Annotated in this window: 89 protein-coding genes (2 of these 89 only partly in view); 45 read left to right on the top strand and 44 right to left on the bottom strand. The window is 61.2% G+C overall.

Going from position 1 to position 115,343, the window contains the following annotated elements:
* Positions 1-3,263, bottom strand: partial view of a glutamate synthase large subunit gene (gene gltB, locus IC234_RS18850; protein ID WP_190927704.1) — the 5' portion only. Its footprint begins 1,258 nt before the window's first position; only the first 3,263 of its 4,521 coding nucleotides appear in the window; it begins with the start codon at positions 3,261-3,263; its stop codon lies off the left edge, out of view.
* A 271-nt stretch (positions 3,264-3,534) separates the two neighbouring features.
* Between gltB and IC234_RS18845 the strand changes: the two genes are divergently transcribed.
* The 6 genes from IC234_RS18845 to ureG all read left to right on the top strand — a co-directional run bounded on the left by IC234_RS18845 (position 3,535) and on the right by ureG (position 9,549).
* Entirely contained in the window at positions 3,535-4,065 is a 531-nt protein-coding gene (locus tag IC234_RS18845) for an urease accessory protein (protein ID WP_190927702.1), read from the top strand.
* A 138-nt stretch (positions 4,066-4,203) separates the two neighbouring features.
* Entirely contained in the window at positions 4,204-4,941 is a 738-nt protein-coding gene (locus IC234_RS18840) for an urease subunit beta (protein ID WP_190927700.1), read from the top strand.
* Positions 4,942-4,955: 14 nt separating this feature from the next.
* Positions 4,956-5,873: a hypothetical protein gene (locus IC234_RS18835; protein WP_190927698.1), complete on the top strand. Its 918-nt coding sequence runs from the start codon at positions 4,956-4,958 to the stop codon at positions 5,871-5,873.
* A gap of 23 nt (positions 5,874-5,896) precedes the next feature.
* The gene (gene ureC / locus IC234_RS18830; protein ID WP_190927696.1) at positions 5,897-7,615 is read left to right on the top strand and encodes an urease subunit alpha; all 1,719 of its coding nucleotides are present in this window, start codon (positions 5,897-5,899) and stop codon (positions 7,613-7,615) included.
* Positions 7,616-7,691: 76 nt separating this feature from the next.
* The gene (locus IC234_RS18825) at positions 7,692-8,384 is read left to right on the top strand and encodes an urease accessory protein UreF (protein WP_190927693.1); all 693 of its coding nucleotides are present in this window, start codon (positions 7,692-7,694) and stop codon (positions 8,382-8,384) included.
* Between the two features lie 412 nt (positions 8,385-8,796).
* The gene (gene ureG / locus IC234_RS18820; protein WP_190927691.1) at positions 8,797-9,549 is read left to right on the top strand and encodes an urease accessory protein UreG; all 753 of its coding nucleotides are present in this window, start codon (positions 8,797-8,799) and stop codon (positions 9,547-9,549) included.
* On the opposite strand, the gene IC234_RS18815 is transcribed toward ureG, so the two are convergent.
* The gene (locus IC234_RS18815; RefSeq protein ID WP_190927689.1) at positions 9,546-10,415 is read right to left on the bottom strand and encodes an urease accessory protein UreD; all 870 of its coding nucleotides are present in this window, start codon (positions 10,413-10,415) and stop codon (positions 9,546-9,548) included. The genes ureG and IC234_RS18815 overlap by 4 nt on opposite strands.
* 224 nt (positions 10,416-10,639) lie before the next feature.
* On the opposite strand from IC234_RS18815, the gene IC234_RS18810 reads away from it, so the two are divergent.
* The gene (locus IC234_RS18810) at positions 10,640-11,386 is read left to right on the top strand and encodes a J domain-containing protein (protein WP_190927687.1); all 747 of its coding nucleotides are present in this window, start codon (positions 10,640-10,642) and stop codon (positions 11,384-11,386) included.
* Between the two features lie 111 nt (positions 11,387-11,497).
* A complete protein-coding gene (locus tag IC234_RS18805; RefSeq protein WP_190927684.1) occupies positions 11,498-11,998 on the top strand; it encodes an ankyrin repeat domain-containing protein in 501 nt (166 codons plus the stop codon).
* Here the strand turns inward: IC234_RS18805 and IC234_RS18800 are convergent.
* Positions 11,995-12,534, bottom strand: a complete 540-nt coding sequence (locus tag IC234_RS18800) for a hypothetical protein (RefSeq protein WP_190927682.1) — start codon at positions 12,532-12,534, stop codon at positions 11,995-11,997. The two genes, IC234_RS18805 and IC234_RS18800, sit on opposite strands and share 4 nt — an antisense overlap.
* Before the next feature lie 568 nt (positions 12,535-13,102).
* On the opposite strand from IC234_RS18800, the gene IC234_RS18795 reads away from it, so the two are divergent.
* A complete protein-coding gene (locus IC234_RS18795) occupies positions 13,103-13,819 on the top strand; it encodes a TonB family protein (protein WP_190927680.1) in 717 nt (238 codons plus the stop codon).
* Between the two features lie 98 nt (positions 13,820-13,917).
* Here the strand turns inward: IC234_RS18795 and IC234_RS18790 are convergent, their stop codons facing one another.
* The 6 genes from IC234_RS18790 to IC234_RS18765 all read right to left on the bottom strand — a co-directional run bounded on the left by IC234_RS18790 (position 13,918) and on the right by IC234_RS18765 (position 23,366).
* The gene (locus tag IC234_RS18790; RefSeq protein ID WP_190927676.1) at positions 13,918-14,280 is read right to left on the bottom strand and encodes a DUF1304 domain-containing protein; all 363 of its coding nucleotides are present in this window, start codon (positions 14,278-14,280) and stop codon (positions 13,918-13,920) included.
* Between the two features lie 80 nt (positions 14,281-14,360).
* On the bottom strand, positions 14,361-16,025 hold the full coding sequence (locus IC234_RS18785; protein ID WP_190927673.1) for a T9SS type A sorting domain-containing protein: 1,665 nt from the start codon (positions 16,023-16,025) through the stop codon (positions 14,361-14,363).
* Between the two features lie 557 nt (positions 16,026-16,582).
* Entirely contained in the window at positions 16,583-17,275 is a 693-nt protein-coding gene (locus IC234_RS22080; protein WP_190927671.1) for a hypothetical protein, read from the bottom strand.
* Positions 17,276-17,582: 307 nt separating this feature from the next.
* Positions 17,583-19,172, bottom strand: coding sequence for an ORC-CDC6 family AAA ATPase (locus tag IC234_RS18775; RefSeq protein WP_190927668.1), 1,590 nt, complete (start codon positions 19,170-19,172; stop codon positions 17,583-17,585).
* A 36-nt stretch (positions 19,173-19,208) separates the two neighbouring features.
* Positions 19,209-21,362, bottom strand: coding sequence for a methylmalonyl-CoA mutase (gene scpA, locus IC234_RS18770; RefSeq protein ID WP_190927666.1), 2,154 nt, complete (start codon positions 21,360-21,362; stop codon positions 19,209-19,211).
* Between the two features lie 222 nt (positions 21,363-21,584).
* Entirely contained in the window at positions 21,585-23,366 is a 1,782-nt protein-coding gene (locus tag IC234_RS18765; RefSeq protein ID WP_190927664.1) for a methylmalonyl-CoA mutase family protein, read from the bottom strand.
* A gap of 196 nt (positions 23,367-23,562) precedes the next feature.
* On the opposite strand from IC234_RS18765, the gene IC234_RS18760 reads away from it, so the two are divergent.
* From IC234_RS18760 to dnaA, 4 genes are all read left to right on the top strand, one after another.
* Positions 23,563-24,840 (top strand): outer membrane beta-barrel protein, encoded by a 1,278-nt coding sequence (locus IC234_RS18760; RefSeq protein WP_190927663.1) that lies wholly within the window; start codon positions 23,563-23,565, stop codon positions 24,838-24,840.
* Between the two features lie 170 nt (positions 24,841-25,010).
* Positions 25,011-25,775: a 5'-nucleotidase C-terminal domain-containing protein gene (locus IC234_RS18755; RefSeq protein WP_190927661.1), complete on the top strand. Its 765-nt coding sequence runs from the start codon at positions 25,011-25,013 to the stop codon at positions 25,773-25,775.
* A gap of 97 nt (positions 25,776-25,872) precedes the next feature.
* Entirely contained in the window at positions 25,873-26,811 is a 939-nt protein-coding gene (locus IC234_RS18750; RefSeq protein ID WP_190927659.1) for a bifunctional metallophosphatase/5'-nucleotidase, read from the top strand.
* A gap of 152 nt (positions 26,812-26,963) precedes the next feature.
* Entirely contained in the window at positions 26,964-28,526 is a 1,563-nt protein-coding gene (gene dnaA / locus IC234_RS18745) for a chromosomal replication initiator protein DnaA (protein WP_190927657.1), read from the top strand.
* Between the two features lie 86 nt (positions 28,527-28,612).
* Here the strand turns inward: dnaA and IC234_RS18740 are convergent, their stop codons facing one another.
* Both IC234_RS18740 and IC234_RS18735 read right to left on the bottom strand, forming a co-directional pair.
* Positions 28,613-29,107, bottom strand: coding sequence for a hypothetical protein (locus tag IC234_RS18740; protein WP_190927655.1), 495 nt, complete (start codon positions 29,105-29,107; stop codon positions 28,613-28,615).
* A gap of 186 nt (positions 29,108-29,293) precedes the next feature.
* Entirely contained in the window at positions 29,294-29,728 is a 435-nt protein-coding gene (locus tag IC234_RS18735) for an OsmC family peroxiredoxin (protein WP_190927653.1), read from the bottom strand.
* 135 nt (positions 29,729-29,863) lie between these two features.
* Here IC234_RS18735 and IC234_RS18730 point away from each other — a divergent pair, with 135 nt between their 5' ends.
* Genes IC234_RS18730 through IC234_RS18720 form a run of 3 tightly spaced genes read left to right on the top strand, consistent with a single transcriptional unit; the run spans position 29,864 to position 32,408 of the window.
* On the top strand, positions 29,864-31,357 hold the full coding sequence (locus IC234_RS18730; protein WP_190927651.1) for a GH3 family domain-containing protein: 1,494 nt from the start codon (positions 29,864-29,866) through the stop codon (positions 31,355-31,357).
* Between the two features lie 9 nt (positions 31,358-31,366).
* Positions 31,367-31,963, top strand: a complete 597-nt coding sequence (locus IC234_RS18725) for a hypothetical protein (protein WP_190927648.1) — start codon at positions 31,367-31,369, stop codon at positions 31,961-31,963.
* Positions 31,964-31,967: 4 nt separating this feature from the next.
* A complete protein-coding gene (locus tag IC234_RS18720; RefSeq protein WP_190927646.1) occupies positions 31,968-32,408 on the top strand; it encodes a 3-oxoacyl-ACP synthase in 441 nt (146 codons plus the stop codon).
* A gap of 8 nt (positions 32,409-32,416) precedes the next feature.
* Here the strand turns inward: IC234_RS18720 and IC234_RS18715 are convergent, their stop codons facing one another.
* Positions 32,417-34,540 carry an OmpA family protein gene (locus IC234_RS18715; protein WP_223827777.1) on the bottom strand — a complete coding sequence of 708 codons (2,124 nt, stop codon included), beginning with the start codon at positions 34,538-34,540 and terminating at the stop codon, positions 32,417-32,419.
* A 321-nt stretch (positions 34,541-34,861) separates the two neighbouring features.
* Here IC234_RS18715 and lon point away from each other — a divergent pair, with 321 nt between their 5' ends.
* From lon to hslU, 3 genes are all read left to right on the top strand, one after another.
* Positions 34,862-37,282 (top strand): endopeptidase La, encoded by a 2,421-nt coding sequence (gene lon / locus IC234_RS18710; RefSeq protein ID WP_223827799.1) that lies wholly within the window; start codon positions 34,862-34,864, stop codon positions 37,280-37,282.
* A gap of 95 nt (positions 37,283-37,377) precedes the next feature.
* On the top strand, positions 37,378-38,439 hold the full coding sequence (porQ, locus tag IC234_RS18705; RefSeq protein WP_190927644.1) for a type IX secretion system protein PorQ: 1,062 nt from the start codon (positions 37,378-37,380) through the stop codon (positions 38,437-38,439).
* 156 nt (positions 38,440-38,595) lie between these two features.
* A complete protein-coding gene (gene hslU / locus IC234_RS18700) occupies positions 38,596-39,999 on the top strand; it encodes an ATP-dependent protease ATPase subunit HslU (protein WP_190927642.1) in 1,404 nt (467 codons plus the stop codon).
* Positions 40,000-40,075: 76 nt separating this feature from the next.
* Here hslU and IC234_RS18695 read toward each other — a convergent pair whose 3' ends face one another.
* The 8 genes from IC234_RS18695 to prfB form a co-directional block, all read right to left on the bottom strand.
* A complete protein-coding gene (locus tag IC234_RS18695) occupies positions 40,076-41,515 on the bottom strand; it encodes a RagB/SusD family nutrient uptake outer membrane protein (protein ID WP_190927640.1) in 1,440 nt (479 codons plus the stop codon).
* Positions 41,516-41,538: 23 nt separating this feature from the next.
* The gene (locus IC234_RS18690; protein ID WP_190927638.1) at positions 41,539-44,706 is read right to left on the bottom strand and encodes a SusC/RagA family TonB-linked outer membrane protein; all 3,168 of its coding nucleotides are present in this window, start codon (positions 44,704-44,706) and stop codon (positions 41,539-41,541) included.
* A gap of 357 nt (positions 44,707-45,063) precedes the next feature.
* Positions 45,064-45,735 carry a hypothetical protein gene (locus IC234_RS18685; protein WP_190927636.1) on the bottom strand — a complete coding sequence of 224 codons (672 nt, stop codon included), beginning with the start codon at positions 45,733-45,735 and terminating at the stop codon, positions 45,064-45,066.
* Between the two features lie 32 nt (positions 45,736-45,767).
* Complete coding sequence (locus tag IC234_RS18680) at positions 45,768-47,543, bottom strand: SusD/RagB family nutrient-binding outer membrane lipoprotein (protein WP_190927634.1); 1,776 nt, start codon at positions 47,541-47,543, stop codon at positions 45,768-45,770.
* Between the two features lie 21 nt (positions 47,544-47,564).
* Positions 47,565-50,834 carry a SusC/RagA family TonB-linked outer membrane protein gene (locus IC234_RS18675; RefSeq protein ID WP_190927631.1) on the bottom strand — a complete coding sequence of 1,090 codons (3,270 nt, stop codon included), beginning with the start codon at positions 50,832-50,834 and terminating at the stop codon, positions 47,565-47,567.
* A 247-nt stretch (positions 50,835-51,081) separates the two neighbouring features.
* Positions 51,082-52,518 carry a SusD/RagB family nutrient-binding outer membrane lipoprotein gene (locus tag IC234_RS18670; protein WP_190927629.1) on the bottom strand — a complete coding sequence of 479 codons (1,437 nt, stop codon included), beginning with the start codon at positions 52,516-52,518 and terminating at the stop codon, positions 51,082-51,084.
* 13 nt (positions 52,519-52,531) lie between these two features.
* A complete protein-coding gene (locus tag IC234_RS18665) occupies positions 52,532-55,771 on the bottom strand; it encodes a SusC/RagA family TonB-linked outer membrane protein (RefSeq protein WP_190927628.1) in 3,240 nt (1,079 codons plus the stop codon).
* A gap of 392 nt (positions 55,772-56,163) precedes the next feature.
* Positions 56,164-57,241 (bottom strand): peptide chain release factor 2 gene (prfB, locus tag IC234_RS18660; protein ID WP_190927626.1). Its coding sequence is split into 2 segments (ribosomal slippage): positions 56,164-57,180 and positions 57,182-57,241, totalling 1,077 coding nucleotides; the frame shifts between segments, so codons are not numbered across the junction.
* A 240-nt stretch (positions 57,242-57,481) separates the two neighbouring features.
* Here prfB and IC234_RS18655 point away from each other — a divergent pair.
* The 3 genes from IC234_RS18655 to IC234_RS18645 are packed head-to-tail and all read left to right on the top strand — an operon-like array spanning position 57,482 to position 59,937.
* Entirely contained in the window at positions 57,482-57,856 is a 375-nt protein-coding gene (locus IC234_RS18655) for a CZB domain-containing protein (RefSeq protein ID WP_190927624.1), read from the top strand.
* A 22-nt stretch (positions 57,857-57,878) separates the two neighbouring features.
* Entirely contained in the window at positions 57,879-59,435 is a 1,557-nt protein-coding gene (locus IC234_RS18650; RefSeq protein WP_190927622.1) for a sensor histidine kinase, read from the top strand.
* A 58-nt stretch (positions 59,436-59,493) separates the two neighbouring features.
* A complete protein-coding gene (locus IC234_RS18645; protein ID WP_190927620.1) occupies positions 59,494-59,937 on the top strand; it encodes a response regulator in 444 nt (147 codons plus the stop codon).
* Between the two features lie 26 nt (positions 59,938-59,963).
* Here the strand turns inward: IC234_RS18645 and IC234_RS18640 are convergent, their stop codons facing one another.
* Complete coding sequence (locus tag IC234_RS18640) at positions 59,964-60,539, bottom strand: ribonuclease HII (protein WP_190927618.1); 576 nt, start codon at positions 60,537-60,539, stop codon at positions 59,964-59,966.
* A 91-nt stretch (positions 60,540-60,630) separates the two neighbouring features.
* Positions 60,631-60,879: a hypothetical protein gene (locus IC234_RS18635; protein WP_190927616.1), complete on the bottom strand. Its 249-nt coding sequence runs from the start codon at positions 60,877-60,879 to the stop codon at positions 60,631-60,633.
* Between the two features lie 429 nt (positions 60,880-61,308).
* Here IC234_RS18635 and IC234_RS18630 point away from each other — a divergent pair, with 429 nt between their 5' ends.
* The 9 genes from IC234_RS18630 to IC234_RS18590 all read left to right on the top strand — a co-directional run bounded on the left by IC234_RS18630 (position 61,309) and on the right by IC234_RS18590 (position 70,564).
* On the top strand, positions 61,309-61,890 hold the full coding sequence (locus IC234_RS18630) for an NUDIX domain-containing protein (protein WP_190927614.1): 582 nt from the start codon (positions 61,309-61,311) through the stop codon (positions 61,888-61,890).
* A gap of 58 nt (positions 61,891-61,948) precedes the next feature.
* Complete coding sequence (locus IC234_RS18625) at positions 61,949-62,773, top strand: lysophospholipid acyltransferase family protein (RefSeq protein WP_190927613.1); 825 nt, start codon at positions 61,949-61,951, stop codon at positions 62,771-62,773.
* Positions 62,774-62,793: 20 nt separating this feature from the next.
* On the top strand, positions 62,794-63,081 hold the full coding sequence (gene gatC, locus IC234_RS18620) for an Asp-tRNA(Asn)/Glu-tRNA(Gln) amidotransferase subunit GatC (protein ID WP_190927611.1): 288 nt from the start codon (positions 62,794-62,796) through the stop codon (positions 63,079-63,081).
* Positions 63,082-65,844 (top strand): hypothetical protein, encoded by a 2,763-nt coding sequence (locus IC234_RS18615; RefSeq protein WP_190927609.1) that lies wholly within the window; start codon positions 63,082-63,084, stop codon positions 65,842-65,844.
* A 12-nt stretch (positions 65,845-65,856) separates the two neighbouring features.
* Positions 65,857-66,573 (top strand): ABC transporter ATP-binding protein, encoded by a 717-nt coding sequence (locus IC234_RS18610; RefSeq protein ID WP_190927607.1) that lies wholly within the window; start codon positions 65,857-65,859, stop codon positions 66,571-66,573.
* Positions 66,574-66,687: 114 nt separating this feature from the next.
* Positions 66,688-67,236 (top strand): cob(I)yrinic acid a,c-diamide adenosyltransferase, encoded by a 549-nt coding sequence (locus tag IC234_RS18605; RefSeq protein ID WP_190927604.1) that lies wholly within the window; start codon positions 66,688-66,690, stop codon positions 67,234-67,236.
* Between the two features lie 122 nt (positions 67,237-67,358).
* Positions 67,359-68,423, top strand: coding sequence for a branched-chain amino acid aminotransferase (locus IC234_RS18600; RefSeq protein WP_190927602.1), 1,065 nt, complete (start codon positions 67,359-67,361; stop codon positions 68,421-68,423).
* Positions 68,424-68,636: 213 nt separating this feature from the next.
* Entirely contained in the window at positions 68,637-69,740 is a 1,104-nt protein-coding gene (gcvT, locus tag IC234_RS18595; RefSeq protein WP_190927600.1) for a glycine cleavage system aminomethyltransferase GcvT, read from the top strand.
* A 101-nt stretch (positions 69,741-69,841) separates the two neighbouring features.
* Positions 69,842-70,564, top strand: coding sequence for a 2-phosphosulfolactate phosphatase (locus IC234_RS18590; RefSeq protein WP_190927598.1), 723 nt, complete (start codon positions 69,842-69,844; stop codon positions 70,562-70,564).
* 67 nt (positions 70,565-70,631) lie between these two features.
* Here the strand turns inward: IC234_RS18590 and IC234_RS18585 are convergent, their stop codons facing one another.
* From IC234_RS18585 to IC234_RS18560, 6 genes are all read right to left on the bottom strand, one after another.
* The gene (locus IC234_RS18585) at positions 70,632-70,958 is read right to left on the bottom strand and encodes a nucleotide pyrophosphohydrolase (RefSeq protein WP_190927596.1); all 327 of its coding nucleotides are present in this window, start codon (positions 70,956-70,958) and stop codon (positions 70,632-70,634) included.
* Between the two features lie 33 nt (positions 70,959-70,991).
* Positions 70,992-71,438 (bottom strand): D-aminoacyl-tRNA deacylase, encoded by a 447-nt coding sequence (dtd, locus tag IC234_RS18580; protein WP_190927594.1) that lies wholly within the window; start codon positions 71,436-71,438, stop codon positions 70,992-70,994.
* 64 nt (positions 71,439-71,502) lie between these two features.
* Entirely contained in the window at positions 71,503-72,180 is a 678-nt protein-coding gene (locus IC234_RS18575; RefSeq protein WP_190927591.1) for a response regulator transcription factor, read from the bottom strand.
* Positions 72,177-73,169: an efflux RND transporter periplasmic adaptor subunit gene (locus IC234_RS18570; RefSeq protein ID WP_190927589.1), complete on the bottom strand. Its 993-nt coding sequence runs from the start codon at positions 73,167-73,169 to the stop codon at positions 72,177-72,179. The genes IC234_RS18575 and IC234_RS18570 overlap by 4 nt, the downstream gene beginning before the upstream one ends.
* A 96-nt stretch (positions 73,170-73,265) precedes the next feature.
* Positions 73,266-74,633, bottom strand: a complete 1,368-nt coding sequence (locus IC234_RS18565) for a HAMP domain-containing sensor histidine kinase (RefSeq protein WP_190927587.1) — start codon at positions 74,631-74,633, stop codon at positions 73,266-73,268.
* Between the two features lie 43 nt (positions 74,634-74,676).
* Complete coding sequence (locus IC234_RS18560) at positions 74,677-75,351, bottom strand: response regulator transcription factor (RefSeq protein ID WP_190927585.1); 675 nt, start codon at positions 75,349-75,351, stop codon at positions 74,677-74,679.
* Positions 75,352-75,426: 75 nt separating this feature from the next.
* Here IC234_RS18560 and IC234_RS18555 point away from each other — a divergent pair, with 75 nt between their 5' ends.
* Positions 75,427-76,947 (top strand): hypothetical protein, encoded by a 1,521-nt coding sequence (locus IC234_RS18555; RefSeq protein WP_190927583.1) that lies wholly within the window; start codon positions 75,427-75,429, stop codon positions 76,945-76,947.
* Positions 76,948-77,044: 97 nt separating this feature from the next.
* Here IC234_RS18555 and IC234_RS18550 read toward each other — a convergent pair whose 3' ends face one another.
* The 4 genes from IC234_RS18550 to IC234_RS18535 form a co-directional block, all read right to left on the bottom strand.
* Entirely contained in the window at positions 77,045-78,478 is a 1,434-nt protein-coding gene (locus IC234_RS18550; RefSeq protein ID WP_190927581.1) for a hypothetical protein, read from the bottom strand.
* Between the two features lie 37 nt (positions 78,479-78,515).
* Positions 78,516-79,739 carry an OmpP1/FadL family transporter gene (locus tag IC234_RS18545; protein WP_190927579.1) on the bottom strand — a complete coding sequence of 408 codons (1,224 nt, stop codon included), beginning with the start codon at positions 79,737-79,739 and terminating at the stop codon, positions 78,516-78,518.
* A 177-nt stretch (positions 79,740-79,916) separates the two neighbouring features.
* On the bottom strand, positions 79,917-80,927 hold the full coding sequence (gene mltG, locus IC234_RS18540; RefSeq protein ID WP_190927576.1) for an endolytic transglycosylase MltG: 1,011 nt from the start codon (positions 80,925-80,927) through the stop codon (positions 79,917-79,919).
* Positions 80,928-80,953: 26 nt separating this feature from the next.
* Positions 80,954-82,459 (bottom strand): helix-turn-helix domain-containing protein, encoded by a 1,506-nt coding sequence (locus tag IC234_RS18535; RefSeq protein ID WP_190927574.1) that lies wholly within the window; start codon positions 82,457-82,459, stop codon positions 80,954-80,956.
* Positions 82,460-82,727: 268 nt separating this feature from the next.
* On the opposite strand from IC234_RS18535, the gene aceB reads away from it, so the two are divergent.
* Together aceB and aceA are read left to right on the top strand one after the other, a co-directional pair.
* A complete protein-coding gene (gene aceB / locus IC234_RS18530; protein WP_190927571.1) occupies positions 82,728-84,353 on the top strand; it encodes a malate synthase A in 1,626 nt (541 codons plus the stop codon).
* Positions 84,354-84,559: 206 nt separating this feature from the next.
* Positions 84,560-85,843: an isocitrate lyase gene (gene aceA / locus IC234_RS18525; RefSeq protein WP_190927568.1), complete on the top strand. Its 1,284-nt coding sequence runs from the start codon at positions 84,560-84,562 to the stop codon at positions 85,841-85,843.
* A gap of 68 nt (positions 85,844-85,911) precedes the next feature.
* On the opposite strand, the gene IC234_RS18520 is transcribed toward aceA, so the two are convergent.
* Positions 85,912-87,081 carry a ribonuclease D gene (locus IC234_RS18520; protein ID WP_190927565.1) on the bottom strand — a complete coding sequence of 390 codons (1,170 nt, stop codon included), beginning with the start codon at positions 87,079-87,081 and terminating at the stop codon, positions 85,912-85,914.
* A gap of 303 nt (positions 87,082-87,384) precedes the next feature.
* Between IC234_RS18520 and IC234_RS18515 the strand changes: the two genes are divergently transcribed.
* A complete protein-coding gene (locus tag IC234_RS18515; protein ID WP_223827776.1) occupies positions 87,385-90,426 on the top strand; it encodes a SusC/RagA family TonB-linked outer membrane protein in 3,042 nt (1,013 codons plus the stop codon).
* A 44-nt stretch (positions 90,427-90,470) separates the two neighbouring features.
* Positions 90,471-91,841: a RagB/SusD family nutrient uptake outer membrane protein gene (locus IC234_RS18510; protein ID WP_190927558.1), complete on the top strand. Its 1,371-nt coding sequence runs from the start codon at positions 90,471-90,473 to the stop codon at positions 91,839-91,841.
* A gap of 81 nt (positions 91,842-91,922) precedes the next feature.
* Here IC234_RS18510 and IC234_RS18505 read toward each other — a convergent pair whose 3' ends face one another.
* Positions 91,923-92,834: a prohibitin family protein gene (locus IC234_RS18505; RefSeq protein WP_190927556.1), complete on the bottom strand. Its 912-nt coding sequence runs from the start codon at positions 92,832-92,834 to the stop codon at positions 91,923-91,925.
* 83 nt (positions 92,835-92,917) lie between these two features.
* Positions 92,918-93,397 (bottom strand): hypothetical protein, encoded by a 480-nt coding sequence (locus IC234_RS18500; RefSeq protein WP_190927553.1) that lies wholly within the window; start codon positions 93,395-93,397, stop codon positions 92,918-92,920.
* 141 nt (positions 93,398-93,538) lie between these two features.
* Between IC234_RS18500 and IC234_RS18495 the strand changes: the two genes are divergently transcribed.
* On the top strand, positions 93,539-93,772 hold the full coding sequence (locus tag IC234_RS18495) for a hypothetical protein (RefSeq protein WP_190927549.1): 234 nt from the start codon (positions 93,539-93,541) through the stop codon (positions 93,770-93,772).
* Between the two features lie 87 nt (positions 93,773-93,859).
* On the opposite strand, the gene IC234_RS18490 is transcribed toward IC234_RS18495, so the two are convergent.
* The 3 genes from IC234_RS18490 to IC234_RS18480 form a co-directional block, all read right to left on the bottom strand.
* Positions 93,860-94,180, bottom strand: a complete 321-nt coding sequence (locus tag IC234_RS18490; RefSeq protein WP_190927545.1) for a hypothetical protein — start codon at positions 94,178-94,180, stop codon at positions 93,860-93,862.
* A gap of 115 nt (positions 94,181-94,295) precedes the next feature.
* The gene (locus IC234_RS18485; protein WP_190927543.1) at positions 94,296-95,537 is read right to left on the bottom strand and encodes an S-adenosylmethionine:tRNA ribosyltransferase-isomerase; all 1,242 of its coding nucleotides are present in this window, start codon (positions 95,535-95,537) and stop codon (positions 94,296-94,298) included.
* 116 nt (positions 95,538-95,653) lie between these two features.
* Complete coding sequence (locus IC234_RS18480; protein WP_190927541.1) at positions 95,654-96,457, bottom strand: class I SAM-dependent methyltransferase; 804 nt, start codon at positions 96,455-96,457, stop codon at positions 95,654-95,656.
* Between the two features lie 217 nt (positions 96,458-96,674).
* Here IC234_RS18480 and IC234_RS18475 point away from each other — a divergent pair, with 217 nt between their 5' ends.
* Positions 96,675-97,298 (top strand): hypothetical protein, encoded by a 624-nt coding sequence (locus IC234_RS18475; RefSeq protein ID WP_190927539.1) that lies wholly within the window; start codon positions 96,675-96,677, stop codon positions 97,296-97,298.
* Between the two features lie 66 nt (positions 97,299-97,364).
* On the opposite strand, the gene priA is transcribed toward IC234_RS18475, so the two are convergent.
* The 6 genes from priA to rpsF all read right to left on the bottom strand — a co-directional run bounded on the left by priA (position 97,365) and on the right by rpsF (position 105,998).
* Complete coding sequence (gene priA, locus IC234_RS18470; RefSeq protein ID WP_190927537.1) at positions 97,365-99,908, bottom strand: replication restart helicase PriA; 2,544 nt, start codon at positions 99,906-99,908, stop codon at positions 97,365-97,367.
* Positions 99,909-99,974: 66 nt separating this feature from the next.
* Positions 99,975-102,068 carry a thioredoxin domain-containing protein gene (locus IC234_RS18465; RefSeq protein WP_190927535.1) on the bottom strand — a complete coding sequence of 698 codons (2,094 nt, stop codon included), beginning with the start codon at positions 102,066-102,068 and terminating at the stop codon, positions 99,975-99,977.
* 72 nt (positions 102,069-102,140) lie between these two features.
* The gene (locus tag IC234_RS18460) at positions 102,141-104,663 is read right to left on the bottom strand and encodes a GSCFA domain-containing protein (RefSeq protein WP_190927533.1); all 2,523 of its coding nucleotides are present in this window, start codon (positions 104,661-104,663) and stop codon (positions 102,141-102,143) included.
* A gap of 100 nt (positions 104,664-104,763) precedes the next feature.
* Complete coding sequence (rplI, locus tag IC234_RS18455) at positions 104,764-105,207, bottom strand: 50S ribosomal protein L9 (RefSeq protein WP_190927531.1); 444 nt, start codon at positions 105,205-105,207, stop codon at positions 104,764-104,766.
* Between the two features lie 125 nt (positions 105,208-105,332).
* Positions 105,333-105,608 (bottom strand): 30S ribosomal protein S18, encoded by a 276-nt coding sequence (rpsR, locus tag IC234_RS18450; protein WP_190927529.1) that lies wholly within the window; start codon positions 105,606-105,608, stop codon positions 105,333-105,335.
* Between the two features lie 12 nt (positions 105,609-105,620).
* On the bottom strand, positions 105,621-105,998 hold the full coding sequence (rpsF, locus tag IC234_RS18445; protein WP_190927527.1) for a 30S ribosomal protein S6: 378 nt from the start codon (positions 105,996-105,998) through the stop codon (positions 105,621-105,623).
* Between the two features lie 494 nt (positions 105,999-106,492).
* On the opposite strand from rpsF, the gene IC234_RS18440 reads away from it, so the two are divergent.
* From IC234_RS18440 to IC234_RS18410, 7 genes are all read left to right on the top strand, one after another.
* The gene (locus IC234_RS18440) at positions 106,493-107,845 is read left to right on the top strand and encodes a cytochrome c3 family protein (protein WP_190927525.1); all 1,353 of its coding nucleotides are present in this window, start codon (positions 106,493-106,495) and stop codon (positions 107,843-107,845) included.
* A 99-nt stretch (positions 107,846-107,944) separates the two neighbouring features.
* Complete coding sequence (locus IC234_RS18435) at positions 107,945-110,983, top strand: TAT-variant-translocated molybdopterin oxidoreductase (protein WP_190927523.1); 3,039 nt, start codon at positions 107,945-107,947, stop codon at positions 110,981-110,983.
* A gap of 12 nt (positions 110,984-110,995) precedes the next feature.
* Entirely contained in the window at positions 110,996-112,453 is a 1,458-nt protein-coding gene (gene nrfD / locus IC234_RS18430) for an NrfD/PsrC family molybdoenzyme membrane anchor subunit (RefSeq protein WP_223827775.1), read from the top strand.
* Complete coding sequence (locus tag IC234_RS18425) at positions 112,446-112,973, top strand: DUF3341 domain-containing protein (RefSeq protein WP_190927520.1); 528 nt, start codon at positions 112,446-112,448, stop codon at positions 112,971-112,973. The genes nrfD and IC234_RS18425 overlap by 8 nt, the downstream gene beginning before the upstream one ends.
* Positions 112,973-113,737 carry a c-type cytochrome gene (locus IC234_RS18420; protein ID WP_190927518.1) on the top strand — a complete coding sequence of 255 codons (765 nt, stop codon included), beginning with the start codon at positions 112,973-112,975 and terminating at the stop codon, positions 113,735-113,737. Before IC234_RS18425 ends, IC234_RS18420 begins: the two co-directional genes overlap by 1 nt.
* A 2-nt stretch (positions 113,738-113,739) precedes the next feature.
* A complete protein-coding gene (locus IC234_RS18415) occupies positions 113,740-115,074 on the top strand; it encodes a quinol:cytochrome C oxidoreductase (protein ID WP_223827774.1) in 1,335 nt (444 codons plus the stop codon).
* 100 nt (positions 115,075-115,174) lie between these two features.
* A protein-coding gene (locus IC234_RS18410) for a cytochrome c oxidase subunit II (RefSeq protein WP_190927516.1) crosses the window boundary here: on the top strand, positions 115,175-115,343 show its start. 905 nt of this gene lie beyond the right edge of the window; the window shows 169 of its 1,074 coding nt (coding positions 1-169); its start codon is at positions 115,175-115,177; its stop codon lies beyond the right edge, outside the window.

Genomic DNA, 115,343 nt, shown 5'->3' with positions numbered 1-115,343 from the left:
CGCACCAGGGTTTGGTGGGCTTCGGCCAGGCCGAGCTCCCAGGGCAGGCCAGCGTGTTTGATGGAGCTGATGGGCGACGCGCCCGTACCGCCGTCGTAGCCGGCTATGAGAATCACGTCGGCGTGGGCCTTGGCGACGCCGGCCGCGATGGTGCCCACGCCCGCCTTGCTCACCAGCTTCACGTTGATGCGGGCGGCGCGGTTGGCGTTTTTCAGGTCGAAGATGAGTTGGGCCAGGTCTTCGATGGAGTAGATGTCGTGGTGGGGCGGGGGCGAAATCAGGCCCACGCCGGGCGTGGCGTGGCGCACCTTGGCAATCCACTCGTCCACCTTGTGGCCGGGGAGCTGGCCGCCCTCGCCGGGCTTGGCGCCCTGGGCCATCTTGATTTGCAACTCGTCGGCGTTGGTGAGGTAGTGGGCCGTGACGCCGAAGCGCGCCGAGGCCACCTGCTTGATGGCCGAGCGCATGGAGTCGCCGTTGGGCATCTGTTCGTAGCGCAGCGGGTCCTCGCCGCCCTCGCCGGTGTTGCTCTTGCCGCCGATGCGGTTCATGGCAATGGCCAGCGTGCTGTGCGCCTCGTGCGAAATCGAACCAAACGACATGGCCCCGGTCGCAAACCGTCGCATGATGCCCTCGGCTGGCTCTACTTCCTCCAGCGCAATCGGGTCGCGGTGGTGGGCAAACTCCAGCAGGCCGCGCAGCGTGAACATGCGCTCCGGCTGTTCGTTAATCAGCTTCGCATACCGCTGGTAGGTGGCGTAATTGTTGGTGCGCGTCGCCAGTTGCAGCAGGTGCACGGTTTCGGGGTTGAACATGTGCGCCTCGCCGCGCCGCCGCCAGTGGTAGAGGCCGCCGTCGGGCAGCAAAGTCTGCTCCTCGGGCGTGGTGCTTTTGAAGCCCTGGAAGTGCTTGTACAGCGTTTCGCGGGCTATTTCATCCAGCCCCAGCCCACCAATGCGCGTGACCGCCCCGCAGAAATGAGCGTCCACCACGGCTTGGTTCAGCCCCAGAATCTCGAACACCTGCGCGCCGTGGTAGCTCTGCAAAGTCGAAATTCCCATCTTCGAGAAAATCTTCAGCAGGCCGTCGCACACGGCTTTGATGTAGTTGTAATTCAGCTGCTCATGGTCGAGCGTGGTATTGAACTGGTCCGCCTCGTGCATGGTCCGGATGGTGGCCAGCGCCAGGTAGGGGTTGATGGCGGTGGCCCCGAACGACAGCAAACAGGCGAAATGGTGCACTTCCCACACGTCGCCGGCCTCCACTACCAGGCCCACCGTGCCCCGGCAGCCAAGCTTAATGAGGTGGTGATGCACGGCCGAAACAGCCAGCAGCGACGGGATGGGCGCGTGCAGCGAATCCACGCCGCGGTCCGACAAAATCAGGACTTCGTAGCCGTCATTCACCGCATCTTCGGCGTAGCGGCAGAGGCGGGCGAGGCCGCGTTCGAGCGCGCCGGGCTGCTCGTCGGCCTTGAAGTAGGTCAGCAAGGTCTTGGCGTTGAACAAGCCCGTATCAATGCTGCGCAGCTTCTCCAGCTCCAGATTGCTCAAGATGGGCTGGCGCAGGGCTACACAGTGGCAGTGGTGCTTGTCCTCGTCCAGAATGTTGCCGTTGTTGCCCAGGAAAGTGGCTAGGCTCATCACCAGCCGCTCCCGGATGGGGTCGATGGGCGGGTTCGTGACCTGCGCGAAAAACTGCTTGAAGTAGCTGCTCAGGTGTTGCGGCTGGTCGGAAAGCACCGCCAGCGGCACGTCCACGCCCATCGAGCCGATGGGCTCCTTGCCCTCCAAGGCCATGGGCGTGATGAGTACGTCGATGTCCTCGCGGGTGTAGCCGAACACCTGGTGGTACTTAAAAACAGAGTCTGCCGCCAGCTCCGTGAACACCTGGCGCGGCTCGGGCAATTCCTCCAGCCGAATCTGGTACTCGTTCAGCCACGCGCCGTAGGGCTGGCGGCCGGCGGCCTGGGCCTTCAATTCTTCATCGGTGATGATGCGGCCGGCTACGGTGTCGACCAACAGCATTTTGCCGGGCTGGAGGCGGCCTTTCTGCACCACGGTGGCGGGGTCGATGCCGAGCACGCCAGCTTCGGAGGCCACCAGCACGCGGCCGTCGGTGGTTTCGAGGTAGCGCAGGGGGCGCAGGCCATTGCGGTCGAGCATTGCTCCAATCAGCTTGCCATCAGTAAAAAGCAGGGCCGCCGGGCCGTCCCAGGGCTCCATAAACGTGGCGTGGAACTCGTAGAAGGCCTTTTTGAGCGGGTCCATCTGGGTGTTGCCATCCCAGGCTTCAGGCACCAGCATCATCATCACGTGCGGCAGCGGGCGGCCCGAGTGCAGCAGGATTTCCACCACGTTATCGAGGCAGGCCGAATCCGACTGCCCGGCATCGACTACCGGCAGCAGCATGTCCATTTCCTCGGCCGAGAAGTAGGGCGACACGTAGCTGCGCAAGCCCGCATAAAACCAGTTCAGATTGCCCCGCAGCGTGTTAATCTCCCCATTATGCGCCAGAAACCGGAACGGCTGGGCCAGCTTCCAGCTGGGAAACGTGTTGGTCGAAAACCGCGAATGCACCAGCCCGAACGCCGACGTCACCCGCTCGTCGCTGAGGTCGGGGAAGTAACCGCGCACCTGGTAGGTGGTGAGCTGGCCTTTGTACACGATGGTTTTGCACGAGAGCGAGGCGAAGTAGAACACGTCCATCGCGGCCGTCACCGTTTCGCGCACCGTCTTGAAAATCAGGCGGCGCAGCACGTACAGCTTGCGCTCGAAATCATCCGGATTTGTAATGCCCGCTGGCCGCCCAAAAAACACCTGTTCCATCACCGGCTCGGCCGCCAGCGCCGTGGTACCGATGCCGGTCGGGTTCACCGGCACGGGCCGGTAGCCCAGCATCGGGAACCCCAGCCGCGCGGCGGCCCCGTTGATGACCTCGCGGCAGGCTTCGCGCAGCTTTTCGTCCTTGGGCAAATAGGCAAAGCCCACGCCATAGCTACCCGGCTCGGGCAGGCGGATATTCAGGGCCACGCACTCTTCCAGCAGGAACCAGTGCGGAATCTGAATGAGCAGGCCGGCCCCGTCGCCGGAGTCGGAATCGCAGCCGCAGGCGCCGCGGTGCTCCATGTTTTCCAGCATGGTCAGCGCGTCGGTGATGGTCTGATGGGTCTTGCGGCCGTTGAGGTAGGTGATGAAACCGGTCCCGCAGGCATCGTGCTCAAATTCGGGGCGGTACAGGCCCTGGGCGGCGTTGGGATTCATACAGAAACAGGCACAAAATGAAGACTTTACCCGCGCCAGCAACTGGCGCGGAAAAGTAAGTTACAGCCCAAGTCGCAGGAATTTTAGTACCAACTGAAAAATTCGGATTACATTTTCATGAAATTACCTTTTGACCCCAGATGAAAAGGCCTCAAACGTTTGGGGATATTTTTTCTGACAGAATGACTATCAAATGCAAGGCCTGCTGCCCATTTTATTCGCTTCCATAGCCGGAATGGGTCATGCATTTGAACCCGACCACTTGTTGGCCGTGGGCAACCTCATTTCCCGCCGTGATACCCTGACCGAAGCCCTGCGCGACGGCATCTACTGGGGCCTGGGCCACACCACTACGCTGGTCGTGGCAGGCGCTATCATTCTGCTGGGCCGCGTCACCTTCCTCACCTCCGGGTATTTCGAGGCGGCTGTGGGCCTGATGCTCATCGTGATGGGCATTAGCCGGTTGCTTGACCAAAGCAAGCCCCCCGCCAAGGTGCGCCCTGGCGTGGCCCCCTCCCGCGCCGCCTACGCTGTGGGCCTGCTCCACGGCCTGGCCGGCAGCGGCGCTCTGGTGCTGCTGGTGATGAGCGAAATCCGCGACCCGTGGCTGAGCGTGGGCTACTTCGCGGTGTTCGGCACGGGCTCCATTCTGGGCATGTTCATCGTGGCCGGGCTGTGTAGCGTGCCGTTCACCAAGCGCATGAAAATCAGCCGGACGCTGAAAACGGCCACGGTTACGCTTTCTTCGCTGGTCTGTATTCTGTATGGTGGCTGGATGATTTACGGGAATGTGCGATGGTGACATTCAGAACGATTGTAGAGACGCGACACTTCGCGTCTCCCCGTTGAACGACCGGAACCACGCCGCCAGCCCAGCCATAACAACATCAGCAACGACGAGACGCGAAGTGTCGCGTCTCTACAATCGTCCGATGAATCCATGCACCTCTCCCCCAAAGACCTCGACAAGCTCGTTCTCCACCAGGCCGGTTTCGTGGCGCAGAAGCGCTACGCCCGTGGCCTGCTCCTGAACTACCCCGAAGCCCTGGCCCTCATCGCCACGCAGCTGCTGGAGTTCATCCGCGACGGCGAGCGGGTGGCCGTGCTCATGGACAAGGGCAAGCAGCTGCTGGGCCTGGCCGACGTGCTGCCCGGCGTGGCCGACATGCTCCACGAAGTCCAAATCGAAGGCACCTTCCCCGACGGCACTAAGCTCGTGACCGTGCACCACCCCATCTGCCGCGAAACCGGCGATGCCGCCCTGGCCCTCTACGGCTCCGGCCTCCGCAAATCCCCGGCCCCCGGCACCGCGCCCGCCCACGCCGGCCACCCCCAGCCCGGCGAATACCAGCTGCACCCGGCCGAAATCATCCTCAACGAAAGCCGCGCCACGGTGGACGTGGACGTCGTGAACATGGGCGACCGGCCCGTGCAGGTCGGCTCGCACTATCCCTTCTTCGAAACCAACGCGGCGCTGCACTTCGACCGCGCCGCCGCCTACGGTTTCCGCCTCAACATCCCGGCCGGCACGGCGGTGCGCTTCGAGCCCGGCGAGCGCAAGCGCGTGCGCCTGGTGGCCCTGGCCGGCGAGCGCACCGTGTACGGCGGCAATGGGCTGATTGATGGGAAGCTGGATGAAGCTGGAAAGAAGCAGCAGGCGCTGGAGAAACTGAAGTAACCCAAAGCTGATTTATGAAATACTTTTTTCTCGTCTTTACCCTGCTATACAGCACAATCGCCTTGTGTCAAGTGCAGATAACAGGGACAATTATGGATAAAGAAACAGGAAAGTCTATGCCTGGATTATATCTATATGTACATAAAGATTACGACAAATGGATTGACATAAATCAAACTGATGCCCAAGGCAATTTTGTAGGAATAATAAAAGCTGATGAGCTAAGTAGTAAGTCTAAATATCAAATTTTCATAAATGAAAAAGGCTATGAGCAGATTAATTATGAAGTAGATATTAATAATCATGAGCCCGTTACAATTCAATTAATTCGCCGAAAACCCGGGCCCCTAATTTGGGACTGTGGCACTCCAAGCTTTGGGTTCTATGCTCCTCAAGTATCCAATAGCCTCTCTGATTTACCTGATTTTATTCAAAAAAAGCTGGCCGCCTATCTAATTGATAGACTAGGAAGTGACTATTATTCACGCACGCAATTCTCTGGAGGGCGCGTTGTTGATATCAATAGATTGCATAATGTTGAGCCCAATTCGCTGAATTATCAATGGACCGTTCACAACTACTATTTATGCTTTGCTATTGCCGATACCCTTGGTGGTTCGATGGCAATGGATAGCACCGGAAGAGTAACGGTAGAGCTAGGATTTCCAGCAATAGGCCATGATGCGTCTAAAGCAAAAGTCATTACTAAGAACGAAGCAATAAAAATTGCCAAGCGCAACAAGAGTTACAAAAGAAGAAAAACGACTATTGCCTTTGGGTATGACAATAAGAATGATTGTTTCCAATGGACGTTCAGAAATTGTACATACAAAGGCGTCAATGTCGGCTGTAACATCCTGCATATCGCAGCGCATACAGGCCAAGTACTTAGAACATCCAGAACAGCGGGGAAACGCTCGTTTTATCGTTGATAGCAATACTTAAAGCCGTTTTCATGTCCCTCCCCATCTCCCGTCGCGCGTATGCCGACATGTACGGCCCCACCACCGGCGACCGGGTGCGCCTCGGCGATACCGGCCTGCTGATTGAAGTTGAACGCGACTACTGCGTGTACGGCGAGGAATGCAAATTCGGCGGCGGTAAGGTGCTGCGCGACGGCATGGGCCAGGCCGCCGGCATCGGGCCGGCCGATGCGCTGGATTTGGTTGTCACCAACGCGCTGGTGGTCGATTATACCGGCATTTTCAAGGCCGACATCGGCATCAAGGGCGGGCGCATCGTGGGCATCGGCAAGGCCGGCAACCCGCACCTCATGCCCGGCGTCACGCCCGGCATGGTGGTGGGCGTCACCACCGAAGTCATTGCCGGCGAAGGCCAGCTGCTCACCGCCGGCGGCATCGACTGCCACATCCATTTCATCAGCCCCCAGCAGATTCCCGAGGCGCTGGCTTCGGGCGTGACCACCATGATTGGGGGCGGCACCGGGCCGGCGGCCGGCACCAACGCCACCACCTGCACGCCCGGCGCGTTCTACCTCGAAACCATGCTGAAGGCCACCGAGGCCTACCCGCTCAACTTCGGCTTCCTGGGCAAGGGCAATGCCTCCAAGCCCGAGGGGCTGCGCGAGCAAGCCGAGGCCGGGGCGCTGGGCTTCAAGCTGCACGAGGACTGGGGCACCACGCCGGCGGCCATCGACATGTGCCTGACCATTGCCGAGGAATACGATGTGCAGGTCTGCATCCACACCGATACGCTGAACGAGAGCGGCTTCGTAGAAACCAGCACGGCCGCGTTCAAGGGCCGCACCATCCATTCCTACCACACCGAAGGCGCGGGCGGCGGCCACGCGCCCGACATCATCAAAATCTGCGGCGAGCCCAACGTCATCCCGTCGAGCACCAACCCCACGCGGCCCTTCACGGTGAACACCATCGACGAGCACCTCGACATGCTCATGGTCTGCCACCACCTCGACCGCAACATCCCCGAAGACGTGGCCTTCGCCGAAAGCCGCATCCGGGGCGAAACCATCGCCGCCGAAGACATCCTGCACGATATGGGCGCGCTCAGCATCATCAGCTCCGATTCGCAGGCCATGGGCCGGGTGGGCGAGGTCATCACCCGGACCTGGCAAACGGCCCACAAAATGAAGCAACAGCGCGGCCCCCTGCCCGAAGACGCCGCCAGCGGCCAGGCCGACAATTTCCGCGTGCGCCGCTACGTGGCCAAGTACACCATCAACCCGGCCCGCGCCCACGGCATCGCGCACGAAGTCGGCTCCGTCGAAATCGGCAAGCTGGCCGATTTGGTGCTCTGGAAACCCGCCTTTTTCGGCGCCCGCCCCGAGATGATTCTCAAAGGCGGCATCATCGCCCAATCCCAGATGGGCGACGCCAACGCCTCCATTCCCACGCCGCAGCCCTCGTTCTCGCGCCCCATGTTCGGCGCGCTGGGCGGGGCCATCGGCAAGAGCTCGATGGTGTTCGTGTCGGGTGCTTCTGTTGAAAGAGTGCGGGCGGATTATGGCCTGACGAAGCAGGTAGTGGCCGTAAAAAACTGCCGGAATATTGGCAAGAAGGACATGGCCTTAAACGACTATTTGCCCAATATTTCCGTCGACCCCGAGACGTACCGCGTGATGGTGGACGGCGTGCACCTGACCTGCGAGCCGGCCGAGGTGCTGCCGCTGGCGCAGCTGTATAATTTGTTTTAAAGAGGTGTAGAGACGCATAATTGCGTCTCGTCGTCCGCGCCGTTCGCACATCCTCGTTCAACGACGAGACGCAATTATGCGTCTCTACATCGCCCGCATGCAATTCGCCCGCCTCCTGCACCTCGTCGATTCGGCCATTCCCACCGGCTCATTCGCCTATTCTTATGGCTTGGAAAGCAGCATCACCTTCGGGCTGGTAAATACGCCGTTTGCCCTGCGGAATTACCTGTATTCCTACTTGCAGCAAGCCGGCAGCGCCGAATTGCCCTTCATCCATTCCACCTTCCATCTCACCGAAAAAATCTTCGAATTTCAAACCATCGCCGAAGAATACGACGCGCAATTGCTCGTCCCCAGCCTCTACAAAGCCAGCGCCGTGCAGGGCCGCAACTGGCTGAAACTGCTAGCCACCTTCTACCCGGAAGCGGCTTTGGAAACCATTACCCAATGGTTCAACAAGCAAAATATTCCGCCGCATTTCACACTGGTGTTCACGCTGGCACTACAGCGGGTGGGCTTCGAGTTAAAAGAATTACAGGCCATGTACCTGCACATGCTGCTGCGCGACCAGCTCAGCGCCGCCATTCGCCTTGGGTTTCTGGGGCCGTTGGAGGGCCACCAGCTGCAGCACGATTATTATGCGGTGTTCGAGCATGTGCTGATGGCGCAGGCGGGGAGGGGGTATGGCGAGGCCACCCGCTCGGCGTTTCTGCTCGATGCGGCGCAGGTGCTGCATCATGATATTTATTCCAAACTGTTTCAGAACTAATAAATTTCCCATGCCCCAGCCTAATAAATACGACCGAATAGCAGCGTCAATACTCACGACAAATCTGGTTATGCTGAGTGCCTTCAATTATTTTACAGCTACCGGCGTATTCGGGGTTCAGAATAAGTATTTTGGCTTTGGTTCATTATTATTCATTGGAGTTTGCTTGCTTTTGCACTACTACTTTATAAGCAAGGGGTATCAATGGGCAAGGATTTTATACATCGTGATGTACGCTTTATCAATACTCTTTCTAATTTTAGATTACAGAAAAATCATGGCTAAACAGTTCGGTAGTTTCTACCAATCAGTTGCTTATCTATCACAATGGATATTGAGTATTGCGCCAACGTATTTCGTGCTAATGAGCATGAAAACTTATCATCAGTCCAAGCGCCTTAAATCCTAGCAAATGGCTTTTGTCGAAAAACTCGCCCTGCTCCTCCACGGCCACCAGCACGAAGCATACGAGTCGCCCGGCGACTTCAACGAGCGCGAAACGCGGCGGCTGCCCAGCTACCGCAACTTCCGCAAGCGCGCCTTCACCGTGGGCATCGGCGGGCCGGTGGGCACTGGCAAGACGGCACTGCTGAAGGCGCTGTGCGAGCGGCTGCGCCACGAGTTCGAGCTGGGCGTAGTCACCAACGATATTTTCACCCGCGAAGACGCCGAGTTCCTCATCCGCCACAGCGCTTTGGATGAAAACCGCATCGTGGGCGTGGAAACCGGCGGCTGCCCGCACGCCGCCATCCGGGAGGACATTTCCCTGAACATGGACGCCCTCGAAGGCCTCATGCAGCGCTTCGATTATGGCTTGGATTACCTGTTTGTCGAAAGTGGCGGCGACAACCTTGCCGCCCACTTCAGCCGCGAGCTGGTCGACTATTCCATCTACGTCATCGACGTGTCGGGCGGCGACAAAATTCCGCGCAAGGGCGGCCCCGGCATCACGCAGTCCGATTTGCTCATCATCAACAAAATCGACCTCAAAGATTTAATAAAAGCTGATTTGGGCGTGATGGAGCGGGACTCGAAGAAGATGCGCGGCGAAGGGCCGTTCCTGTTTGCCCGCGCCATCGATGGGCACGGGCTGGATGAGATTATCAACCACATCAAAGCCGCAAAAGCCCGCGCGCTGGCTGCCGTGCGCGAGGACCGGCGCTAGTATTTCCGCGCCAGCGGGTTGTATCCCAGCAGCTCCTCGTCGGCCAGCGCCGCTAGAATCTGCTCGCACAGCGGCTGCAGGGCCATGCGGCTGTGTGCGGCGGCCCGTAGCACCCACACATTTTCCCGCGCCCGGGCCACCGAAATCATGCAATCTTGGCTGCTGATGTTGAAATGCGGCCCCGTGCTGCCCGGCATTTTTTGCCGCGCCAGCATTTCGCCCAGTTTCTGAAATCGGGCATCGTCGGGACTGCCCACCAGAAACACCGAAAAGAAGGTCTGATACCCGGCGAAATTGGCCGGCGAGGTGGCAATGTTTTCCCTCGGGGTGAACGCAAACCGGTCTAAGACCACCAGCCGACCGGCTACCCGGATGCGCAGTTCCGAGTGCAGCGACGTAAACGCAAACCGTTCGCCCTGGTCCATGCGGCCCGAGTGGAACCAGTCGACGAGCAGCAGGAGGGAGGTGGGCTGCAGGTGCCACTCCTGCCGCTGGCGGTAGCGGCTTTCGGCTTGCAGCACCACCGGGTCGGGGAAAATGACGGCCAGCGCGTTTTCGCCCAACTCGCCCACGGTGTGCTGCTCGGCCACCGCTCCGTCGATAGAGCGGAAAACCCGGGTGCTGGCCTGCGTGCTGAGAACCAGCCGCGCCCCGGCTCGGACCGAAATGCGCAGCCGGATAACATCGCCCGCCACCAGGCCGCCGCCGTAGCTGCTCAGCACCACGTGGCCGGCACCGCCCGGCGCGGTGGGCTGTAGCAGTTTCAGGGGTTGGATGTTTTTGCAAGTCACCAGCCGCGACTTGCCACGTACTGCGGCCACTTCCAGCGTGCTCCATTCAGGGGCCGGCGCGAGAGCCAGAGCCACGGCCGGAGCAGCGGGTTGAGGAAGCAGGGGAGCGGAGCGGGGCATTGGCACGGCCCGCTAAGTACGGACCGGATGCCGGCTTGCCAAGCCGGCGCCAATCGAAAATGTTGGCATGTTGGGGCCGCCGGCGGCAAGCCCCGGGGGCTGCCCACAATACCCGCCCCGGGGCTCGCGTTTCAAAACGCCGCGGCACCTGTATTTTAGGGACTTTCCGTGCGAAGCTCATGCAGAACTATTACCGCGTATTGGGCGTGGGCCTCACGGCTACGGCCCAGGAAATTGAGAAAGCCTACCTGCGCCAGCGCACCCGCCTCAAGCGCCTGGCTGCCGCCGACCGCGCCATGAAAGCCCGTCTGGCCGAAGTCGAAACCGGCTACGACATCCTCGGCAATTCCCGCCGCCGCGTGGCCTACGACCTGCTGCTGGCCCAGGAGCCGCCCGTGCCGGCCTCAGCCGCCCAGCGCGCCGACGAGCGCATGGCCGGCTGGGCCGTGTGGGCCCGCCGCTTCAATGCCGCCGTGCTGGGCTGCTGCCTGCTGCTGGGCCTCGACTGGGCCCTGCCCTTGCGCCACTACCGGCACGAAACCGTGCGGAGCCGCTTCCCCGTGTCGGTGTCGGCCTCGCTCTCCAGCCCTCAGCTGGCCTACCGGGTGCACACCGAGCACACCACGTTTCGGCTCCCCAGCGCCATTGGCTACCGGGTGCGCGAGGACCAACGCATCGACGTGTGGCAAACGCCGCTCCTGGGCGTGGTGAGCAAGGTGAGCGCCCCCGACTCGCCCGACGGGCCAGCTCCCTTTCAGCCCTACGGCGGTACCATCTACGGCACGTTCTTCCTGCTGCCGCTGCTGCTGGCCGCCGTGGCGGGCGTGGGCGTGTGGCCCGGTCACTTGGCCGAAACTTACGTGAACACGGCAGCCGTGGGCGGGTTGTTAGCCATCCTCACCCTGGTAGTCCTGCTGTGGTTTTGAGGCAGGATGCGGAAAATGCCCAGTGCATGGCAACCCGGCGAAACTCCTCAGGCGGCCAGCCGTTACCGCATACCACGTTCTTTTGCGCCCTCATTGTTTCCTGCCCTCTCCATGGATTTTACTTCCTCCCGCCCCGAAGATTTGCTGTTTGATGCCGCGCGCCGCGGCGACGTGGCGACCCTGCACGAGCTGCTGGCCACGGGCCTCGACGTGAACCTGGCCAACAGCAAAGGCTTCACGGCCCTCATCCTGGCGGCATACGACGACCACTACGATGCCACCAAATTCCTGCTCAACGCCGGCGCCGACCCCAACCGGCAAGACGTGACCGGCAATACGGCCCTGATGGGCGTCAGCTTCAAGGGCTACGCCGACGTGGCCCGCCTGCTCATCGAGCGCGGTGCCAACCTCGACCTGCAAAACGGCAACGGCGGCACGGCCCTCATGTTTGCCACCCTGTTTGGCCGCAACGAGCTGGTGCGCCTTCTGGTGGCCGCTGGCGCCAACAAAGACATCAAAGACGTGCGCGGCCTCACCGCCCTGGCCCTGGCCGGGCAGCAGGGCAACGAAGAAGCCTGGGCTGCGCTGGGCGGCGCCCCGGCCGAGGCCTAGCCTTTGCGGCCCACGCACTGCCCCCGCACCGCCTCCAGCCGCTTCACTAGGGCGGCCACTTCTTGCTCGCTGCCGGTGTGGAGCGCAAGCGTGATGGTGGCGGCAATGCCCGACGGCGCCTTGCCGTCGGCGCCGTCGCGGCGCTTCACCACAAGGTCGTAGTAGCGGCGGCCGCCTTCGTCCTCCTTCGCCGCATAGGTCACAGTGCCCACTTCGGCCCACTCCTGGGCCAGGGTGAGCTCCATTTCCACGTTTTCGTTGCTTTTGAAGCCCCAACTGCTGCCGTTTTTGCTGTTGCTCACGGCAATGTTGGTGGTGCTGGCGTGGTCGGGCGTGCGGTACTTCCGAATGGTTTGGCGGAAGCCACAGCCGGCCAGCGACACCCGCACTTTGGTGTGCTCGTCCGGGCTGGTGGGGTCTGCCAGCAGTTGGTTGAGCCGGGCGGTGAGGGCCTTCACCTCGGCCGCGGGAGCCTGAGCACGGGCTGCGCTGCCCACAAGGAGCGCGCCCGCCAGAAAGAGCATCGATTTGAGCATGTGCAGAAAGGTGAAGCGTGCAAGAAAGGGCGGTAGCTCCGGCCCCACACGGGTAGGGCCGGTACCACAGCGCGAGATGCGCGCCCGGGGGAACCGGTTGCCCAGTGCTACAAAAAAGTGGTGCACCATCCGTTGGCTTTTCCACGACATCAGGCCACCAATTGTAGGAGGCCTGACCCTGTAGCATCATAAGGGGCGATTGGTATAGTTATATTGTAACTGTGATTGATTTTATCGGTGGCAAATATTTTTATTCTTAGAATGTCAGCCTGCGAATTGCTAAAGTATAATTGCGTTATTTGTAGCCTAATACATTGTAAATAAAACCAGTAAAGCCACTGCTGTTGAATTGCGCTGCTTAAAATGCTAAGTTGTTTTTTTAGAGCATATTAAAGCGGCTTGCAGAAAGTGGCTGAGCTTTTTAGATGGCCGACGCTTGGTATACGGCTATTTGATTTATAATTTCGGAAGGGCCGTCAAGTAGTGGCCCGGCCGGAGTGTTAGCAACAAACGATTGTTGCCAGACACCATGTTTTCTCTTCCTTTTAAACCCAAATCCCACCCTGCTATGATGTTCATTACTACCTTATTTATGTTTGGCCAGGTGCTCATGGCCCGCCCGCAGCTTGCCTTGGCTCACTCTGCCGAAACTTCGGCTCACGTCTCGACGCCTGCTGCCACCATCAGTGGCCACGTGGTGACGGACGCGGAAACGCCCCTGCCGGGCGTGGTGGTAACGGTGCAGGGCACCCCCCACGTCACCAGTACCAATGCCACCGGCGATTTTCTGCTGCCGCTGACCGATACCAAATCCGTGCTGGTGTTCAAGTGCCAGGGCTACCGCGACCAGACCGTGGCGGTGTCGGCCACCCAGCCGCTCACGGTAAAAATGTACGCCCTCAGCCGTGCGGCTACGCCCGGTAGCTCCGCTGCTTCGGGGGCAGAGACGGGCGGCAAATCCGAGGTGCTCACCTATTCGGAGGTGCCGCCCACGTTTCCGGGCGGCGACGCGGCCTACCGCAAGTTTGTGAGCCAAAACGCGCATTACCCCGAAACCGCCTTGGCCAAAGGCCTGTCGGGCACGGTGTTCGTCAGCTTTGTGGTAGACGAGGAAGGGCGCATCACCGACGCGCAAGTGGTGCGCGGCTGCGGCAACGGTTTCGACGAGGAAGCCCTGCGCGTCATCCGCCTCATGCCCTGGTGGAACCCCGGCCGCGTAGCCGGCGACGCCGTGCGAGTATCCAAAACCATGGCTGTGCCATTTGTATTCCGGGAGCGGCCCTAGTTTGGTGCTTCTAATTGGGATAGAAAAGTCCAACGGGGCCGGCGCAAGCTGGCTCCGTTGCGTTGGGCGGTGGTAAAGCTGGGCCTGCGGGAAATTCCTCAGGCCAGCCACACCGCGCCCAGGGCCAGCAGGGCCGGCACCGTTTGCACCCACAGGATGCGCCGGCCGGCCGTGGCCGCGCCATACAGCCCCGCCACCGCCACGCAGCCCAGAAAAAAGCTGGCTACGTAGCGGTGCCAGGCCGGGTCCGCTATTAGCAGGGCCCACACCAGGCCGGCGGCCAGGAAGCCGTTGTAGAGCCCCTGGTTGGCGGCCAGCACTTTGGTGGGCGCGAATAGCTCGGGCCGCAGGGAGCGGAAGGTTTTGTGGCCCCGGGTGGTCCAGGCAAACATTTCCAGCCACAGGATATAGAAGTGGATGGCGGCCACCACGCCGATGAGAAGTTGGCTGAGCAGGGGCATGGCAACGGGCGCGAAGGAAGGATAAGCAGCGGAAGACCCGCAGCAACTTACTCAACTTTCAGCCGCTGCCCGAGCCCGTGCTAGTGCTGCACCTGCACGGAGTAGGCGGGGCCGGGGCCGTGGGGGCCCAGCAGGCGCAGCGTGTAGAGGCCGGCGGGCAGGGCGGAGGTATCGAAGCGAACCTCGGCCGCGGCGGCGGGCAGGGGCTGGGTGGCCACAGCCCGGCCCTGCAGGTTGTAGAGCGTGGCCTGGCTGGCCCCCGCCGCGCCGCGGTGCCGCAGCGTGAACTGGTGTTGGGCCGGGTTGGGGAACAGGTCGGCACGGGCGTTGTCGTCGTCGTCATCATCCCCGCCGCAGCCGTGGCCGCCGGGGCGGCTGCCGTAGCGGGCCAGGTAGCTTTCGGTGAACGGGGAGGTGAGGCCAATGCCCCCGAAGAGGCAGCTGCCCGTGAAAACCCCCGTGGTGTAAACGTTCGCGCGCGCATCGAGGGCCAGGCCCGCGCCCGAGCTGGTGCCCGGTCCGCCCACCAACACCTGCTGCTGCATCCGGCCGCTGGGGCTGAGGCGGGCCAGGAAAGATTGATTGGTGCCCTGGGAGGTGAAGTTCATCATGCCCGAAGCGTAGCAGCTGCGGGTGCGGGCGTCTACGGCCAGCGCGCTCACCACGTCGTAATTGACGCCGCCGATGGCCACGGCCCAGTCCAGGGAGCCGTCGGGGTCGTAGCGGGCCACAAAGCCGTCGTCGCTGCCCGCACTGGTGAGCATGCGGGGGCCGAACGTGGCCGTGCCCGCGAAGCGGCCGCCCAGGTACACGTCGCCCTGGGCATCGGTGGCCAGGGCGTGGCCATCGCCCGTGCCGGGCGTGGTCTGGGCCCAGTCCAGGTGCCCGGTGCCGGCATCGAACCGGGCCAGGTAGAGGGTGCCGGTCAGGTTTGACAAGGCGATGCCATCCAGTTCCCACCCCCCCACGCCGGTGCCGCTGATGTAGCAATGGCCGGCGTTGTCGAGGGCCACGCCGCCAGCGGCGCTTTCGCTGATGCCGGGCGTTTGAATAGGGGAGGCCTGTAGCACGCGCGCCCACCGCAGCTGCCCCTGCCGGTTGTAGCTGGCCAGAAAGCCCTGGTTGCGGCGGGCGCCGAAGGCGAGCGTGCCAAACGTGACATTCGGCCCGTTTACCCGGCCGCTGATGTAGCTGTTGCCCTGCTGGTCCACGGCTACGTCGGCCCCGTAGCTGTTGCCGTACGTGCCGCTGCTGCCGCCGTCGGCCTGCCGCACCCAGCTCACCCGGCCGTGGGGGTCGCATTTCACCAGCAAAATGTTGTAGCCGCCCACCTCGAAGGGCAGCGGGAGGCGGCCGGTGGTTTGCTGGCCGCCGTTGTAGGTGAGCGTGCCGAAAAAGGCCCCGGTCAGGAACGTGTTGCCGGCCGCATCGGCCGCTATGGCGTAGGGAATGACGTCGGTGGCCCCCTCCAGCTTGGTGACGCGCAGCACCTGCCCGGCGGGGCTGAGCTTGGCCACGAACAGGCACATGCCCGGCCGGGCGCTGGCGATGGTGGTGGTGCCCACCTGCGTCGAGCCCGTGAAGCGGCCCGTGATGTAGGCGTTGCCGGCCGCGTCGGTGGCCACGTCCATCACCGCGTTGATGTCGGTGGCGGGCTGCACAAACGTCCAGGTAGAGGGCTGGGCAAGGGCCCGCAGGCTGCCCACTAGCAGGAGCACGAGAAGGCCTGGTAAGAGCTTTTTCATAACCGTAAGGGATAAAATGAAACAATACTGCCGCAGCCCCGGAACCGCCGGCCCACCACCCCAACCAACCTCATGCACGACCGCCACCTTCCAACCTCAACCCTGCCAGCTTGGCCGGGCGCCGCGCTCCGAAGCGTAGCACCAAGGTAATGGTTAATGATATAAAATAAGTATAGTTACTATTGAATTTTTGCTAAGCCCGAGCGTTTCGGGTGCCACCGCGCGGCAGCAGAAGCGCTTCGCAGCCAAAAAAAATGACCCCGGCCAGCGGGGGCGGGCCGGGGCCGAAGCGCCGGAGGCCGGCCCACCCCCTATGCCGGCCCCGCGGTTTCGACGCGCGCCGGCGCGGGGCGTTGTGTTGCCCCCGCACGTACCGGCTGGCCCCTGCATCGGTGCCCCCGACGGGGTAGCGCCCGGCCGCCATCGGCCGCGCGCCACCCGGGGCAGTGGCCAGGCAACCCAGGCCTCGCTCGAAGTGCACCAGGCAATTCATCGCCCTAATAAAAAAGCGGCCCGGAGGTGTCTCCGGGCCGCTTTCTCTTGGGAGGCAGCGGGGGCTATGCGCCGGCGGGCTTTGGCGCGGCGGCGTCGCCGCCTAGACGGAACAGGTTCAGGGTGGCCTTGTCTTCGGCAAATAGCAGCTTGGCGGCGGCGCTGGCTTCCTGGCCGTAGCCGTAGGCGTGGTTTTGCACGGTCACGTAGTGGTCGCGGCCTTCGGTGTTGGTGCCTTTTCTCATTTCCTGGTCGGTGTTGGCGGCGGTCAGCTCTTCGGCCAGGGTGCCCAGCGCGGCCAACTGGGCGGCGGTGTAGCCTTTGGCAGCCAGGGCGGCGTGGTCGCGGGTGGCGGCGGCGAAGGCGGTTTGCAGCAGGGTGCGCATCTTGTCGTGGCTATCGCGGGCGGCATCGTAGGTGTTGCGGCCGTAGGCGGCCATGCGGCCCGCGTTGTGGGGGAAGGCGCGGCCCACGTAGTAAAACAGGGTTTGGGCGGCGCGCTGGGCGCGCACCATCACGTCTTCTACTTCGGCGGTGTCTTCCTTCAGCTCGCCGGCGCGCACGGTGTGGTCGGGGGTGGTGTCGGCCAGGTCGAGGGCGGCCAGCCATTCGGTGCCAAAATCCGCGTCAAAGTCGGGGTTGAACGCCTGGAACTTGGCTTGGTGGGTGAGGTAGTGGCCGTGCATGGTGCGCATGTTCTGGCGCATGGCCGCATCGGGTTGGGAGTAGTGTCTAACTACATCGGTAGGGGTAGGCATGTGGTTGGAAATGAAAGGTGAATGATGGTCGCCAAGGTAGGAATTTAGTTGACAATTCCCGCCGCTTGGTTAGCCGTTCACGGGCCTTAGTTGGGTCTTCCCGCCGGCGGGAATCGTCAACTAGCACTCGACCCCACCCAACTAAGGGCCGGGAGCCGCCAACTAAGCAGCGGCAGCGGCTAGCGAAGCGGCGGGAACCGCCGGCTAATGCCCGGGATGCCGTGGCTACCGGGCGGGGCACGAAAAAGGCCCGCCGCACGAAAAAGGCCCGCCGGGAGGGGCGGGCCTTGTGAAGTGCTTATTCTTGTTAGGAATGAGTGTGCTTCTTTTCCTTCTCGTAAGCAGTAAGGTTCAAAATTGCCCTCCTGATAGAACGGTAATCGTCTGGTGGAACATCAATAAAGCCAACACTTCCTTCGTCGTCTTCTGAAGGAAGTAGTCCTTGAGGCGCTCGGGTTGTATTAATCAAATCAACATAACAACCATAGTCTAACTTATAGACATCAAATCTAGAACCTGGTTGGTCATGAGCAGACACATTTCTTTTAAGAATGTGTATGATGCGAGCATCAAACAGGTAATCTATTAAGTCATGTCGTGTGTTTGTACCTAACAGAAAAGCTCGGGCTTTTCGCTCTTTTATAACTTCATTGATTACCCAGTGAAGTAAGTCGTGTGCATCATCGTTAGACCGCACTAAGCTTTCCTTGTCTTGCTGATACCACTTAAGTGCTGCTTGTCTTACATGATTCATTGAAATCAAGTCGTTTAATGCTCTTTGAGCAGCCAAGCCAATGATATTGATAGCATCTCTAGGTACACCTTCTGCTGACCTAATGAATTCATCAAATACGTTGGATTGAGTAAACGCCTGCTGAATAAATTCATCAGAGCTTTTTGGTCCAGTAGATTTATCAAGGTCTTCTATTTCAAGATAATGCTTGTAGAACAATTCTTTAAAGAATGTTCTTGCAGCCTGAGTGTTATTCTCAAAAACCATGAAATCATCTAGGTTGAGGTCTGCTGAAATATCAGCTCCCAATTCAAACCCTAAATAATCATTATGATGTAGTCTAGCAATAAAATGTGACCGTTGCTCAATGGCAGCAATTTTTACAACAAACCCAGCTAGGGGAAATATAGACCTTCTTAGTAAATCCGCTAAAAAAGGCTGTAATTCGATGGGTACACTGCTCCATTCGTCTAGTAATAACCAAATTCTCTTTTTCCCAAGAATGCCGATAAGTTCTCGAAGAGCATTGCTTATGCGTCCAAAATGTACTCGATGCTGTGTTACACCGCTTTCAGATATTTTTCTTTCCTGCTTGTCACTGCTGGACGCACCCTTTTTTCCTTCTAAGGCAAATTCTAATTTGCCATCTTTAACACCTAATGTAGCACCAGCAGAATTTGTGCGTTCTCTGGAATTTGAAGTATTTGTTTCAATAGTTGTGTTCCCAACCACTGCAACCTCGGTTATGGCAGAAGATAGTTCATCAACTAATGTTAATGCAATTGCAGGGTCGTAACTGCGTAAATTATTGCTAAAATAATCTCGTAAACTATTATGAAATGATATTAAAACATCTTGCAAGAGGCGAGTGGCCCTCTCATGGGTAGGTATACTCGCATCGGAATAAATACCCCCTGAGGAACCAATGGTTCTCATGTCTATATATACGGGTATATCTCCTTTTGTTTCTTTAATGTCGGAAAGGTAAAGGAGAGCATGGGTTTTTCCTGTGCCACGTCTTCCATAAATCACTTGGTGATTAGGATTGGATAATAATGTGAAGAGGGGCCCAACATCAACGAAAGTAGCAACAAGCTGAGCACGTTCACTAGTTTCTGCTCGCTTATTAAGCCTCATAAACGCGGTATTCAGCAAGGTGGCCATGATTTGGGTTTTAACAGGTGGTATTTATATACAATATTAAAGCTTCCCCAGAATCTCCAGCGCCGCGGTGGCGATGACCGTGCCGGGGCCGTACACGCCGGCCACGCCCGCGTCGTAGAGGAACTGGTAGTCCTGGGCGGGGATGACGCCGCCGGCAATCACCAGGATGTCTTCGCGGCCGAGCTGCTTGAGCTCCGTGAGCAGCTGGGGCAGCAGGGTTTTGTGGCCGGCGGCGAGGCTGCTCACGCCCACCACGTGCACGTCGTTGTCGGCGGCCTGGCGGGCCACTTCGGCGGGCGTCTGGAAGAGGGGGGCGAGGTCGACGTCGAAGCCCACGTCGGCGAAGCTGGTGGCAATGATTTTGGCGCCGCGGTCGTGGCCGTCCTGGCCCATTTTGGCCACCAGCATGCGGGGGCGGCGGCCTTCGCGGGCCGCAAATTCCTCGGCGGCGGCGCGGGCTTGTTCAAACGCTTCGTTGTGGTGCATTTCCTGGGAGTAGACGCCGGCCACGGTGCGCGTGGTGGCCTGGTGGCGGCCGTACTGGGCTTCGAGGGCGTCGGAGATTTCGCCCAGCGTGGCGCGGGCGCGGGCGGCCGTCACGGCCAAGGCCAGAAGGTTGTGGGCGTCTTTGTCGGCATCGGCGGCAAGGTCGTTGAGGCGCACGCCGGCGGCTTCGGTGAGGGCAGCCAGGGCCACTTTCACGGCCACGGGGTCGCGGTCGGCGCGCACTTGCTTGAGGCGGGCAATCTGGCTGGTGCGCACGGCGTCGTTGTCGATGTCGAGCACTTCGACCTCCGTTTTTTCGGTGGTCTGGTACTTGTTCACGCCCACGATGATTTCCTTGCCCGAGTCGATGCGGGCCTGCTTGCGGGCGGCGGCTTCCTCGATGCGCAGCTTGGGCAGGCCGGTTTCGATGGCTTTGGCCATGCCGCCCAGCGCCTCCACTTCCTGAATGAGGGCCCAGGCCTTGTCGGCCAGCTCATGGGTGAGGGTTTCGACGTAGTACGAGCCGCCCCAGGGGTCTACTACTTTGGTGATGTCGGTTTCGTGCTGCAGGTAGAGCTGGGTGTTGCGCGCGATGCGGGCCGAAAAGTCGGTGGGCAGCGCAATGGCTTCGTCCAGCGCGTTGGTGTGCAGGCTTTGGGTGCCGCCCAGGGCGGCGGCCAGCGCCTCGATGGTGGTGCGGGCCACGTTGTTGTACGGGTCCTGCTCGGTGAGGGAGTAGCCCGAGGTCTGGCAATGGGTACGCAGGGCCAGGCTCTTGGGGTTGGTGGGGTTGAACTGCTGGATGAGCTTGGCCCACAACAGGCGGCCGGCCCGCAGCTTGGCAATCTCCATGAAGTGGTTCATGCCAATGGCCCAGAAAAAGCTCAGGCGTGGGGCAAACTCGTCAATCTTCATGCCCGCGGCTAGGCCGGCGCGCACGTACTCCAGGCCGTCGGCCAGGGTGTAGGCCAGTTCCAGGTCGGCGGTGGCGCCGGCCTCCTGCATGTGGTAGCCCGAGATGCTGATGGAGTTGAACTTGGGCATCTTGGCCGCCGTGTAGCTGAAGATGTCGGCGATGATGCGCATGCTCGGGGCGGGCGGGTAGATGTAGGTGTTGCGCACCATGAACTCCTTCAGAATGTCGTTCTGAATGGTGCCCGACAGCTTTTCCGGGCTCACGCCCTGCTCTTCGGCCGCCACGATGTAGAAGGCCAGCACCGGTAGCACGGCCCCGTTCATGGTCATGCTCACCGACATCTGGTCGAGCGGAATCTGGTCGAAGAGGATTTTCATGTCTTCCACCGAGTCGATGGCCACGCCGGCCTTGCCCACGTCGCCCTGCACGCGGGGGTGGTCGGAGTCGTAGCCGCGGTGGGTGGCCAGGTCGAAGGCCACGCTCAGCCCTTTCTGCCCGCCGGCCAGGTTGCGGCGGTAAAACGCGTTCGATTCCTCGGCCGTCGAAAAGCCGGCGTACTGCCGGATGGTCCACGGGTTCTGCACGTACATGCTGGCGTAGGGCCCACGCAGGTAAGGCGCCTGCCCCGCGCCAAAGCCTAGGTGGTCGAGGCGGGCCACGTCAGCCGCCGTGTAGAAAGGCTTGATGGCGATGCCCTCGGGCGTGAGGGCGGCCGCCGTTTCAGGAGCCACGGGCGCAGCCGGGGCAACAGCGGCGTTGTAAGGAATCGAGGAAAAGTCGGGTTTCATGGCAAGGAATAACAAAGGCATCTGTCATTGCGAGGCGCAGCCGAAGCAATCCGTCCTCTCAACGCGCAAAGCCCTGAGATGTGAGGAGCGTTTTCTTTCAAGCAGAAACGCTACTAAGGTTTAGAGAAAGGTCAGCTTATGAAAAGCTTGTCACAGTACTTAGGTTGGTCGCTGCGAGCAGGACGGATTGCCGCGCTGCGCTCGCAATGACAGACGGCGCGCCTACCGCCCCTGCAAACGGGCCAGCACTTCCTCGGTGGTGTAGCCCTGCACCTTCATTTCCTTGAAGCCGAACACGCGCACGGCCTCGTGCAGGGTGGCCATGTCGGAGCTGAGCAGGGCCGGCGGAATGAAGTGCTGCTTTTCGGTCGGAATCTGGTAGATGAAGCGGGCAAACTTCTGGAACTGCTCCGGCGTGGCGTACATCAGCGTGGCCTCTTCGGGCGAGGAGTAGAGCACCGACAGCGTGCCCGGCGGGTGCGAGGCCGCAATTTCGGGCCGCTCGTGGGGCTGCAGCATGTTCACGAACTGCTCCAGAATAATCTGGTTGGTGTTGGTGCCCAGCAGCACCACGGCGGCGCGCTTGCTTTTTTTCTCGCGGCGCTCAAAGTGCAGGGCCGTGGCCAGGCGCAGCACCTCGGTGGGATAGGCGGCGCGCGTCACGTCGAACTCGGCCGAGCGCAGCAGCTTCTTGGGGTGGAAGCTGAACTGCTCCCGCGGGTTCTGGAAGCGGTTGGTGCCCACTATCACCTGCTGGCCGCTGGCAATGCGCCGGAACGTCTCAGTGGCCACGGCCTTGATTTCGTCCAGCACCTGGCCGCGCGCCACCGGCAGCCCGCCCGCGGCCTCCACGCGCTGAAACAGCGTCCAGGCTTCCTGGGCCAGTTGGTCGGTCAGGGTTTCGAGGAAGTAGGAGCCCGCCGCCGGGTCCTGCACCTGGCCCAGGCCGGCTTCTTCGCGCAGCAGCACCGAGAGGTTGCGGGCCAGGCGGGCCGAAAACTCGTTGGCTTCGGCAAACACGCAGTCGAACGCCGCCACGCTCAGCGAGTCGGCGCCGCCCAGCACGGCGCTCATGGCCTCGGTGGTGTGGCGCAGCAGGTTGGTGTGCGGGTCCAGAGTGGTTTGGGCCCACGACGAGGTGAGGGCGTGCACGCGCAAGTTCGCGTTCAGGCTGGCCGGCAGCCCGAAGCCGTGCAGCAGCGTGGCCCACAGCCGGCGCAGGGCCCGCAGCTTGGCCATTTCGGGAAAATAGCTGGGCGCCACGGCCATGTGCACGTGCAGCGTCGCCGCCACCTGGGCCGCGCTGATGTCGTCGGTGGGCAGCTCGGCCAGCAGGGCCGCGGCCGTGTTCAGGCTGAAGGCAATCTGCTGGGTGGCGGTGGCGCCGCGGTTGCCAAAAAAAGCGCCGTTCACGGCCAGGGCCCGGAAGTCGGGCATGGCCGTGGTCAGGCTCACGCAGCGGCGCAGGGCGGCGCGGTAGTCGGCCAGCTCAGCGCCCTCGGGCACCGGGCCGGGGGCAAAGCGCAGAAAGCCGCGCAGGGCCGTGCCGGGCGCGGCTTCCACCAGCTGGCTGAGCAGGGCGTCGGGGGCGGCCGTCACGGTATAGCCCACAAACGTGGTGGCCAGCGGCAGCATCTCGGCCAGGTAATGCACGGCAAATGACCCGGCATCGGCCAGGATGAAGTGCACGCCGTCGGCGCCGCGGCCCAAGGCCTGGACGGCCTGGTCGATTTGCGCGCGGCCTTCGCCGGCCGGCACATTCAGGGCGGGCACGTTCAGCCAGGGCACCACCGGGTGGGGCAGGGGCGCCGGAGGGCCGCCCAGGGCCGCCAGGGCCTCGCGGTGGTAAAAGGGCTCCACGCTGAAGCCGTCGGGCAGGGGCCAGCGCAACGTGGCGGGGTCCTGGCCTTTGAGGTCGCGGGCCAGACGGGCCTGCCATTCGGCGGTGGTAACGGCCGGAAACTCGGCAAAGGAAACGGGCACAGCGGCCGGGGTATCGGACATAAGAGAAAAACCGTGTGGGAATTGGCCGAAGGATGATTGCTGCAACTACGCGCCGGCCCCAAAACAGGCCGAAAGATACCGCCCCGGCCGCGTTGGCACATGGGGGCGGGCCGGCCTTGCAAAGGCGCATTGCAACGTAGCTTTGATGCCCATTGCCTGGTTTCATTTCATTTCCTTTTTAATTATCTTCTTTTTAATGCTCTTTCGCTACTCGAAATCATTCTTCCTCGCCCTGTCGCTGCTGGCTACGGCCGGTGCCGTGCAGGCCCAGCAAAACTTCCGGCCGGGCTACGTCGTGAAGACGGAGGGCGATACGCTGCGGGGCCAAGTGCAGGTGCGCGGCGCCCACCGGAGCGAGGCCCTGTGCCGTTTTCGTCCCAATTCAGAAGCGGGCACCGTCGATTACAAGCCGGCCGCGTTGCGGGGCTACGGCTTGGCCAACGGCCAGCGGTACGAAACCCGCCTGGTTCCGACTACCGATTCCCTGGGAAGACCCGCGCAGCGGCAGCTGTTTTTAGAACCTTTGGTGAGCGGACGCGCCAGCCTCTACACCCGGCGCGATGCATTCGATGAGGTGCATTACTACCTCTACCTAGCGCAGGCCGGGGCTGGCCCCGTGCAGGAACTCGAAAACCGCGTTGTTCGCCGCATCTATACAGCAAATGAAGCCCCCGAAGTGATTCCGGTTTATCGGAAAACGTTATCGGAAGCCTTCCGCGACTGCTTCGCCGTTCAGCCGTCGCTGCCCAAACTGGAATACACGGCGAGCAGCTTGGCCGCCGTGGTGCGGCGGTACAATGCGTGCTCCGAGCCGGAAGCCGTTTTCAAGTCCAAAGACACGGGTGGTCCCAAACGTCAAGGGGCAACCGTTGCCTTCGGGGTGGCGGGCGGAGTGGCCCGGACCAGCATGAAGTTTCAGGGAGAAATCAGCCTTCGGAATGGCACTTTCACCAGCGTTTCGCCCCTGTTCGGGGTTTACTTTACCTCCACCTTCCCGGAGCTGAATCGCAACCTGGAGCTGCGCGTCGATGCACTCTACCAAAAGCTGGATTATAACGATTCGTACGTGGCAAGAGGCTTTTCGAGCGTGGACCTGCGCGAGCAGGCTTCGCTGCAGTTCCAGCGCCTGGCGGTGCCCCTGCAGCTGCGCTACTACTTTCGCACCAATACGCTTCGTCCTTACGTTTATGCGGGCGTCAACGGCAACTACTTGCTGAGTTACGCCACCCAACTCCGGTCCGAGTACACGGCGGGCGGGGTTCCCGTGGTCACCAACAAAGAGGCCGTCAACCCCGCCATTGTTTCGAAAACCGACTTCGGGGTGCTGGGCGGCGCGGGGCTTTCGCTTGGCGTGGGAAAACGCGCTATTGGCCTGGAGCTGCGCGCAGAGCGCAACGGCGGCTTCGTGAGCAGCCCCACCATCAGCGCGCCCATTATTCAATACGGGGGGGGGGTCAGCTTCCAACTCTTTTGATTGGCACGCCGCCAACTGGTCATTACCCGGCGCCGGGCTTGGGCAAATGCGCAGGCATTGACGCTTTGGTGTTGCACCTTTGTGGTTTCGGCTGGCATGCCCCTAGCCAAACAGGTCGCACAGGCCTTAGCGCCGGCCGGGAGCTGCTTTCCTTTACTTGCTACTGCTGTATGTTGCTTCGCCGTTTAGTTGTTCCGCTAGTGCCGGCCCTGGCCCTGGTTCTGGCCGCCGGTTGCCAGCGCGCGCCCTACGCTCCCACGGCTCGTTTTGCACCCGTCACGAGCCAGCCCGTGGGCAAAACCCAGGCCGAAGACCCCGCCGCTGCGGCCCTCATCGCGCCCTACCACGACAAGGTGACGGCCCAAATGACCGAAGTGCTGGGCACGGCCCCGCAGCCGCTCACCAAAGGCCCCGGCGAAAACCCGCTGTCCAACTTCGTGGCCGACCTGCAGCGCGAGCGCGCCAGCCGGGAGCTCAAGCAGCCCATTCCGCTGGGCGTGATGACCAACGGCGGCCTGCGCGCCGGCTTTGCCGCCGGCTCCGTCACGCTGGGCTCGGTGTTCGAGCTGATGCCGTTTGAGAACGAGCTGGTGGTGCTCGACGCGCCCGGCCCGGTGGTGCAGCAGCTGTTCGACTACGCCGCCCACATCAAGATGGCCGTTTCCGGCGCCACCTACACCGTCACCTTCGACGGCTTGCCCAAGGACATCCGCATCGGCGGCCAGCCCTTCGACGTGAACGACAACCGCACCTGGCCTATTGCCATTTCCGACTACCTGGCCACCGGCGGCGACAACATGGTGTTTTTCAAAACGCTCGTGCCGCGCCACACCAACGTGCTGCTCCGCACCGCCATTGCCGACCACATCCGCGACCTGACCAAGGCCGGCCAGCCCGTGACGGCCAAGGTAGAAGGCCGGGTAAAGGCCAATTAATCAGTTAGCAGTTATCAGTTAGCAGTGAACAGTTCGCAGTTCGCCTCTGGCTGAAAAGACCACAACAACTGCGAACTGTTCACTGCTAACTGTTTTTATGAAGCGCCGCGAATTTCTCCGCAATTCCCTCCTTGGCACCGCCGGCCTGTCCGTGCTGAGCAGCGTGGCCAATGCCGCCGAAGCTGCCACCGCTGCCAAAGCTCCGGTGAAGCTTACCATTCTGCACACCAACGACATGCACTCGCGCATCGAGCCTTTCCCCGACAACGGCGGGCAGTGGGCCGGGCTCGGCGGCATGGCGCGGCGTGCGGCGCTCATCAAAGACATTCGGGCCAAAGAAGCCAATGTGCTGCTCTTGGACTCGGGCGACATCTTCCAGGGCACGCCGTACTTCAACTTCTTCGGCGGTGAGTTGGAATACAAGCTCATGAGCCAGATGCAGTACGACGCCAGCACACTCGGCAACCACGACTTCGACAACGGCCTCGACGGCCTGCAGCGCCAACTGCCCAACGCCACCTTCCCCTTCCTCATCGCCAACTACGACTTCGCCAAAACGCCGCTGGCCGGTCGCTTTGCACCTTATAAGGTGTTCGAGAAGCAGGGCGTGCGCATCGGCGTGTTCGGGCTGGGCATCGAGCTGGCCGGCTTGGTGGCCGACAAGAACTTCGGCCAGACCGTGTACCTCGACCCCGTGGCCAAGGCCCGGGAAATGGTGACGCAATTGCGCGGCCCCGAAAAGTGCGACCTTGTCATCTGCCTCTCGCACCTCGGCTACAAGTACGAAAGCGCCAAGCTCGACGACCGCAAGCTGGCGGCCCAGGTGTCGGGCATCGACCTCATACTGGGCGGCCACACCCATACGTTCATGGACGCGCCGGAGCCCATAGCCAGCCCCGACGGCAAGGCCACGCTCATCAACCAAGTGGGCTGGTCGGGTATCAACCTGGGAAGATTGGACTATGAATTTTCGGCGAAAAATAAGCGGCCTGGTTTGGCAAGTGCCAGCGTGGTGCCGGTTCGCGCTGCCTGTTAAAAGCACGACATAAACAAGTGCTTTAATGCTTTTTTAAGTGCAGAGTTTTCCACAATTTTGTCCCCCTCTAAAAAATTAGGGCGCCATTACGGTGCTGCTTTTCTCATAGTTTTTGATGCCGGCGACTGTCCGGAAATTGTCTAACTGCTCTCATGCTCAAAGATTTTCGCACGGTTTGGGCTGGCTGCCTGCGCAGCATCTCGGCGGAAATCGGGGAGCAGAGCTTTAAGACGTGGTTCCAGCCCATTCGGCCCATTGAGCTCAAGGGCAACGTGCTGACCATTGAGGTGCCCAGCGCCTATTTCTACGATTGGCTCGAAGAGCACTACGTGGACGAGCTGCGCCGCGCGCTCTACCAGCAGCTGGGCCCCGAAGGCCGCCTCGAATACAGCGTGGTGGTGGACCAGGGCAACGAGCAGGCGCCGCCGCGTTCCCTGCACCTGCCGCCCACCCGCAAGCAGGCCGCCCCCGACCCGCGCGACACGCCCCAGGGCCCGCCCCCAGCTCCGGTGAACAACCCACTGGCCGGCAGTGCCCGCGCCGCGTCGGCTCGCTACGTGAATTCCGGCACCGTGCGCGCCGCCCAGCGTAGCAACTTCGGCACCAACACCCTGGCTGGCGCCGAAACCCTGGCGCCCCCGCGCAACCCCTTCGACACGGTGCGGCCCATGGACGGCAACATCGTGCCTTCGCAGCTCAACGGTTCCTACACCTTCGATAACTACATTGAGGGCGACTGCAACCGCCTGGCGCGCTCGGCCGGCCTTGCGGTGGCCAACAAGCCCGGCACCACCAGCTTCAACCCGCTGATGGTGTACGGCGGCGTGGGCCTGGGCAAAACCCACCTAGTGCAGGCCATCGGCAACCACATCAAGGCCACGGCGCCGGAGCGGTTCGTGCTGTATGTGTCGGCTGAGAAGTTTACCAACCAGTTCATCGACAGCGTGCAGCGCGCGCAGGTGCAGGACTTCGCCAACTTCTATCTGCAGGTCGATGCCCTGATTCTGGACGACGTGCAGTTTCTGGCCAACAAGGGCAAGACGCAGGAGATGTTTTTCCACATCTTCAACCACTTGCACCAGTCGGGCAAGCAGATTGTGATGACCTCCGACCGGCCGCCCAAGGACCTGCTGGGCCTGGAAGACCGGTTGCTGAACCGCTTCAAGTGGGGCCTGACGGCCGACGTGCAAAGCCCCGATTTTGAGACGCGGGTGGCCATCATCCGCAACAAGATGGAGCAGGACGGCATCGACATTCCGCCGGACCACGTGGTAGATTACCTCGCCAACTCGGTACACACCAACGTGCGCGAGCTGGAAGGCGTCATTGCCTCGCTGGTAGCCCAAAGCAGCTTGAGCCGCCGCGACATCGACCTCGAAATGGTGAAGCAGGCCCTGCGCCACATCATCGAGGAAGTGGAGGCGGAGGTGAACCTCGACTTCATTCAGAAGACCGTGGCCGCGTATTTCAGCATCTCAGTGGAGTTGCTGAAGGACAAAACCCGCAAAAAAGAAGTGGTGACGGCCCGGCAGGTGGCCATGTACTTTGCCAAGCACCACACCTCGCACACGCTGAAAACCATTGGCTTCCACTTCGGTGGCCGCGACCACACCACGGTGATGCACTCGGTGCAAACCGTGTCGGACCTGGTGGATTCGGATAAGAAATTCCGCGACCAGGTGGACGAGCTGCGGAAGAAGTTCGCGAAGAAATAAAGCTTCTTTACCTAACGGCTAAAAGCAAACGGGGCTCCGGACGCTATGCGTGTCCGGAGCCCCGTTTCGTTGCTGGGTGATGCAGTTTAAGCCGCGCTGGTGGGGGCGGTTTCTTGCAGGGGCACGTTGTGCTTGGCGGCAAACTCGCGCACCTGCTCGCGGAAGCTCGTTTTGCGGCGCTTGCCTTTCACTTCGCGCAGGTTGAGGGCGTAGATTTCGCCGTCTTTCTGGCGCACGCGCAGGGCCATGGGCTTGAGCTCCAAGGCGGCAATGTTTTCGGCAGCAAACACTTGCTTGGGCCGGAACAGGCCGTTTTTGTGCACAATGTAGCCGGGCGTGAATTCGAGGTAGCTCTGGGTGCCGAAGATGGGCGCGTTGTTGACCAGCACGTAGCCGATGTACACGAGGCTGAACACCAAGAACACCCAGTGCAGGAAGTGGTAGTCGTGCGCGTTGGGGTCGCCCACCATCATAAACAGCACATACACCACCCAGAAAAAGCCAATGGCGAGCTGGCCCCAGAACGGGACGCGGGAGGTGTTGGCGGGGCGGAGGCGGATGCGAGAGGTACCAGTGGGCATGGGGCAAATTTAGGACGAAGATTTGAGTAGTGGCGTGCAGCCGGGTCGCACAAGCACCAGAAACAAGCACGTCATGCTGAGCGAAGTCGAAGCATCTCTCCCGCGCAAGTATGCAGTTACTCTCGCAGTAGAGATGCTTCGACTTCGCTCAGCATGACGTTCAGCGTTATCGGAATCTTAAATCCGTTAGCCCACAAACTTGGCGTCCAGCGTCATTTCGGGCACGGCACTCAGGGCTTTCGAGACGGGGCAGTTGGCTTTGGCGTCTTCGGCGTGCTTCTGAAAGTCGTCGGCGGTGATGTTGCCGCCGGTCACGTTGCCTTCCACGCTGATGTGGATGCGCTCGATGACGGGGTGGCCGTTGTTGGGGTTCATCGTGACGGTGCTGCTCGTGTTGATGGTGTTCACCGTGTGGCCGTGCTTGGTGAGCACGCTGGTGAGGTACATGGTGTAGCAGCCGGCGTGAGCCGCCCCGATGAGCTCTTCGGGGTTGGTGCCGGGCTTGCCTTCGAAACGGCTGCCAACGGAGTAGGGAGCGTTGAGGAGGCCGCTTTCGGTGGTGAGGGTGCCGTGGCCCTTGATGTCGCCGGTCCAGGCGGCGCTGCCTTTGTGGTCTGCCATGATGATGTTGGGGTGATTGGTGAAAAAGTGAGTTAAAGTAACGGCGGCAAGGTAGGGAGGTTGCCTCAACCGTAGCCAACCGAAAACGCCCAACGTACCTTAGCGGCCCGTCAAACGACGTTAATTACTGAGAGTATGGGATTGAAAGCTACGCTGAGCCGGCCGCTGGCCCGCTACATTGCCCGGCGCCACCAGCGCTGGCAGCAGCGCCCCGAAGCCACGCAGCGCGAGCTGCTGACGCGCCTCGTCGCCACGGCGGCCGGCACCGCCTTCGGCCGGGCCCACGACCTGGGCAGCGTCCGCACGCCCGCCGACCTGGCCCGCCAGGTGCCCGTGCGCGACTACGAGGCCCTGAAGCCCTACTTCGACCGCACCCAGGCCGGCGAGGCCGACGTGCTCTGGCCCGGCCGCCCGCTGTACCTGGCCAAAACCAGCGGTACCACCTCCGGCACCAAGTACATCCCGATTACGAAAGACAGCATCCCCAACCACATCAACGGCGCCCGCGACGCGCTGCTATACTACATCTACCGCACCGGCCGCAGCGAGTTTCTCGATGGCAAGCTGATATTCCTGTCGGGCTCGCCCGAACTGGAACTGCACCACGGCATCCGCACGGGCCGGCTCTCGGGCATTGCCAACCACCACGTGCCGGCCTACCTGCGCCGCAACCAGCTTCCCAGCTACGCCACCAACGTCATCGAAGACTGGGAAACCAAGCTCGAACGCATCGTGGACGAGACTTTGGGCGAGAAAATGACCCTGATTTCGGGCATTCCGCCGTGGGTGCAGATGTATTTCGACCGCCTCACGGCTCGCACCGGCCAACCCATCAAGGACCTGTTTCCCGATTTCAACCTGTTCGTGTACGGCGGCGTCAACTTCGAGCCCTACCGCGCCAAGCTTTTCGAAAGCATCGGCCGGCCCGTGGACAGCATCGAGCTATTCCCGGCTTCCGAAGGTTTTCTAGCCTTTCAGGACGAGCCCGGCAACCCGGGCCTTCTGTTGCTGCTTAATAGCGGCATTTTCTTCGAATTCGTGCCGGCCGAGCGGTTTTTCGAGCCCGACGCGCCCCGCCTCACCATCGCCGACGTGGAGCTGGACAAGCAGTACGCCGTCATTCTCACCTCCAATGCCGGCCTGTGGGGCTACAGCATCGGCGACACGGTGCGCTTCGTGAGCTTGCGGCCACACCGCGTGGTGGTCACGGGCCGCATCAAGCACTTCCTCTCGGCCTTCGGCGAGCACGTGATAGGGGAGGAGGTGGAGCAGGCCCTGCGCGAAACCATGGCGCAGTTTCCGGAGGTGGAAGTCATCGAATTCACCGTGGCGCCGCTGGTGAGCGACGACCCCGCCACGCCCTCGCGCCACGAGTGGCTGGTAGAGTTTGCCCAGCCGCCGCTAGATGCGGGGGCTTTTGCCGCCGCCCTCGACACCGCCCTGCGCCGCCGCAACAGCTATTACGACGACTTGCGCAAGGGCAACATCCTCGTGCCGCTACTCCTCACGCCGCTACCAGCCGGCGCCTTTCAGCGCTACATGAAAAGCATGGGCCGCCTGGGCGGGCAGAACAAGGTGCCAAGGTTGGGGAACGATAGGAAGGTGGCGAAGGGATTGTTATCCATGTAATTTAGCCTGATGCACAAGTATCTAAGCCTCTTCAGCTGCTGGTTGTTGCTCACCGGCAGTCACCAGACACCCCCACCGGCTTTCCCCGATGTGCCTGTCATTACCGAAAAATCGGTAGGTAAAGCGCGGATTGGCATGCCGATAACGCAACTTCGGGAGCTCTACAAAGGCTGCACTTTTTCGCCGGCGCACATGCTGGCTTATGGCTTTGACGATACTGCGGCCAAACCCAACGGTGTGATGGTGAAAAGCGGCAGTAGGCAGCTTTTTCTGTACTTCGCCGATTGGCAGACTAAAAAGAAAGTAGCTTGCTTACTGGCGTTTCACCCGGCGTACAAAACGGCCACCGGCATTCATGTTGGCTCTACGTCGGGCCAGTTGAAAGTAGCTCTGCCTGCAGTGACTGTTGGGCCAAACGAATTGATGACGGAAATGCAAATAGCCGCAGTTGATAGGAGTGAAGGGGGAGAAGAGAAGCAGCCCATTATACAGTACGTTTTCAATAAGCAGGGATTTCTGGGCAAGAATAAAGATTCCATCGAGCCTTCTGAAATCGCAGTACTTAACGCTAAAATTTCCTGGATTCAGGTTTTCCCTAATCCCTGACCCAATGACCAAACCTGTTCTCCACGCCCTCTGCCAAACCTTCATCGAGCAGCGCATCGACGCCGCCCGCACCGCCATGCAGGCCGCGCAGGAATCTTCCAGTTCCGAAACCAAGAGCAGCGCCGGCGACAAGTATGAAACCGGTCGCGAAATGGCCAACGCCGAGCGCGACCGCAACGCCGCCCAGATGCAGCAGGCCAAGCAGCTGCAAGCCGAACTGGCCCGCATCAACCCCGAACTGCCCTGCGACACGGTGCGGCCCGGCGCCCTGGTCACTACCAGCCTGGGGCAGTTCTACATCAGCATCAGCGCGGGCAGGTTGGAGGGCACCGAAGTGTTTGCGGTGTCGCCGGCGGCGCCCGTGGCTGTGGCCTTGAAGGGGCTGCGGGTTGGCGAGCAGGCCATGTTTAACGGCAAAGCGGTGCGCGTGCTGGCGGTGGCGTAGGGGAGTGCCTACTTCCAGTCGCCGCCACCGTCGGCGGGCTTGTCGCCGTCGGGCTTGATGAGCTTGAATTCGACGCGGCGGTTCACTTTGGCGTCGGCCTCCGTCAGTTCGTCCTTGAGCGGTTTGCTGGAGCCGTAGCCGAAGCTTTCGATGCGGTTGGGCTTGAGTTTGCCCTTGCGCTCGATGTAGCGGCGAATTTCCTCGGCGCGGTCCTGCGAGAGCTTCTCGTTCACTTCCGGGTCGCCGCTGCTGTCGGTGTGGCCGGCAATGCTGAGGCGGAACGTAGGGTGGTCGACGAGGAACAGCGCAATGCGGTCGAGGGTGGGCTGCATGGCCGGCAGAATGGACGCCTTGCCCTGCTCAAACTCGATGTTCTTGAAAATGAGCGGCAGCCGGTAGTCGATGCTGTTGGTGAGCAGCGTCATCACGGTGTCGCCCTTCAGCGCAAACTGCTTCTCGACCGAGAAAAAGTCCGGGCTCTGAATGAGCATGGCGTAGTGCGAGCCTTCAATCAGCTCAAAGTCAAACGTGCCGTCGGGCCGGATGAACTTGCTGGCCACCTCGATGCCGTTGTCGGTGTCGATGATGCTCACGATGCCCTTCAGCGGCTTGCTGCTCACCGAGTCGATGAGCGTGCCCTCCACCCGCGTGGTGGCCAACGGCTGGGCCTCCATGGGCAGCGGGAAGGAGTAGAGGTCCAGGTTGTTGATTTCCGTGACCTCGGAGCGGGCGTAGTAGAGGTTTTTGCTTTCGCGGTCGATGGTGAAGTAGTACTCCGACCCCTTGCCGTTCACGAGCGGGCCAATGTTGCGCGGCTCCTGCCAGCGGCCCTGCACGCGGTAGGTTTTGTAGATGTCGAAATCGCCGAAGTTCAGCAGCTGGCCGCGCGAGCTGAAGTACAGCACGTGGTAGAGCGGGTGGTAGAATGGGCTCACCTCGCTCTCGCGGGTGTTCACCACCGGGCCCATGTTTTCGGCCGGGCTCCACTGCCCGTTTTTCAGCTTGCGGGTGAAATAGATGTCCGACAGCCCGAAGCCGCCCAGCCGGTCGGAAGCGAAATACAGCGTGTCTTCGCCCTGCGAGAGCGTGGGCTGCGAGTCCCAGGCGGGCGAGTTCACCAGCGGGCCGAGGCTTTTGGGGGTGCCCCATTTGCCGTCTTTGCCCATCGTGGCGGTGTAGAGGTCGCAGTTGCCGCGGCAGGTGGCGCACTCGCAGCGGGCGAAGTAGATGGTCTTGCCGTCTTTGCTCAGGCAGGCCGAGCCTTCGTTGTTGGGCGAGTTGATGGGCTTGGGCAGGGGCTCGGCGTCGGTCCAGCTCACGCCTTCGCGCCGCGAGGTGTAGAGGTCCTCGTCGACCACGCCCGTGATGCCGCGGCGCTTGCGCTTGCTGCTGAACAGAAACAGGGAGTCGTTGCCGCCCAGCGCCGGCCCGTAGTCGGGCGCCTTGCTGTTGATGGCGTCGCCCATGCTCGTGTACACGCCCTTGGGCGGGTGGAAGGTGTTGAGGTTTTTGCGGTACTCCACCAGGTCGTAGTACGTTTTGAGGGGCACGTACAGGTCCTGGTTTTTCTGTTCCAGCGAGTCGTAGTAGAGCTGCACCTTCGAGATGTCGGTGCGGTGGTGCTTGAGGGCGAGGCGGTAGTAGGCCTTGGCTTTCACCGTCTGGCTGTCGCGCTCCAGCAGCTGGCCCAGGCGCCAGAGCATGTCGGTGTTCTTGGCAAAATTGGTGGGGCCGAAGCGGGCCACGTAGTCTTCGAGCAGCAGGCGGGCCTGGTGGTACTGGCGGCGCTTTTCGGCCTTAGCAATGGCGCGCAGAGCTTTTTTATCCTCGTAAAACGGGTAGCGGTTCACGTACACGAAGTCGGGCGTGCCGTCGGGGCGCAGGTGCAGCTTGCGGCTCACGCGGCTGCTGAGGCCGCGCACGCGGTAGGTGCCGGGCGCAATGGCCGGCGCGGCTTTGGCCGGCGCTTTTTTGGGGGCAGCCGAGGCGCCGCCGCTGGTGGTATCGGCCGAGGGCGAAGCCGCTGCCGGAATGCGCTTGGCCGGCCGGCGCTGGGCGTGGGCCTGAAACGCGCCCAGCAGGCCCAGCAACATCAGGAGTCGAAATGCCCCTCGACGCAGTAAAAACGGCATTGGCAGAGTAATAAAGATAATTATTGCCGCAAGTTGCCACCAAATTAGCGATTTATGTGCTGCAGGTGAGCGGTTACTCCCCGCCGCGTGCGCCGCTTTGGCGCACCGCGGCCCCTGGCACGGCCCTTGACGTCCTAAAGCGCCGGGAAGCCGTACCTTGTACTTCCCGCTTCACCCCGCCACGGGCTGCCAATGTGGCACCCGTCGCCGTTGTTTCTGGCTTACTACTCGTCCATGCGCCTGGCATCTGTTCAACCCTCTGCTGCGGTCCCCCTGCGGGCCCTCGGCGACCCCAATTCCCAACCCGAAGCCATCGCCATCATGGCCGCCGACCCCGACCACCTCCTGCGCGGCGACGACGCGCCCCCCACGCTTTCCCTGCTGCCCGTGCGCAACACCGTGCTGTTTCCAGGCGTGGTGCTGCCCGTGACCGTGACGCGCAAAAAAAGCGTGAAGCTGGTGCGCAAAGCCTACGCCGCCGACAAGCTCGTGGGCGTGGTGGCCCAGCTCAACCCCGACGCCGACGAGCCCACCACCGAGGAACTCCACCCCGTGGGCACCTTGGCCCGCATCCTGAAGCTGCTGGAGCAGCCCGACGGCCAGATTACCATCATCCTGCAGGGCCAGGTGCGCTTCACCATTGAGGAGCAGCTCAGCTTCACGCCGCTGGTGGCGCGGGTGAGCTATTTCGCTGAAGTGGCCCTTAATCCCGACATTCCCGCCGAATTTGGCTTGATGCAGGCCCTGCGCGAGGCCGCCACCAAGGTGCTGGAGCTCACGCCGGAGATTCCAATGGAAGCCCGCGCCATGCTCGATGGCATTCAGTCGCCGGCGTTCCTCACGCACTTCCTGTCGTCCAATGTGCAGCTCGACTTGCCCGCCAAGCAGAAACTGCTTGAGCTGGCCGACCCCGAGGCCCAGGCCCGTCAGTTGCTCGAAGCCCTGCTCAGCCAGGCAGAGCTGCTCGAAATCAAGCAGGACATCCGCTCCAAAACGCACACCGGCATCGATGCCCAGCAGCGCGAGTACTTCTTGCGCCAGCAGCTCAAAACCCTGCAGGACGAGCTGGGCCAGGACGGCCCAGACGAGGACGTGCAGCGCCTGCGCCAGCGTGCCGAAACCAAGAAGTGGCCCGAAACCGTGGCGCTCCATTTCAAGAAGGAGATGGAAAAGCTGGCCCGCACCAACCCCATGGCGCCCGACTACTCGGTGAGCGTGAACTACGTGGAGTTTTTGCTCGATTTGCCCTGGGGCGAGTACACCAAGGACAAGTTCAACCTCAAGCAAACCAAGAAAATCCTCGACGCTGACCATTTCGGCCTTGAGAAAGTGAAGGAGCGCATTCTGGAGTACCTGGCCGTGCTCAAGCTGAAGCAGGATTTGAAGGCGCCGATTTTGTGTTTGTACGGACCTCCCGGCGTGGGCAAAACCAGCCTGGGCCGCAGCATTGCCACGGCCCTGGGCCGCAAGTACGTGCGCATGAGCCTGGGCGGCGTGCGCGACGAAGCCGAAATTCGTGGGCACCGCAAAACCTACGTGGGCGCCATGCCCGGCCGCATCATCTCGCAGATTAAGAAGGCCGGGGCCTCGAACCCGGTCATCATTCTCGATGAGATTGACAAGGTGAGCAGCGACTTCCGCGGCGACCCCAGTTCGGCCCTTCTCGAAGTGCTGGACCCGGAGCAAAACGCCACCTTCACCGACAACTACCTGGAGGTGGAATACGACCTGAGCAAGGTCCTGTTCATTGCCACGGCCAACTCGCTCGATACCATTCAGCCGGCCCTGCGCGACCGCATGGAAATCATCGACCTCACCGGCTACACCCAGGAGGAAAAGGTGCAGATTGCCCGCAAACACCTCTGGCCCAAGCAGCTGAAAGAGCACGGCCTGGGTGAGAACGAAGTGAAAATCACCGACGCTTCGCTGCACCGCGTGGCCGACGACTACACCCGCGAAAGCGGTGTGCGCGGCTTGGAGCGCAAGCTGGCCGCCGTGACGCGCAACCTGGCCCGCCGCAAGGCTGGCAAGGAGCCGCTGCCCGCCGTAATGGAACCGGCCGAAATTCGCAAAATCCTCGGCGCCGCCATCTTCGACCGCGACCAGTACCAAGACAACGACACCGCCGGCGTGGTGACAGGCCTGGCCTGGACCAGCGTGGGCGGCGACATTCTCTTTGTGGAAAGCCTGCTTAGCCGGGGCCGCGGCAAGCTCACGCTTTCGGGCCAGTTGGGCGATGTGATGAAGGAGTCGGCCATTACGGCGCTGAGCTACCTGCGCTCGCGGGCCGACGAAATCGGCATCGACTACCGCTTGTTTGAGCAGTACGACCTGCACATTCACTTCCCTGAAGGCGCCGTGCCTAAGGACGGACCCAGCGCGGGCATTGCCATTTTCACCAGCATTGCCTCGGCCTACACCCAGCGCCGGGTGCGCGCCAAGCTGGCCATGACCGGCGAAATCACGTTGCGCGGCAAGGTGCTGCCCGTGGGCGGCATCAAAGAAAAGCTGCTGGCGGCCCGTCGGGCGGGCATGAAGGACATCATTCTGTGCCCCAAAAACCGCAAGGACATTGAGGAAATCCAGGAAGACTACCTCAAAGGCCTCACCATCCACTACGCCGACCGCGTGGACGACGTGTTGCGCGTGGCCCTGCTCGACGAGTTGGTGCCGCACCCGCAGCAGTTGCCCGTGCGCGACGAGCCCGTGCCCGTCGTAGGTCCCAGCGTGGAAGTGCAGTAGTTCGGCGTCAGTAAAAGTGGCTGGCGGGGTACTTTCTGCCCAGCCAGTAGCGTTATGGCCACAGCAGGTCCCTGTTCCTGCTTTATCTTAGACTAATGAAGCACTTTTTCGCGCGCGGGGTTATCGGGTTTGGGTTCGCTTTGGGGCTGGTTGGGCTGCGGCCGGCGGCTGCCCAACAGCTGGGTGGACGCACCGTTTTTCCGTTTCTGGACTTGCCCGTGGGCGCGCAACAGGCAGCCCTGGGTGGCATGAGTCCCTCGGCTCGCAACGACGACCCGACCATGCTTTTCGCCAACCCGGCCCTGCTGAACCCCGACATGGACGGCCGCCTGGCGCTGAGCTACGTGGCCTACGTGGCCGATATCAAGCAGAGCACGGCCGCCTACGTGTTCAATACCGAGAAATATGGCCGCTTCGGCGTCGGCGTCACCTACCTCAACTACGGCAACTTCGAAAGCTATGACCTGGCTGGCAACAGCCTCGGCACTGTGGGCGTGAATGAGTACACGGTGGGCGTGTCGGACTCTTATACCAAGGGAAAATTCACGTTCGGGGCCACTACTAAACTGGCCGTAAGCAGCATTGCCGGCAACCGCTCACTGGCTGGTGTGGCCGATGCCGGCGTGGTCTACAAGCATCCCACGTCTGATTTTACGGCTGGCCTGGTCGTCAAAAATGCCGGCTACCAATTCTCTCCCTACCCCGGCACCGAGCGTGGCCCGCTGCCGCTCGACGTCCAGATTGGCGCTTCCGTGAAGCCCGAGCACATGCCCGTGCGCATCTCGCTCACGGCCCACCACCTGCAGCAGTGGGACATTCAGTACCTCGACCCCAACGCCCGCGGCACCCTCGACGCCAGCGGCCAGGAAAAGAAGCCCACCAAAAGCTTCGGCGACAACCTGGCCCGGCACTTCACGGTGGCTGCGGCGCTGGTGCTCAGCAAAAACCTGCAGTTCCGGGTGGGCTACAACCACCTCCAGCGCCGCGAATTGCGCCTCGACAATACCAGCGGCAGCGCCGGCCTCAGCTTTGGCGCCATGCTCAAGATTAGCAGCTTCCAAATTGACTATACTCACGCTACGCTGCAGGCGGCGGGCTCCAGCGAATATTTTACCCTGTCTCGTAACCTCGATTCTTTGTTTAAGAAGAAAGAGTAAACCGCCCTTGCCAATCCCACAACGCCTGTTATCCTGCGCACAGCGAAGGACCTTTTCACTGCTGAACAATTGTAGTTGCTACGAGTAGTTCAACCGTAAGAAGGTCCTTCGCGACGCTCAGGATGACAGGCGTTGTGGTCTTTTCCTCTTCCCAATATGCTCAACGACACCTTTCTGACCCCGGCCCAAATCGTGGCCGAGCTCGACAAATACATCATCGGCCAGCACGACGCCAAGCGCCACGTGGCCATTGCCCTGCGCAACCGCTGGCGCCGCCTGCACGCCCCGGCCGACATGCAGGCCGAAATCGTGCCCAACAACATCCTCATGATTGGGGCCACCGGCGTGGGCAAAACCGAAATTGCCCGCCGCCTGGCCCATCTCGCCGACGCGCCTTTTGTGAAAGTCGAAGCCAGCAAGTTTACCGAAGTGGGCTACGTGGGCCGCGACGTGGAAAGCATGGTGCGCGACCTGGCCGAGCAAAGCGTGAACCGCGTGAAGGCCCGCCGCCAGGAAGCCGTGAAAGCCCAGGCCGCCGATGCCGTGGAAGAAATTATCCTCGACGCCCTCATCCCGGCCATCAACCAGCCCGCCGGCGTCAAATCCGGCCTGGGCTTCGGCAGCGGGGGAGCAGAGGGCGTGCCCACGTCCGACGCCGAGCTGAACGAGCGCACCCGCGAGCGGTTCCGCCAGAAAATCAAGAACGGCGAGCTCGAAGACCGCAAAATTGAGATTCAGGTGGCGCAGTCGGGCCCAAGTGTGGGCATCATGGGCGCGCCTCCTGGCATGGACGAAGGCACGCTTTCGGGCCTGCAGGACATGCTCGGCAACATGCTGCCCAAGAAAACCCGCAAGCGCAAAGTGACCGTGGCCGAAGCCCGCAAGCTGCTCCTCGACGAAGAGGCCGCCAAGCTCATCGACATGGACGAGGTAAAGGACGAAGCCATTCGGCAGGCCGAAAACGCCGGCATCATCTTCATCGACGAAATTGATAAGGTGGCCACCAGCGGCGGCAGCGGCAAAGGCGGCCCCGACGTGAGCCGCCAGGGCGTGCAGCGCGACTTGCTGCCCATCGTGGAAGGCTCGGCCGTGAGCACCAAGTACGGCATCGTCAACACCGACCACATCCTGTTCATTGCGGCCGGGGCCTTCTACGTCTCCAAACCCAGCGACCTCATCCCCGAGCTTCAGGGCCGCTTCCCTATCCGTGTTGAACTGCAAAGCCTCACCAAGGAGGACTTCTTCCGCATTCTGAAAGACCCCAAAAATGCCCTCACCAAGCAGTACGAAGCCCTGCTCCAGGCTGAGGATGTGGAACTGACCTTTGATGATGCCGCCCTAGAGCGCCTTGCCGAAATCGCCTCGGAAGTAAACGTCGAGGTCGAGAACATCGGTGCCCGCCGCCTACACACGGTGATGAGCCGCCTGCTCAACGACATCCTTTACGACGTGCCGGACAAAATCGGCGCCCACGCCCACGTGCAAATCACGGCTGCCTTGGTAGACGAGCGCCTGAGCGATATGGTGAAAAACCGGGATTTGAGTCAGTATATTCTTTAGTAATGGCTACTAGATAAATCAATAAAAAAGCCCCAGCCAATTTGGCTGGGGCTTTTTTGTGCCTTGGTCAGAAGGGTTAGTATCCGGGGTTCTGCACGAGGTTGGGATTTTGCTGGATATCAACGTTGGGAATTGGGAAAATGGCTTTTTGCTCGCCGTAGTTGATGCGGCTCGAGTTGCGCTTGTAGCGCATCAAGTCGTAATAACGGTGGCCTTCGAATGCCAGCTCCAAACGGCGCTCAAACAGAATGGCATCAATCAGTGCTTGCTTATTGGCAAAAGACGCTGCCGTGTAGTTGGGGTAAGCCGGAATCGTTGGCAGCGACCGGCGACGTACCGTGTTCAACAGCGTGATGGCTTCAGCGCTGATGCCAGGGTCGGTTTGAGCGAGACCTTCGGCGCGGTTCAGCAACACTTCAGAATAACGAGCAATCGGCACATTGTCAGCCGAACCGTTGTTGTACTTCAGCGTGAAGATGTTGGTTGTTGCAGTGACCGGGAACGTAGACGGGTCGAGCAACAGCGTGCGCCGACGGTCTTTGCTGCGGAACAGTGTGCTGTCGATACGCGCGTAGGGCGTAACGCTGATGTCGGCCCGACGCAGGCGACCATAGTGCTGGCCGAGTGCGTTGTTGGTGTTCGGGTTATCACTGAGGTTCATGGCCACCGAGAAAATCGACTCGGGGTTGGTGAACGTTGCGGCGGTGAACGGAACAGCGGGACTTGCCGACAGTGAACGGCGACCACCGGTGATTACCGTATTAGCCATGGTGGCTGCTTCAGCATACTGGCCTTTATACAAGTACACACGCGACAGCAAAGTGCGGGCAGCGTCTTTGGTCGCACGCGCGGTGCGGTCGTAAGCAGCCCCGTACGTTTCGGGCAGTGCGATGATGGCGTCGTTCAGGTCCTGCTCGATTTGGGTGTACACCTGACGAACGGTTGCGCGTGACAAGTTTTGACTGGCATCAAAAGCATTGCTTGCGTCCGGTGCCGTCAACTGCAGGGGCACGCCGGCGTGCGAGGCATCAGCGGTGAAATTGTAGGGCTGAGCAAACAGATTCACCAAGTGAAAATACACGAGGGCCCGGATGAACTTAGCCTCTCCAATGTACTGAGATTCCAGCGCAGGAGTGGTTTTGCCTGGGTTTTTGGCAATTTGCTGCAGGAAGTAGTTTACAGCGTACAGCGAGTTGTAACCACCGGTCCAAGCGTTCGTTGCAATACCATCGTTGGCCTGCTGGTTGAACGTAGACACGTTGCCGAAGAAGCCCGCGGGATTGGTATCATCGCTGCGAATGTCGCTGTAGATAAGGGCACGGCCGCCCAAAAACTCAGCGTTTTGCAAGCCATTGTACATACCAATGGCCGATTTGGCGATGCGGTCGGCATTGGCGAACGCATCCTCCTGGGTCAGTGCTGTAGGCGGGTCCTGGGTAAGAACATCGCAGCCAGTGCCCGAGGCAAGCAGCAGGGCGCAGAAAGCGGCCAGCCGCAATTTAGAATTATGATTCATGTAAAGAGAAGGAAAAGCCACGATTAAATGCCAACGTTAATGCCGAAGGTGAAGCTGCGGGTCGGGGGCACCGAACGACCGTCAACACCATAGGCAATGTTGTTGCCGATGTTGGTGTTCACTTCGGGGTCCAAGCCTTTGTATTTGGTAAAGTTGTACAGGTTTTGTGCCAGCACGTACACGCGCAGGTTGTTCACCCCAAAACGCTTGATGAAAGCGTCGGGCAGGTTGTAGCCCAGGCTAGCCTGGCGAATGCGCAGGAAGTCGCCGTTTTCGAGCCAACGGGTCGACGCCTGAGTCGACACCACATCGCGCAGCACAAGCTTCTGGATGTCCGTTTCCTGGCCAGGAGTCGTCCAACGGTCCTTAATCTCAGTGATGTTGTTCTGCAAGCTGTTGCTCAGCAGAGCAGCACGGTAACCGTTGTAAATCTGGTTGCCACCGCTGTATTGCAGGAAGATGCCAAGCTCCAGCCCTTTGAAGGAGAAAGTGTTGTCAAAGCCACCGAAGAAGGTGGGGTAACCGGTCTTGTTGGTGTACTTGTAGTCGGCCACCGTGATAGGCGTGGTCACATCGCCCGATGCCGTGAGCCAGCGGCCTTGGGTAGTGGTAGAGTTGGTCGTGTAAGCGGCATCATACTGCTTGATATTGCCGTCTTTGTCCAGGAACTGTGCGTTGCCGTTGGCAGGGTTCACACCGGCCCACACGGGCAGGAAATAAATGCCAACGCTGCTGCCGATGCTGGCGCGCTGGTTGCCTGCAGTGATGTCATTTGGGGTGGCCAACTCTGTAATCCGGTTCTTGATGATGCTGCCGTTCAGGTTTGAGGTCCACGTAAAGCCGTTTTGCAGGCGCACGTTCACCGTGTTGAGGGTCAATTCAACACCGCGGTTGTACATGCTGCCCACGTTGCGGTTTACACCCGAACCGGGAATGCCCGTGGTGCGCAACGTTGGTGCGAACAGCAATATACCGCTCACGTCGTTGTTGAAGAAGTCGAACGTCACGTTGATGCGGTTGTTTACCAGTGCTGCATCAAAGCCAATGTCAAGCTTCTTCGACGTTTCCCATGCAACTGAGGGGTTGCCCACTTGGGAGATGCTGAAGCCGTTGAGGTCGGCATATTGGCCGCCACCTACGAGCGTGCGCGACGCGTACGACCCGATACCGGCAGAGTTACCTACTTTGCCGTAGCTGGCACGCAGTTTCAAATCGTTGATGACCGTGATGCCCTTCATGAAATTCTCCTGCGAAATACGCCATCCTACCGAGCCGCCGGGGAAGTAGCCGCGCTGGTTGTTCGCTCCGAAAATGGAGGAGGCATCAGCCCGGAATGAGAACGAGGCGTAGTATTTGTTGTCAAAGCTGTAGTTGGCGCGGGCGAAGTACGACTGGAAACCGTTATTGAAAGCGGAGCCACCAGTACCGGTCTGGTTGGTATACAGGCCGTCAAGCAGCGATTGGAACTTCGTATCGGCGAAGTCGGCACCGGAACTGTACACGAGTTGGGTGCGCGTCTCCTGATATTCAACACCAGCAGTCAAGCCAATCGTGTGCTTCTCATTGAATACACGGTCGTAGTTCGCATAGTTCTGCCAGTTGTATTGGGTGCGAGTGGTGTTGTACAACTGCACCAGACCCTGGCCAAGCTGACGACCCAAGCTGCCCAGGATGGGGCTGCTGTACTGGTCTTCAAAGTTGGTGGAGTAGTCGATGCCGTATTTGGTGGTCAGCTGCAGGCCTTTCAGGGGTTCTACCGTGAGGTAGCCGTTGCCAAGGGTGCGTTGCACCGTGTTGTCGTTGCGGTTTTCGCGCAGTGTACCAATGATATGGAAGTAAGCGTTGGGGGCGTACGTGCTGGGAACAGCGTTATTGCCGTTGCCCAAGTTGCCCAGGTTGTTTAGGTAGTAGCTACCATCGGGGTTGTAGGCGGGAATGTTCGGCGGAGCCGTATAGCCCGATACCGTGGCACCGGCCAGAGCGTTCTCGCCGTTGATGCCTTGGTTATAGGTCTTGGCGTAGTTCAGGCTAACGCCGCTCTTGAGCCATTTCTTGGGAGTCAGGTCAATGTTGAGGCGTCCCGACCCACGGCGCAGCCGGTTGTTCAGGATAATGCCTTTCTGGTCGTTCCAGTCACCCGAGCCATAGTAGGAAGCAAATTCGTTGCCGCCCGACAGAGCCACCTGGTAGTTCTGCTGCGTGCCGCGCTGGAAAACTTCTTTAATCCAGTCAGTCTCATCCGGAACACCGTCGCCGTTCACATCGATGGGAGCGGCAATGGCAGCCGGGATGCTGGTGTTGCCCACGTTGCCGGGGGCGCCTACGCTGCCTGCACGGGCATTGGCTGCCTTTTCGTTCGAAATGGCAATAAAATCACTGCCATTGAGCACCTTGGGGGTGCGTACGGCATCTTGGAAGCCATAGAACGAGTTGAAAGACAAGCGGTTGGTGCCTGATTTCCCGCGTTTGGTCGTGATAACAACTACGCCGTTGGCGCCGCGCGAACCGTAAATGGCGGCAGCAGAAGCGTCTTTCAGCACATCGACCGAGGCGATGTCGTTAGGGTTGATGTCGGCCAAGGGGTTGTAACGCGTGCTGAGTGAGTTGGCTTGAGCACTGTTGTTCAGCGGCACACCGTCGAGGATAAACAGCGGCTGCGAACTGTTGGATATGGAGTTGGCGCCGCGAATGCGAATCACTGCTTGGTCACCGAGGGTGCCGCTGGTGGTGTTCACGTTGACACCGGCCATGCGGCCCTGCAAAGCCTGGTCGGCGCTCACTACCGGCTGCAATAAGAGCTTCTCTTCCGTGACTTTGGCCACCGAGCCCGTGATGTCTTTCACATCCTGCGAACCGCCATAGCCCGTTACCACAACTTCGGTTAACTGTTTGGTGTCGGTAGCCAGCGCTACTTGGAAGTCAGAATTAGTGCCAATGGCCCGCTCCTGGGTCGTCATGCCCACGGAACTAAATACGAGCGTACCGCCAGATTCCGGCACAGAAAGGCTGAAAGCACCGTCAGCGTTGGTGGAAACGCCATTGGTGGTGCCTTTCAGCAACACCGTCACACCCGGCAAACCGTCGCCGGTCTTTTGGTCAGTTACTCGTCCGGAGATGGTGCGCGTTTGCGCCAACACCCCCTGTAAGAGAGTAAACATGAGCACGAGGCTCATGAGTAAGGTTTTTTTCATGGACAAAAGGTTAAAAAATGGTAATGGTAATGGTGAGTTTACACTGTCAAAAATAAGACAATTCAGGCATGCAAGAGCAAAAAGGACATCAATTCTTCATGAAAACTTGTGATTTCCGTAAATTATTTAGGAATACCTGTCGGTATGGGCAAGCTAGTGTCAATCATTCTACTTTAGATTAAAGGGATATTAAAAAGAAGCCCGGTACTGAACAGATGCAGTACCGGGCCTTTTTGCACACAAAGCAGGTGAATTCCTTATATGTTGGACGCTACCCTAGCCACTTAGAGGCATTGAGGAATTGGGTTTGCACTTGCATGTGATGCAGCTTGGGTCTATGAGGCCGATGCCTGAAGATTACAGGACTTGAAACGTCGCATACACGGCGTATGGCGGATTGATTTGGGTTCCCGAAATCACCTGAACGGTGGTGCCATCGGCCAATTTGACGCTCGTAAGCGGCGTTAGAATAACGCGTGAGCCGTCCTCAAGCACGTATTCGAAAGTGAACACGATGATGTCGCCGCTAACAATGCTGTTTGCTTGCGAATTGCTTGCGCCTAACAGGTTTGCAGTGCTGGGCAGTGCCGCTCCCGTTACAGTTAGCAAGCGCTTGAGGCCGGTGAGGGCATCTTGACTGTTGACCGAAACGGTGACAGGGAAGGAGCTATACGAGCCATGTAACACGCGGGGGCCAATGGAGTTGCCACGCTTAAAGCTTTTGTACACCTCGACCGTTTTGATGCGAACATCCCGTTGGTCGGGAATATCGAATGAAAACTCAAACACCGGACGTTGCCCCTTGAAAGGGTCGTTGGGGTCGGTTCCACTAATCGTGTTGGGTAGGTTGTTGATGCTGGCCGCGGCTCTGCGGGTGTTGTAGTAGCTCTTGTTTATGTCGGAGCTGACCTTGGCAAAAATCAACGGCGTGCTGATGACCTCTGGAGCGGGTATCTTGCTGCTTTCCTTGCAAGCACTGAAACTGCCCAGTACCAAGGTAAGTAGCAGGCCAAAAATTGACTTGTTCATGGGGAAATGAAGTTGAATGGGAGCGTCTGAAACTACTTATCCCAGAAAATGCGATAGTTGGCGCTGTTCGGGTCCACTTGGTTTTTGGGGGCCGAGGGGTTGGCGGTGAGTGCCGATTGCGAGTAGAACAAACGACGGGGGAACAACCCAGAGCCGCGCGTCAGCGGGTCGTTGTCTTCTTGCAAGCCAGCGTTGGTGCCGATGTTGTTGTTGTCCGGTACTGTGATAATGGGGTAGCCGGTGCGGCGCCAGTCGGTGTAGATATCGGTTCCCATGCCAAAGCTGGACACGTACTTTTCTTCCATAATCACCTGCAGCGGGGTCTTGGCCGGAGTTGCGGTGCCATCAAACCGGTCCAGTGCGGCGGCGATGTAAGCTGCCACCTCAGCGGCAGGAATGGGGGCCAACGGGCGGAATCCGGCAGGAATGATGGTGGAGTAGGGCTGGGACAAGCTGGGGTTGGGAGTAGTAGAGGTTCCTTCGGCTGACGCGATGGCGTTGACTTTGTCGAAGGAGGCCTGCAATGCGCTTTGCAGGGCAGCACGGGCGGCGCTGCGGTTGTTCAACACCGTGAGTTGGGCTTCTGCTTCCAGAAAACGCGCGTTGAAAATGGGCAACAAGCGCTGGGCAACCACGCCCCGTCCAAAAGTGGTATTGACGTTGCCTCCGCGGCCGTCGTCGTATCGTCCTCCGATGGGGTACAGGCCGGGCAACGAGCGAGAGCTAGCCGACGTGGCGCTGGCACTGGCCGGACCATTGCTGCCTTGGCGCAACGTCACAAAACGGCCGTTGTTGGGGTCTTGGTAGTCGTAAGCCGTGGCGTCAACAGCTGGAGAAGTGAGCTGGTTGAAGAAGTAGTACGGCAGGCGCGGGTCGGTGTAGGCCAACGAGGTGTTGGGACGGGGGCGCACGTAGGTCGGCGTAGTGGCATTGGTGCCATCGCCGTACTTCATGAGCAGGTACAGGTAGCGGCCCACAAAGTCCTCCCGTGCCACGTCAACGTAATTGGACAGGAAGCTGATATTGCGGTTGGCCGGAGTTTCGGAGTTGCTGTACTTGAACTCAAAGTCGTCTTGCAACAAGGCAGTGGGGTTGCTCAGCAGAGCCAATACCTCAGATTGAACCGAACGGGTTTTGCGAATCTGCACGTAGAGCTTCAGTTTCAGCGTGCGCCCGAAACGAGCCCACTTGTCAAGCGAGCCGCCATAGACCAAGTCAGCGCTACCCGAAATATTAGCCCCGGGCTTGCTCACGTTGGCGATGCCTTCGTCAATCAGCGAAAACAGGCTTTGAATGCCCAAACTGGAGTTGCCATTGTAGATGTCAACGTCTTTATCATAGCGTGGCGCTAGGACTTGTGCACCCTTTACGGCTTCGGAGTAGGGGACATCGCCGAATAAATCAACCAACTGGCTGATGACGTAGGCTTTCTGCAACTGGCCCACGCCCACGTACCCCCATCTCTGTTCAGTAGTGCCTTGCGTGATGAGTTGCTCGTTGTTGGCCAGGACATCAGTGTACAGCCCCGACCATTGGTTACCAAACGAGTCGCCGGACTGCTGGTACGTCCCGATGCTGCGCCCGTTAGAGAGCTGCTGCATGAGCGCCGAAGTAGCCTGGCCAAGGCCCGAAATGCTAAACCCAAGGTAAGTGGACATGCCGGTCTGCACCACGGGCAACAATTGGGGCAATTCGGCTTTGGTGGGATGCAGCGGGTCGACGTTGACGTCGTAGAAATCCTTGCAGCCCGGAGACACAAATAGCAAACTGGCCAGTGCCAGCGCTGTGGAAATGAGGCGTAGTTTCATAAAAACAAAAACGAATGCGAGTTAGAAGTTGACCCGGAGGTTGACGCCATAGCGGCGGGTCGTGGGGGCGTTGGTGTACTCAAACCCTTGTTGGTTGCTGGCACCGAACGTGCTCGTTTCGGGGTCGAAGTTGGTGTACTTCGGGATGTTGGGCGAGTACCAGTACAGGTTGCGACCCGACACCGAGATATTAACCAAGCCAAACGGGGTCTTGGACAGCAACGATTTCGGCAGGGTGTAGCCCAACGATATTTCGCGCAGACGCACCGTGGTGGCATCGTAAATGCCTTTCTCATCGAATGAGCCCAAGCCAGCTGCCCCCGAGCTGAAGTAGTAGTCATTCAGGGAGATGGCCGTGTTATTGGGAATGGTGCTGCCGGGGATGTCGTTGCCCAAACCATCTTTTTGCGTGATGGCCGTCCGGGTGGTGGGGTCGCCCTGCACGCCCTTGATGATGACGAGGCGGTTGCGGTCTTCGGTATCCTTCGTGACACCACGGCCCAAGTAGGATTGGATGGTCGTGGAATAGAGGTCGCCGCCTTTGCGGTAGTCCACCAGCACGTTCATTGTGATGCCCTTATAAGTGAATTGGTTGACAAAACCCATGATAAACTGAGGGTTAGGGTTGCCAATTACTTTGGGGTTGAGGTCGCGAATGAGGTAGCCGGTGGCGGGGTTAACCAAATAATTGCCGTTGGCGTCGCGCGCAGCCACGCTGCCGTACATCACGCCGTAGTCTTCGCCAGGTTTCAAAATGGACTGGATGCCGCCTCCAAAACCGGTCCCGAACGAAATCTGGTCCAAGCCGGCAGTCAAGCTCTCTACCTTATTTTTATTGTGGGTGAAATTGAAGGTCGAGCTCCATTCAAAGTCCTTGGTTTGGAAGGGCACCGCCGTGAAGGCGATTTCAACGCCTTTGTTGGAAATCTCCCCGAAGTTGGTGTAGTACTGGCTGAAACCAGTAGAGGGGTCCAGCGAGATGGGCGCAATCTGGTTGGTAGAGCGCCGGTCGTAATAAGACGCGCCCAACGTGATGCGGTTCTTGAAGAACGACAAGTCGGTGCCCACTTCCAGTTCTTTCGTGAATTCCGGGGTCAGGGCCGGGTTGCCAATGCTACCGTTGAGCCCAAGGCCGGTAACGCCGTTGAAGGGGAAGTCGGTGCCAATGCCTTGGCCAGAATTGCCAAACGACGGGTTCACAATGTAGCGCGTCGGGCCGGCGGTGTACGGCGGGGCGTCGCGGCCCACACGGGCGTAGGCCACGCGCACTTTGGCCATCGAGAGCCAGGGCAACTCTATTCCGAGCGCTTCATTCAGCACCACAGAGCCGCTGGCGCTAGGGTAAAAGAACGAGCGGCCGCTGCTACCCGCTACGCCGTTCTTGTTCAGCGTCGACGACCAGTCGTTTCGGGCCGTAAGGGTCAGAAAGGCCCAGTCCTTGTATCCCACGGTTACGTCACCCAACACGCCCATCAAACGGCGCTTAAAGTAATCGTAGCCATTGGTATTTTTTTCAGCCGTGTTTTCGATGTTGTCAATGCCAAACACCACGATGCCGCGGCCAGCATAAGAAAGGAAGTCTTGTTGGCGCTGGTTGACGTTCTGGCCCACAGATGCCCGCAGGCTGATGTCTTCCGTCAGATTCTTGTTGAAGGTGAGCAGGAGCGTTTGTTCCAATTCGGTGTATTGGATGTTGTCCTCAATCACGTTGCCCACGCCGCCGTAGCCGTTGGAGCCCGGGCGTACCGTCGTGCGGCGGTTGTCAACATAAGTGTTCAGGCCACCCGTATAACTCAACGTCAGCCAATCCTTGAACGCGTAAGCCATGCTGGCACTGGCCGTAATGCGGTCGACGCGCGAGGTGTATTGGTTGTTCTCCGTGCTCCAGATGGGGTTGTCGGCCTGCTGGCCCAGCCAGCCGAAGTACTGCTGGTGCGTAATGGGGTCGATGTAGGGGAGGCCCTGCAAGTCCAGGTTGCGGGGCAGGAACAGCGTGCGGGCAAAGGCCGTCGCGTTGCCCACTGCGTTGTTGGCACCCAGTTGCGGGCCTTGCTGCAGCGTGTTGGCATAGCCAACGTTGCCCGATATGGTGAACTTATTGAAGCGACCCGAACCGCCGGCGCTCACGTTGTTGCGCGTGAACCGCGAATTGGGAATCGTGCCAACTTGGTCGGCGCGCGAAAGGATGGTTGAGAAGGTCGCGTTTTCGCTAGTGCTGGTCAGCGAAACCGAGTTTTCAAACAAGTGCCCGGTTTTGAAGAAGTCTTTGACGTTGTTCGGGTAGGCTTTATAAGGAATGGTAGCCGTATCCGAAATTCCCAGGTTGATATTGCCGGCTTGCGGGTGCGGCAGCCGTCGGGGGGCAATGTCGCTCCCGAAAGCCGGACCCCACGACCCGTTGGTCGAATAGTTATTGCCTCCATTGCCAAAGTTGGCGCCGGTTCCGAAGGTGTTCTGGTACTCGGGCAGGGCCGCAATCCGCTCGATGGAATAGCCCGTGCTATACCCTAGCTGAATGCCCTTAGCACCTCCTTTTCCGCCGCCGCCGGTTTTGGTGGTTATCACAATAACGCCGCCTGCAGCGCGTGAGCCGTAAAGCGCGGCCGCGGCCGCACCCTTCAGCACGTTCATGGACGCAATGTTGTTCGGGTCGATGTCGGCGGTGCGGCTCGAATAGCCTGCACCGCGCACAAGCTGGTTTTCCGATTCAGTTTGCGAGTTGTCATAAGGCACGCCATCCACAATGAACAGCGGCTGGTTATTGCCCAGCAGCGAAGTGTTGCCGCGGATGGTGATGCGGGAAGAGGAGCCCGGTACGCCGCTCGAGCTGGTGATATTCACGCCCGGTACTTTGCCCGTGAGCGTACGCAGAATGTCTGGCTCCGATTTTTGCACCACTTGGTCAGCCTTCACCTCCGACAGGGCATAGCCCAAGGCTCGCTTCTCGCGCGAGATGCCAAGCGCTGTCACCGTTACCTCATCCAGTTGCTTGGTGTCAACGGCCAGGGCCACGTCCACCGTGCTGGAGCTGCCCACTGGCTGCTCGGCCGTTACGTAGCCCAGGTACTTGAACTGAAGCACGGCGCCGGCCGTGGCCACGTTAAGGGCGAAGCGTCCGTCGGCATCCGTAGCCGTGCCGGCCGTGGTGCCCTTCACGATGACGCTGACCCCTGGTAGGCCTTCGTTGGTGCTTTTGTCGATTACGCGGCCCGAAACCGGCCGTGTTTGGGCCCAGCTCCGCCCGGCAAGGGTCAGCAGCAAGAGCAGGCTCAATAGTAAGGTTCTCTTCATTGAGTTAAAAAATGGGTGTGTTAGAAAAGGGAAAAAGGAAACAGGGTGGTGTCATTTTAAAAGTTGAAAGTACTGCATTTGCTCATAATTTCCTCTCTTCAAATCGTCCTCATCCTCTTTTTGAGAGAAAATCGTATGAGCTGAATGCTTCGGTATCCGGTCAGCCTCGCCTATCAAGATGAAATTTCACACGTAAAAAAAAAGGGCTGCCAACTATGGCAGCCCTTTTTTGCAAACTCCGAAGGTCTTAAAACTTATCCCAGAAAAGTTTGCTGGATACTTTATCGCCTCCGATGGCACTTGAAGCAGCTTGGTAGTTGGCCGTGTTCAGGTTGCTTTCCGGAGTCGGGTATGTGAGGCGCAGCGGAATGTCACTTTTTGCACCAGCCGGAGCCACCAAGCGGGGAGTGTCGAGGCGACGCCATTCGGTCCAGCCCATCACCGGCTGGTCATACAGCGATATCCACTTTTGAAAGCCGATTTTCTCTCTATAGGTGGTGCCGGGGGCGGTGGCATACGCTACCGTGCGTTGGGCCAAGTAGGCGCTGGCGTCGGCAGCGCTACCACCCCATTCCAAAATGGAAGCCGTTACGGCAGCGTTGTAGTGGCTGGTGACCGTTCCGGTCACGGTAAATCCGCGAGCGGCAGCTTCGGCCAGCAAAAACTCCACTTCCGAATACGACAGTAATACGCCCGGCAAAGTGGGTTCGCGTAGCTTTTCACCGGCTTCGGAATAGCTCGGGTAATCCGAGTTATCGCCGCCGTTCTCGCCGCCCTCGTAAGTGCCGGAGGCTGCAGCCGGATTGAAGAAGATGGTGAGGCGCGGGTCGTTTAGACCTTTAAGGGTATCGACAAACAGCGTAGTGCCCACGAAGTCGTGGCGGCCGCTTTGCACCAAATCCTCGTATAGCGGGTTGGTGTTGGGGGGCGTGGCTACGAAGTTAGCCTGGGCCTGCTGACTCAGCGAAGTAAATACGCCTGGGGCAGCCTGCTGTACCAGCGTACGAGCTTTGGTTAAGTCGTCGTCGGCGATGGTCATGGCAAGGCGCAGCTTCAGGGAATTGCCAAAGCGCTTCCAGTTGGCTACGTCGCCGTTGTAGATGATGTCGTTCGAGCCCAAGCCTTCGGCCGAAGGGTCTAGGGCAGCAATGGCAGCGTCAAGGCGCGTAAACAGCGAGTTGTAAATGGTTTTGGCGTCGTCGTACTTGGGCTGTGTTTTGGTGAAATCCAGCGCTTCAGTGTAAGGAACGTTGCCATAGGTGTTCACTAGGACCGACCAAGCATACACCGCCATAATCTCGGTGCAGGCCTGTTGGTTAGCAATGACCTTAGCGGAAGAGAATTTGTCATTCGGAATCAGGCGCTTGGCTTCATTCAGGTTGCCCAAGGCCGCGTACAGGGCGTCCCAGAAGGACCGGTCAATTTGTCGTGTTTTGATGTCGTAGTTCGACTCGTCGGTGTAGGTCGTTTCGGTCCAGTACTGCGAGTACAGACGGAACGGGTTCAAATTGACGTTTGTGCTCGTGACGGTGCGAGCCAGCGTGCGCTGGGCATTGGCCACCAAGGAGATGCCGGGCACCTGTGAGGGGTTTTTGACATCAATATTGTATTCCTTCAGGTTATCGACGCAGCCACCCGTTGCGAGGACTAACGACGACAAAGCAATTAAAAGGGTCTTTTTCATAGTCGGTTACAAATTAGAAGCTGAGGCGGAGGTTGGCTCCGATGGTGCGGGTGGTAGGGTAGGCACCGCTTTGGTAGCCCTGCCCCAGGTTGCCCGAGCTTACGATTTCTTCGGGGTCAGCATCGGGCAGGTTCTTGTGGATAATCCACAGGTTGCGGCCGATGACCGAGAAGCTGGCCCCTTTCACGATGGCCAAGTGGTCGGTGATAGATTTGGGGAAGGTGAAGGTCAGGGAGGCCTCGCGCAGCTTCACAAAGCTGGCATCGTACACAAAGGCCGCGTTGGGCTGACGGGCGTAGCCGTAGAGGCCGTAGTTGGTGTTGCTCACGCGAACCGTGTTAGGGGTACCGTCGGCCCTTACACCCGGCTGGATGATGCCACCGCTGTTGGGAGCATAGGTGCCGTCGGGGTTGCGAACAACAGGTGCACGCGATTCGTTGCCCAAATCATTCACATCAGCGGTTTCCGGTTGTAGGCCGGTAGCTAGGCCGTAGTAGCGGTCAAGCGAGAATACCTGGCCACCCTGGCGGATGTCAACCAGGAAGTTGAGCGAAAGAGCCTTGTAGGTAATGGTGTTGGTGATGCCGCCGCGCCATTTTGGGTTGGGGTCGGCGATGACGTTATTGGCACCGGACTGCACGTACTGGCCATTCGTGCCCACGATACGCTGACCGTCCCGGTAGGTATAGTCGGTGCCGCGGATGGTGCCGAAGGGCTGGCCCACCGTAGCGTTCGACGACACACCGCCCTGGTAGGTAGCCAGCACGATGTTATCAACGCCTTCGAAGAGCGACAGCACGGTGTTGCGGTTGCGTGCCCAGTTGGCGGAGATGCGCCAGGTGAAATTGTCGTTTTGCACCGGTACCACGAAGGCCGTCATTTCAACGCCGCGATTGCGCACTTCGCCGGCGTTCACGATGCGACGTGCGTAGCCAGTAGCCGTCGAGATATTCAGCGGAATAATCTGGTCAATGGTGTTCGTTTGGTACACCGTCGCTTCGATGCCGATGCGGTTGTTCAGAAAGGCGAGGTCGATGCCTGCTTCGGCACTGCGGGTACGCTCCGGGCTCAAGTCAGGGTTGTTTTTGGTGCGGGGCAGCGACGCAAGAGACGCGTTACCCAAGGCCGGGTTCTGAATGTAGTAGTCGTAAAGCTGCAAAGCGGTAGAGCTTGAGCCTACCTCGGCATAGTTTACACGTAGTTTGCCATAAGACAACCAAGGAGCACTTTCGCGGAAGCTTTCCGAGAAGACATAACCGAGCGACACAGCCGGGTAGTAATAAACGTTTTTACCAGGCAATAAGGTAGTCGATTTATCGCGGCGGATGGTAGCATCTAGAAACACCCGGTCACGGTAGCCGAAGGTGGTACTGGCAAAAAGACCGTCAACTCCTACGCTGGTATTGGTCTCGGTAGGGGCCACCAGAGGCGCCACGGTGTTGCTCAGGGCGTAGAGGTTGGGCAGGGCCAGCCCACCGTTGGTGGTGGCGTAGATGGATTGGTTGTATACCCGGCGCATGTTGGCCCCCACCAGCCCCTGGAAGGAGAAGTTCTCGCTGATGGCTTTCTTAAAGTTGCCAATCAGGTCGTAGTTAAATTCGCGGTAGGTGTGGTTGTAGCGCGAGTAGTAGGGCACATAGCTGGCTTGCGTGCTGCCCAGCGCCGAACGCTCTTCCTGCTGCTCGTCGTAGGAGTCCATGGTCACGCGCCCCAAGACGTTAAACCAATCGGCGAACTTGTAGGTGGCCGCCACGTTGCCAAACGTGCGATAGCGCGAATCCTGCTCGTAGTTTTGGTAGCGCACGAAGTAAGGGTTGTTCCAGAAAATCGGCGAGAAGTCGCCGTTCTGCGGGCTGGATAAGTTCCAAGTGGCGTTGGACTGGTCGCGGTTATAAGCATCTTTCAACTCCTTGATGTCCACGTTGGTCTGCCACCACTGGCGGAAGTTGGTCATCAGGTTTTCGGAACCGTAGCCGGTGCCATAGCGGCCCAGGCCGGCGATGCGGGTAAAGTTGGCCGTGGCGCTGGTCGTCAGTTTGGACGTGAGGTTGTAAGAGCCGGCGAGGTTGATGATGTCTTTGTTGATGCGGCTGTTGGGCAGCACACCGCGCTCCACGTTGTTGGTGTAGCCGAGCTTGAACGAGCCATTTTCGTTGCCACCGTCAGCTATGATGCTGTTGAGCGTGGAAACGGAAGTTTCAAAGAAGTCAACCGGAGTGTTTTTAGCTGCAACCCAGGGCGTGGTCTGGCCAAAGGTAGGGGAGCCGGGGGTGTAAGAGCCCCACTGACGAACCAGCAGATTCGGGTCGAAGCGGGCGCCGTAGGAGGCATCTTCCGAAGTCGGCACCACAAAGGTGCCCGATGCATCTCGGTTGAAGTAGCCTCCTCCAACCGAGTAGTAACGGCCGTAGCCGGCGCCGTACTTGTCCTGATACTTGATGAAGGTGCTCTTGTCAATCTTCCCCACAGTCAGGCCCGAGTTAACGCTGATGTTGAAACCGCGACGGCCCTTCTTGGTGGTAATCAGAATCACGCCGTTGCTAGCGCGTTCGCCGTAGAGGGCCGTGGCAGCAGCACCTTTCAGCACCGTGGTCGAAGCGATGTCGTCGGGGTTGATGTCGGCGGCGGCGTTGCCGTAGTCGTAGCCCGACTGGCCGGTTTGCTGTGCCGTGGAGTTGGTGTTGCTGTTGCTGATGGGCACCCCGTCGATAACGAATAGCGCCTGGTTGTTGCCAAACAGCGATTTTGTGCCGCGGATGACCACGTTGCTTGAACCGCCCAGCGTGTTGCTCTGTGTGATGTTCAGGCCTGAAACCTTGCCGGCAAGACCGTTAATGGCGTTCGGGTTCCGCGCAACGGTGATGTCGCCGCCTTCCACGGTGGTAGCCGAGTAAGCCAGCGAGTTGCGGGTACGCTCCACGCCAAGAGCCGTCACCACCACTTCGCTGAGCTGCTTGGTGTCGGTAGCCAGCGCTACGTTGATGGTATTGCTCGTAATGGGCAGTTCTTGTGAGGCATAGCCGATAAAGCTAAACGTCAGGGCAGTTACCGTGCTGGGAACCGTCAGGGAGTAACTGCCGTCGGCATTGGTGCTTGCGCCAACGGTGGTTCCTTTGGCTAATACGGTTACGCCGGGCAACCCTTGGCTAGTGGCCGCATCGGTCACTTTGCCTGAGATGGTCCGGTCCTGTGCTCGTGCCTGCTGCAACAGGCCGCTGACGAGCAGCAGGAACAGGAATAGTACTTTTTTCATTGTGAGTGTTTGTTTGGTGAGAAATGAGCGGTTTATAAAGTTTGTTCCCTTAGAATTTGGGCAAGTATAATAAATAAAAAAGAGGTGCAAGAAATTCGACAACGGTTTGAACTTGGCCGAAACGTGCTTGCAGGTGCTTTTCTGCGCCTTCATACACAGTAGCAACTACAAATAGTGTTTATATAATATAAGGCCTTTTTACTTGTGTGCAGCGAAAAAATTCATTAAAAATTAATGATAAATCTGGTGTTTTATTGCTAGTCAACAAAGTCGTTTTTGACAGCGGCTTTATTTTTAAAAGCATCCCGCCAGGCATCAAGCGGCGCGTGTAGAAGGCCTGAAAGCATCTGGGCCCATTCAGGAACGGCGTTGCTGATGCGATGCAGGCAGAGCTAGCTCTGCATCAAAAAGCCCTTGATAAATTCGTCTAGGTCGCCGTCCAGCACGTTTTGCACGTCGGTGCGTTCGATGCCAGTGCGGAGGTCCTTGATGAGCTTATAGGGGTGCAGCACGTAGTTGCGAATCTGGGAGCCGAAATCGATGCGCTTTTTGGTTGACTCTACTTTGTCGCGTTCGGCGTTGCGCTTGTCCATCTCAATCTGGTAGAGGCGCGACTTGAGCATGCGCAGGGCGTGCTCCTTGTTCATGAGCTGGCTGCGCTCAATCTGGACGGCGATGATGATGCCGGAAGGGGCGTGGGTGAGGCGTACCGCGGTTTCCACCTTGTTCACGTTCTGCCCGCCGGCGCCGCCGGCCCGGAACGTGTCCCAGGAAATGTCGGCCGGGTTGATTTCGATGTTGATGGTGTCATCAATCACCGGGTAAGCAAACACCGATGCAAACGAGGTGTGCCGCCGGCCGCTGCTATCGAACGGCGACATGCGCACCAAGCGGTGCACGCCGATTTCGCTTTTGAGGTAGCCGTAGGCAAAGTCGCCGTCGATTTCCAACGACGCCGACTTGATGCCTGCGCCCTCGCCGGGCTGGTAGCTGATTTGCTTCACCCCGAAGCCGTGACTTTCGGCCCACATGATGTACATGCGCATGAGCATTTCGGCCCAGTCCTGGCTTTCGGTGCCGCCGGCGCCGGGGTTGATGTCGATGATGGCCGAAAGCTGGTCTTCCTCGTCGGAAAGCATGCGCTTGAATTCCAGCGCTTCCACTTTTTTAAGCGTGGCCTCGTAGTCGGCCTCCATCTCCGCCTCGGTCACTTCGCCTTCTTTGTAGAAATCGTACAGCACATCGGTGTCGGCCAGGGCCTGCTGCACGGCTTCAAAGTCGTCGGTCCAGGTCTTGATGGGCTTGATTTCGCGCAGTGTGGCCTCAGCAGCTTTGGAGTCGTCCCAGAAGCCGGGGGCGGTGGTTTTAGCCTCGTAAGCGGCTAATTGTTCTTTGCGGGCATCGTAGTCAAAGATACCTCCTCAGGGCCTCGGCGCGGCCCTTCAAGTCCTTTATCTGGTCTTGGGTCATGGTGGGGGATGGGTGAGAGGGGCGGCTGTGGTGCCGCGGGGGCTGCTGGCCGCGCCCGGTATGGTGTGAAGCGCAAAAGTACCGAATTCTGCACCGGGACGGCGACTGCCTTGCCATGAGGCGCGAAGCGGCGGCCATAAGTTTGCGGCAAAAGCGGTGTTTCCTCAGCGACGTACGTATAGTGTGTCGGCAACCGTGGCCAAAATGCCGCGTAAGTGCCGCATCCAGTAGGTTTTATTTATGACTCTAGAAGAGCTTAAGCGGGATTTTGAATCGGCCCACATCAAGCATGTGCATTTTAAAAGCAAGCTGCGGTCGTTTCTTTTTGGCCGTGGCACCGCCGAAGGCCCCTTGCGCGACCCGGAGCTGTGCAGCCTGGGGCTTTGGATTGCCGACCGCATGCGCAATGGCGGGCCTTACAGCCACTTGCCCGAAGCCCGACAGTTCGACCGCCAGCACGTGCTCATCCACCACGAAGCCAACCGGCTGATGGACATGCACCAGGCCGGGCAGGTGGAGCAGGCCGTGGCCGGATTTGGGCCCCTGCAGGTCATTGCCGACGAAATGGTGGTGCTGCTCCAAACCATGGAAGAGAAGCTGCGTAGGGAGGCCTAAAACGAGCCCGCGGGCCACTTGCATGAAAATAACGCTTACCACCAAGCTGTTTGCTGGGTTTGTGCTGCTGCTGGCGCTGTTTGCGGTGGTGGTGGTCATCTACTACCAACTGGCCGGGCAGGTGTTGCACAATTCGCGCCGGGTGGAGGCATCGCAGCGCGTGACCAACCGCGCCGCCAACCTGCTGCGCAACGTCATCGACATGGAAACCGGTTTTCGGGGCTACCTGCTCATCGGCAACGAGCAAACCCTGGCGCCCTATTACGATGGCGAGCGGCAACTGGTGGGCCGGTTTGCCGAGCTGCGCGATTTGGTGTCGGGCTCGCCCGAGCAAATGGCGCTCGTAGACCAATCGCAGCGGCTGTTTCAGCAATGGGCGAGCTACAGCCATTTGCTGGTGGCCGAGAAGCGGGAAACCCGGCGGCGCAATCCCCGCCAGAGCGGCCTAGAGGGCATGCCGCACCGCCGCCTCACCGAAGGGCTCACTGGCAAGCAAATAATGGACAACATCCGGCAGCGGCTGGCCGCCTTCGAAGCCAGCGAGGCGCGCACCCGCTCCCGCCTGCGCCGCGAGCTGGACCAGAGCATCGTGCGGGCCGAATGGCTGTCGGCGGGCTTGGCCATTGCGGCGCTGGTGCTGGGGCTGCTGTGGGCTAGCTACATCGTGCGCATCTTCGGCAAGCGGCTGCGCAGCATGGTGAACCTGGCCCGCAAAATGGCCGACGGCGACTACAGCAGCCAGATAGTGGACAACGAGCAGGACGAAGTGAGCGAGCTGACCTCGGCCCTGAACGTGATGGCCCGCACGGTGGGCGCCAACATTGCCCAGCTCGAAAACCGCAACCAGGAACTCGACCAGTTTGCCTATGTGGTGTCGCACGACCTGAAGGCGCCCTTGCGGGGCATCGAGAGTGCCTCGCGTTGGATAGAGGAAGACCTGGGCCCCGAACAGTTGCCGCCCCACATCCGCGAGTTTTTGGGGCTGATGCGCCAACGGGTGCACCGCATGGAAAAGCTCATCACCGGCATTCTGGACCTGGCGCGCATCGGGCGCGTGGCCCAGGCCAACGAAACGGTGTTTGTGCGCACGCTGCTGCGCGAGGTGGTCGACACGCTCAACCCGCCGCCGGGTTTCACGGTGGAGCTGCCCTTTTTTCTGCCCACGCTCACCACCAACGCCGTGCAGCTGCAGCAGGTGTTCACCAACCTCATCAGCAACGCCCTGAAGTACCACGACCACCCCGAAACGGGCACCGTGCACATCAGCTGCGACGACGCGGGGGACTTTTACCTTTTCTCCGTGGCCGATGATGGTCCCGGCATTGCGCCGGAATACCACGACCGTATTTTCGTTATTTTCCAAACCCTCACCGAGCGCGACACGCTGGAAAGCACCGGCGTGGGGCTGGCCATTGTGAAAAAAATTGTGGAGCGCCAGGGGGGGCGCATTGGCGTGAAATCGGCGGAGGGACAGGGCGCTAAGTTCATCTTCACCTGGCCCAAGCAGCCGCCCAAAGCCAAAAATATGAGCGCTACTGTAGCCGCCGGAGGCGTTTCGCCCGTATCAGTCGCTACCTGACGGCCGCACGCGGCTGTTTCTGCGGGCATATTCCCGCCACTGAACTATTGTTACGCTTATGTCCGCCGATTATCCCACGCCCAGCATTTTGCTCGTGGAAGACGACCAGATGGACGTCATGAACGTGCAGCGCGAGCTGCGCCGCCAAAACATCAATGTGCCGCTGGTGCACGCCCGCAACGGCCGCGAAGCCCTCAAAATGCTGCGCGGCGAGGGCGATGAGCCCAAAATAGCCCGGCCCAGCGTGGTGATGCTCGACATCAACATGCCGCGCATGAACGGGCTGGAACTGCTCGAAATCCTGCGGTCCGACCCCGAGTTTGTGGGGCTCAACGTGTTTGTCATGACCACCTCCGACTTGGAATCGGACCGGCTCAAGGCGCAGGAGCTGGCCGTGAGCGGCTACATCATCAAGCCCCTGAGCTTCGATAAGTTTGGCGAGGGTGGCACGAGCGTCGACGGCTTCAGCTTGTTCCTGGACTTGCTGAAGCTGAAAAGCTAACTCCTTCTTTTGCTGAATTAGCGGTGTTATAACAGCCGAAACCCCATGCGGTGGTGCGGACTGGGGCCGTGTGCCCGAATAGCGCTGCGGTGCTGCGCCGTGGGGTAGCCCGCGTTCTGCTCCCAGCCATATTCGGGAAACTCGGCGGCCAACGCGGCCATGTGCTCGTCGCGAAAGGTTTTGGCCAGCACCGACGCGGCGGCAATGTGCCGGTAAAGGCCGTCGCCGCCCACCACGCACGTATGCGCAATGCCGGCCACTGCCCGAAACCGGTTGCCGTCGACCAGCAGGTGGTCGGGCGTGAGCGGCAATGCTGCCACGGCGCGGTGCATGGCCAGGTAGCTGGCCTGCGCGATGTTGATGCTGCCAATTTCCTCCACCGAAGCCTGGCCCACGGCCCAGGCCACGGCTTGGGCGCATATTTCGGGCCGCAGGGCGTCGCGCCGCTTGGCGCTGAGCTGCTTGGAATCGTTGAGAAAGCGCGGGTTGAAATCAGCGGGCAGGATGACGGCGGCCGCAAAGACGGGCCCGGCTAAACAGCCGCGGCCGGCTTCGTCGAGGCCGGCTTCGAGGGGATGGCCGGAAAAATTAGCGAGTAGCAAGGGCGTTAAAAAAGGCAATGCGCAAACCAAACCCAAAATACGGGCTCAATTTGCGCATTGCAGTAGGGGAGGCTCGGTGGAGCCGCCAAGGCTAGTGGCGGCCGGCGGTGCTGCCTTCGGCCGAGTTGCCGGGCTCGCCGCGGCGCTGGCCCTGGCTGTCGCGCGGGCCTTCGTCGATTTCTTCGTCCTCGTCGGTGGTCACGTACTCGTTGGTGACAGGGCCCAGGCCGTTGGTTTTCTGAGCCAGGTCGGCTTCGGCTTCGGCGTGCTTGAGGTTGAAAAGAGGGTCGTGTTCGTTATCGGCAGACTTCTGGTTGGATTTCGAATTGGGCTGAGCCATGTGAGAAGGGGACGGCCGGGATGTGGGCGGCCGGTTTCTGGTGGTACGGCGAGGCTCCGGTTTGGGTTGAAAGCCCTAAGGCAGCAGGCGGGGAGCGGACCCCTAAGCCAACAAAAAAGGCCGCCGCACGAGTGCGACGGCCTTAAAGTGGCGGGTCCGGCTTAGAGGTGTCTACCCCACCTTTTCAGCCAGAGCGCCGCCGCACGAGAGGTCCTTCCTTTCCACATTTCCAGCCCGTGCGGGGGTACTTATGGGTCAAAGATACTAGGCTGCGAGGGCGGAGCGCAAAGAAATTTGGTTTAGTGGGGCAGATTAGTCGCCCAATGAAACGTCTGACACGGCGGATGACGGCATCCAGCCGACGATTGAACTGGGCGACCGGCGCGTCCGAACGTAATTTTACGGCTCTTGCTTTATCGATTTTCTGCTATGTCCCTATCTGCAGCGCCCGTCGTCGACGAAACCCACAACCCCTGGCAAACCCTCAGCACGGAGGTGAAATACCACAACCCTTGGATTTCGGTGCGCGAAGACCAGGTGCTCAACCCCAGCGGCGGGCGCGGCATCTACGGCGTGGTGAGTATGAAAAACAAGGCCTTGGGCATCATTCCCGTCGATGCTGAGGGCAACACCTGGCTGGTAGGCCAGTACCGCTACGCCTTGAACGAGTACTGCTGGGAAATTCCCATGGGCGGCGGCCCCGTAGAGCTGGACATTCTGGAATCGGCCCAGCGCGAGCTGAAAGAAGAAACCGGCCTCACCGCCGCCCGCTGGACGCGCATTGCCCGCATCCACACCTCCAACTCGGTGACCGATGAAGAGGGCTTTGTGTTCTTGGCCGAGGAGCTGACCGCGGGCGAGGTGGAGCCGGAAGAAACCGAGGACCTGCGCCTCTGGAAGCTGCCGCTGGCCGAAGCCGTGCGCCTGTGCATGAACGACCGCATTACGGACGGCATGAGCGTGGCCGGGCTGCTGAAGGCAGAAAAGCTGCTGGCCGAACGGAAGGAGTAGCGGCGGGTTTGCCGGGCTGGGCAAACGCCAGCCACGGGAATGCCCTAACTTTGCCGTCATGCGCCATTTGCTTCGCTACCTCGGCCATCGTCTCTACACCACGTGGGCCACGTTCTGGTTTGTGCTGCCGTTTGTGCTCACCTTTCCGGTGCAGTGGTTTTACAGCCGCCGGCCGGGCGGCTACAAAGTGGTGCACGCGCTGAACCGGTTCTGGTCGTGGCTGTCCATCACCATGTGGGGCGTGCCCATAGAGGTAGTGCGCGAAACCCGCGAGCCCGCCCCGCAGCCCTGCGTGTACGTGTCGAACCACGGCTCGTACATCGACATCATGATGATGTTCAAATACATTCCGGGCTTTCTGAATATGATGGGCAAGGCCTCGCTGGCCAAAACGCCGGTGTGGGGGCCCATCTTTGGCCGCGTCTACATCACCGTGGACCGGGCCAGCGCCGTGAGCCGGGGCAAGGCCATGGTGATGGCCAAGCGCAGCCTGGCCGCGGGCAAGAGCATTGCCATTTTTGCCGAAGGCCGCATTTCGCCCGCGCCGGGCAAAGACCTGCTGCCGTTGCACGACGGGGCTTTCCAGATGGCCATCGAAGCGGGAGTGCCCATTGTGCCGGTGGGCCAGCCGCTCAACCACATGTTTATGCCCGATGTGAAGGGCAGCCTGCGGGTGCGCTACCACCGCCTCAAAATTGTTTTTCACGAGCCCATTCCCACCACCGGGCTTACCCTGGCCGATATCCCCGCCTTGAAAGCGCGGGTGGCGGCCCTGCTCACCGGCGATTTTCTGCCGGAGGGCGCCGTGAAGCCCGGTCCCAGTACCTGGCGCGACCCGGCCAGCGTTGTGGTCGAAGAAACTCCCCAGCCGGCCAATTCTTAACTAGTAATTCCTAACGCAACATGAGCACCGACCTTGGCACCCTGCGCGGCCTGGCCCATTTGGCCCGCCTCGAATTTGACGCTACCCGCGAGCAGCAGATGCTCGGCGACCTGAACAACATCCTCGATTTCGTGGCCCAGCTCGAAGGCCTCGACACAACGGGCGTGGAGCCGCTGGTGCATTTGTCGCAGGAAGTAAACGTGCTGCGCGACGACGACGCCCGCAACACCGTGAGCCACCAGGACGGCTTGCGCAACGCCCCGCGCAAGGATTCGGACTACTTCCGGGTGCCCAAAGTATTGGAATAGTTGAGCCCGAAACTCGCTTCGACGCGCGCCTGGCGGCCCACCTGGCTAGGCGTGCTGGCCGCGCTGGCCGTGGGGCTGGCCATTTTTTATTACTTCACGGGCCCCGATAGCACCCTGCCCATGTGCTTGGTGCCGCAGCTGCAGGCCGTGCCGCTCACGCTGGAGCAGGTGGCGGCCGGCCCGGTGCGTGTGCCGGTGCAAGCCAGCGGCTTCATTGTGAGTTTGACGCACGACGTGGCCGGGCCGTTTACGCAGCCGGTGGCGGCGGGGCTGTTTTTGCTATTGCTGGCGGCGGTGCTGGTGGGATGGGTGGCCGTGGCCAGCACGCTGGCTCGGCTGGCGTTTGTGGCGGGCATGATTCCGGTCATCTTCCTGCTGCTGTCGCTCAACACCGAGTCGCTGGGCATTTTCAATACCAGCGAGCGGTACTTCCTGTACCTCATGTTGGGGCTGGTGGGCGGTGGCGCCTATGCCGTGCACGCTTTTGCCGAGGAATGGCGACTGGGACGGCGCGTGCTGGTGCTGGGCGCGATTGTGGTCGGCCTGGGCCTCTTAATTTTCAGCCAAAGCCAACTGCCGGCCGCCGAAACCGCACTTCAGCTGGCCGCCTACGCCACGCCGGGCGGCGCTGTGCTGGTGGCGCTGCTGGTGCTGTGGGTGGGGATAGAAAATATCCGGGCCCTGCTGTGGTTCAATGCCCAGGCCGAGCAGCCGGGGAGCCGGTTTGGGCTGGGGCCGTTTGTGGCCGCGATTCTGCTGTACCTGGGCGCGTTGCTGCTGTACGTGTGGAACGACGGCCTGCAACTGCTGCCGGGCGTGAGCCTGGACCCCCTGGTGCTGCTGCTACCGGCGGTGCTGGCGGGCGGGCTGGGCCTGCGCCTGCGGGCGCCCAGCTACGCCGGTACGGTGCCGTATGCCGAGGCCCGGGTGCTGTACCCGCTGGCGGTGGCCGGCGCCGCGGGCGCCCTGGGCTATGCCTTTGCCACCGACAATACCCCGCTGCTGGCGGCGGCCCGCAGCTTTGCGGGCCTGGCGCTGCTGCTGGTGGGGGGCAGCTTCTGGCTGTATGTGCTCATCAACTTCATGCCGCTCATTCAGCAGCGGCTGCGGGTGTACCGGGTGGCGTTTGAGCCGCGCCGGTTGCCGTTCTACACGGTGTACGTGCTGGCGGTGGGCGGCATCGTCATCATTCAGTCGCGCCGTAGCTTCCCGCTGCCCGACCAGGTGCAGGCCGGCCAGTACAACCACCTCGGCGACCTGGCCCGCCAGCAAAGCGAAGCTACGCCCGACGACCTCAGCTTGGCCGTGCTGGCCGAGCGCTACTACGCCGAAAGCGGCGACGTGCTCTACCGGGGCAATTTCCACGCTCAGTTTGGGCGGGCGGCGCTCTACCGCTTCCGGCAGCAGCGCGGCAATGAAATTGTGGCCCTGAACCGGGCCTTGCTGCGCGGGCCCAGCGAGAAGGTGTCGGTGCGCCTGGCCGGCTTGTTCAATCAGCCCGAAGACTTATTTGATGGCCTCGACATCCTACGGCGCGGCCTCAAAGCGCAGCCCCGCAGTGCCGCCCTGGCCGGCGACCTGGCCCAGCTTTTTACCAAAACGGCCCTGAATGATTCCGTGGCCTTTTACCTGGACCAAGCCGAGCGGCTGAACCCCGGCAGCTACGCCAGCCGTACCAACCAGCTGGGCTTCCTGCTGAGCCAGAACCTCTATGCCGAAGCCCAAAAGCAGCCCGGCGGCAGCAACCCCGCCACCGAGCCAGCCCTCGCGGCCAACCAATTGCTGCTGGGCCTGCTCACGAAGCCGGTAAAAGCTGACGCGCCGTCCACGCCGGCTGTGTTGGACGACGCGACGTTTGCCCATCTTTACCACGCGGTGCTGGCCAACATCAAAACGCAGAACGCCACTGGCATTCGGCAAGGGTTGCCGCATTTGGCAAGCCTTGCCAGAGCAGATGCCAACGCGCCGTATTACGAGCAGCTGATGTTTTTGCAGGCGTATGCCCGGCATGCATTGGGGCAGGAGCGGGCCGCCCGCCAGCTATTGCTACCCCTGGCGGCGGGCACTACCGGCACGGCCGCCTACTACCAGATGCTGCTGGGGCTGTGGCAATTGCAGCAAGGCCAGTTTGCTACTGCGGCCGACCAGCTGGCGTTTGCGGCCTCTCACGGCGCGGTGCAGGCCGGCGAAACGCGCGCCTACGCCCTGGCTCTGAACGGGCAACCGGATTCGGCGCGGGCACAGGCAGCACGCTTGGCGGCTTCGCCGGATTCGGCCTTGCAGCTGTTGGGGCGGCGGACGCTGGCGCAACTGGCTGCGGCTTCGTTTGCGCCGGGAACTGCTGTGGAGCGCATTGGCAACGACTGGCTGGCGCAGGCCCGGCAGGCCGAGCAGGCGAACAACGCGGCGGCCGCCGCCAAAAGCTACCAACGCATTGTGCAGGAGGCCCCTTTCAACGAACCAGCCATCCTGGCCGCGGGCCGCTTTTACACCCGGCGCCGCAGCTACACGGCCGCCTACGAAGCCCTGCGGGCCGGGCTCGACGAAAACCCCCAGTCGCCAACGCTGTTGAGGGCCTACGCGCTGGCCGCCGCCGACGCCGGCCTGACCGAATATGCCACCGACGCGCTGGCCCAGCTGCGCCAGCAATTGGCACCCGCCGCGTATGCTACTTTAGCGGCTGAGTACGAGCAGCACCGGGCAACCCGCGCGGCGGCTTCCGACTCTTTTTCCGTTGCTCCCGCCATTCCTCCTCTGCAATAAGTATTTCGAGCCATGAACCCCAACGTCATCGAAACCAATGACATCGCCAAAAATTATGTGATGGGCGCCGAGGTCATTCACGCCCTGCGCTCGGTGAGCATCCAGATTCCGCGCGGCGAGTACGTGGCGTTCATGGGGCCGTCGGGCTCGGGCAAGTCCACGCTGATGAACATCGTGGGCTGCCTCGACACGCCCAGCAAAGGCCAGTACATCCTCAACGGCCAGGACGTGAGCCGCATGAGCGACAACCAGCTGGCCGAGGTGCGCAACAAGGAAATCGGCTTCGTGTTCCAGAGCTTCAACCTGCTGCCCCGCGCCTCGGCCCTCGACAACGTAGCCCTGCCGCTCATTTACGCCGGCCTGAGCAAGCGCGAGCGCAACGAGCGCGCCATGGAATCGCTGCGCTCTGTGGGCCTGGCCGACCGCGCCTCGCACCGGCCTAACGAGCTGTCGGGCGGGCAGCGCCAGCGCGTGGCCATTGCCCGCGCCCTCGTGAACAACCCCAGCGTGCTGCTGGCCGACGAACCCACCGGCGCCCTCGACTCGAAAACCAGCCATGAAATCATGGATTTGTTTGAGGCGCTGTATTCCAAGGGCAACACCATCATCATGGTGACGCACGAAGAGGACATTGCCCGCTACGCCCACCGCATCGTGCGCCTGCGCGACGGATTGATTGAAACGGACGAAGTGAACACCGACATCACAACCCACGCCACGGCGGGGTAATAGCAGCCCGTCATGCCGAGCTTGTCGAAGCAGCGCTACCGCGCAACGCAATCTGTTACTCCCGCGGTAAAAATGTTGCGCTCTGCATGACGTTCAGGATTTAACGCTCACCGAATGAAAATCTACACCAAAACCGGCGACAAAGGCCTCACGTCCCTCATTGGCGGCACGCGGGTGCCCAAAAGCAGCCTGCGCATTGAGTGCTACGGCACCGTGGACGAGCTGAACGCCCACATCGGCTTGGTGCGCGACCAGGACGTGAACGCCGCCCGCCGGCCGTTGCTGAAGGAAATTCAGGACCGGCTGTTCACCATTGGCTCGGCCCTGGCCGCCGACCCGGAAAAGTCGAAAATGAAGCTGCCCGACCTGCACGCCGCCGACGTGACGCTGCTGGAAGACGAAATGGACCGCATGAACCTGGAATTGCCGGAACTGCGCGCCTTCATCCTGCCCGGCGGGCACCCGGCCGTGAGCCACGCGCACGTGGCCCGCTGCGTGTGCCGACGGGCTGAGCGGCTGGCCATTCACCTCGGCGAGGAATCGTTTGTGGCCGAATTGGTGGTGGTGTATCTGAACCGCTTGTCCGACTACCTGTTTGTGCTGAGCCGGGCCATGGCCCACGACCTGGGCGTGGAAGAAGTGACCTGGCAGGCACGACTTTGACGAAAATGGTGTCTTAGCCCTAACCTTTTGTTTTTGATGGCCTGCGGCGGTGGTCGCAGCCTCTGCATCCTACGTACTTCCCAAAATCCCACCCACTCTTTGTTTCCCGAACTCGCTCGCTCATGATTGACATTCTTCCCATTCGTACCCAGCCCACCACGGCGTCTCGCCTGGCCTCGGTCGATTTTGACCACTTAGAATTCGGCAAGGCGTTTTCTGACCACATGTTTGCCGTGGATTTCGTCAACGGCGAATGGCAGGAAGCCCAGATAGTGCCCTACGGCGACATGGCCGTGAGCCCCGCCAACTCGGCCCTGCACTACGGCCAGGCCATTTTTGAGGGCATGAAAGCGTATCATCAACACGACGGCGGCGTGGCCTTGTTCCGGCCCCTCGACAACTGGGCCCGTCTCAACTCGTCGGCCGAGCGCATGTGCATGCCCACCATCTCGGAAGAGCTGTTCATGAACGGCCTGCGCGAGCTGCTGAAGCTGGACGCCGCCTGGGTGCCCAGCGCGCCGGGCTCGTCGCTTTACATCCGCCCCTTCATGTTTGCCACCGACGGCTTCATTGGCGTGCGGCCGTCGGAGACGTACCGCTTCATGATTTTCACCTGCCCGGTGGGCCTGTATTTCAACAAGCCTCTGCGCGTGCGCTTCGAGCAGAAGTACGTGCGCTCGGCTGAGGGCGGCGCGGGCTACGCCAAAAACGCCGGTAACTACGGCGCCGCCATGTACCCCACCAAGCTCGCCCAGAACGAGGGCTACAACCAGCTCATCTGGACCGATGCCTCGCAGCACCAGTACGTGGAAGAGTCGGGCACGATGAACGCCATTTTCGTGATGGACGGCAAGGTGGTGACGCCCGCCCTCAGCACGTCCATCCTCGACGGCGTGACGCGCCGCAGCGTGCTGCAGCTGGCCCGCGACATGGGCCTGACCGTGGAAGAGCGCAAAGTGGGCAGCCGCGAGGTAATGGATGCCCTGGCCGCCGGCAAGCTCGAAGAAGCCTTCGGGGTGGGCACGGCCGCTACCATTGCGCCCATTGCCACCATCGGCTACGAGGGCCACGACTACGACCTGCCCGTGACCGGCGCACAGGCCTTCTCCAAGCGCGTAACCGCGGCGCTGGATGCCATTCGCACCGGCGAGGGCGCTGACGTGCACAACTGGATGGTGCGCATTTAACACGATTTAACCGGCTGTCCTCCTGAGCGCAGCGAAGGACCTTCTCACCGGAGAATGGTTTGCAGTGATTACTGCTGCTCGCGTGACAAGGTCCTTCGCTGCGCTCAGGAGGACAGAAGTTTCGGAAAAGCCGCTTCCATCCGAAGCGGCTTTTCTTTTTTGCCCCACCTTTGTAGCCCAATCCCACCAACCCGCCAATCCATCACCCCGCCCATGACCGTTTCCCTGAAAACCGTTACCCTCAACGACACGCACCGCCAGCTGGGAGCCAAAATGGTGCCTTTTGCCGGCTACGACATGCCGGTGCGCTATTCTTCCGACCTCGATGAGCACCACACGGTGCGCCGCGCGGTGGGCATTTTCGACGTGTCGCACATGGGCGAGTTCCGGCTGCGCGGCCCCGAGGCCCTCGACCTCATTCAGCGCGTGACCAGCAACGACGCCAGCAAGCTCACCGACGGCAAGGCGCAGTATTCGTGCCTGCCCAACCACGACGGCGGCATCGTGGACGACCTGCTGGTGTACAAGCTGGCCGACAACGACTACCTGCTGGTCGTCAACGCTTCCAACATCGAAAAAGACTGGAACTGGATTCGGCACCACAACACCAAAGGCGTGGAAATGGAAGACATTTCGGACCGCACCAGCCTGTTTGCCGTGCAAGGCCCCAAGGCCATTGCCGCGCTGCAAACCCTGACCGACGTGGACCTGAGCAGCATCCCGTACTACTCCTTCGTGCAGGGTACCTTCGCCGGCGCCCCCGACGTCATCATTTCGGCCACCGGCTACACCGGCGCAGGCGGCTTCGAGCTCTACATTCCGAACGAAAGCGCCGCCATGGTCTGGGATAAAATCATGACCGCCGGCCAGCCCTACGGCATCAAGCCCATTGGCTTGGGCGCCCGCGACACGCTGCGCCTCGAAATGGGCTACTGCCTCTACGGCAACGACATCGACGACACCACCTCGCCCCTGGAAGCCGGCCTGGGATGGATTACCAAGTTCACCAAGGACTTCACCAACTCCAAAAACCTGAAAAAGCAGAAGGAAGCCGGCGTGCAGAAAAAGCTGGTCGGCTTCGTGATGGACGGCCCCGGCATTCCGCGCGGCCACTACGAGCTGGTGGACGCCGACGGCCAGAAAATCGGCGACGTGACGAGCGGCACGCAGTCGCCTTCGCTGAGCAAAGGCATCGGCCTGGGCTACGTGAAAACGGAATTTGCCGCGCCCGGCACCCAAATCTTCGTGCAGATTCGCGGCAAAAACCTGCCCGCCACGGTAAGCAAGCTGCCGCTCACCAAAGGCACGGAAGAATAGCGCTGTAGCGCAGACGTTGCAGTCCGCGTCTTCGCGTCCATTATCTACCCTACTGCGCACACTGCGCGGAGACGCGGACTGCAACGTCCGCGCAACATTTTATGCCCAACGTAGATATCTGCTTCTCGCCTGAGTTGCTGCCCTTGTATGATTTGCGCGGCCGGGTGGCCGTTATAGTGGACATTCTGCGGGCGTCGAGCACCATTGTGACGGCGCTGGGGGAGGGCGTCACGCACGTTTTCCCGGTGGCGTCGCTGGACGAGTGCACGGCCTACGGCCATCAGCACGGCTGCCTCACCGCCGCCGAGCGCGACGGCCTGCCGGCGCCCGGTTTCGACCTAGGCAATTCGCCCTTCGGCTTTCTGGACGAGGCGCGGCCGGTGCGCGGCCGCGCCCTCACCATCAGCACCACCAACGGCACGGCGGCGCTGCGCCGCTCCCTGGCGGCTGAAGCCGTAGTGGTCGGCGCATTCCTCAACCTGGAAGCCGTAGCCGCTTTCGCCCGTGCCCAGGGCCGCGACGTGCTGGTGGTGTGCGCCGGTTGGAAAGGCCAGTTCTGCCTCGAAGACACCGTTTTTGGCGGTGCCCTGGCCGAGCGGCTGGCGCCGGATTTCGACGTGCGCAGCTCCGACGCGACCTTGGCTGCGCTGCACCTGTGGCAGCAAGGCAAAGGGGATTTGTCGAGCTACTTGCTGCAGTCGGCCCACGTGCGCCGGCTCAACTCGCTGGAAGCCAGCAAGGATTTTGAATTCTGTTTGCGGATTGATTCCTACGCCGAGGTGCTGCCCATCTGGCGCGAAGACCGGCTGGTTAGCAATGGGTAGTGGTTGAAAGGCCGTCATGCTGAACGCAGCCGAAGCATGACGGCCGCTTGGCTCTTGCCCCAACCAGCTACAGCAGCTTCTCGTTATTCTTGTGGCGCTGGCCGTCGCGCTGGGTTTTCTTCTCCAGGTTGCGGGCCATGGCTTCGGTGAGGTTGATGCCGGTTTGGTTGGCTAGGCAGATGACGACGAACAGCACGTCGGCCAGCTCGTCGCCGAGGTCCTTGCCTTTGTCGGACTCTTTGAAAGACTGTTCGCCGTATTGGCGGGAGATGAGCCGGGCCACTTCGCCCACTTCCTCGGTGAGGATGGCCATGTTGGTGAGCTCACTGAAATAACGGACGCCCGTGGTTTTTATCCAGCCGTCGACGGTTTGCTGGGCTTCTTCGATGGTCATGAAAGGGGAAATTAAGCGCGTTGAAAATGGAGGCTAGGCGGGCGAGTCGAGTACGATGGTCACGGGGCCGTCGTTGAGCAGGCTCACCTTCATGTCGGCCCCAAAAACGCCCGTGGGCACGGGCTGGCCCAGCTCGGCCGCCACCATGGCCACAAACTGCCGGTACAGCGGCTCGGCAATGGGCGGCGACGCGGCCCCGATGTAGCTGGGGCGGTTGCCCTTGCGGGCATCGGCCAGCAGCGTAAACTGGCTCACCACCAACACCTGGCCGCCCACGTCCTGCACGCTGCGGTTCATTTGCCCGTTTTCGTCGTTGAAAATGCGCAGCTGCACCAGCTTGCGGCACATCCAGGTGAGGGAGGCGGTGTTGTCGGAGGGGGCGAAGCCGGCCAGCACCAGCAGGCCGGGCCCAATCTGGCCCGTAATCTGGCCGTCGACGGTGACATTGGCTTCGGAAACGCGCTGAATGACGAGACGCATAAGGGAAAACGCGCGGGGCGCAAACGGAGTGGGCCGCGAAGCTACGGCCCCGCGCCAACACGCCCTACGCGGCCCGGTACCCGATGCCGTTCACGGTTTCGAGAAAGTCGGCCGGCGCGTAGGGGGCCAGGGCCCGGCGCACGTTCATGATGTGCACGTCGATGTAGTTGGAATTTTCCTGGTGGTCGTGCGGATGGCGGCCAATGTGCGCGCTTAGTTCCTGCCGCGTCACGGCCTGCCCGCGCCGCTGCAACAGCAGGTGCAGCACGTCGAACTGCTTGCGGCTCAGGTGCACCGGCTGCGAGCCGTGGCACAGCCGCCGGGCGGCCAAATCAAGCACAAACCCCTTCCCAAAGTGAATGGCCGGCCGTTTCAGCCCCACGCGCTGCCGCACAATGACGCGCATGCGCCGTTCCAGCTCGGCCACCGAGACCGGTTTGGCCAAGCATTCATCGGCACCCAGGGCAAAGCCTTGTAGCCGCTCTTCCACCGCGTCGGTGGCCGTGAACAGGATGCAGGACGTGAAATGGTCTTCGTGGCGCAGGGCCACCGGCAGCAGGTGCAGGCCGTCGCCGTCGGGCAAGGCCTGGGCCAACAGCACAAAATCGTAGGGCTGCCCGGCCAGCCGGGCGGCGCCTTCGGTGAAGGTCTTGGCCACGTCGAAGCGGTACTGAGCCTGGTGCAGGAAGGCGCGCAGCGCCTGGCGCGGCCCTTCGTCGGGTTCTATCAGCAGGGCGGTCATGGTTGTGATTGTGCGTGAGTAGAAGCGGAAGTTTCGGGGGCTGCGGCTAGGCTGGCCGGAGCAGCCGGCGCATCGGGCAGCACCCGCACCCGGGCGTGCATGCCCGGCTTCAGCCGGTGGCCGGGGTTGGGCAGCACACAGCGCACTTTCATCACCTTGCTTTCGGGGTCGAGCAGGGCCGAAACCTGGTCGATGCGGCCACGCAGCGGGGCGTCGGGGTAGCTCAGGGTGGTGATTTCCACGGCCTGGCCCGGCCGCACCCGGCTCAGGTCAGACTCAAACACGTTGGCCATCACCCACACTTGGTCGAGGTTGGCCACCACAAAAGCCGCTTGCAGGTCGGTAGCGTTGAAGCGCATGCCCGGGCTCAGCTTTTTTTCCAGCACGTAGCCGGCCAGCGGAGCGCGCAGGGTATAGGTTTCGCCGGGAGCCACGCCGTACACGCCCAGCTGCCGCTGGCTGGCGGCGGCGTGGCCGGCAGCGCGCCGGGCTTCCTGGCGGGCCGTGTACACCTCGTGCCCAGAGGCTAGGCCGGCCTGCTCCAAATGCGCCAGCTCGGCGGCTTTTCTGGCGGCTACCTCATAGTCGGCCGCCGTGGTGGTGCGCTGGTGCTGCAGCGCCGCTATCTCGGGGCTTTTCAGTACGGCCAGCACCTGGCCCTGGCGTACTTCGTCGCCCAGGTCGGCGCCCACGCGCAGCACTTCCCCGCCCACGCGCGGAAACACGCGGGCCAAGCGGTTGGGGTCGGCGGCAATTTCGCCGCTCAGCACCAGTTCGGAATCGGGCAGCGCCTCGGGGGCTGCGGGCTGGGAAATAGTGCGGGAGGCGAGCTGAGCCGGGGCAGCCGTCTCAGGCGGGGGCACGTCGGCCGAGCAGGCCCCCAAAGCCAGCGCCAGGGCTCCCAACACGGCCCCCCGCCGGGTGGCGTGCGGGGCGGGGGGCAGGTTGCGCGCCCCGGACATGGGCGGCAGCAGATTGAGCTTCTCCATAGAAATGCAGCGTTGATGACAGCCGCAAGACTACAGGGAGGTTATTAAAACGGGATTAGAAACCGAAAAAAAGCCGATTGGGCGGCATAAATGCGGTTAGGCCGTGGGCAGCCGCACCTGCACGGTGGTGCCCTGCCCCAGGCGCGAGCTTAGGTCGAGCCGGCCGCCGTGCCGCTCAATGATGCGGCGCGCCAAGGCCAGCCCCACGCCGTGCCCCGCCACCGGCCGCGCGTTGGCCGCCCGGAAAAAGGGCTGGAACACCTGCGGCAAATCGGTCTCGGCAATGCCAATGCCGTGGTCCTGAATGCGCAGCAGTGCCTGGCCGGGCTCGTATTCGAGCGAGACCAGCACGGGCTGCGGGTCCGAATACTTGAGGGCGTTTTCGAGCAGGTTGCTAAGGGCGCGGCCGAGCAGGGCGCGGTTGCCGGTGAGCTCCAGCTGCTCGGGCTCGGTGGGCAGGCGGCCGGTGTGCACCTGCAGGCGCGGGCGCTGGGCGGGCTCCACGGCTGCGCAGGCTTCGGCCAGCAGCTCATCTACCCGAATGCAGGCGTCGTGCTCGGGTAGGGGCGCTTCGGCCTGGGCCAGCTCCAGCAGGTGGTTGAGCAGGGCGTTGAGCTGGGTGAGGTCGGCCAGCAGCTCGCGCAGGGCGGCGCGGTAGGCGGCGGGCTCCCGGTCGCGCGTCAGGGCCAATTGCGCTTCGCCAATGCTGGCGGCCAGCGGCGTGCGCAGCTCGTGCGAGGCGTAGCGCACAAACGCCCGCTGGGCCTCAAAACCGGCTTCCAGACGGTCGAGCAGGCGGTTGAAGGTGTGGGCCAGGCGCGACAGCTCGTCTTTCTTGTGGCCGGAAAGGCCCTCGGCCACCCGCAGGTGCAGGTCGTGGGCGCTGATGCGCTCCATCTGGTCGTTGATGGCCGCAATGGGGGCCAGGGCGCGGTCGGCAAACACGCGCCCGGCCCCGTAAATCAGCAGCAGGCTCAGCACAAACACCGAGGCCATGATGGTGGCCAGCGACTGCAGCCGGGCGTGGCCATACACGTTTTCGGCCCCGGCCACCACCACGAAGGAGCCCTGGTTGTCGTGGTAAAAGAAGCCCACCGCCTCGCGTGGGCCATCGGTAAAATACTCTTCGCTGCCGGCCACGATGCGGGCCAGCACGTCGGGTGGCACTTCGAGGCGGGCATCTTCGCGCACAAAACGCACCTCGCCCTGCGCATCGTAAATCTGGATGATTTCTTCGGTCAGCGTTTGCTGGAAGCGCTTTTGGAACACCTGAAAGGCGGCGCTGCGCAACTCGTCTTTTTCCAGAAAGATGTACGCCGCTACCTCGGCCCGGTCGCGCAGGCGCTGCCGAAACTCGCGCTGGCCGTAGTCGCGCTGCAGCAGGAAGGCCGAGCCAAGCACCGCCAGCAGAATGAACGCCACCAGCCCCACAAACAGCCAAATGAGGCGATTGCGAATAGTCATGGCAGAACGGAAGTGATGTAGCGAATCATGTCTCGGGCAAAATCTATTCCTGTCGCAGCACGTACCCGGCGCCCGTCACGGTGTGAATGAGCTTCTGGTCGAAGCCGTGGTCTACCTTTTTGCGCAGGTAGCTCACGTACACGTCGATGACGTTGCTGCCCGCGTCGAAGGCTTCGTCCCAGCCGTGCTCGGCTATCTCGCTGCGGCTGAGCACGCGGCCGGGGTGGCGTAGCAGCAGCTCCAGCAGGTTGAACTCGCGAGCCGTGAGGCGCAGCGCCTGGCCCGCTCGGGTCACGGTGCGGCTGGGCACGTCAAGCACCAGGTCGGCAAAGGTGAGGCGCGAGCCTTTGGGCGTGGGGCTGGCCCGGCGCGTGAGGGCGCGTACCCGGGCCACCAACTCGGCAAAGTCGAAGGGCTTGACGAGGTAGTCATCGGCCCCGCCGCCAAAGCCCTGCAGCTTGTCGGTGGTAGTGCCCAGGGCCGTGAGCATGAGCACGGGCACGTCGGGGTCGTGGTGGCGAATGGCGGCCAGCACCTCCAGGCCGCTGCGCTCGGGCAGCAGCACGTCCAGAATTATCAGGTCGAAGGGGTGGGAGAGGGCCAGCTGCTCGCCTTCGCGGCCGTCGGGGGCCACGCGCACGGTCAACTGCTCTTCTTCCAGCCCCCGCCGGATGAGGGCCGAAAGGCGCGGGTCGTCTTCAACCAGTAGAATATTCATGGGCGGCGCGTGGGGTAGCAAAGATGTTCCGGCGGCGCTGCCGACCTTCGCGCCGGCCCGCGCCACCTGCAGTGTATGGCATCAGTAACCGGTACAAATAACGAACATCCTGCTTCTGGCCGCCGCTGGTGGCTGCTGGTGGCCTTGCTGCTGGTGGCCGTGGTGCGCCTGTGGCGCTTGCCCGAGGCCGGCCCTTCCGACTACGACTCGGTGCGCAACTGGCAGGTGGTGCAGGACATGGCGCACGGCAATTTTGCGCGGCTGTTCATTCCCGGTAGTCCGGCTTTTCTGGTGGCGTACATCCCCGTGGCGCTGGTTACGCACAGCTATCTGGTGTTTCAGGCCATCAACGCGCTGCTGGGCGTGGCGGGTGTGGGCTTGTTTGCGGCCTGGGTGGCGCGGCAGGCCCGCCTCAGCGGCCCCGAAACGGCGGCCCTCACGCTGCTGGGCGGCACTTCGCTGCTGCTCACCTTCTCGGGGCGCGACTTCACGCCCATTTCCATCAGCATGGTCTTGTTTGCGGGGTTGCTGCGCAGTCATTTTGCGCGGCTACAGCGGCCTGGTCCAGGCGCGGCCTCGCGGGTGGCCGGGTGGCTGGCGCTGGGGCTGGGTTTTAACTACAAATTCCTGTTTGCGCTGCCCGTTTTGCTGGTGCTGGAAGGGCTGCGGGCCGATGGCTTGTGGCGGCAGCGGGCCACCTGGCTGCGGGTGGTGCCGGTGCTGGCGGCGCCCTACGTGCTGTTTGGGGCGCTGGGCGTGGCTCACGGGCTGCCGTGGTACCGGTGGTTTGGCTTCTATGCCCGCACGGCCGTGCCGGTGGCGGCCAACCCCGCCGGGCGGCAGGCCGGTGTGCAGCCCGATGGCCTGTACTACCTGCGCTACCTGGCCGAGTACGAGTCGCCGCTGCTGCTGGCGGGGCTGGTGCTGGCCATCTGGCTGGCCTGGCGCGAATGGCGCGGCGGCTGGCGCCCCTGGGGCCGGCCGTGGCCGCTGCTGCCCTACCTGCTATTTTGGGCCGGATGCATGCTAGCCGGCATGTCGGTGCTGGTGAAGGCGCCGCGAGGGCTTTTGTTTGCCTACCTGCCCCTGGCTGCCCTGGCCGTGCTGGGGGGGCGGCAGGTGTTGCCCCGGTGGGCGTTGGCGGGGCTGGCGCTGGCTGCCGTGGGGCTAAACCTGACGCGCATTCACCGCGAACTGTACGCCCCGTTGCCCACCACCTATCCGCAGGTGGCGGCCTGGCTGCAGCAGCACGGCGCCACCCGGGTGGCCAGCACCGTCGGCATGAACCTGGCGCCCTACCTGCGCGAGAATCAGCAACTAACCACCATCACCAACGAGCGGCAGCTGGCGGCCTTGCGCCGCCAGGGCTACCAGTACGTGCTGCTCGACGGCTACTGGCGCGTGGCCGGCGTGGCGCATTTCGACTCGCTGCGCCGGCAGCGGCCGGTGGCGGCCTGGCCCGCGCCCCAACTGCAAACGTCGCTGCTGTTTCTGGAGCATTCTGAATTCACAGGCCAGCACTACGCCCAAACCCTGGCTTCGTGGCGCGCCGCCCGGGCCGACTCGATGCCGCTACGACTCTACCCACTGCGCTAAAAAGCCATTGGCCCCGACAACGACATCCAGAAGGTGTCGTTGCCGGGGCCAAAGTTTAGTGCCGGCCGGCGGCGCAATGCTCGCGTGAGGTGCGTTGCTATTCGGTAGTGCTGGGCAGGTTGTTCACGTCGAGGGCCGGGATGTTGGAGCGGTAGGCCCGGTTGATGGCGGCAATGAAGGAATTGGCCAACAGGCCGTTGCCCCGCGGCGTGAGCGAGTAAAAATCGAGCGAGAAGAAGTTGCCCCGCACCGGCTCAGCCGTGTACACCACGCCGTTGACGGAAATGGAGTTGGTCACGTTGTTGAAGAGAAAGCCGGCGTCGAAAAGGCGCGAATTCTGCGAGGGGTCGATGAGGGGCAGGCCGTAGATACGGGCCAGGCCCGCCAGACCGAAGACCGTGGTGGCGTTGGAAGGCACCGGGTCGAAGTTGTTGTAGTCGTTGATGGCGGCCGTGATGTACACCATTTCGGTGGTGTTTTCCAGCACGTCGGCGTCGCGCACGGGGTTGCGGCTGTCGCGGCCGTAAGGCAGCATCATGGTGGTGCTGCCTACCTGCACCGGGGTGGGCTGCCCGAGGCGCGGCAGGGCCGTGGCCAGAATGTAGTCGCGGTCGGTGATGCGCTGCGAGGCCCCGGGCACGAAAGGCGTTTCGATGTACAGCGGCAGCTGGTCTTTGTAGTAGGCCTGCAGGCGCGCTTCTACCTCGTTGCCGCGGCCCTGGCTCAGCAGCGGGAGGGAGGTGATGGCCGGCAGCTTCACGATGACGCCGGGGCGCTTGTTGGCGGTCAGCACGTCGAGAATGCGCTTGGCGGCCCGCTTCATTGGGAGGCTGGAGGGAATGGCGCCGCAAGTGCCCCCGCTGCGCACGAAAGGCATGATTTCATCCAGGCCCATGAAGTAGCTGAAGAACGTGGCCGACGAGGCTGCCGTGCTCAGCACCTGGAAATACGTCCGGTCGTCGCCGGCCGGCAGCAGGCGCTCGAAGTAGGGGTTGACCGGCCGTGAGCCCACGGAGGCCTCGTTGCCCAGCCCCACCGCATCAATCTGGCTCAGCATCAGGCCCGGCACGCCCAGGTTCTGGGGCAGCGTGGCGGCCGTGCTGCTGCGCTTGAGCAGGCGCAGGGTGTCGGGCGCGGTGCCGCAGGCGCTGGTCAGGAGCACGGTGCGGCGCACGGCCGTGCCGGGCACGCGTTTGGCTTGCAGAAAGCCCGTGGGCGAGTAGCCGTTGAAGGCCAGGCGGAACGACCCTTCGTTGCCATCGAACAGCGGCTGCACAAAGCCGGCACCCGACGAGGCGTTCTGAAACTGCCGGGCCAGCAAATTCACGAAGGAATACTCCTGGCTGGTGCGCGTGAGGCCACCGTTGCTGAGGCCGGCGGTGTAGCTGTCGCCCACCGCGAGGTAACGGCTCACGTCCAGGCCTACCACGGGGGAGGGAGTGTCCTGATTGGGGGCGCAGGCGTGAAGGAACAGGGCAGCGCTGGCGGCGAGGCCGGCCCGGCGCAAGCCATTGGGTACAAAGAGTTTCATCGACAAGATGGAATCAGAAACAGCAGGGGAGGGAAGATTAGAACGCCGCCGCCACGCCCAGCGACGCCGTGTGGGTGAGCGTGCGGTAGGTGCCGCTCACGTTGCTCACCAGGAATCTGGTCTGGTCGGCGCGGGCGGTGCGGAGCTGGCCGTAGTCGAAGGAGTAAGCCGCTTCCACGGCAAAGCGCGGGCTGAGCTGGTAGCTCAGGCCGGCCGAGGCGCCGGCGCGGTTGGCGTCCAGGAACTCGGGGTTGACAAATTCGTCGCGAATGGGCGTTTCGTCATAATGGAAGCCGCCCAGCACCAGCAGCTTGGGCGTCACCTGGTACTCGGCGCCCACCCGGAAGGCCAGGGCGTCTTCGTAGCGACGGGCCGTGCGCTGCACGCGGGCCGGCACCGGGCCGCTGGCCGCCACGTTGAGCTTGAGCGAGTCGAGCGTGCTCCAGCCGGTGAGGGCAAAGTCGAAGGTGAGTAGCAGCTTCTTGGTGATGCGGTCGGCAATGCCTACCGACAGCGTGCTGGGCAGGTTGATTTGGGTGGTGAAGTCGGCCGCGCCGGGCAGGATGCTGGCGTCGCGGGCCGGAATGCCGGTGGCGTGGAAGGCGCCGTTGTCCATTTTCAGCTTGATGCCGCTGCGGTAGCTGATGCCGAAGGCCAAATTGTCGCCGGTGCGGCCATACAGGCCCACGTTCACCCCGTAGCCCGAGCCGCTGCTCGTGAGCGTGGCCTGGGCGGTGGGGTCGTCGTACTGGCCCAGGGCGCGGCGCTGGGTGTATTTGCCGAAGGCGTACACTAGGCCCACCCCGGCGCTGAAGTTGTCGTTGAGCTTAAAGCCCACCGTGGGCTGCGCGAAAAAGGTGTTGAGCTTGCTTTCCTGAATCACGGAGCGGCCCTCCCAGGTGTCGGGCCATTTGGTGTGGTAGCCGTAGGGCGTGGTGAGGGCCAGGCCCACGCTCACGCGCTTGCTCACGGCGCGGGTGGCGTAGAAATAGCCGCCGGGCAGCACGGTCAGGTCTTGGTCGGTGCGCTGGTAGGTGTCCTGGCCCACGAAGGACGAGCGCCGAATCTGGCCGAAGCCGCCCAGGCTGATGCGCGTGAGCGAGTCGCCCCACTGCCCCAGCAGGCCGGGGTTGGTGCTCAGGCCGGCAATGCTGCCGATGTAGGCCGTGCTGGCGCCGCCCAGGCCCAGCACCCGCGCGCCCTGCGGGCCGGTGTCGAAGCCGCTGGCCGCGGCCGTCAATCCAGAGAAGAGAGGAAGCAAAAAAAGAAGACGTGCACGCATACGGACGGTTTTGCGGAAAATTGGGAAACAAAAGTACGCAGCCCAACGCTAGCGGCCCATTGCCTGGCCTCACCGAATAAGACGAAGGCCCGCAGCGCCCCCGTCCGGACGCTTAGCGGCCGGTTATGAAATAATTACGCCGTGGCCGGGCGCGGCTCAGCGTTTCACCCCTAGGCTGTCGAGCCGGTGCTGATAGCGGCGGGCGTTCAGCTTGTGCTGGGCGTAGGTTTCGGCAAAGTCGGAGAAGCCGCTGCCGTCGGGGCGGGCGCAGAAGAATAGGTTTTTGTTGTGTGCCGGCTTCAGCACGGCATCGAGGGAGCTGGGGCGCGGCGTGGTGATGGGGCCGGGCGGCAGGCCCTTGTGCCGGTAGGTGTTGTAGGGCGAGTCCACTTTCTTGTCCACGTTCAGCACGCGCTTGCGGGTGCCCAGGCCGTGCAGTGGCCACAGCAGGGTGGGGTCGGCCTGCAGGGGCTGGCCGTTGCGCAGGCGGTTGAGGTACACGGCGGCGATGAGCGGCTTGTCGGTGGGCTGGGCGGTTTCGCGCTGCACAATGCTGGCCAGCACGCTCACCTGCGTGCGACTCATCTTCAGGGAATCGGCCCGGGCCCGGCGCTGGCTGGTCCAGAAGCGGCGGTAGCGGGCGGCCGTCGAATCCAGAAAGCCCTGCGCGCTGGTGTTCCACAGGTGCCGGTAGGTGCCCGGAATGAACATCGTGCGAATGGTGCAGGTGTCGAGGCCGTAGCGCCGCTGCAGGCCGGCGTTGTCGCCCAGCAGCAGCTCGAGCTTGAAGGAGTCGGCTTCGAGCTGGCGCGTCACCTGGCGGGGCAGCTTGTCGAGGTAGTGAAAGGAATTGAGCTCGAAGCGCACCGTGTCCTGCTGGCCGGCCAGCAGCAGGCGCACCAAGTCGCCATTGCCCAGGCCGGGGTCGAGGCGGTAGCGGCCGGCTTTCACGTGCGGCGGGTAGTCGTGGGTTTCGGCCACCCAACGGAACGTGGCCGGCTCCAGCAGCAGCTCATGCTTTTGCAGCGAGTCCATTACCGCCTCAAACCCCGTGCCCGTGCGGATAAACAAATACGCCGGCCCTTCAGCAAACGCCCGCACGTTGGGCCGGTAAAACACCCTCCACGCCGCGTAGGCGCCGATACTTAGCGCCAGCAGCAACGCCATTCCCGCAATCAACCATCCTCTCTGCATCAGCTATTTCCTTGAACCAGGGCCGTCACGGCAGCTTCAAACGCGGCGCGCTCGGCCTGGCGTTCAATTTCGACCGGCGCGGCGGCTCGGCTTTCGCAGTCCGGGATGGGGCAACGCTCACAGGTTTCGTTCACGATGCGGAAGGGCAGGGCCGGGTCGGCTAGGAAGCGGACCTGGGCACGCAGGTTGTCGTCGCAGCGCAAGCCCACGGTCACGCTCAGGGCGGGCTGGGTGGGCGTGCCGGCGCGGGCCAGCGTGAAGCACAGGTACTCGTCGTCGGTGCCGAAATAGCGCGAGCGTTGGGCGCCGGCCACGGTCACGGGGGCCTCGGCGGTGTCGGGCACGGGCAGGGCGCGGGCTTCTTCCATCAGCCGCAAACTCACCCAGCGGCGGCAATAATGCTCGTTCAACTCGTTGCCGTGCGGATTGTGCAGGCGCGCCAGGTGCAGCTCCTTGGTCAGCTCAAAGGGCGAGGCCGCGTCGCGCTGGTCAAACCGCAGGAAGAACAAGCTCTGCAAACCCAGGTGCCGCGGCAGCAGCGTGGTGAGGCGCTGCATGAACATCTCGGGGCTCACGTCGTACTGCGTCAGCAGGTTCAGCATCAGCCCGGGGTTCCATTTTTTGGCCCCGAAAACCTTCTTCACGTCGCGCAGCAGGCTTTCTTCTTCCATCAGCAGCGCCCCGGCGAAGTAGGAGGCCTTGAAGTTGTTCAGCACTTCCTCGAAGGTGCGCACCTGCGTGCTGCTGCTCACGTAGGGCCGCTCGGTCAGCTTGAGGTAGTTGAAGGCCACCTCGCGGCCCAGCACAAAGGCCTGCTGGCCCCGGCTCAGGCCCGGCCGCATGAGCAGGCGCTTGGTTTTGGGCTGAAACACGCTCCGCAGCCGCGCCTGCGTGGCCACGGGGTGCTGGCCCAGGGTTTCGCGGTCGAGGGTGTAGCCGTATTCCTGGGTGAGCACGCGTTCCAGCTGGCTGAGGTCGAAAGGCGCGGCGGTGGCCAGCTGGTGGCTGCCCACGAAGGCCCGCACGTCCTGCTCCAAGTCCTCGAAGTAGTTGTCGTGCATCTCCTGGAACGAGCGCAGCGCCGCCAGAAACAGGTGCTCCTGGCGCATTTCGTAATTGCGCGCAATCTCGAAGATGGTGCTGATAAAGGCGTTCATCTTGGCCGGCGCGTTCGCAATCAGGTCGATGATGCGGGCCGGCTCCAGGCCGTACATCTCCAGCGGAAATTCCTTCAGAATCTTGGAGTTGAGCAGCTCGGCAATGGGCTCCAGCCGGCGCGGCAGGGCCAGCGAGGTGAGCTGGTCGTAGCGCACGCCCAGCGCCTGGCTCAAACTCAAAATCTTGTCGGCCTTGGGGTACTTTTTGCCTTTTTCAATCTCGTTGAGGTAGCTCACCGACACGTCGCAGATGCGCGCCAGCTCGCCTGGGCTCAGGCCCCGCTCCTGACGCAGCTCGCGCAGCTTCAAGCCAAAAATGAGGCGGACGACCTGACCATGGTTAAGCATTGGATGAGTTGCTGGTTGCTAAATGTGCGGTTGTGCCAAGAGGCCGACGCTACCCGAATAGCGCCGCAAACGGGCGGCAAGCGCATTTCTGAGATGCCGGGCAGTGCATCCAAAGGTACGAGGCTTTGCAAATTTTATTCTTTCAGCGAAAATTCGCTAACAAATACAAATTCGCTTGCGTATGTTTGTGCAAGTCGCCGGCCAGCGCTTGCCGCAGCCGTTGGAAATCAGTATCTGAGCCCATCCAGCCACCAATCCACCATTCGCTATGACATTCGCCGACACCGCCCCCGCCCCGACGCCCACCTTCCTCACGCCCGAACGGGTGAAGGTCCTCGGCACCTACTCTCCGGAGTTTGCCGAAATTCTCACGCCCTCAGCCCTGGCCTTCGTGGCCGAGCTGCACCGCCGCTTCGATGCCACGCGCCGGGCGCTGCTGGCCCGCCGCGTGGAGCGCCAGGCCGATTTCGCCGCGGGCATCCTGCCCGATTTTCTGCCCGAAACCCAGCGCTTGCGCGAGCAGGAGTGGACCGTGGCGCCCCTGCCCGAAGACCTGCTCGACCGCCGCGTGGAAATCACCGGCCCGGTGGAGCGCAAGATGATAATCAACGCCCTGAACTCCGGCGCCAGCGTGTTCATGGCCGATTTGGAGGATTCAAACTCGCCCACCTGGGAGAACGTGGTGCAGGGCCAGATTAACCTGCGCGACGCCGTGCGCCGCACCATCTCGCTGAGCACGCCCACCAAGGAATACCGCCTGCATGAGAAAACCGCCGTGCTCATGGTGCGCCCCCGCGGCTGGCACCTGGTGGAGAAGCATGTATTGGTCGACGGCGAGCCCATCAGCGCCTCGCTGCTCGATTTTGGCCTCTATTATTTCCACAATGCCCACGAGCTCTGCGCCCGCGGCTCGGCGCCGTACTTCTACCTGCCCAAGCTGGAAAGCCACCTTGAGGCGCGGCTGTGGAACGACGTGTTCGGCTTTGCGCAATGGTCGCTGAAGCTGCCCAAGTGCCTCATCAAAGCCACCGTGCTTATTGAGACGCTACCGGCGGCGTTTGAGCTGAATGAAATTTTGTGGGAGCTGCGTGAGCACAGTGCCGGGCTGAATTGCGGGCGCTGGGACTACATTTTCAGCTACATCAAGCGCTTGGGCTTGAACCCTAACTTCCGGCTGCCCAACCGTGCGGAGGTCACCATGACCGCGCCCTTCATGGCTGCTTATTCTCAACTCGTAGTGCAGACCTGCCACCGGCGCGGGGTGCACGCCATCGGCGGCATGGCCGCCCAGATTCCCATCAAAAACGACCCGGCCGCCAACGAAGCCGCTTTGGAAAAGGTGCGGCAGGACAAAATCCGCGAGGCCACCAACGGCCACGACGGCACCTGGGTGGCCCATCCCGGCCTGGTGCCCATGGCGCTGGAGGTCTTCAACCGCCTCATGCCCGGCCCCAACCAAATCGGGAATAAGCGCCCCGACGTGCACATCTCGGCCGCCGACCTGGTGCGTGCCCCCCAAGGCGCCATCACCGAAGACGGCCTGAAGCTGAACATCGACGTGGCCATTCAGTACCTGGCCTCCTGGCTGGGCGGCAACGGCTGCGTGCCCATCTACAACCTGATGGAAGACGCCGCCACGGCCGAAATCAGCCGTGCGCAGGTGTGGCAGTGGCTGCATACGCCCGGCACCACCCTGGCCGACGGCCGCCCCGTGACGCCCGAGCTGTACCGCGCGCTGGTGCCCGGCCAGCTGGAGAAAATCAAAGGCCAGGTAGGGGAGGAGGCTTTCGAAAATGGCCACTATCTGGAAGCCGCCCGCCTTTTTGATAAGCTGGTGATGAGCGAGGAGTTCATCGAATTCCTGACCGTGCCGGCCTACGAGCAGCTAGCTTAGAAGATGTAGAGACGCAATATTTTGCGTCTCGTCGTCCGCGTCGCTCACAACGCGCTCGGGTGGCATTGTGCCACGCAAGTCGTTCAATGAGAAGACGCAAAATGTTGCGTCTCTACCCCAATCGAATATTCTAAAAAAGCCGCTTCCCAAGCAGCCTGGCCACGCTTTGCCCATTCCAATCCCAACCGTTCCCTAACTCAACTCCTATGAAATCGCATCATCAACGCATCGCCGACCTGGCCCTCGACTGGGCCCACAACCCTCGCTGGATTGGCATTCAGCGCCCCTACTCGCCGCAGGATGTGGTGAAGCTGCAGGGTTCCGTGCACATTGAGCACTCGCTGGCCCGCCAAGGGGCCGAGCGGCTGTGGGAACTGCTGCACTCGCAGGCATACGTGGCCGGCCTCGGCGCCCTCACCGGCAACCAGGCCGTGCAGGAGGTGCAAGCCGGCCTGCAGGCCATCTACCTCAGCGGCTGGCAGGTGGCGGCCGATGCCAACGGCGCCGGCCACATGTACCCCGACCAAAGCCTCTACCCCGTGGACAGCGTGCCCGCCGTGGTGCGCCGCATCAACAACGCCCTGCTGCGCGCCGACCAGATTCAGCACCTCGACGGCCGCGCCGACGTGCACTACCTCGCGCCCATCGTGGCCGATGCCGAAGCCGGTTTTGGGGGCAACCTGAATGCCTTTGAGCTGATGAAGATGATGATAGAGGCCGGGGCGGCCGGGGTGCATTTCGAAGACCAGCTGTCGTCGGCCAAAAAGTGCGGGCACCTGGGCGGCAAGGTGCTGGTGCCCACCCAGGAAGCCATCAACAAGCTGGTGGCGGCCCGGCTGGCGGCCGACGTGCTGGGCGTGCCCACGCTCATCGTGGCCCGCACCGACGCCGACGCGGCCGACTTGCTGACCGCCGACGTGGACCCGCGCGACCAGCCCTTCATCCTGCAGGAAGCCGAGCGCACCAGCGAAGGCTTCTACCGCATTCGCTGCGGCGTGGAAGCCGGCATTGCCCGCGGCCTGGCCTACGCGCCCTACGCCGACCTCCTCTGGATGGAAACCTCCCACCCCGACCTGGACGATGCCCGCAAATTCGCCGAAGCCATTCACGCCCAATACCCCGGCAAGCTGCTGGCTTACAATTGCTCCCCGTCCTTCAACTGGGCCGCCAAATTGAGCAAGGCGCAGATGGAAACCTTCCGCGAAGAGCTGGCTGCCTTGGGCTACAAATTTCAATTCATCACCCTGGCCGGCTTCCATGCGCTCAATACCAGCATGTTTGAGCTGGCGCAGGCCTACCGGCAGCGCGGCATGGCCGGCTATTCGGAATTGCAGGAACGGGAGTTTGCCTTACAAAAGGACGGCTACCAGGCCGTGAAGCACCAATCCTTCGTGGGCACGGGCTACTTCGACGCCGTGCAGAACGTGGTGACCAGCAACCAAACCAGCACGGCGGCACTTGTGGGCAGCACCGAGGAAGCGCAGTTCTGACGTTAGCGCACAAAAAAAGCCCGCCGCATTGCGAAATGCGGCGGGCTTTTTTTGTGCGTTATGCTGGCCTACGCAAACGGTGCGGCCAGTTGCTCGTAGCTCTCGCCGTGGCGTTCGGCCGACTCGCGGAGCAGCTGCTGCTGCCAGGGGCGCAAGGCAGCGTCGGCGCCCAGCTCGATGATGTCGGCAATGAGGCGGTTGCTGAGCACCATGTTGGCCATGGTACTGCCGTGGTCGGTGGCGAGGTGCGTTTTGAGCGTGTTGAGCAAGGTTTCGCGGGCTTCGGCGCGGGTGGCGGCGGGGCCGTTGAGGCGGCGGCGGAACGGAAACTTGCGCTGGTCGGCGGGCAGGGGCGTGTCGGGAGCCAGGTCGGTGGTGCCGATGGCCAGCAGTTGCTCGGCGTAGGGCGAGCGTTTCAGCTCGGGGTGCAGGCCGTTGGCGGTGCGCAGCTGCAGGGGCGTCTCGATGGGCTTGCGCGTGAGCTCGGCCAGCTTGTCGTTGCTGAGTACGTGGTAGGGCGGGCGGTCGAGTTGGCGGGCTACGGCATCGCGCAGCAAGTACAATTCCCGGAAAATGGGCATTTCCTGGGGCGTAATCTTGTACTTGGCGGCGTTGCGCGACCACGGGCGCGGGTCGTCGCGGCCGTAGCGCACGGCTTCGAGGGCCAGGTTTTCCTGGGCGGCCCAGTCGGTGCGGCCCAGTTCTTCGAGGCGGGCGCTTAGGCGGTCAGTGAGTTCGAATAGATAGAGCACGTCGTTGGCGGCGTACTCCTTTTGGGCTTCGGTGAGGGGACGCTTCAGCCAGTTCGATTTTTGCTCGCCCTTGTCCACCTCAAAGCCCAACTCAGCCTGAATGAGGCGGCCGAGCGAAATGTTGTTGTCCTCAGCCGCCAGCAGCGTGAACTGCACGCTGGTGTCCACGATGTTGCGGCAGTTGACGCTGAACAGCTCGTCGAGCAGCAAAATGTCGGACTTGCAGGAGTGGAACACCTTGGCCACGGCCGGGTTGCGCAGCACGCCGAACAAAGGCTCGAGGCCAGCCGCCATGTCGGCCAACGGCAAGGGGTCAATCAGGTACACTTCCTGGCCGTCGAAGACCTGAATCAGGGCCAGGTGCCGCCCATATCGGTGGCGCATGTCGTCAAATTCCAGGTCAATGCCGATGCGAGGGAGGGTGGCGAAGTGGGCAGCGGCAGTGGCAATAGCGTCGGCCGTGGTCAGGTAATGAATGATTGGCATTGAAGCGAGCAGGAAGCGGCGAGACCAGCACCGGGCTGGGTCCGGCTGGCGCGTAAAGGTAGGCTACGGGAAAATATTGCCAGGGACCTTATTTTTTAGCATCATATATTGTGTAATTATCTTCATTTTAACATCTAGCATAAATAGATGAAATAAATACAGCGTATGCTGCCCAATGATGCTTAGTCTCCAACAATTTCACACTTTGATTGGATATATGAAAACCGGCTTCTCATCACTTACTCACCAACCAATTCAATCATGGAACAGAGACTTTTTACCCATCTAAGGTTATTCTTGCTGATGGCATTGAGCCTGTATGCATTGACCGCGCAGGCCCAAACCCGCACCATCACGGGCCGGGTGCTAAGTTCCGATGGCGGCGGCCTGCCCGGCGCCACAGTGCTGGAACAAGGCACCACCAACGGGGTAAGCACCAATGCCGACGGGGCCTTCAGCCTGAATGTGCAGCCCAATGCCACGCTGGTCATCAGTTCGGTGGGCTACACCAGCCAGACCGTGGCCGTGGGCGCCCAAACCACCGTGAACGTCACGTTGGCCGTGGCGGCCACCGAACTAAACGAAGCCGTGGTGGTGGGCTACGGTAGCCAGAGCAAAGCCGACCTGACGGGTTCGGTGGTGCAACTGTCGAGCCGCGATGTAGGCAACCAGCCGGTGCAGTCCTTCGAGCAATCCATTCAGGGAAAGGCCGCGGGCGTGTTCATCGAAAGCAGCAGCGGCAAGTTGGGCCAGGGCATCCGGGTCCGGGTGCGTGGGGTGTCGTCCATCAGCGGCGACACGCAGCCGCTGTATGTAGTCGACGGCATACCGGTGCTGGCCGACAACCTGTCGTCGACGACGGCGGCCACCAACCCCATTGCCGACATCAACCCCAACGACATCGAAAGCATCAGCGTGCTGAAGGATGCGTCGGCGTCGGCCATCTACGGTTCGCGCGCTACCAACGGCGTGGTGCTCGTGACCACTAAGCGCGGCAAAGCTGGCGCCACGCGCTTCACGCTGGGCTACCAGACGGGCCGCAGCGAGCCGACCAACAAGCGCGAGTTTCTGAACAGCCAAGAATACGTAACCCTGCTCACGGAGGCGCTGGTGAACTCGGGCCGCTCGGCCACGGCCAATGCCACCCGCCTGCGTACCTACGCGGCCGGCGCCTCCGACCCGCTTACCTATGACACTAACTGGCAGAATGAGGCCTTTCAGCGGGCGCCGTTTTCGCAATACGACCTGAACGTGGCCGGCGGCTCCGAAAAAACCAAGTTTTTCATCTCGGGCCAGTACACCGACCAGAAGGGCATACTGGTGGGCAACGCCTACCAGCGCATGAGCGTGCGCTTCAACCTCGACCAGCAGGCTACTGACCGCCTGTCGTTCGGCATTAACACGGCCGTGTCGCGCTCGCGCAACGAGCGCCTGCCCAACGACAATGCCTTCAGCACGCCGATGCAGATTGTGGCGCTGGCGCCCATCACCCCGCTCATCGACCCGCGCACGGGCCTCGTCAGCGGCTCGCTCGACCCCGCTACCGGCTTGCCCAACACCACGTTTCCTTTTTACTACAACCCGCTCCTGAACGTGATTGGCGGCAATTACACCACCATTTCGTACCGGGTGCTGGGCAACGTGTACGCGCAGTTCAAGTTCACGCCGGAGTTCTTCTTCCGGTCGGAAGTGGGTGCCGACCTCATCAACCAGACCGAAAACCAGTACCTAGGGCGCATCACCGCGCGCAACAGCTCGCCCACCAATGGCTTCGGCTACAGCGCAGCCCAAACCAACGGCCGCGTCATCGTGAACAACTATTTTGGCTACCGCAAAACACTGAATGAGGTGCACGCCCTCGACTTCACACTGGGCACTAGCTACGAGGAGGGCCGCCTGACCAGCAGCAACGTAACGGGCACCCAGTTTGCGTCAGATGCCTTTAAGACGCTGGTTAATTCCTCTCAAATCACGGCCGGTACTTCGTCAAGCACCGGCAACGTACTAGTTTCCTACTTTGCCCGGGGCTCCTATGCCTTTGCTAACAAGTACTTGGTTGGCGCCAGCGCCCGCCTCGACGGCTCGTCGCGCTTCGGAGCCAACAACCGCTACGGGTTGTTTCCGGCCGGTTCGGTGGGCTGGGTGATTTCGGAAGAAAGTTTTCTAAAGGATAACGCTCTGCTGAGCCTGTTGAAAGTGCGGGCCAGCCTCGGCAAAACGGGCAATCAAGGCTTCGGCAACTTCATTTCACGCGCCTTATTCTCGGGCGATGCCGGCTACGTGGGCATTCCGGGCCAGCGCCCCTCACAGCTTGCCAGCCCCGACTTGAAGTGGGAATCGACCACCCAAATTGATGCTGGTTTGGAATACGGCTTGTTCGATGGTCGCATCAGCGGCGAAATCGACGTGTACCGGAAGCGCACCACAGGCCTGGCCCTGTCGCAGCCGGTGCCGGGCACGTCGGGCTTCTCTACGCAGTTTGCCAACGTGGGCAGCCTCGAAAACCGCGGCCTCGAATTTGTGCTCACCACGCGCAACCTGACCGGCGACTTCACCTGGACCACCAGCTTCAACGCCGCCCTCAACCGCAACAAGATTCTGAACCTAAACGGGCCGGATATTTTGGGCAGCAACCTTAGCCGTGCGCAGGAAGGCCAGCCGCTGGGCGTGTTTGTGGGCCCCGAGTACGCGGGCGTAGACCCCGCCAACGGCGATGCTCTCTACTACGTGAACGCCCCCAAGCCTGACGGCAGCGTGGACCGCTCCACCACGGCCGACATCAACCTGGCCACGCCGGTGGTGGTGGGCAACCCCAACCCCAAGTGGACGGGCGGCATCACCAACACGTTGGGCTATAAAGGCATCGACCTGTCGTTCACCATTTCGGGCGTGTTCGGCAACCAGATTTTCGACAGTGGTGCGCAGTACTACTCCACCGCGTTCAACAACGGTCCCGACAACCAGACCCGCGACCAGCTGAACCGCTGGCAGAAGCCCGGCGACATCACCGACGTGCCGCGCGCCGTGTACCTGAGCGGCAACGGCACGGGCTTGTCGTCGCGCTTTGTGCGCAACGGCGACTACGGCCGCCTGCGCACCGTGCTGCTGGGCTACAACCTGCCCAGCTCCCTCACCAAGCGTGCCTACCTGCAGTCGGCCCGCATTTTTGTGCAAGGCCTCAACCTACTCACTTTCACCAAATACAAAGGCTGGGACCCCGAAGTGAGCACCGATTACCTCACCGGCACCGCCAACCAGAGCCAGAACAACATCAACCAGGGAATTGACTTTTACACCGCTCCGCAGCCGCGCACCTACACGTTTGGCGTGAACATCGGCTTTTAAGCGCATCGGTTTCTCATTTCTCTCTCAGTACTTATCGTATAAAAATGAAAAAGTTAATTATCGGTCTGGCTACTGCCTCCTTGCTCGTGGGCGGCCTCGGCAGCTGCAATAAAAAGCTCGACGTGGAGCCCGTCGACACCGTGGACGCGGCCAATGCCCTGAACACGTCCAGCGACGTGGAAGCCGCCCTGGTGGGCAGCTACACCGGCCTGCAAAGCGACAACGCCTACGTCGGCTACATCCAATTTCTGTCGGACCTGCTGGCCGACAACGGCGACGTGGATTTTGTGGGCACCTACCAGCAGCCGCAGCAGCTGCAGCGCAAAACCATCCTGAAGGACAATTCCACGGTAGCCAATATCTGGCTGCGGGCCTACAGCACCGTCAACCGTGTCAACAACGTGCTAGCCAACCTGGGCAAGCTCGATACGCCTGCCAAGCGAACCCGCATAGAAGGCGAGGCCCGCTTCATTCGCGGTTTGGTGTACTTTGACCTGGTGCGCCTGTACGCCCGGGACTGGAACGACGGCACGCCCCAAAGTAACCCCGGCGTGCCGCTGGTGCTGACGCCCACCACCACCATCAGCCCGGCCAACTCCGTGAGCCGCAACACCGTGGCGGAAGTGTACGCCCAAGTAATTGCCGACCTGACTGCTGCCGAAAACCAGCTGCCGGCCAGCAACGGCATCTTTGCCAATAAGTACGCCGCCGCCGCCGTTCTGTCACGGGTGTACTTGCAGCAGAACAACTACGCCGGCGCGGCCAATGCCGCCACCCGCGTCATTGCCTCGAACAGCTTCAGCCTTAACGCCAACTACGCCGATAACTTCGGCAACGGCAGCAACCTCTCGCCGAATACGCCGGAAGACATTTTCGCTATTCAGGTGAACGCTCAAACGTCCATTGCCGACCCCGTAGGGCAGTTTTATTCGGAGCAGCAGCGCGCCGATGTCGAAATCCAAAGCCAGTTTCTCAGCTTATTTGAGCCCGGCGATGACCGCCTGAGCGTGTATTCCATCACGGCGGGTGCGCCCACCTATACCACCAAGTACGACGCGTTGTATGGCAACATCAAGCTCATCCGGCTCGACGAGATGTACCTCACTCGGGCCGAGGCTAACTTCCGCGCCGGCACGACCGTAGGCGCCACGCCATTGGCCGACATCAACCGCATTCGGGCCCGCGCCAAGCTGGCCCCGCTGGTTACGCTCACCATCAACAGCATCCTGAAGGAGCGGCGCATTGAACTGGCCTTTGAGGGCTTCCGCCTCGGCGACCTGAAGCGCAACCGCGAATCGACGGTTGACCCGGCCACCGGCGCGGCCATTCCGTGGAATTCGTCGCGCCTCGTCTTTCCCATTCCGCTGCGCGAAATCAACGCTAACCCCAACCTGACACAGAACCCCGGCTACTAGTCGGAGAAGCTTCAGCGTACATCGAAAAAGGTCCGCAACGCTTGTTGCGGGCCTTTTTGTTTTAGACTAATCACGCTCCGGCTACTTGTCGCCCAGCAGCAGTTGGGGCCCGTTGCCGCGGCCCCCGCCCATGATGATGACCTTGGCGTTGGGCGAGGTGGCAATGGCTTGGTTGGCTTTGATGGTTTCGTACTGCAGTAGCTTGTCGCTCAGCTCGGTGTTCACGATGCGCTGGTAGTCGGCAATGCCCTGGGCCTCCACGCGCTTACGCTCGGCCTCCTGCTTTTCCTTTTGCAGCACAAACTGCATTTTCTGGGCGTCCTGCTCGGCCGAAATCTTGCTTTCGATGCTGGCCTTCACCGAGGGCGGCAGCTGAATGTTGCGGATGAGCAACTGGTCGAGCTTGAGGCCGCTGCTACGAAAATCCTTCTCGATGGCCGCCAGAATGCGGGTTTGAAACTCCTCGCGGCGCGTTGAGTACAGCGACACGGCGTCGTAATACACGGCATTGTCGCGAATGCGGGTGCGCGAAATGGCCCGCACAATTTTCTCCTGGTAATCCTCGCCAATGGTCGAGAGGATGCGCGGCGCTTCGGATGGCACCACGTGGTAGAGCACGGTGAGGTCAATGACAACTTCGAGCCCGTCGGCCGACAGCACCCGGATGGCGTCGTCGCCGGCTTGCTGGCCCTCATTGTGTTGCGCCGACATGGTATAGTTCTGGGTACGGGTATCGAAGCGGGTTACGTCCACCAGCGGGTTCACCACGTTCAAACCGGGCTGCAGCACGCGCTTCTGCACCTGCCCAAACAGCGTTTGCACGCCCACTTGGCCCACGCCCACTTGCACCACCGTGCTCAGCGAGATGCCCAGCAGCAAAAAGGCAATGCCTAGGAATACAAGACCTCCCCGCAGCCGCTCCATGCGTTCGGAAAAGCGCGCGGCATTCAGCCCCAGCACAAGGAGGATGAAGCCAAAAATGGTGAGTGCCATGGGGCGGTTGGAACTGAGTGAGAAGGTGAGAGTAAACGCAAAGAGTGTGAGCCGGAAGGCAGAAAATCAGGCGACGGCTGGGGCTAGTCTTCGTCGGTATCGTCGTCCTCGTCGGTAGCGAAATCGAGGGTGCGGGCCAGTTCCACGCCCTCGCGGGCCACTTCCTCCAGCAACTCGGGCGCATCGGCATCGAGGGTGCGGCCGAAAAGGTTGAGCAGCTCTTCGCCCTCCTCGTTCACGTACAAGTTGTCGTAAAGGCGGTCGAACAGTTTGGCTTCGCGGCCCACAATGCGGTCAATGTCCTCGGGCGAGCGGGCTTCGGAGAGGGCGCGGTGCAACACGTCAAGCACTTGGCGGCTGGCGTCGTGGTCGCCCAGCTCGCTCACCAGCTTCAGCAGGGCCATGGCCAAGCCCAGGCGCACCTGCTCGAAGCGGAAAGGGCGCTGGGCGCTGGGCGCGGCGCGCAATTGGTCGTGGGCCTGCAGCGCGGTTGGGGTGAGGTAGTACTTCACGTCGTTGGGCGCGGTGAAGGCCAAGTGGAGGAGCTGTTCGTAGGGCGACATAAGCAAATGGCGGAATGACCGCAACGCGGCCGGTTTTGGTGCGTAGGCTAAAAGCCGAAAGGTACGCGGCAGCGCCAAGCCAACGGCTGAATCGGCGCGTCGCGGCGTTCATTACATCCCTGCCACGATACTGCTTTTGCAATGACTCACAAAACGAAATGGTTGCTGTTTTCGCCCCTGGGCCTCCTTACCATCGGCGCCGGCGCCTGCCTGGTGCAGTGGGCCGGCCAACTCAAAGAAAAGCGCGTGCCCACCGGGCAGTGGGTGGCCGCGGGCACGGCCGCCCTGGTAGTGTTCAACGCCGGTGTCAGCCTGTTTGGCCAGGGCGTGGTGGAGCGAGTGCTGCACGAAATACGCGAAAAGCCTGCCGCGTAAGCAGCGGCGAACGCACAAAAAAACCCTGGCCAGCAAAGGCCAGGGTTTTCACGGAAATACGGAAAGGGAACAGGGGAGGCTCCGATGCTACTCGGTTTTGTCTTCCAATTTAGCCGAGCCTTCTTTAGCTTTGCCACTCACTTTGTTGGCGCCGCGCTTCACGGCGTGGCCGGTTTTCTTGGCGCCCGACTTGATGGCGTGGCCGGTTTTATGCGCTACGTTGCCAGCGGCGTCTTTGGTGTTATCGAGGGCGGCGCCCACGTTCGTTTTGCCGGTTTTGGTCACCACTTTCTGTGTGCCGTTATCGCGCGTCTTCACCTCCGTTTTGGGGGCGGCGGGCGTTACATCTTGCGCGTAGCTGGCGGTAGCAAAAGCGCAAAGGGCGAGCAACAAGGTTACTTTTTTCATGGTTGGTCAGAAGGGAAAATAAGGGTAAGTCCGGCCTTTTACGGTCCGTGTTTTCAAAGGTTCTGGCAAGGACCGGGCCGCAAATAAAAATCTGGTTTCGGCCGCTCCTAAGCGCTTACGGCAACAGCAGGGAGCTGTCGCCATAGCTCAGAAAACGGTACCCGTTGGCCAGCGCGTGCTCGTACACCGCGCGCCAGTCGGGCCCCAGCAGCGCCGCCACCAGCAGCAGCAGCGTGCTTTCGGGTTGGTGGAAATTCGTAATCAACCCGTCAATCACCCGAAACCGGTAGCCCGGCGCAATGAGCAGCTGCGTGCGGGCCTCCAGGGTCTCGGTGCCCGCTGCTTCCAAGTGGCGCAGCAAAGCCGTCAGGGCTTGCTCGGGGCTGATGTTGGCGGCCGCCTCGGCCATCTCGTAGGGCTGCCATTGCGTCACCAGCAGTTCATTGCCGGTAGCCGCGGGCGTGGCCAAGAGCCCCGCACCCAGCCAGTACAACGTCTCCAGCGTGCGCAAGCTGGTGGTGCCTACTGCCACCACGGGCCGTGGCCGGTGCGCCAGCAGCTGCCGCAGCAGCGCCGCCGTCACCAATATGGGCTCGGTGTGCATGGGGTGGCCGGCCATGCGGTCGGCCTTCACGGGCTGAAAGGTGCCAGCCCCCACGTGCAGCGTCACGTGACCGGTTTCGAAACCCCGCTCGGCCAGCTCAGCCAGCAGCTCGGGGGTGAAGTGCAGGCCGGCCGTGGGAGCGGCCACGGCGCCCTCGGCGGCGGCATACACGGTTTGGTAGCGCACAGCGTCGGTGGCCGTGTCGGGCCGGTCGATGTAGGGCGGCAGCGGCAGGTGGCCGGCCGCGCGCAGCACTTCGGCAAAGGGCAGCTCGGCTGGCGTCCAGTTGAAATCGATGAGGGCGGTGCCGGCTTCCTGCTCCCGGCGCACGGCCGTGAGGCGGGCCTCTTGTCCATCCGAGGCCGAGAAGGTCAGTTCCACCGGGCCTTCTTTCCAGCGGCGGCCGTTGCCCACCAGGCAGCGCCAGGTGCACGCGCCGGGTTGCTGCAGGGCCAGCTCCAGGCTGCGGTGGGGCGCCACCGGCTCCAGGCAAAACAATTCTACCTGCCCGCCCGTGGGCCGTCGGGCCAGCAGCCGCGCCCGCACCACGCGGGTATCGTTAAAAATGAGCAGGGTGTCGGCCGGCAGCTCGTTGGGCAGGTCGCGAAAATGCTTGTCGGTGAGCTGCCCGTGGCGGCTCACCAGCAGGCGGCTGGCGGCGCGGTCGGGGAGGGGCTCGGGCGCAATGCGCTCGGCCGGCAGGGCATAGGTGAAGTCGTGAATGGCAAGCTGGCGCGGGTCGGGAGCAGTCATAGGCCCGCAAAGGTCGGAAACCCGGAGGCAGTTGAAAGGGGAGCGTTAAAAGTTAAAAATCCCGGCAGGTATGAAGGGCCGGGATTTCAACTTTTAACGCTCCCCTTTTAACTCCTCTACAACTTGCGCCGAAACAACAGCAAATGTTGCTGCGGCAGCGTCTCGTTGCTTTCGATGAACTCCAGGCCCACGGCGGCCATTTCCTTGCGGGCCTGCTCCACGTTCATCTTGTGAATGCGCTTGATGGGCACGTTGGGGTCTTCGGCGCGGTATTCGACCAGCGCCAGCCGGCCGGTGCCGGGTTTCAACGCCCGGCGAATGGCCCGGCCCATTTCGCGCGGGTGGTCAAATTCGTGGTACGCGTCCACGATGAGCACCAGGTCCACGCTGTCGGCGGGCAGGGCGGGGCTGGTGGTGGTGCCGAGCACGGGCCGCACGTTGGGCGCTTTGAGCTTGCGCTTGTTGGCCTGCAGCGCCGCAATCATCTCGGGCTGAATGTCGACGGCTAGCACACGGCCCTGAGGCACTTTCTTGGCCAACTGGAAAGAGAAGAAACCCGTGCCTGCGCCAATGTCGGCCACCACGTCGGTGGGCTTGAGCTGCAGCGCTTTGAGGAGCAAGTCGGTGCCTTCTTCCTGCCGACGGCCGGTGCGCTCCAGCCAGCTGGCGCCCTCGTGGCCCATCACGTGGGCAATCTGGCGGCCCAGGTAATAGGTGCCAATGCCGTTGGGGTCGCGCGGCGGGGCGGTTTCGTAGCCGCTGGTGTCGGTGCGCACCACGGCTTGCAGGCGCTGCTCGGCCGTGGCCGACGGCCGGGTTTCGGCCGGCAGCTGGGTGCAGCCCCAGAGCAGCAAGCCAGCGCTGCCGCCGATACTCACGGCGCTCAGGGCGCCCTGCCAGGTTGAAAAATGGTGCCTCATACGATTTGCAAGTAAACACATCCCGGGCAGTCAACAGCAATTCCGGGCAGTGCGTTCAGCGCGGGCCGGAGGGCCGCTTGGGCAGCCAGCGCGCCCTCATTTCGGGCTTAAAGAAAGAAGAGTATTGATTAAAAAAGGAAATCGCGGTCAGGGAATCGCCGCTTTCTACTTTTGGCCGTAGAACGAGCATTTCGCTTACCCTATTACCCTTTTTGCCATGAAAAACATTTTTCCCTCCTTCGCCAAACTGGCGGTTGTTGCCTTCGGCGCACTCACCTTGGGCAGTTGCAACCGGGCCGAGTACGCCATGCTGCCCAAAGGCGCCTCCTACCACGGCGTGACGCGCGTGGCCACCCCGGTGCCCACGAAGCCGGAAGCTGCTGCCCCCGCCGCTTTGGAAGCCGTGGTTGCCCCGCAGGAGCCCGTAGTTGCTTCGGAAGCAGTTGCCGCTACCGCCACGCCCCAGGCCCCCAAAGCCGCTCCGGCTGCCAAATCGGTGGCTACCACTGAGCCAGCCGTGAGCCCCGCCGAAATCAGCGCGGCTGCCCCGGCAGCGGCCGAGGCCGTGCCCGCCCGCAAGCTGAGCGGCATTCAGCGCTTGGCTCTGAATAAAGTGACCAAGAAGGTAGACAAGCTGGTGCAGAAAGCAACGGCCCGCCAGCAAGGCAACACGGCTTCGGTTGCCAAAGGCGGCGTGAGCGGCAACCTGCGCCTGGGCATCATCCTCATGGTTATCGGCGCGCTCATCGCGCTGTTGCCCGGGCTGTTCCGGGTGCTGGGCCTCATCGTCTTCATTGTGGGCGTGCTCTTCCTGCTCCTCTGGGTGCTCGACCAAGCGTAATGCATCAGGCTCCACTAGCAAAAAAGCCCCGCTCAGCAACTGAGCGGGGCTTTTTTGTGCAGGCAGCTACATCGGGTCCACATCGGCCACCAGGCGGGCCTGCTTGAATTCCTTGTGGTCCTTCACCACGTCCATGGCCGCGCAAATCTGCTCTTTGGCCCACTTTAGCACGGTGTGGGCACGGTCGAGCTTGATGGTGATTTCCTGCAGGTAGAAGTTGCGAATGCGGAAGATGTAGGGCGCCTCCGGCCCCAGCACCGCCGCCCGGCCCAGGCGGTCCACCAGCTCCTGGGTGAGTAGGATGGCGGCCGCCTCGCCCACGCCTTGGTCCATGTGTTTCACCGTCATTTTGATGACGCGCATGAAGGGCGGGTAGCCGTGCTCGTGCCGCTGCACGATTTCGTAGTTGTAAAACTCGATGTAGTCGTTGCGGATGACTTTGTCGAAAATCACCTGCGTGGGGTCAGCCGTCTGGATGATGACCTTGCCCTTCTTGCCCTTGCGCCCGGCCCGGCCGCTCACCTGCACAAACATCTGGTAGGCCCGCTCGTGCGCCCGGAAATCGGGGTAGTGGATGATGCTGTCGGCGTTGATGATGCCCACGAGACTCACGTTGGCGAAGTCGAGGCCTTTGGTCACCATCTGGGTGCCCACCAACACGTTGGTGGCTTGCTTCTCGAAGTCGGCAATGATTTGCTGGTAGCTGTTTTTGGCGCGAGTCGTGTCCAGGTCCATGCGCTGGATGTTGGCCTGCGGCAGCATGATTTTGAGGTCGTCCTCAATCTTTTCGGTGCCGAAGCCCTGGGTTTTCACGGCGCGCGAGCCGCAGGCGGGGCACTTGCTCACCATGGAGTCGTGGTAGCCGCAGTAGTGGCAGCGCAGCTCGTGGCTGTGCTTGTGGTAGCTCAGGCTCACGGCGCAGTTGGTGCACTTGGGTATCCAGCCGCAGTCCTGGCAGGCCACCACGGGCGCGTAGCCGCGGCGGTTCTGAAACAGAATCACCTGCTCCTTGGCGCCCAGCTTGCGCTCGATTTCGCCCAGCAAATCGGCCGTGAAGTGGTTGTGCATGGTTTTGTGCTCGCGGGCCTTGCGGGTGTCCACCAGCTCGATGTCGGGCATGCCGGCCTCGCCGAAGCGTTTGGTGAGGCTCACCAGCCCGTAGCGGCCCTGCTTGGCCTGGTAGTAGGTTTCCACGGCCGGCGTGGCCGAGCCCAGCAGGGTTTTGGCGCCCTGGAAGTTGGCCATCATCAGGGCTACTTCGCGGGCGTTGTAGCGCGGGGCGGGCTCGTACTGCTTGTAGGAGGATTCGTGCTCCTCGTCCACGATGATGAGCGAGAGGTTGTCGAACGGCAAAAACACCGCCGAGCGCACGCCCACCACCACCTGGAAGCGGCCCGAGAGCACGCCGTTCCACACTTCCACCCGCTCGTTGTCGGAAAACTTGGAGTGGTACACGCCCAGCCGCGAGCCGAACACGCGCAGCAGGCGGCCCACAATCTGGGCCGTGAGGGCAATTTCGGGCAACAGGTACAGCACTTGGCCGCCGCTTTCCAGCGCCTTGCGAATCAGGTCGATGTAGATTTCGGTCTTGCCGGCGCCCGTCACGCCGTGCAGCAGCGCAATTTCCTTCTCGGCGAAGTGGGCCATAATCTCATCGCGCGCCGCAGTTTGGGCCTCCGTCAGTTCGAAATGCAGCTTGGCCGTGGGCTCATCCTCCAGCGGGAAGCGGCTCACAATGACGTCGAATTGCTCCAGCACGCCGTTTTTGATGAGCGTGTTCACAGCCGAGGCCGACAGGTGCGGGCTGCTGGTGAGGGCGGCTTTCTCGATGCCTTTGTGGTTGGCGTGCTCGTTTTGGTACACGGGCACGCGCTGCAGGTACTTCATCAGCACATCGAGCTGCTTGGGCTTGCTGCTGAGGTTGTTGAAGAGCATCTCAATCGATGCCTCCGACACGAAATGGTGGGCCAGCCGCACCTTTTTCACCACCTTGGGCGCGTACTTATCGGCCGTATGCTCAAAAAGGAAGATAACGTCCTTGTGCATCAGGGACTTTATCACCTTGTGGAAGGAGGTAATGCCGAGCAAGTTGCCCACTTCGGTAAAAGTCAGGGCTTTGCCGTCTTCCACATTGCCCAGCGCGTCCACAATCAGCTCTTCCTGCGCCGACAGCGGGTACTCGTTTTCTTCCCGCGAAAAGCCCGGGTGCAGCTGAATGCGCGACTCCGAGCTCAGCTTCAGCGCCGAGGGCAGGGCCGCGTTTATCACCTCGCCGATGGTGCACATGTAGTAGTCGGCCATCCAGCGGAACAGCTTGAGCTGCGGCTGCGTGACCACCGGCGCGTCGTCGATGAATTCGAGGATGTACTTGGCCTGGTACTCTTTGGGCGCGTTCTCGTGCACGGCCGCCACGATGCAGCTGAGCGTCTTTTTGGCCCCAAACTGCACGATGACGCGCCCACCAATCACCACGTTGTCGTTCAGCTCATAGGGCACCCGGTAGGTGTAGAGCCGGGGCAGGGGCAAGGGCAAAATAACGTCGGCAAACAGCGTCACCCGGTCGGCCGAGGGGGCGGCAGCGGGCGAAATAAAATCAAGCGCGAGATTCAAAACAGCGGATAACTAGGGGCGGATAGTAAAGATAACAGGGCCGTAGCGCCGCGCCATGCCCCGCCGCTACAGGGCCGCAAGGGCTTCAGCAACGCTATATACCGGGGCTAAACAGGCCCGATTGCGGCACACGTGCACGGCAGTCTGGCCTTCGGCGCCGGGTTTCAGCAGCTTGAGCAACGGCAGCTCCGAACGGGTTTCGGTGCCGGCCAGCACGGTATCAAACAAAAAGCGGCGGCTAAGTTCTTCGCGAAAAACCTCCGCCTCCGGGCCGATGATGGCCACTTCGGCGCCCGGCCGCAGCAGCGCCGCGTACAGCGCCGCCCAGTTGCTCAGGTGCTGGGCTTCTTTCACCACCAGGTGGCGCACCTGGGCCAGCATGGCCGCGGCCAGGTCGGCGTAGCGCGCGTGTTCGAGGTGGCGGCCCAGGCGGTGCAGGTTGTGCGCCATCACGGAGTTAGAGCTGGGAATGACGTTGTCCATCAGTTCCTTTTTGCGGGCAATAAGCGCTTCAGCCGTGGCATCGGTGTAAAAAAACTGGGTTTCGGCGGGGTCGAAAAAATTGGCCAGCACGTACTCCGTTAGGGCCTCGGCCTCGCGCAGCCAGCTTCCCGCGAAGCTGACTTCGTACAGACTGATGTAGGCCTGAATGACCAGCGCGTAGTCTTCCAGAAAGCCGCTGATGCTGGCCCGGCCGTTTTTGCAGGTCCGAAACAGGCCTGCCCCGTTGCGCAGGTTTCGCTGGATAAACTGCGCGTTGCGCTCGGCCACCACCAGAAACTCGGGTTCGCCAAAAGCCCGGTATGCGTCGGTGAGGCCTTGCAGCATCAGGGCATTCCAGCCGGTGAGAATTTTGTCGTCGAGACCGGGGCGCACGCGCACGGCCCGCACGGCCATGATTTTCTGCTTCCAGCCCGCCACCAGCTCCGGCACCACGCCGGGCGCCAGCTGGTGCTCGGCAGCAAAGTCCTCATCGCTCTGCCGACGGTGCAGAATGTTGCGGCCGTGCTCCCAGTTGCCCAGGGCCGTGCAGTTGTAGTAGGCCGAAAAAAGCGGCTCCTCGTCGCCAAGTATGCCCTGCAGCTCTTCCTTGGTGAAGACGTAAAATTTGCCTTCCTCCCCTTCGCTGTCGGCATCCAGCGAGGAATAGAAGCCGCCCTCCGCATTGGTCAGTTCCAGTCGAATGAACTCCACGGTGTCGTACACCACTTCCCGAAATAGCTCGTTTTGCGTCAGCTGGTAGGCTTCGCTGTACAAGCTCACCAGCTGCCCGTTGTCGTACAGCATCTTCTCGAAGTGCGGCGCCAGCCACTCCGCGTCCACCGAGTACCGGGCGAAACCGCCGTGCGCCTGGTCGTAGATGCCGCCCCAGGCCATTTCGCGCAGCGTGAGCACCGTCTGGTCTAGCACCGCTTGGCTGCCGCTGATGGCATAGGCCCGCAGTAAAAACCGCCAGATGCTGGGCATCGGGAATTTAGGGACGCGGTTGAGCCCGCCGCGCTCGGGGTCAAATTTGGCGGCAAGGTTGTACATCAGTAGCTTAAATTCGTCGTCCGACACCCCGGCCGGGCCGGTTTCCGGCGCCACGCCGATGGCTTGCAGCGCCGAGTAGTCGGCCTCATGCGCGGCGTTGGCGTTGAGCGCGCCGTATTTGGCCAGCTCGCTTTTCGCAATCACCTCCACAAACCGCTCGGCCGACTGCTCCAGCTCGGTGCGGTGCTCACCGGCGTAGGCCTGGCCGATGTTTTCGAGCAGTTGCACCCAGTTGCCCTTCGGGAAATAGGTGCCGCCGTAAAACGGCTTGGCCTCCGAAGTCAGAAACACGTTCAGCGGCCAGCCGCCCTGCAAGCCCATGGCGTGCAAGGCCTCCATGTACACCTGGTCGACATCGGGCCGCTCCTCGCGGTCCACTTTGATGCAAACAAAGTGCTGGTTCATCACCGCGGCCACCGCCGCGTCTTCAAACGACTCGCGCTCCATCACGTGGCACCAGTGGCAAGCCGCGTAGCCGATGCTCACCAGAATGGGTTTTTGCTCCGCTGTGGCCCGGCCCAGCGCCTCCGGTCCCCACGGGTACCAGTCCACGGGGTTGTGGGCGTGCTGCTGCAGATACGGACTGGTTTCCTGAGCGAGGCGATTGGACGAAAGAGCGTGTGCCATGGCGAAAGGGGAGGAGTAAAGCAACGGTAATAAAACGCCAAACCCGGCGCAAAGGCCGGGTTTGGGGATGGATTAAGCCGGTTTGGTGGGCTTTTTCGAGGCCTTGGGCTTAGCGGCCTTTGGCTTAGACGCCGGAGGCACTGTGTCAGTCGCAGGCGTATCGGCGGGCGCGGGCTTGGTCGCGGCTTTTGCGCGGGTAGCTTTTGCCTTAGGCGCCACTGGCGGCGTTGCTGACAATGCTGCAGCCGGTGCTGGAGAGGCAGCAGTGGCTTCCGTGGCTGCTTTTAGTGCTTTGCTTCTGCTGGCGGGCGCCTTCTTTACCGGTTTCGGGGCCTCAGATAGGATTTCGGCAGCCGCGACTTTGGGCGTGGTCCGAGGACTGGGTTTTGCCTTGCTTGGTTTAGCAGTCGGCTCCACGAGCGAGGCCGCAGAGCCAGTCATACGCCCGGCAGCCACCTGCGTGCGCAGCTGGGTAGCGTCGGGCACGGGCACCACCGGCGTATCCACGGCCGGCTTCTCGGCCCGCGCCCCGCTAATAGCCTGCGATTTAGAGCGGCTCGAGCGGCGGGGTGCAGGGGAATTTTCCTGCGCCTGGGCTACGGTTTGTGCCGCGGCCACCGGGGCATCAATCGGCAGCGCAGCCACAGCTAGCAGCGGTTGGTCTACTGATGCTGCGATAGTAGGGGCCGGCACCGCATTCGGCGCGTCGAGCGCAGTGCCCGGCTGCGTTGCCTCCGCGGCTGCCTGAGCCGGCTTTTTCTTTTTACGATTCCGGCTGTTGCGCGAAGCATGCTCCGGCGCGCCATCCGGCTGTGCGTTGGTCGCCCCATCGGGTGGCACGGGCAGGCTTGCCTCAGTTGCCACGGGCAGCGTCGGCAGCTCAGCATCCACTCGCATCGATTCCTCCGTCGGCAGTATTTCTGCGGGCTGAGGAGCCGCGAAGAGCGGCACGCGAGGCACGCGCCCGCCCTCGTCGCGCCGGCCGCCCCGTTTCACGGGCACCGATTTGGTAATGACGCTCACTTTAGGAGCCTCCAACGGCACTTCCGACCCGGTCATGTCCCCAGTCGCAGGCGCAGCTGCCGCGGTGGGGACATTGTCCTGGCCTAGTTCAGCGGCCAGCCGCAGCGCATGCTTGCGAGCCGTGCGCTTGGCTCCGCCCCGTGAGCGCCGTTTTTTCTTCTTCACCGGCTCCTGGCCGGTTGCCTCGGCCAATGCTTCTGTAGCAGCTGCGGCTGGCTCCAGCGCAGGTGTTGCTGGCAGGAAGCTGGTTTCTGTACCCGGCGCGTCTTCTGCCTGTGGCTCCGTCACCCATGCTGGTGCCTGATACTGCTCCGCCTCACTGGGCACAGCCGGTTGGCCCTTGCCGCGGCCGTCGCGGCGGCCCCGCTCGTTTCGGCCCGAGCGGTTGCGCTGCGAGCGAAACTCCTCCGGCGACATGCGCGGCGGCCGGCCTTCCTCGCGCGAAGCCGCCAGCGTTTCGGCGGCTTCCTCAGCCACCACCGGGGTCGTGTCAACGGGCCGCTCCACGACCGAAACGGCGGAGTCTGCCCCGATATCAATCCGTTCTTCGTCGTCTTCCACCTCGGCCACCGGCTCCGGTTGGCGCGGCTCGGGCAAGGCGGCCAGCTGCGTGCGCACGGTGCGCAGCTCCTCGCTCACTTCCACCCGGCGCAAGCTCAACTGCTCCAGCTTCTGCAGCGTGCTTTCCAAAAACTGACGGTGCTCCGGCGCCCCGATGTGCAGCGGCCGGTGGCCCAGCGACTGCCGCACCGAAGCCCATTCCTTGCGGAAACGGCCAAATTCAGCGTCGAAATACGTCCGCGCAAACTTCTCCCAAATGTAGTCCTCGGCCACTTCCGACGGATGCAGCATGTCGGCCGCGTAAAAGCGGTAGTCGCGCAGGTCGTCCACCAGCAATTCATAAGCGGGGAAATACGCCACACCTGGCAGTAAGTCGCTCACAATGTGCGTCGCCACCCGCAGCACCGATTTACTCACGGCATTCAGCGGCAGCGTGTCTTTCAGATGCCGCACTGGGCTCACCGTTAGCACGAAGCGCAGCTTCGGGTTGATGCGCCGCAGGTAAGCGTGCGTCTCGGCCAGTCCGTTGATGATGTCGTCGGGCGTCAGCAACTCGCGCACAAACAGGTCGGCGGGCTGCTTGTGGCAGTTGTTCACCAGCTCGCCCGTTTCGCGCAGGCGGTAGGCCCAGGCAGTGCCCAGCGTGAGCAGCACCACGTCGGCCGAGCGCAGAAACTCGCCCGTGCGGCGCACCAGCTCCTGAATGTGCTGCAGGAGTTCCACCGGCGAGTCGGCCCCCACGCTGCCGTGCAGGTCGTAGCTCTGCCAACGCCCGCGGGCTTCCACCACGTGCTGCTGCCAGTCTACGTCTTCGCCCGCGGCGGCACGCAGCAGTTTGGCCAGCGCCAAGGGCTGAAACACCGTGCCAAAGGGGTTTGCCAATGCCTCCACCTTGTTGGCCAGCAGGCGCGAGCCGATGCTGTCGGCAAAGCAGGAGCCCATGGTCAGGACCCGCGCCGTGCGCGAAAGCTGGTCCGTGGCCGGGGCGATGGGTAGTTCAGTTCTAAACATTACAGCAAAAATAGGCCGTTAGCCGGTTCGCCCCCGGTTGCCGGAATAAAAAAAGCCCCGCCAGCAGGCAGGGCTTTTCTAACAAGTTACGCAGCCGAAACTACTCAGCTACCACGCGGAATTTCACCGTGTGCTTCACTTCCTTGTGCAGGTTAGCGGTAGCGGTGTAGTCGCCAGCAGCCGAAGGCTCCTGGTCGAACGACAAACGCTTGCGGTCCACGTCCACGCCTTTGGCTTTCAGCGCATCGGCTAATTGCAGGGTGGTCACGCGGCCGAAGATTTTGCCGCTTTCGCCCACCTTGGCGGGGATTTCCAGCACGGTTTCGCCGATTTGGTCGGCAATGGCCTGGGCGTCGCCTTTGATTTTATCGGCTTTGTGAGCGGCTTGACGCACGTTCTCCGCCGTGATTTTCTTGTTGGTCTTGTCGGCCAGGATGGCCAGGCCCTGCGGCAGCAGGAAGTTGCGACCGTAGCCCGATTTCACGGTCACGATGTCGTTCTTGTACCCGAGGCCCTTAACGTCGTCTTTGAGGATGATTTCCATTTTCTTTTTGAGAAGTGAGAAGTGCGATTATGAGAAGTGAGAAGTGAGCTAGTTGAAACGGGGTTGCCCGAACTCATACTATCTCCTATCTCCTATCTCGTAGTCCCATGTCTCAGGTCTAAAGTCTATTTCAGGGCGTCGGCTACGTAGGGCATCAAAGCGAGGTGACGGGCCTTGGCGATGGCCTGGGTCACTTTGCGCTGAAACTTCAGGCTGGTGCCGGTGAGGCGACGGGGCAGCACGCGGCCTTGCTCGTTCACGAACTTCAGCAGGAAGTTCGGGTCTTTGTAGTCCACGTACTTAATGCCGTTCTTCTTGAAGCGGCAGTATTTCTTGCGGTTGTCCTGCGGTTTGTTGTTGGCCGCGCGGTCGTTGTTGCGGTTGAATGCGGGAGATGCCATGTCGTTGCTAGATTATTGGGCTACGGCTTCGGTTTCTTTCGCAGCCTTCTGCTGGTTCATTTCGCCGTTGCGGCGGCGGTTGTTGTACTCCACGGCGTGCTTGTCGAGCACCGTGGTCAGGAACCGGATGATGCGCTCGTCGCGACGGAACGCGAGTTCCAGCACGTCAACGATGTTGCCTTCGCCAGTGTACGACAGGCAGAAATAGTAGCCAGTCGACTTCTTTTGAATCGGGTACGCCAGCTTGCGCAGGCCCCAGGCTTCGGTGGATACAATGGCGGCGCTATTTTCCTTAAGCACCTGGGTGAACTTCTCGACCGTCTCTTGCACCTGGCTCTCGTTCAACACGGGAGTTACGATGAAGACCGTCTCGTAATTTCTTACTTCCATTACGACGGGGTGAAAATTGGGGGTGAAAAAATTTGATTGGGGCGCAAAGGTACTGACTTCCCGGCACATTGCCAAGCATCGCGCTGTCTTCCTACATATAAGGTATTAGATGCCGACAAGCCCGATGCTTAAACCGACCCTTTGGCACTAGCAACGGCGAGCCGCAACGACGGCGGAAACCAGTGCGGGAGCGGCCACAAAATCCGCGGCAAAAGCCTGGGATGTAGCCCAACAAATTGGCGGCGGTGGGGGTTGCTATTACAGCGAATACCCAGCCGATGGGTACCTATTAATGAGGTAGTAAGAATAGCACCGCCGCCGCGGCACACCCCAGCAAACATCGCTCAAGACAAGGAGCACAGCATATAAATGGGCCAATACGAACGGCCGCAGCCCGTCAGAAATTGTATTCCGCTTTTTGCCGCCTACGATTCCTGACCTACATTTGTGGCCTTGAAATGCCCCTAGCGTTTCGTTTTACCGTCTATTTCCTTATGAATAGCAATCGACTTCGTTCTTTACCTCAACTGTTGCTGGCACTACTGCTCACGTTTGCCGGTGCCCAACAGGCGGTGGCCCAAGCAAGCGCAGCGGCCGAAGTGAAAACCAATGGCGTGGACCCCGGCGCAACTGCTGGCGCAACCGCGGCCAATGCCACGGCCCCGGCCGCGGCTCCCGCCGGTGGCGATGCCGCCGCCATTGCGGCCGGTGACGCGCTGTTCAAAGGCAACTGCGCCCAGTGCCACGCCGTGAACGAGCAAGTGGTAGGCCCGGCTCTGGGTGGCATCACCAAGCGTCGTCCCATCTCCTGGCTGATTCCGTGGATTAAGAACTCCAGCAAAGTAGTGGCCAGCGGCGATGAATACGCAGTAGCCCTCTACAACAAGTTCAACAAGCAGCAGATGCCCTCGTTCGCGCTGTCGGACAAGGAAATTACTTCCATCGTTGCTTACATCACTTCGGAAGAAGGCAAAGCAACCGCAGTGGCAGGCGCTGGCCCCACTGCAGGCAATGCCGCTGCCACCGATGGCAAAACCGACGGCGCAGCTGGCGCTGCCGAAGGTGCTGGCAAGTACGTTGATATTCTGCTCATTGTACTCGTAGTAGTATTGATTGTGCTGGTGGTGACGCTGGTTATCATTGGCAACCTGATGAAGGACGTGTTGCGTGGCCGCAAGGACCTCGACGGCCGCGACGTGGAGATTCTGGAGCAGCGCTTCGACTGGGGCAAGTTTTACCGCTCGCCCGTGATGCGCGGTATTGTGGGGACGGTTTTCGCCCTGGTTTTACTTTATGAAGGTGTGCAAAGCGTGATGGCCGTAGGCCTGACCCAGGGCTACCAGCCCACGCAGCCCATTGCTTTCTCGCACAAGCTGCACGCCGGCGAGCATCAGATTAACTGCGCCTACTGCCACACCTCGGTGTACAAGGCGAAGTCGGCCAACATTCCCTCGGCCAACATCTGTATGAACTGCCACTCGCAGATTAAGACGGAGTCGCCCGAAATTAAGAAAATATACCGCGCCATTGAGCGCAAGCAACCCATTCAGTGGGTGCGCGTGCACAACCTGCCCGACCTGGCCTATTTCAACCACTCGCAGCACACGCAGGTGGCTGGCCTGCAGTGCCAGACCTGCCACGGCCCCATCCAGAACATGGAAGTGGTGTACCAGTATTCGGCCCTCACCATGGGCTGGTGCATCAACTGCCACCGCGAGATGCCCATCAACTCGAAGGACAACAAGTACTACGACAACCTCGTGAAGCTGCACGACACCAAAAACGCCGGTGCTCCCTTCACCGTGTCGTCGAACGGCGGCACCGAGTGCTCGAAGTGCCACTACTAATAAGCTGATTTTCGGTAGTCGATACTGGGTAGTCAGTATTGAGACTACTCGTGTTTGACTACTGACTACCCAATACGGAATTACTGATTACCCTCCCAAATGAAGTACTGGAAAGGAATTGAGGAACTAGAAAGCACTCCGGAGTTCATGCAATCGGCCTTTGCCGAGTTCATGCCCGTGAAGGAGAGCCACGAGAGCAAAGACGCTACGTCGGCTCCCCGCCGCGATTTCCTCAAACTAATGGGTTTTGGGGTGGCCGCCGCCACCTTGGCATCGTGCGAGACGCCCGTCCGCAAAGCTATTCCCTACCTGAACAAGCCCGAGGAGATTGACCCGACCATCTCCAACTTCTACGCTTCGACCTACTTCACCGGTGCCGACTACAACGCGGTGCTCGTGAAGTCGCGCGAAGGCCGTCCGATTAAGCTGGAAGGTAACCCCGAGTCCCCCATCACCCGTGGTGGTTTGTCGGCCCGCGCCCAGGCTGCGGTGCTGAGCCTCTACGACGGTGGCCGTCTGCAGCATTTTGCCATCAAGAAGGGCAATGCCCACGAGCAAGTGGAGATGGCCGCGCTGGACCGCGAAGTGCGCGGCAAGCTGGCTGGCACCACCGGCCGCATCGCCATCGTATCGCCCACCATCATCAGCCCCAGCACCAAGCGGGCCATTGCTGAGTTTGCCTCGCGCTACCCTAACACCACGCACGTCATGTACGACGCGCAATCGGTGACGGGCCTGCTGCAAGCCAACAACGGCGTGGTGCCCGGCTACGACTTCGGCCGCGCTAACGTAATCGTAAGCCTCGGCGCCGATTTCCTCGGCACCTGGATTTCGCCGGTTGAATACGCTCGTCAGTACGTGCGCAACCGCAAAGTGAGCAGCGACAAGCGCAGCATGTCGCGTCACTATCAGTTCGAAACCGCCATGTCGCTGACCGGCTCCAACGCCGACGTTCGCGTGCCGGTGAAGCCTTCGGAAATGGGTGCAGTTGCGCTGGCTCTGTATAACGAGATTGTAGGTGGCGGTGACGCTTCTTATAAGAACGCCAAGCTGACGCAGGCTGCTAACGACCTGAAAGCTGCCCGCGGTGCCAGCCTCGTGGTTTCGGGCTCGAATGACCCGGCCGTGCAGACGCTGGTGGCCGCCATCAACCAAGCGCTGGGCAACGTTGGTACTACTGTTGACCTAACGGCTCCGAGCAACCTGCGCCAGGGCGACGACGCTCGCATGGCCGCTCTGGTGAACGATATGAACAATGGCAGCGTTGGCGCGGTCATTTTCTACAACGCCAACCCGGTGTTCAACCACCCGCTGGGCGCGAAAGTGAAATCCGGCATTGCCAAGGTGCCGCTGACGATTTCGCTCAACGACCGTCTGGACGAAACTGGCATCCTATGCCAATACGCCGCTCCCGACCACCACTGGCTGGAATCGTGGAACGACTTTGAGCCCAAGCGCGGCTCGCTGAGCTTGTCGCAGCCGGTTATCACGCCGCTGTTTGCTACCCGTCAGGCGCAGGAAAGCCTGCTGCACTGGGCCGGCAATACCACCACTTACTACAAATACCTGCGTGCCACCTGGCGTGCCCTGACGCCGAACGACGCTGCCTGGGACAAGGTAGTGCACGATGGCGTGGCCACGGGCACGGCTTTGCCGGCTGCCCCAGCCATGATGACCGCTGCGCTTAGCCCCGCCGCCGCCATCAGCCAGATTAGCAGTGCTCCCAAGCCCAGCGGCAACGCCGTCGAGCTGGCACTGTATGAGAAGGTAGGCATTGGTGCCGGTGGCTGCGAAGCCAACAATCCCTTCCTGCAAGAACTGCCCGACCCGGTTTCGAAAGCGACCTGGGGCAACTACGTGGCCGTGCCGCGTAAGATGGCCGTGGACAACAAGTGGGAGCAGGGCGACGTGGTGAAAGTAACCGCCAACGGCTACAGCGTGGAACTGCCCGTGCTGGTGCAGCCCGGCCAAACCAACGGCACGGTGAGCATTGCTCTGGGTTACGGCCGTACGCTGGCTGGCAAAGCTGGTGACCAGGTGGGTGCCAATGCTGCCCCGCTGGCCATGGCTACCGCCAACGGCATTGCCTATAACAACGTGGTGACGCTGACGAAGACGGATGCCACTTCGCCCATTGCGCAGACCCAGACGCACCACACCCTGATGGACCGCAAGCCGGTGGTGCAGGAGAATTCGCTGGCGAACTACATCAAGAACCCCAAAGAGGTAACCGAGTACGAGAAGATTGCCACGCCCGACGGCTTGGAGAAGCCCAACAAGGTTTCGCTGTGGCAGGATTACCAGTACAATAACCACCACTGGGGCATGGCCGTGGACCTCAATTCGTGCATTGGCTGCGGCTCATGCGTGATTGGTTGCCAGACCGAGAACAACATTGCCGTGGTGGGCAAGCAGCAGGTCATCAACCGCCGCGAAATGCACTGGATGCGCATCGACCGCTACTACAGCTCGGCCGCGCACAAAACGGACTTCGACGAAAAAGGCAAGGTATCTACCTACGCCGCCATGGAAGACCCCTCGGAAAACCCGCAGGTAATCTTCCAGCCGATGATGTGCCAGCAGTGCAACCACGCGCCCTGCGAAACGGTGTGCCCCGTGTTGGCCACCACGCACAGCTCGGAAGGTCTCAACCAAATGACCTACAACCGTTGCATCGGCACGCGCTACTGCGCCAACAACTGCCCCTACAAAGTGCGCCGCTTCAACTGGTTCTCGTACTACTCCAACGAGAAGTTCGAAACCGTGAACGGCCACATGTTCACCGACCTCGGCCGCATGGTGCTGAACCCGGATGTGACCGTACGTGCCCGGGGCGTAATGGAGAAGTGCACGTTCTGCGTGCAGCGCATCCAGCTCGGCAAGCTCGAAGCCAAGAAGCAAAAGCGTCGTCCGGTAGACGGCGAAATTGTATCGGCCTGCGCCCAGTCGTGCCCCACCGAAGCCATCGTATTTGGCGACATGCGCGACCCCAACAGCCGCATCAGCCAGCTGCTCCGCCGCGAAGACGGCGAGCGCGCCTTCCACTCGCTCGACTCCATCAACGTGCAGCCGAACGTGACTTATCTGACGAAGATTCGCAACGCCGAATCGGAGTTCTTCGGCAAAGAAAACGCTTAATATCATACCACTATGCAGCACGTATCAGCCTTACGCGAGCCGCTCGTAACCGGCGGTAAGACGTTACACGACGTCACGCAAGACATCTGCTACCAGGTAGAAGCCAAGCCCAACCTGCGTTGGATGGCTGCCCTGAGCGTGGCGCTGTTCTTCCTGGGGGTGTTCTTCTACTCCGTATACCGCACCGTATGGTACGGCATCGGGGAGTGGGGCCTGAACAAAACCATCAACTGGGCCTGGGACATCACCAACTTCGTGTGGTGGGTGGGCATCGGCCACGCCGGCACCCTGATTTCGGCCGTGTTGCTGCTGTTCCGTCAGAAGTGGCGGAGCTCCATCAACCGGGCCGCCGAAGCCATGACCATCTTCGCCGTAATCTGTGCCGCCATGTTCCCGGTGTTGCACATGGGCCGTCCGTGGCTGGCTTTCTACGTGTTCCCGCTGCAAAACACGCTGGGTTCGCTGTGGGCCAACTTCAACTCGCCGCTGCTCTGGGACGTGTTCGCCATCTCGACGTATTTCACCGTGTCGCTGGTGTTCTGGTACATCGGCCTAATTCCCGACTTCGCTTCGATTCGTGACCGTGCTAAAGGCCCCATTGCCCGCTTCAGCTATTCGATGCTGAGCTTCGGCTGGAAAGGTTCGGCCAAGGCTTGGTCGCGTTATGAAACGGTTTCGCTGATTCTGGCTGGTGTTTCTACCCCGCTGGTACTCTCGGTACACACCATCGTATCCATGGACTTTGCTACCTCGGTTGTGCCGGGCTGGCACACCACCATCTTCCCGCCCTACTTCGTGGCCGGTGCTATCTTCTCGGGCTTCGCCATGGTGCTCACGCTGATGCTGATTACCCGCGTGGTGTTCCGACTCGAAGACTACATCACGCTGGAGCACATCGCGCTGATGAACAAAATCATGATGGTAACCGGCTCCATCGTGGGTGTGGCGTACATCACTGAGTTTTTCATTGCCTGGTATTCGCAGGTAGAGTTCGAACAGTACGCCTTCATCAACCGTGCTACCGGTCCCTACTGGTGGGCCTACGCTTCGATGATGACTTGCAACGTGATTACGCCCCAACTGGTGTGGCTGCGCCGCGTGCGCTACAGCATTCCGCTGACCTTCGTGCTCTCCATCATCGTGAATATCGGTATGTGGTTCGAGCGCTTCGTAATCATCGTGACCTCGCTGCACCGCGACTACCTACCATCGAGCTGGGCCATGTTCTCGCCCTCGATTATCGACATCGGTCTGTACCTGGGTACGCTGGGCTTGTTCTTCACGCTGTTCTTGCTCTTCGCCAAGTTCTTCCCGGTGATTAACATGGCCGAAGTGAAAACCATCCTGAAGTACACCGTGGACAACGGCCCGACTTACAACCCGTCGAAAGCCGTGCACCATGCCCCTGTTCACCCTGCTACTCACGGAGTACCGGCGTCGGCTCCCGTAACCTATACCAAGCATGACTAAGCAATTCGCCCTCGGTATCTTCGAAGACGAAGATGTGCTACTGCACGCCGTTGAAAACGTGCGCGCGGCCGGCGTAAAAATCTACGACGTATTCTCGCCGTATCCGGTGCACGGCATCGACGATGCCCTCGGCATTGAACGGTCGCGTTTGCCCATTGCCGCATTCTTCTTCGGCCTCACGGGTCTGTCGTTTGCGCTGTGGATGCAGATTTATATGCTGGGTTTCGATTGGCCGATGATTATCGGCGGCAAGCCACACATCTCGCTGCCTGCTTTCATCCCGGTAGCTTTCGAATTGACGGTGTTCTTCACCTGCCACGGCATGGCGTTGACCTTCTTCACCATCACCGGCTTGTACCCGCGCTTCAAAACCCACGTGATGGATGTACGGGCCACCGACGACAAATTCGTAATGGCCATCGAGCTGGATGAAACCGGTTCGCAGTTTTCTCGGCTGACCCAGCTGCTGCGCGACAACGGCGCATCGGAAGTCAACCAAAAAGAAATGAGCAAAAACTAATGACGCATCCGCTGAACCTGAGCCTGCGCGTTTCGGCGCTGCTGCTGTCCCTGGGGCTGGCCTCGGCCTGTTCTAACCGGGCTGACGACCCCGGTGTGGAATACGCACCGGAGATGTACGAGTCCATCCCGTACGAACCCCTGAAGCAAACTAACTTCAACACGGTCAACTCGTTTGGCATCAACGAGCGGACGCCGGCCAACGGCACCATTCCGCGCGGCAAGCTGAGCTACTACGACCACATTCCGAAGGACAGCGTGGGCGTTGCCGAGCGTCGTCTTCGCAATCCGTATCCTTACACCAAAGCCAATCTGGAAGAGGGTAAGGTGCTGTATACCCGCATCTGCTCGCACTGCCATGGTGAAGCCGGCGACGGCCAGGGCCCGGTGGGTCTGAAGTTTAAGGGTGTGCCGAACTATTCGGCGGGCGCTTACAAGACGATGAACGATGGGCACATCTACCACGTCATCCAGTGGGGCCGCAACCGCATGATGCCGCACGGCTCCATTGTGAATCCTGAGGAGCGTTGGAAAATTGCCATGTACGTGCGCGTGCTGCAGCGCGGCGAAGGCCCGGATGCTCTGAGCAAACTGGTAGCCAAAGGCCCGACTTCCACTGCAAACGACTCAACTGAAATGACTGACCGTGCCAACCAGGGCCCGGTAGGAGAGGCGCAGGCCGGTAAAGGTTCTGAAACTCCCGGCCAAGGCGGCACCGTCTCGCCCAACGGTTCCGGCGTCACCCACACCCCCGGCAACAAATAACTATGGCAACTCTGACGCATCAAGAAAGCGCCACGGCTGAACAGCTCGTTGTAACGGATGGCGCCCGTAAGACTTTTATTACCATCATTGTCGCCGGTGTGGTGATATTGATTCTTGGCATTTTGGCTCAGGTGATGGGCTGGGGCGCTGAGGAACACGCTGCTGCTGGTGAGACAGCAGGTCACCTGGGCGCTTCGGCTGGACACGGTGCCGGCGCCTCGCTGGAACACGAAGGCAGCTCCACGGTGGTAAAACGCATCATTGTTAGCCTGTGGCATAGCAACGTGTTTTTCCTCGGTGTTTCCACCATCGGCACGGTATTCATGGCCATCAACTACGTAGCCTACGCGGGTTGGTCGGTAATGGTGAAGCGCATTTCGGAGGCCCTCAGTGCCTGGATTATCCCGGGTGCGGTAATTATGCTCGTGGTATTCCTCGTTGGTCGCCACGATATCTTCCACTGGACGCACGAAGGCATCATGGAGAAGGGCAACCCCAACTACGACGCCATCATCGCCGGCAAGAGCGGTTTCCTCAACCTGCCTTTCTACCTCATCCGTACCATTGTCTACCTCGCCATCTGGGCTTTCTTCAGCTACAAGCTGCGTCAGCTGTCGCTGGCCGAAGACCAGTTGGGTGGCACAGTATGGTTCCACAAGAGCATCAATGCTTCGGCTTTGTTCCTGGTGCTCTACGCTGTGACTTCGTCGATGTCGGCTTGGGACTGGGTGATGTCGGTTGACACGCACTGGTTTAGCACCATGTTCGGCTGGTACGTCTTCGCTTCGTGGTGGGTATCGGGCATTGCTGCCATTGCCCTCACGGCCATCTTCCTGAAGCAAGCCGGCTACCTACGCGCTCTGACTTCTAACCACCTGCACGACTTGGGCAAGCTGATGTTTGGCTTCAGCATTTTCTGGACCTACGTGTGGTTCGCACAGTTCATGCTGATTTGGTACGCCAACCTGCCCGAAGAAGCGGTGTACTACAACCAGCGCCTCGGTGGGTTCGAAGGTCACTATACCGGCATCTTCTACTTCAATCTGCTCATCAACTTTGTGTTCCCTTTCCTGGGCTTAATGACGCGCGACGCAAAGCGTCAGATGATTATCATGAAGATTGTCTGCATCGCCATTCTGGCGGGTCACTGGTCAGACTTTTATTTGATGTTCATGCCGGCAACTTTGAAGGCTGAAAGCGGGTTCTTGATTGAGATTGGTATCGCTGCCATTTTCCTGGGTGCTTTCCTGATTCTGTTCACGCGGCGCCTGGCTTCGGCTTCGCTCGTGCCGGTCAACCACCCCTTCCTGGACGAAAGCATTCACCACACTACTTAATTCTTTTAGAACTGAGAATTTAGAACTCAGAACTCAGACGTTTCCTGTTTGAGCTGCGGCGGGTTCTAAGCTCTAAGCTCTCGACTCTAATATCTAAAAAATGACTGCTCTTACCATTTTGCTGGTGTTGGTGTTGCTGTTGGTCGTGTTCGGCCTGCTGTTTCGCTTGCAGATTCTGACTTCTATTTTCTCGGGTACCTTTACCCGTGACATTGGCATGAGCAATAGCGTAAATGCTATTCTTATGCTGGTTTTTCTGGTGGTAGGCG

The organism is Hymenobacter armeniacus (genome assembly GCF_014699055.1).
Lineage (GTDB): Bacteria > Bacteroidota > Bacteroidia > Cytophagales > Hymenobacteraceae > Hymenobacter > Hymenobacter armeniacus.
Note: the sequence above shows the minus strand (reverse complement) of the source record. Positions and strands in the feature narration are given on the sequence as shown.

Excerpts from the sequence above, each read along its gene's own strand:
- IC234_RS18840 (WP_190927700.1), top strand. The coding sequence starts at position 4,204 with ATGCACCTCTCCCCCAAAGACCTCGACAAGCTCGTTCTCCACCAGGCC.
- IC234_RS18835 (WP_190927698.1), top strand. The coding sequence starts at position 4,956 with ATGAAATACTTTTTTCTCGTCTTTACCCTGCTATACAGCACAATCGCC.
- ureC (WP_190927696.1), top strand. The coding sequence starts at position 5,897 with ATGTCCCTCCCCATCTCCCGTCGCGCGTATGCCGACATGTACGGCCCC.
- IC234_RS18825 (WP_190927693.1), top strand. The coding sequence starts at position 7,692 with ATGCGTCTCTACATCGCCCGCATGCAATTCGCCCGCCTCCTGCACCTC.
- ureG (WP_190927691.1), top strand. The coding sequence starts at position 8,797 with ATGGCTTTTGTCGAAAAACTCGCCCTGCTCCTCCACGGCCACCAGCAC.
- IC234_RS18810 (WP_190927687.1), top strand. The coding sequence starts at position 10,640 with ATGCAGAACTATTACCGCGTATTGGGCGTGGGCCTCACGGCTACGGCC.
- IC234_RS18805 (WP_190927684.1), top strand. The coding sequence starts at position 11,498 with ATGGATTTTACTTCCTCCCGCCCCGAAGATTTGCTGTTTGATGCCGCG.
- IC234_RS18800 (WP_190927682.1), bottom strand. The coding sequence starts at position 12,534 with ATGCTCAAATCGATGCTCTTTCTGGCGGGCGCGCTCCTTGTGGGCAGC.
- IC234_RS18795 (WP_190927680.1), top strand. The coding sequence starts at position 13,103 with ATGATGTTCATTACTACCTTATTTATGTTTGGCCAGGTGCTCATGGCC.
- IC234_RS18790 (WP_190927676.1), bottom strand. The coding sequence starts at position 14,280 with ATGCCCCTGCTCAGCCAACTTCTCATCGGCGTGGTGGCCGCCATCCAC.
- IC234_RS18785 (WP_190927673.1), bottom strand. The coding sequence starts at position 16,025 with ATGAAAAAGCTCTTACCAGGCCTTCTCGTGCTCCTGCTAGTGGGCAGC.
- IC234_RS22080 (WP_190927671.1), bottom strand. The coding sequence starts at position 17,275 with ATGCCTACCCCTACCGATGTAGTTAGACACTACTCCCAACCCGATGCG.
- IC234_RS18775 (WP_190927668.1), bottom strand. The coding sequence starts at position 19,172 with ATGGCCACCTTGCTGAATACCGCGTTTATGAGGCTTAATAAGCGAGCA.
- scpA (WP_190927666.1), bottom strand. The coding sequence starts at position 21,362 with ATGAAACCCGACTTTTCCTCGATTCCTTACAACGCCGCTGTTGCCCCG.
- IC234_RS18765 (WP_190927664.1), bottom strand. The coding sequence starts at position 23,366 with ATGTCCGATACCCCGGCCGCTGTGCCCGTTTCCTTTGCCGAGTTTCCG.
- IC234_RS18760 (WP_190927663.1), top strand. The coding sequence starts at position 23,563 with ATGCTCTTTCGCTACTCGAAATCATTCTTCCTCGCCCTGTCGCTGCTG.
- IC234_RS18755 (WP_190927661.1), top strand. The coding sequence starts at position 25,011 with ATGTTGCTTCGCCGTTTAGTTGTTCCGCTAGTGCCGGCCCTGGCCCTG.
- IC234_RS18750 (WP_190927659.1), top strand. The coding sequence starts at position 25,873 with ATGAAGCGCCGCGAATTTCTCCGCAATTCCCTCCTTGGCACCGCCGGC.
- dnaA (WP_190927657.1), top strand. The coding sequence starts at position 26,964 with ATGCTCAAAGATTTTCGCACGGTTTGGGCTGGCTGCCTGCGCAGCATC.
- IC234_RS18740 (WP_190927655.1), bottom strand. The coding sequence starts at position 29,107 with ATGCCCACTGGTACCTCTCGCATCCGCCTCCGCCCCGCCAACACCTCC.
- IC234_RS18735 (WP_190927653.1), bottom strand. The coding sequence starts at position 29,728 with ATGGCAGACCACAAAGGCAGCGCCGCCTGGACCGGCGACATCAAGGGC.
- IC234_RS18730 (WP_190927651.1), top strand. The coding sequence starts at position 29,864 with ATGGGATTGAAAGCTACGCTGAGCCGGCCGCTGGCCCGCTACATTGCC.
- IC234_RS18725 (WP_190927648.1), top strand. The coding sequence starts at position 31,367 with ATGCACAAGTATCTAAGCCTCTTCAGCTGCTGGTTGTTGCTCACCGGC.
- IC234_RS18720 (WP_190927646.1), top strand. The coding sequence starts at position 31,968 with ATGACCAAACCTGTTCTCCACGCCCTCTGCCAAACCTTCATCGAGCAG.
- IC234_RS18715 (WP_223827777.1), bottom strand. The coding sequence starts at position 34,540 with ATGCCGTTTTTACTGCGTCGAGGGGCATTTCGACTCCTGATGTTGCTG.
- lon (WP_223827799.1), top strand. The coding sequence starts at position 34,862 with ATGGCCGCCGACCCCGACCACCTCCTGCGCGGCGACGACGCGCCCCCC.
- porQ (WP_190927644.1), top strand. The coding sequence starts at position 37,378 with ATGAAGCACTTTTTCGCGCGCGGGGTTATCGGGTTTGGGTTCGCTTTG.
- hslU (WP_190927642.1), top strand. The coding sequence starts at position 38,596 with ATGCTCAACGACACCTTTCTGACCCCGGCCCAAATCGTGGCCGAGCTC.
- IC234_RS18695 (WP_190927640.1), bottom strand. The coding sequence starts at position 41,515 with ATGAATCATAATTCTAAATTGCGGCTGGCCGCTTTCTGCGCCCTGCTG.
- IC234_RS18690 (WP_190927638.1), bottom strand. The coding sequence starts at position 44,706 with ATGAAAAAAACCTTACTCATGAGCCTCGTGCTCATGTTTACTCTCTTA.
- IC234_RS18685 (WP_190927636.1), bottom strand. The coding sequence starts at position 45,735 with ATGAACAAGTCAATTTTTGGCCTGCTACTTACCTTGGTACTGGGCAGT.
- IC234_RS18680 (WP_190927634.1), bottom strand. The coding sequence starts at position 47,543 with ATGAAACTACGCCTCATTTCCACAGCGCTGGCACTGGCCAGTTTGCTA.
- IC234_RS18675 (WP_190927631.1), bottom strand. The coding sequence starts at position 50,834 with ATGAAGAGAACCTTACTATTGAGCCTGCTCTTGCTGCTGACCCTTGCC.
- IC234_RS18670 (WP_190927629.1), bottom strand. The coding sequence starts at position 52,518 with ATGAAAAAGACCCTTTTAATTGCTTTGTCGTCGTTAGTCCTCGCAACG.
- IC234_RS18665 (WP_190927628.1), bottom strand. The coding sequence starts at position 55,771 with ATGAAAAAAGTACTATTCCTGTTCCTGCTGCTCGTCAGCGGCCTGTTG.
- IC234_RS18655 (WP_190927624.1), top strand. The coding sequence starts at position 57,482 with ATGACTCTAGAAGAGCTTAAGCGGGATTTTGAATCGGCCCACATCAAG.
- IC234_RS18650 (WP_190927622.1), top strand. The coding sequence starts at position 57,879 with ATGAAAATAACGCTTACCACCAAGCTGTTTGCTGGGTTTGTGCTGCTG.
- IC234_RS18645 (WP_190927620.1), top strand. The coding sequence starts at position 59,494 with ATGTCCGCCGATTATCCCACGCCCAGCATTTTGCTCGTGGAAGACGAC.
- IC234_RS18635 (WP_190927616.1), bottom strand. The coding sequence starts at position 60,879 with ATGGCTCAGCCCAATTCGAAATCCAACCAGAAGTCTGCCGATAACGAA.
- IC234_RS18630 (WP_190927614.1), top strand. The coding sequence starts at position 61,309 with ATGTCCCTATCTGCAGCGCCCGTCGTCGACGAAACCCACAACCCCTGG.
- IC234_RS18625 (WP_190927613.1), top strand. The coding sequence starts at position 61,949 with ATGCGCCATTTGCTTCGCTACCTCGGCCATCGTCTCTACACCACGTGG.
- gatC (WP_190927611.1), top strand. The coding sequence starts at position 62,794 with ATGAGCACCGACCTTGGCACCCTGCGCGGCCTGGCCCATTTGGCCCGC.
- IC234_RS18610 (WP_190927607.1), top strand. The coding sequence starts at position 65,857 with ATGAACCCCAACGTCATCGAAACCAATGACATCGCCAAAAATTATGTG.
- IC234_RS18605 (WP_190927604.1), top strand. The coding sequence starts at position 66,688 with ATGAAAATCTACACCAAAACCGGCGACAAAGGCCTCACGTCCCTCATT.
- IC234_RS18600 (WP_190927602.1), top strand. The coding sequence starts at position 67,359 with ATGATTGACATTCTTCCCATTCGTACCCAGCCCACCACGGCGTCTCGC.
- gcvT (WP_190927600.1), top strand. The coding sequence starts at position 68,637 with ATGACCGTTTCCCTGAAAACCGTTACCCTCAACGACACGCACCGCCAG.
- IC234_RS18590 (WP_190927598.1), top strand. The coding sequence starts at position 69,842 with ATGCCCAACGTAGATATCTGCTTCTCGCCTGAGTTGCTGCCCTTGTAT.
- IC234_RS18585 (WP_190927596.1), bottom strand. The coding sequence starts at position 70,958 with ATGACCATCGAAGAAGCCCAGCAAACCGTCGACGGCTGGATAAAAACC.
- dtd (WP_190927594.1), bottom strand. The coding sequence starts at position 71,438 with ATGCGTCTCGTCATTCAGCGCGTTTCCGAAGCCAATGTCACCGTCGAC.
- IC234_RS18575 (WP_190927591.1), bottom strand. The coding sequence starts at position 72,180 with ATGACCGCCCTGCTGATAGAACCCGACGAAGGGCCGCGCCAGGCGCTG.
- IC234_RS18570 (WP_190927589.1), bottom strand. The coding sequence starts at position 73,169 with ATGGAGAAGCTCAATCTGCTGCCGCCCATGTCCGGGGCGCGCAACCTG.
- IC234_RS18565 (WP_190927587.1), bottom strand. The coding sequence starts at position 74,633 with ATGACTATTCGCAATCGCCTCATTTGGCTGTTTGTGGGGCTGGTGGCG.
- IC234_RS18560 (WP_190927585.1), bottom strand. The coding sequence starts at position 75,351 with ATGAATATTCTACTGGTTGAAGACGACCCGCGCCTTTCGGCCCTCATC.
- IC234_RS18555 (WP_190927583.1), top strand. The coding sequence starts at position 75,427 with ATGGCATCAGTAACCGGTACAAATAACGAACATCCTGCTTCTGGCCGC.
- IC234_RS18550 (WP_190927581.1), bottom strand. The coding sequence starts at position 78,478 with ATGAAACTCTTTGTACCCAATGGCTTGCGCCGGGCCGGCCTCGCCGCC.
- mltG (WP_190927576.1), bottom strand. The coding sequence starts at position 80,927 with ATGGCGTTGCTGCTGGCGCTAAGTATCGGCGCCTACGCGGCGTGGAGG.
- IC234_RS18535 (WP_190927574.1), bottom strand. The coding sequence starts at position 82,459 with ATGCTTAACCATGGTCAGGTCGTCCGCCTCATTTTTGGCTTGAAGCTG.
- aceB (WP_190927571.1), top strand. The coding sequence starts at position 82,728 with ATGACATTCGCCGACACCGCCCCCGCCCCGACGCCCACCTTCCTCACG.
- aceA (WP_190927568.1), top strand. The coding sequence starts at position 84,560 with ATGAAATCGCATCATCAACGCATCGCCGACCTGGCCCTCGACTGGGCC.
- IC234_RS18520 (WP_190927565.1), bottom strand. The coding sequence starts at position 87,081 with ATGCCAATCATTCATTACCTGACCACGGCCGACGCTATTGCCACTGCC.
- IC234_RS18515 (WP_223827776.1), top strand. The coding sequence starts at position 87,385 with ATGGCATTGAGCCTGTATGCATTGACCGCGCAGGCCCAAACCCGCACC.
- IC234_RS18510 (WP_190927558.1), top strand. The coding sequence starts at position 90,471 with ATGAAAAAGTTAATTATCGGTCTGGCTACTGCCTCCTTGCTCGTGGGC.
- IC234_RS18505 (WP_190927556.1), bottom strand. The coding sequence starts at position 92,834 with ATGGCACTCACCATTTTTGGCTTCATCCTCCTTGTGCTGGGGCTGAAT.
- IC234_RS18500 (WP_190927553.1), bottom strand. The coding sequence starts at position 93,397 with ATGTCGCCCTACGAACAGCTCCTCCACTTGGCCTTCACCGCGCCCAAC.
- IC234_RS18495 (WP_190927549.1), top strand. The coding sequence starts at position 93,539 with ATGACTCACAAAACGAAATGGTTGCTGTTTTCGCCCCTGGGCCTCCTT.
- IC234_RS18490 (WP_190927545.1), bottom strand. The coding sequence starts at position 94,180 with ATGAAAAAAGTAACCTTGTTGCTCGCCCTTTGCGCTTTTGCTACCGCC.
- IC234_RS18485 (WP_190927543.1), bottom strand. The coding sequence starts at position 95,537 with ATGACTGCTCCCGACCCGCGCCAGCTTGCCATTCACGACTTCACCTAT.
- IC234_RS18480 (WP_190927541.1), bottom strand. The coding sequence starts at position 96,457 with ATGAGGCACCATTTTTCAACCTGGCAGGGCGCCCTGAGCGCCGTGAGT.
- IC234_RS18475 (WP_190927539.1), top strand. The coding sequence starts at position 96,675 with ATGAAAAACATTTTTCCCTCCTTCGCCAAACTGGCGGTTGTTGCCTTC.
- IC234_RS18465 (WP_190927535.1), bottom strand. The coding sequence starts at position 102,068 with ATGGCACACGCTCTTTCGTCCAATCGCCTCGCTCAGGAAACCAGTCCG.
- IC234_RS18460 (WP_190927533.1), bottom strand. The coding sequence starts at position 104,663 with ATGTTTAGAACTGAACTACCCATCGCCCCGGCCACGGACCAGCTTTCG.
- rplI (WP_190927531.1), bottom strand. The coding sequence starts at position 105,207 with ATGGAAATCATCCTCAAAGACGACGTTAAGGGCCTCGGGTACAAGAAC.
- rpsR (WP_190927529.1), bottom strand. The coding sequence starts at position 105,608 with ATGGCATCTCCCGCATTCAACCGCAACAACGACCGCGCGGCCAACAAC.
- rpsF (WP_190927527.1), bottom strand. The coding sequence starts at position 105,998 with ATGGAAGTAAGAAATTACGAGACGGTCTTCATCGTAACTCCCGTGTTG.
- IC234_RS18440 (WP_190927525.1), top strand. The coding sequence starts at position 106,493 with ATGAATAGCAATCGACTTCGTTCTTTACCTCAACTGTTGCTGGCACTA.
- IC234_RS18435 (WP_190927523.1), top strand. The coding sequence starts at position 107,945 with ATGAAGTACTGGAAAGGAATTGAGGAACTAGAAAGCACTCCGGAGTTC.
- nrfD (WP_223827775.1), top strand. The coding sequence starts at position 110,996 with ATGCAGCACGTATCAGCCTTACGCGAGCCGCTCGTAACCGGCGGTAAG.
- IC234_RS18425 (WP_190927520.1), top strand. The coding sequence starts at position 112,446 with ATGACTAAGCAATTCGCCCTCGGTATCTTCGAAGACGAAGATGTGCTA.
- IC234_RS18420 (WP_190927518.1), top strand. The coding sequence starts at position 112,973 with ATGACGCATCCGCTGAACCTGAGCCTGCGCGTTTCGGCGCTGCTGCTG.
- IC234_RS18415 (WP_223827774.1), top strand. The coding sequence starts at position 113,740 with ATGGCAACTCTGACGCATCAAGAAAGCGCCACGGCTGAACAGCTCGTT.